Below are 115,343 nucleotides of genomic sequence, written 5' to 3'. Positions count from 1 at the left end.
CTAGGGAAGAGGCCTTGGCTGCGTCAGGGTCACGGTATGCACCGGTCGCCAATGCTAGTCAGTACGATCGCGACGACGCCAAGAGCGTATTCGTGGGGAAGCCGTGCGAAGCCTACGCGGTATCCCGGTTAGATGGTACCGACAGTAAGGATGGGCCGGTGAGGCTGTCATTCTTTTGTGCCGGCACACCCAGCCAGCTCGCTACCGACGGCCTGATAGAGAAGATGGGTGGACGGGCTGACCGTATTAGATCACTCCGCTACCGCGGAGATGGTTGGCCAGGCAGTTTCAAATTTGAGGACAATAGCGGTGACGTTAGCCAGGTCTCCTACGATGACTCCTGGGGCAAACACCTAGGACGCAAGCTTCAATGGCGGTGCAAAGTTTGCGTCGATGGAACTGGCGAGTTCGCCGATATTGCTGTGGGGGACTATTGGGAAACCGACGCAAAAGGCTACCCGTCCTTTAGCGACTCAGAAGGAAATTCCATCGTGATCGCGCGCACGGAGCGAGGCTTGGCAATTGTGCAGGAGGCAGTCGCCGCCGGTGTCCTAGGGCTGGCTCCGGCTAATATCGACGCGCTGATGTCGATCCAGCCTCTTCAAAGGATAAGGCGCACAACCATCATCGGCAGACTAACGGGAAGATTCTTAGCTGGGCGGCAAGTACCGATATATAGGGGCTTCGCGTTGCTTGGTCTGTCCGCGAGATCCCTCCGGCAGAACGCGCGCGCCGCGGCGGGTACCTTCCTGCGCACCGTTCGCGGCAAATGAGCTCCAAGTTTTCCCGTTGGAACACACCAAGCCTCATGGCAATAGGCCGGCTAATCGCCACCGTCTTGTCGTTCGTGTCGGTACCGCTGGTTGCGCGGTTTTTGGGACCGGAAGGGCGCGGCGAGACGGCCACGGCGATTGCTGTTTTCGGTTTGGCCCCCGTGCTCCTATCGTTCGGACTTCACTTGGGCGTTCGCCGTCTGGCCGCGCTGGGGCGAGAAGACAGCGTGGTCCGTACGGCTCGCCTCCTGTGTCTTCTAATGTTCATTCCTTCCACTTTGCTCGCCGCGATTCTGCACTTCACGCTATTCTCCGGCTTCAACCCCGATGTCCTGCTGGTTGCTGACATAATCGTTGTGACTTCCCCGCTCGCTGTTTCGTGGATGGTGGACGTCTCCATATTTGTAGTGCGATCCGATTACTTCGGTGTAATTGTGGTTTTTCTGACTCAGCCGCTGGTGATGGTGGTGGGAGTGGTCGCCGTTTGGGCTTTCGGAGTAGTTTCTTCCGCTACAGTTTTGATCGTTTTCGGATGTTCGACGGTCTTGACGACCATACTTGCTTGGCGCCGGTCCAGGATCAGTTGGGTGGGAAGTCGTCTTCCTCTCAGAAACGTACTGTGCGAGAGCCGCGAGTACGCAGGCAGTACCATCACTGAGGCCGGCCTCAGGCGATTGGACCAAGTCCTAATGTTGCCCCTTTTAGGCTCAGTTGCCGTAGGTTTCTATTCTGTTGCTGCTTCGGTCGTGACTGCGCCCTTGTCGCTCAGTCAAGCTCTTGCGGCTAGCTATTTTGGCTCCATCGCCAACTCCGTCAGGCGGGGCCAGCGCGTCCTTATCGGGGAGGCAGTACGTTCCAGCTGGATCCTTGGAATCGCGTCTAGTCTGGCTGTTGCTGCCCTCGCGCCACTGTTTGTGGACTTGGTATTCGGCGCCGAGTTTTCGCAGGCCTCGGTTCTAGTGCTTTGGCTTGCTCCCGTCGTGGCTTTGGGGGTTGTTGCCTCGGTTCAGGCAGGCATCCTCAACGCTATGGGCAGGGGGCGAGTCATGTTTCTCGGGCACGCGTTGTCTCTGGGGATAATCGCGGGGGGTTTCCCCTTCGCCCTGCCAGCGTGGGGGATGGCTGGTGCGATAGGCGTTGTGATCATCGCGAATCTAATCCTCGTAATTATCACAGCATCCGGCCTGGGAATTAGCGGGTCTCGAATGGTTCCAAGGTTCGGAGATCTGAAGCGGACCGTGCAAATTTTCTTTGGAAAGGCCTAGGAGCATCACATGATGAAATCATCCTTTGTTTACCGGTTCGCTCCCAGACTGGGAAATGGTAGAGTCGGACGCCTGCTCTTGGCCTTGGCCTTGCGCCTTGAGGGCGGTCAGATGACATCGCTGACACTGCGAGCCTACTTGGAAGCCCGACATGACGTTGTCGTGGGCAACTATAGCTACGGATCTCTTCTAGCGCCCGGAATGTCTGACCGTGGTCTGAAAATTGGAGCTTATGTGTCTATTGGCCCCAACGTGCGCAGGTTCGGCGCCGCTCATCCGTTGAATAGCCTTTCTCTTCATCCATATTTCTACAACCCGGTGCTGGGCTTAGTAGGAACCAGCCGGGATGTTGACCGGACTAAATGTGAGATTGGGGACGATGCTTGGATCGGCGCGGGTGCTATTATCCTTCCCGGCTGCAGAAGGATAGGCACCGGAGCTGTGGTGGGGGCGGGGTCCGTGGTCACAAAAGATGTTCCGGACTTTAGTGTCGTTGTCGGAAATCCCGCCCGCCCCATCGGAACCCGTTTGAGCGAGCATGAGCGGGATGTGGTGGGTGAGTCAGGATTTTGGACGCGGCCGCCCGAAGAGATCCTCCCGGACGTTTTGGCAGCGGAGCTGGGTAGCGACAAACCGTCTCGGATGTGAGGTGAGACAGTAACTCGGCTCCGGGGACTACAGAAGCTCGGCGTGACTCCTTATGACGATTCGTGTTGCCCGCAAGCACCAGCGGTAGAGTCACTCTGGGCTCGCAGGGAACTCGCCTTAGATTTACTCAAGTCCTGAAACCCCGGCCAACGTACTTGTTGAACCCACCACTGAATCTGATTCTGCTTTGTAACCCCAAACGCGACTAAGGGTGACGTCGGAAGAGACCTAGCGGTCCATAACTATTGTGAGCCTTCCGGTATTCCGTAGAGAGCCACCAACTACCGTCGTCCGCCGATCCGTTCTCCGGGAAAGAGGGTCGGAGGGCGAACTCCAGAAGGGGTTACGGCGCCACCTTCTGTTGAACGACGGCGAGTCTTTTGACCTGTAGTTGATGAGGAGCCTGAATTTTTTACGTGCGTGTCCTCGTGGCTGTAGTACGAGTAAGCATATGAGTCGGGACCTTTCGCCGGAATGCGGTTAAGCACTACTCCGAGCACGTTGGAGCCGACCATCGCAAGAGCAGCCAGGGCCTTCTCGAGGTCTTGGTAACGTAGTTTTTGTGACCCCGCCACGACGACGACTCCGCCGACATGCTGAGAAAGAACTGCGGAATCCGTGACTGGCAGCAGTGGGGGAGCGTCGATAATCACAGCATCGAAGGCTTGTTCAAGCCGCGTAATCAGATGCTTCATCTCCTCAGAACCAAGCAGCTCACTCGGGTTCGGCGGAATTTGGCCAGACGTCAGTACGAACAAATTATCGTCGCCCCACGGCTGAAGCAGGTCATTAACATCTGAAGTACCGAGAAGGGCTGTGGTTAGACCTGCATTCCGGTCGAGCCCCAAGTACTCATTTACCATCGGTCGCCGCAGGTCCGCGTCTACTAGGCAAACCGAAAGCCCGGCCTGAGCCATTGCTATGGACAGGTTGGTGGCAGTGGTGCTCTTACCTTCACCCGGCAATGAGGAGGTGATGAGGACAGAGCGTGCGTGGCCTGACACGTTGGCGAACTGCAAGTTAGTCCTCAGTTGGCGGAAGGACTCCGAGCGTGGACTCTGTGGCGCCGACTGCGTGAGTAGCGGGTTCTTAGAGGCCTCTTGATCGAACGAAATTCCGCCGAGAAGGGGTGCATCAGTAACGCGTCTGAGGTCGCTCTCATTGCGGATTCTGTTATCCAGTGTGGACCGCAAGATCGCAGCTGCAATTCCCATAGCCAACCCAATTGCCAGCCCGGCCAGTAAGTTCATTCGCGTGTTCGGTGCCGAGGGTGCGCTTGGAGCCTTGGCTGGCTTGATGATTGATAACCCAACAGGGGAAGAGCCACCAGTCTTGGGCCGTTCAAGTGAATCGACTGCCCGAACCAGGCTGTTTGCCACGGCTTGAGCTATAGCTGCGGCTTGTACGGGAGACTGGTCAACGACAGCTATGTCGATGAGCACCGTGTTAATTTCGGAGCTGGCCTTCACTCGAGAGGCTAGCTCTTCCGCCGTCATCTCCAGACCGAGATCGTCGATTGCTGGCTGCAATACAGCAGGGGACCCGACTGTTTTGACATAGGACTGCACTCGGGCCGTGCTGAAAGTGTTCCCCTGCTGCAGTTCCAAGACCGACCCTGAACTTTGTATAGCCACAAATAGCTGCGTATCCGCAGTATATGTGGGCTTTGCGAGAACAGAAGCAGCTCCGCCCGTAAGCAATCCAATCAAAGTTATGGCGACAACTAGGATCCAATTGCGCCGCAGGACGCGCAAGTAGTCACGTAGGTCCAAACTGGTGTTCCCCCTGAGTCATGGTCCAAAGTCGCCTGGTGGCATGTCCCTAGGACTGGCATATCGATGGCTAAATCTATTGTACTCGGCCCCGAACGTTGACCTCGTGCGTCGTAACAAGTGTGAAGAGTTGATAGCTTTCGACACAAGCAACTTTGGCCTCTGGAACGCAAAACTAGACGATAGAGGCTGCCTGCGGAGGAGCCGATTTCAGCTTGAAATGCGTCGGTCATTGAATCCTTCCGAGGCGACGTCCACTTGGAAGACGCGCTAGCAGAGCGGTCATGCCCCGCAGGATGCCGATTCTCGTGCAGGCAAGCCGGCGACTACTCGTTCAAGTATCTAATTAGTTGTTCCTGAGCTGAACTCATTTCATAACCTGATTGCCGTATCTTGTCGAGCTCAAGGACGCTGTAAGTTGGGCGGATGGCGGCCGTCGGGTTATCGCGGAAGTAGGACTCTGTCGACACCCCGTGAACATCCTCAGGGGATGCTCCTACAAGGCGGTAGACCTGGGAAGCGATATCGGCCCATGATTGAACTTCGCCATCATTGCTGACGTTGTAGGTGCCGTAGGCTGCCTTCGTGAACAAAAGGTGACGAATGGACTCCGCAATCTCTTGAGCAAAAGTAAGGCGACCAAATTGATCGTTAACTACGGAGGGAGCAATACGCTTGCCAGCCAAATTCGCCATGGTACGAACAAAGTTGTGGCCCTCGCCGATGACCCAGCTAGTCCTAACTATGTAGTGTTTCGGGACAACACTCACTACGGCGTCGCCGGCGGCTTTAGTTTGTCCATAGACCCCAAGAGGCGAAAATGGTTCGTCTTCCCTGTGAGACTCGTGTTGTCCGTCAAAAACGTAGTCAGACGACACATTTACCAAGATCAGGCTGTGGTCGATAGCCACTTTTGCCAGCTTCGTAATAGCTGAAACATTAGTCGCCCAGGCAGCTCTGCGTCCTTCAGCGGACTCAGCTTTATCGACGGCGGTGTAGGCTGCTGCATTGATAATTGTTGAATAGCTATTCCAGTTTTTCGATGTGTATGCTGCATCATCATCGATATCAAATTCCTCACGCCCGCAAAACTCGACTGAGGAGTCACCTGTAAAAGCCTTGCGAAGTGCCGTTCCGAGTTGGCCATTAGCGCCCAGTACTAGGATTCTCTTTGGTTCCATGGGGCGCACATGCAGCAACCGTGGATGTTCTTTGTCTTTGTCAGACAGCTCCGCTTGAGACAACGGAATGGGCCAGTCGATAGCCACAGTGTCGTCATCCAGGTTCAGGAACGTGTATTGCCCTTGGGCATCCGCGCTCCAGTGATCGTTTACCAAGTACGTGTAGGCAGTGTTGTCTTCGAGAGTCTGGAAAGCGTTGCCAACGCCACGGGGAATGAAAATCGCTTGGCTTGCATCCAGGGTCGCAGTAAAGATGTTTCCGAATGTGGGCCCTTGCCTCAGGTCGACCCAAGCACCGAAGATCTTGCCGCTGGCGACAGAAATGAATTTATCCCATGGTTCCGCGTGGATGCCGCGGGTTGTTCCTGCCTTCTCATTGAAGGAGACGTTGTTCTGGACGGGCTTGAAATCGGGGAGGCCAAGGGCCAGCATCTTCTCGCGCTGCCAGTTCTCTTTGAACCACCCGCGGTTGTCACCGTGGACGGGCAGATCAAAAAGTACAACGCCGGGAATTGGTGTTTCTGTTGCCGTCAACTGCTTGGAGAACTCGATCGACATACTATTGACCCTGCTTCGTGTACTTGGCCTCAGTTTGGGCCTTCTGCGGGCGCCACCATGCTTCATTGTCGCGGTACCACTCAATGGTGTCTTTCAAGCCAGCGTCAAAGTTGGAGTACTCAGGGCTCCAGCCCAACTCCGTGCGTAGCTTGGAGGAATCGATTGCATATCGGAGGTCATGGCCCGGACGGTCGACCACATGGTCATAAGCGTCGCGGCTTTGACCCATGTGCTCAAGTATCAGTTCCACTACGTCTTTATTGTTCTTTTCACCGTCAGCTCCGATGAGGTACGTCTCACCGATGCGGCCATTCTCGATGATGGCCAACACAGCGGAGGAGTGGTCATTGGCGTGGATCCAGTCCCGGACGTTTTCGCCCTTGCCGTAGAGCTTGGGGCGCACTCCATCGATGACATTGGTGATTTGGCGAGGTATGAACTTCTCGACATGCTGGTACGGGCCATAGTTGTTGGAGCAGTTGCTGATTGTGGCCTGCAGACCAAATGAACGCACCCATGCCCGGACCAAAAGGTCTGAACCCGCCTTGGTCGACGAGTACGGACTGGAAGGGTTGTACGGAGTGTTCTCTGTGAAGCGCTCCGGGTCATCGAGTTCCAGATCCCCGTACACCTCATCAGTTGAAATGTGGTGGAAGCGCTTGTCGTGCTTGCGCGCAGCTTCGATCAGCGTGTAGGTGCCAATGATGTTGGTGTCGAGAAAAGGACGCGGATCATGCAAGGAGTTATCGTTGTGCGATTCAGCTGCGTAGTGGACTACTACGTCATGTGTTCCGACGAGGCCGTCGACAACCGTTGCATCCGCGATGTCACCTTGAACCAGCTTGACCCGGTTGCTGGGGAGCCCTGCAAGAGACTCGGTATTTCCCGCGTACGTGAGCTTGTCAAGCACAGTGACACTGTGATCCGTGTTTTCAACAATAAAGTGAACAAAGTTTGAACCAATGAAGCCGGCGCCGCCGGTAACGAGTATCTGCCCCATGACGCATAACCTTACGGGTTTGCGGATGCGCACACGAACACGGAATGATCTGATCATGCGAGGAATCATCTTGGCTGGGGGAACTGGATCGCGCTTGCACCCGATCACCCTCGGCATCAGCAAGCAACTTGTCCCTGTCTACGACAAACCGATGATCTATTACCCTTTGTCGACGCTGATTCTGGCGGGCATTCGTGACATCCTCATTATTACGACGCCCCATGATGCGGAGCAGTTCCAACGTCTCTTGGGAGACGGCTCCCGTTTTGGTGTGAACTTAAGTTACGTTCAGCAGCCTTCGCCCGATGGTTTGGCGCAGGCCTTCACCCTTGGAGCAGACCATATTGGTGGCGACACCGTTGCCCTGGTCCTCGGTGACAATATCTTCTACGGACAAGGCATGGGCACCCAACTGCGCCGATATGCAGACGTCGACGGCGGTGCGGTCTTTGGTTACTGGGTAAAGGATCCCAAGGCGTATGGCGTCGTGGAGTTCGATCAGGACGGCCGTGCGATCTCGCTACAGGAAAAGCCCGACAACCCTCGCAGCAATTACGCCGTTCCCGGTCTCTACTTCTACGACAATGACGTCGTAGAGATCGCCCGAAACCTTAAGCCATCAGATCGTGGTGAGCTAGAGATCACTGACGTCAACAAAACTTACTTGGAGCGCGGCAAACTCCAGGTCGAAGTTTTACCTAGGGGGACTGCATGGCTAGATACAGGCACGTTCGAGGATCTCAGCGACGCATCAAACTTCATTCGAACTGTTGAGAACCGGCAGGGTTTGAAAGTCGGTGCACCTGAAGAAATCGCTTGGAGGTCGGGCTTCCTCACAGATGATGAACTACGCGCGCGGGCCGAGCCTTTGGTCAAGAGCGGGTACGGCGCGTACCTGTTGAGCCTTCTGGAATTGAAGCAGTCGGATCCGAGATCTGTGCCTGTCTCGTAGTAAGTGACTGCTGTGGACGGCTAGGGCCTGCTCTAATTTTAGGGGACGTGCCCATCTCGATGTTTGGGCGATGTGCAGGTGTGCGTTGAGCGCAACAACAGATTCTCTGCCATGCGAGGCCCATGCACAAAGCTCTGTGAAGCAGGCACATGCTACGAGTTTGTTTCTGTCCGGATGCAGGATTCAACCAAGTAGTCGCCGATAAAAAAACAGGTACCGACTACTCGTGTGCGCTGCTTCCGGGTTACCTAGCATCAGTGGATGATAACTCTCGTGGACGAAGGTCCGTACTGGGCCCAAGAAGCAAGTCAACCTGTGGGCGGATTGGTTCGAGACGCTGGATTGGCGGTCGTCTCTGTCACGGCAGCCATGATCGTGCTCCCCGCCATCGTCATCGAGCATGCCATCCGTGCATTGTTTCGGCGGAAGTACGTTGGCGATTGATAGTCGGCGCTTGGGGGCGGATAGGCGCCCTGTTGTGCATGCGTGAATCTGGGGCTTTGGTTTAGCGCGACTTCTGAGAGAGGGACTTCATTTCCAAGTCCCGTGGACCTGGAAGCTGGATCCACACGACCGGAAGCGGCTGATAGTGAGGGAGCGCGGCGCTCAGTCGGATCGAAGCGGTAGATCTGGCTGCCCCTCCTGCTTTGTCGCTCTTGGAGACCTCGTTGCCAACGGCCTACTTGCTTCGAGGGCTCAAGCACTTGCACTCAACGGCTATGTCCAAACGCCTAAGACTCGAATGTTCTTGCGGTGGTGGAACCCCAATACACAGATCCGTTCAAACTCCTGCACCCGGCGCGCCCCACACCCAGCAACTCATGCGTGGTCACCGTCGTTGCCTGTCTGCGTTAGTAAACAGCACGGTGACGCGCGAGTTGCCCGTCACCCAAATATATTCTTGGCAGACAGACCTCTGCTGGCAGGTTTGCCCGGCCCGGTGTTTCTGAGGACAGTGAAAAATTCGGATGCTGATTTTGGGGTTCGCTGCTTCCAGGAAGTGCGAAGGCAGGTTTCAACGCTGACGAGAGCGGCGTCGACCTGGATCGCCCGAATGGCACGATGGAGGCCGCAACAACCTGGCAATAGGCGTGGTGGTTTCGCGCTCGGACAATTACTGCCCCCCGGGCTCGCTCGAAGCAAATAAGGTGTCGACCACTCATCGGCGGTCACGGTGTCCTAGCACTCAGGCCGCAACCACACATCAAACAGCCCACCCGTTTCCACCACGAATCGCCACACCCAGCCAGCGGGGGAGAGCTGCGGCTCGGTGCCAACCATCTGCACGTCGGCTGCGATGCACTGCTTCATCAGCGTGCCGGCTCGTTGAACGTGATAATCGGACGTCACCACGGTCACGGACGTCCAGCCTCGCTCCGCTGCGAGGTCCCGGAGCCGGGCTGCCTCGCCCCTGGTGTTCAGCGGATCCGGACGGAAGCAGTCCAGGTGAGTGACGCCGTCGTGCTCTTCACAAAACTCATCCGAACCGGCGTTGGCCGGCAGCCCCGTGGTGACAACCACCAAGTCCCGGATCCCTAACTGGTCCCGTAAGGCGAGGCCCACCGGGAGTCGTTCGTTGCTCATGCCGCCGAGGACCACAATGGCGTCGGTTCGCTGGGGAGCGGCGTGGGGCGGGTTATGAAAGAGCTGGAAAGCAGCAATGAGCCACAGGACACCCGCCAGGACGCAAGCCACCAACGTCCAGGCGAGCTTTCGTTTGAACGTCACCTGGTGTCTACGTCCTCGAACACCAGGAAGGTTTGGGTGTCCAGGATGCCGTCCATGGACTGCAGTTGATCAAAGATGATGCGGCGGAGGTGGATGTTGTCTGTGGCGCGGACCAGGAGGATGACGTCGAAGTCGCCGCCCACCAAAGCAATGTGATGGATCTCCGGAATGGCCCGGAGCTGTTCCTTGAGTTCGCGCCACGAATGCTGCTGAACTTTCAACGTCACGTAAGCCGACGACCGAAGGCCCGCTTTGATGGGGTCCACCAGCGCCGTGAACTTGGTCAGCACGCCCTCGCCCGTGAGCCGGGCGATCCGGGTGTACGCGTGGGCGCGGCTGATGTGGACGTTCTCCGCCACCTGCGTGATGGACATACGCCCGTCGGTGGTCAGCTCGCGGATGATGTCCCGGTCCACACTGTCCAGCGGTACGGCGGTCTGCTCCGCCTCGGCCTCGCTCACTGGCTCTCCAATTCGTCCACAGCACGGGCACGTTACCCAGCTCACAATTGCAATTCGTCTTTCAGAATACCCAGTTTAGGCAAGGGCTTCCATGATTCGGCGGAAAGCTGGATACGAAACAGAGCCGGGGAACATACTGGAAGCACATAGTGGCTAGAGAAGGACGGACCAATGACGATCCACGCAGACCACTCTGCGCCGGAAACGGCTGTAGAGGACCAAGCTGCTGACGTTCGGACAAAATTCGGCATCAGCGTTGAGGACTACATGCTCCCCGCCCGGCACCAGATCCAAATGGTGAACCCGGACGGCACGCTCCGCTCCCATGACGAGCAAGGCACCGAACCCGGCCACGAGTACCCCACGCCCAGCGACGCTGAACTGATGGCCGCTTACGAGCAGCTCGTCGTCGGGCGTCGCGTCAACGACCAGAACTCTGCGCTCGTCCGGCAGGGCCGCATGGCCGTCTACCCCTCAAGCCACGGCCAGGAAGCCTGCCAGGTTGCAGCTGCCATGTGCCTCAGCGAAGGTGACTGGCTGTTCCCCACCTACCGTGACGCCGTCGCCGTCATGACCCGCGGGGTGGACCCCGTTGAGGTGATGACCATCTTCCGCGGCGACTGGCACGGCGGGTACGACCCCAAAGAGCACAACGTCGGCATCCAGTGCACCCCGCTGACCACCCAGCTGCTGCATGCCGTGGGCGTTGCCCACGCTGCCAAGCTGCGCGGTGAGAACACCGTAGTGATGGCCATGTGCGGCGACGGCGCCACCAGCGAAGGCGACTTCCACGAGGCACTGAACTTCGCCGCCGTCTTCCACCTGCCCGTCATCTTCTTCGTGCAGAACAACAAGTACGCCATCTCCGTACCGCTCAGCCACCAGTCCGTGGCGCCGTCGCTCGCCCACAAGGCTGTTGGCTACGGCATGGCCGGTGAGCGCGTTGACGGCAACGACCTTGTCGCGCTGCTCGCCGTGATGGACCGTGCCGTGAAGCTGGCCCGCGAAGGATCCGGTCCGTTGCTGATCGAGGCACACACGTACCGCATGCAGGCACACACCAACGCCGACGACGCCACCCGCTACCGCCCGGACAGCGAGGTTGCTGAATGGCAGGCCAAGGATCCGCTGGCACGCATGAAGTCTTACCTCACGGACAAGGGCCTGCTGGACGATGCCGCTTCGGAGCGCATTGCTTCGCATGCCGAGGCCGTGGCTACCCAGCTCCGCGAAGGCCTGGGGGAGGACGTTCCAGTGCAGCCGCTGGACCTCTTCAAGTACGTCTTCGCCAAGCAAACCCCGCAGCTGAAAGAGCAGTCCGAACTGCTGGCCAGCGAACTCGCCCGCGCTGAAAGCGCCGACAACACCGGATCGGAGAGCGCAAAATGACCGTCACCACTACTGCCAGCGGCACCACCACAGCCAACGTCAGCGCAGCCACCGCCAGCGCCGCCGCTTCCGCCGCGGCCACCGCCGAAGCCACCGGCCCGCAGAGTCTCACCATGGCCAAGGCCCTCAACACCGCGATGGCCGACGCGATGCGCGCCGACTCCTCCGTTCTGGTCTTCGGCGAGGACGTGGGCATGCTGGGCGGCGTCTTCCGCATCACCGACGGCCTCATGGCCGAATTCGGCGAACAGCGCTGCTTCGACACCCCGCTCGCCGAATCCGGCATCGTTGGCATGGCCGTGGGCATGGCAATCAACGGCATGCGACCCGTCATCGAAATGCAGTTCGACGCCTTCGCCTACCCGGCCTTCGAACAGATCGTCAGCCACGTAGCCAAAATGCACAACCGGACCAAGGGCAAACTCAAAATGCCCATGGTCATCCGTGTTCCGTACGCCGGCGGCATCGGGGGAGTGGAGCATCACTGCGACTCCTCCGAGTCCTACTACGCCCACACCGCCGGCCTTAAGGTCTACACCCCGGCCACCGTGGCCGACGGCTACCGCATGCTCCGCGAAGCCATCGACTCCGATGACCCCGTCATGTTCATGGAACCCAAGAAGCTCTACTGGTCCAAGGACCAGGTGGACTTGGGTGCGCTGCGAGCAGAGCACGACGCCGGCACCTCCACCGAAGGCCGCGCAGCTGTCGCCCGTCCCGGCACGGACGCGACGCTCATCGCCTACGGCCCGTCGGTCCCCACCGCGCTCGCGGCTGCCGCAGCCGCCGCCGAAGAAGGCCGATCGCTGGAAGTCATCGACGTCCGCACCCTCGTCCCCTTCGACGACGAAACCGTCTGCGCGTCCGTACGCAAGACGGGACGCGCCGTCGTGATCGCCGAAGCCCACGGATTCGCGTCCGTGTCCTCCGAGATCGTGGCCCGCGTCCAGGAACGCGCGTTCCACTACCTCGCCGCGCCGATCCTCCGCGTGACCGGCTTCGACGTCCCGTTCCCGTCTCCCAAGCTGGAGCACTTCTACCTGCCAAGCGTCGACCGCATCCTCGACGCCGTCGACGACCTTCAATGGGAGGACTGACCATGAGCTCAGATATGCAGGTCTTCAAACTGCCCGACCTGGGGGAGGGCCTCACCGAGGCCGAACTGGTGAACTGGCTCGTTGCCGTGGGTGACGAGATTGTGGTTGACCAGCCCATCGCAGAGGTTGAGACCGCCAAGTCCATGGTTGAGGTGCCCTCGCCTTACGCCGGCACCGTCGCCGAGCTGCACGGTGAGGCCGGTCAAACGCTCGACGTCGGCAAGCCGCTGATCTCGATCGCTCGCGCTGGTTCTTCCGCGGGTTCGCCCGCTGCCGCTCCTGTTCCTGTCCCGGCTGGTTCTGTGGATCCTTCGCCGGTGTCCTCGGGTCTTGACGCTTCGCCGGCCGTGGAAGCTGCTGCTGAGACGTACCGGACCGAGGAGAAGGCCGGCTCGGGCAACGTGCTGATTGGTTACGGTACGCCAGGGGGAGCCACCGGTGGCCGGACCCGCCCACGGAAGGCGAGTGGTTCTGCTGATTCTGTTTCTGCTCCGGTTGCCGTTGCTGAGCCGGTGATGGAACCGGCTGTGGCTGGGACGCGAATCCCCGGCAAGCTCAGTGCTGTCATCTCGCCGCTGGTCCGCAAGATGGCGCGCGACCACGGTGTTTCCCTCGACGCGATTGAGGGCTCGGGTGCCAGCGGGTTGATCATGCGTAAGGATGTGGAGGCGGCTATTTCTGCGCCGGAGGCACCGGCTGCTCCTTCTGTTCCTGCTCCTGCTGCTCCCGCTTCTGCTGTTTCTCGTGTTGCCGCTCCCGCTTCTGCCGATTCAGGTGCCGTGGACAGCCGGACTGGCTTGGCTGTCTCGGCGCGGACGCCTGTCCGTGGGGTCCGCAAGGCCGTAGCTGCGAACATGACCCGCAGCCGCTCGGAAATTCCGGAAGCCACCGTTTGGGTGGACGTGGACGCTACCGCGCTCCTGGAGATGCGGGCCGAGCTCAAGAAGCGCGCGCCGCACGATACCCCCGGTCTGCTGGCCTTCATCGCTCGTTTTGTCACGGCTGGGTTAAAAAAGTACCCGGCCCTGAACACGCGCTTTGAGACTGCTTCGGATGGCTCGCAGGAAATCGTTGGCTTCGACGGCATTAACCTCGGCTTCGCTGCCCAGACCGACCGCGGACTCGTAGTCCCGTCCGTGCGGAACGCGCACCAGCTGAGTGCCCGCGAACTGGACGCAGAGATCCGCCGGCTCACCGCCGTCGCCCGTGACGGAAAGGCGACCCCCACCGAACTGGGCTCAGGCACCTTCACGCTGAACAACTACGGCGTGTTCGGTGTGGACGGCTCGGCCGCGATCATCAACTACCCCGAAGTTGCGATGCTCGGGGTGGGCCGCATCATCGACAAGCCCTGGGTGGTCAACGGTGAGCTGGCCGTCCGCAAGGTCACCGAGCTGACCCTCGCCTTCGACCACCGAGTGTGCGACGGTGAAACCGCTGCCGGCTTCCTCAGGTACGTCGCCGACGCAATCGAGAACCCTGGCGGCGCGCTCGCAGACATGTAACCCCGACGCTCTCCCATGTCCCTCGGGTTTGGGCGGGACGCTCGCTCATGTCCCGATGGTTTGGGTGGGTCGCTCGCTCATGTCCCTCGGGTTTGGGCGGGACGCTCTTTCACCTCCCGAGGGTTTGGGCGGGTCGCTCGCTCACATCCCTCGGGGTTGGGCGTAACGCTCGCTCATGTCCCTCGGGTAGCGCCACGCGCCAGTGCCGTCGTAACAATCGCCCTGACTCAAGCTGGGCAAACCCCTCAGGATTGGAAGCTTAGGCTTGGCTAACCTAAAGTTCTTGCAGGAGATAGTCCCCAACGTCCCCTTCTTCCCCAAGAAAGTAGCCCCCCATGAAGTTCCGCAAGAACGCGCTGGCCGGAATTGCACTCGCCGCCACCGCAGCCCTCGGCCTCGCGGCCTGTGGCTCCAACGCCGGCACCGCACCTGCCGCCTCTGATGCCGCTGCTTCAGGCGAAGGCATCACGGTGTACAACGCCCAGCACGAGAGCCTGACCAAGGAATGGATCGACGCCTTCACCAAGGAGACCGGCATCAAGGTCACCCTTCGACAGGGCTCGGACACTGAGATGTCCAACCAGATCGTCCAAGAGGGCGCAGCTTCCCCGGCCGACGTTTTCCTCACGGAGAACTCACCTGCAATGGCGCAGGTTGAAAACGCGGGTCTCTTCGCAGATGTGGACAAGGCCACCATCGATCAGGTCCCGGCAGAGTTCCGCCCCTCCACGGGTAAGTGGACCGGCATTGCCGCCCGCTCCACTGTTCTGGTCTACGACAAGAACAAGATCAGCGAAGACAAGCTGCCTAAGTCCATGCTTGATCTGGCCAACCCCGAATGGAAGGGCAAGTGGGCTGCTTCGCCCACCGGCGCCGACTACCAGGCGATTGTTGCCGCCTTGCTCGAACTCAAGGGCGAGGCCGCTACGGAAGCCTGGCTCAAGGGCATGAAGGAGAACTTCAAGGCCTACAAGGGCAACGGTACGGCTATGAAGGCGGTCAACGCCGGAGAAGTGGACGCCGCACTGATCTACCACTATTACTACTACGGCGATCAGGCCAAGACCGGCGAGAACTCCAAAAACGTCACGCCGTACTACTTCAAGAACCAGGACCCGGGTGCATTCCTTTCCATCTCCGGCGGCGGTGTCCTGAAGTCCTCCAAGAAGGCGGCTGACGCCCAGGCATTCCTGAAGTTCGTCACGGGCAAGCAGGGCCAGGAGATCCTCAAGAACGGTACGTCGTTCGAGTACGCCATCGCGTCGCAGGTTGATGCGAACCAGAAGCTGGTTCCGATCAAGGATCTGCAGGCGCCTGCCGTTGACCCGGCCAAGCTGAATTCCACCAAGGTCACCGATCTGATGACCAAGGCAGGACTGCTGTAATTCCGTGACCGTTCGGTTCTCGGCTTCCGGCTCGCAGAGTCAGGAAAGCACGACGACGGCGGGTGGGGGCAAGCGCCCCCGCCCGCCTTTCGGCGTGTCCACGGTGTCTTTGCTGGCAGTGCTGATTGCACTGTTTTCGCTGGTGCCCTTGGGTTACGTCGTCTACATGACAGCAGCGACAGGCTGGGACACCGTCGTCGAGCTCATTGTCCGGCCGAGGGTCGGAGAGCTGTTGCTGAACACCATCATGCTGATGGTTCTGACGGTTCCCCTGTGCCTGGTTTTGGGTGTGGGCGGCGCTTGGCTGGTGGAGCGGACCAACCTCCGCGGGCACCGCTGGTGGGCCGTCGCGTTGGCAGCGCCCTTGGCAATCCCGGCGTTTGTGAACAGCTACTCATGGGTGTCCGCGGTTCCTTCGCTGGAGGGGATCTGGTCCGGCGTACTCATCGCCACCCTGTCCTACTTCCCGCTGGTCTACATCCCCGCGGCCGCCACTCTGGGCAGGCTGGACCCGGCAATCGAACAGTCCGCCGCCTCGATGGGTCTTGGCCCGTGGGCCGTGTTTTTCCGTGTGGTGCTGCCGCAACTTCGTATCGCCATGTCCGGCGGGGCTCTGCTGGTGGCGTTGCATCTCTTGGCGGAGTATGGAGCCTTCGCCATGATCCGTTTTGATACCTTCACCACGGCGATCATGGTCCAGTTTCAGTCGACGTTCAACGGCACAGCAGGAAATATGCTGGCCAGCGTCCTGGTATTTCTCTGCCTCATTCTGTTGCTCGCCGAGGTGAAGAGCCGCGGCACCGCCCGCTATGCGCGCATAGGTTCCGGTGCCCAAGCCAAAGCCACCCGAATTCCGCTCGGACACTATCAAGCGCCGGCGCAACTGGGGTTGTTGAGTCTGACCGTCCTGGCTTTCGGGCTTCCTGTGTGGTTTGTGTTGCGTTGGACCGTAGCTGGAGGGCCGGATGTGTGGGCGGCGAACGAGTTCGTCCCGGCGCTCCTGCAAACCCTTATGTACGGGGCAGTAGGCGCTGCAATTACCACGGTGGTGGCCTTCCCCATGGCCTACCTGGCCGTCCGGCACCCCAGCTGGTTCAGCAAAATGCTTGAGCTTTCCAACTACGTGACCAGCTCGCTGCCCGGGATCGTGGTGGGCCTTGCTTTCGTCACCGTTAGCATCCGTGCCATTCCGGGTGTCTACCAAACCGCCGGTGTCCTGATCGCTGCCTACGTGCTGCTTTTTGTTCCGCGGGCTTTGGTCAACCTCCGTTCCGGTCTGGCCCAAGCACCCAAGGAGCTCGACGAAGCCGCCCAGTCCCTGGGTAAGGCGCCGCTGGTGTCATTCTTCAAAGTCACCCTGCGGCTCACTGCCCCTGCCGCTGCCGGGGGAGCTGCACTGGTTTTCCTCGCCATCGTCAATGAACTCACGGCCACGCTCCTGCTCGCGCCAAACGGTACCCGAACCTTGGCAACGGAGTTCTGGAGCAAGACCAGCGAAATCGACTACACCGGCGCGGCACCTTATGCGCTGCTGATGATCCTGCTCTCGGCGCCCATGACGTACCTTCTCTTCCAACAGTCCAAGAAAGTGGCCGGACAGTGACTACTCATTCCTCCCCGGGATTCGCGGCCCCGCGCGTTGCACCCTCTGTTGCACCAACAACGGACACTCACCTCGACATTGCCGGCGTCACCAAGAATTTTGGTCCGCAGACAGTGTTAAGGGGAATTGACCTCTCCGTAGCCAAGGGTGGCACCACGGCCATTGTGGGTCCGTCAGGTTCGGGCAAAACCACGTTGCTCAGGCTCATCGCCGGTTTTGAACATCCCACCACAGGCGCGATCAGCCTGAAGGGGACTCTCGTTGCGGGAAACGGGATCCGGGTTCCCGCGCACAAGCGACACGTGGGCTATGTTGCCCAGGACGGTGCCCTCTTCCCCCATCTTTCCGTGGGGCAGAACATCTCCTTCGGTCTGGACGTTGGAAAGCTCGACGGCGGTCGGCGGGGCGTGCGGGCACGCGTTGAGGAACTGCTCGCCATGGTTTCGCTCGATGCGTCCATGGCAAAGCGCCGCCCCCACCAGTTGTCGGGCGGTCAGCAACAAAGGGTTGCATTGGCAAGGGCCTTGGCCCGGGAGCCCGAGTTGATGCTCCTCGATGAGCCATTTTCAGCCCTCGACGCCGGGCTTCGCGTCGCCACGCGGAGGGCCGTGGCCAAGGTTCTGAACGAAGCAGGCGTGACCACCATCCTGGTCACCCACGACCAAGCCGAGGCGTTGTCCTTCGCGGACCAAGTGGCCATCATGCGTGATGGAACACTGGCCCAAATTGGCAACCCTTTCGTCGTTTACACTCGTCCCGCGGACCGTGCTACCGCGGAGTTCCTCGGGGAAGCTGTCATTCTGGACGCCTGGATGGAAGGCTCCCTGGCCACATGCTCTCTGGGCGGCATCCCCGTCAGGCGCCCGCCCGCACAAGGCAAAGTCCAACTCATGCTGCGACCGGAGCAAATCCGCATCGCCCCGGATGGCCCCATCCGCGGGGTCGTCGTGGACACCGACTACTTTGGCCCGGAAACCACTGTGCGCATCAAGCTCGGTGCTCATGCTGCTCCCGACGGAGGAAGCTCCGGCTATGGACACCGCTACCCAGGCGGCGGCGAAGTCATCACCATCAGGCATTGGAATGCATCCATCACCAAACCTGGAACGGAGCTCTGCCTTCGGGTGGTTGGAGAGGGCGTCGCGTTCCCGGTGAGCGCTTAGCTGTCATATTCGGGGCACGGGGCATAATCCAGTTAGGTTAGGTTTACCTTGTTCAATTTCGGATGTGACTATTCAGCCGGATTTGGCCGGAGTTTCGTTCGCCGCCAACCTGGCCGCGTTCGGAGACCGTCCCGCCATCAGCGTTGGCGACCGCTCAATCAGCTATGGTGAGCTGGCCCAACTCGTCGGGGCGATGTCGCGTTCGTTCGGTCCCGCCCGACGCCTCATTGCCCTTGAGGCAGAGAACACCCTGTCTTCGCTGACCGTCTATCTCGCCGCGATGGCATCCGGACATCCGCTGCTGATCTTGCCCCCGGGCGGTGGCCAAGCTTCCGAAAAGCTCATTGCCGCCTATGATCCCGACATTGTTGCCCGTTCAGCGCACGGCGATTGTGTCCTGGACATCCGGAGGGATGAGACCCGGCACGATTTACACCCTGAGTTGGCGCTTTTGGTCAGCACCTCAGGTTCTACCGGATCACCGAAACTTGTCCGTCTCTCCGGTGCCTCCGTTCAGGCCAACGCGACCGCTATCGCCGAGTACTTGCACCTGCGTCCAAGTGACACCGCAGCCACCACGCTTCCCCTCTCGTACTGCTACGGGATGAGCGTGGTCAACAGCCACTTGCTGGTGGGTGCCTCGATCGCACTGACAGACCTGTCGGTGGTGGACCCTTGTTTTTGGGAACTGGTCCGGTCCCGGCACGTGACGTCGTTCGCCGCCGTGCCTTACACTTTCGATCTTCTTGACCGGGTCGGCTTCGAGCGCATGGACCTTCCGAGCCTGCGTTACATCACTCAGGCCGGAGGCCGTCTGGCACCGGAAAAGGTCCGTTCATTCGCTGAACTGGGCCAAAAACGCGGCTGGGACCTTTTTGTCATGTACGGGCAGACGGAGGCGACGGCGCGGATGGCCTATTTGCCGCCCGACCAGGCGGTAGTCCACCCGCATGCAATCGGAATTCCAGTACCAGGCGGGGCGTTCCGGCTTGAACCCGTTCCGGGGCTCGATGCCAGCGAACTCGTATTCAGCGGCCCCAACGTCATGCTGGGCTATGCGGAGCGACCCGAGGATCTGGCTCTCGGCCGCGAAATTACGGAGCTCCGTACCGGCGACCTTGCTCGTCAAGGCCCGGGCGGCCTCTATGAGATCGTTGGCCGGCGCAGCAGGTTCGTCAAAATCGCAGGACTCCGGATTGATCTGGGACAAGTAGAGCGGATCCTTTCGGACCTTGGCCTTAGCGCCGCCGCTGCCGGTTCGGACGAGATTGTGGCGGCAGCAGTGGAAGGCGACCATGACCTTGCCTTGGTCGCCAAAACACTGGCGCAGGACCTGCGGGTGCCGCGTGCCGCCGTCGAACTTTACTCTGTACCGTCCATTCCGCGGCTGGCCAACGGGAAACCTGACTACCCCGCTATCCTGGCGCTGTCCGTCCGTCCGGAGCCGGCCCCGCCGGAAGACGTTCTGCACGCCGACGACGACAATTCGCCCGCGACGACGGATTCTGTGCGGAAAATCTTCGCGGATGCCGTGGAGCGCCAGGACGTTGCTATCACGGACAGTTTCGTTTCCCTGGGTGGAGACTCGCTATCTTACGTAGCGGTGTCGGTGCGGCTGGAGAAGGTTCTTGGCCGGATTCCACAAGGATGGCACACGATGCCCATCTGTGAGCTCGTTCCCGCGCCGGACTCAGCACCGTCGGGAGACTTGGGGAAAGCGGGAGCTCCGGGCTCGGTTGGCCGTGCCGTGCAGAAGTGGCAAAGCAAGCTGCTCGCGAGCATGGAAACAGGGATCGTTCTCCGTGCTGTGGCCATCGTGTTCATCGTGGCCACGCACATCGACTTTTTCTCTTGGGAAGGCACCGCGCACGTTCTCATGGCCTTGGCCGGCTACAACTTTGCGCGTTTCCAGCTCACGGGGTCCAGGCGCGAGCGGCTTAGACGGCAATTGCGGGCTGTCGCGCGGATAGTGGTGCCCAGCATCGCAGTGATCGGCCTCGCGTTCGTCGTCACCGACGACTATCGCTGGCACAACGTCTTCTTACTGAATTCCTTGGTGGGTCCGCCAGGGTGGACTGACCTGTCGCGTTTTTGGTTCGTTGAGGTGCTGGTCCACATCCTGCTCGGCTTGGCGATCCTCCTGACCATTCCCGGCGTTGACAGGGCGCTGCGCAGATGGCCATGGGCCTTTCCACTGGTCCTGGCAGGCATTGATCTCTTGCAGCGCTTTGATGTCGTTCAACTGCCCTACCCGGGGCAGGGACCTGTACTGTGGCTCTTCGCCTTCGGTTGGGCGGCGGCGGTGTCCCGGCGATGGTGGCAACGAGCTGCCATGACGGCCCTGGCCCTGTTGACGATTCCCGGATCCTTCCCAGACGAATACCGTAGCGCCACCATCCTGGTGGGTTTCCTCATTCTGCTGTGGATCCCTACGTTGCCCGTTCCCCGCGGCCTTCATCGCATCACGTCTCTGCTCGCGAGTTCTTCCCTGTATATCTACGTCACTCACTGGCTTGTGTATCCGTACTTCGATGAGTTCAGCAAAGGCTTGGCTGTGGCGGCATCCCTGGCGGCAGGAGTGGTGTACTGGGCCTTGGCAACCCGCGCGATGGGCAACGCCGAACGGTGGCTACGGGCCCGCAGTTGTGCTCGGCGTAATGTTCAGAGAATTACGTCATGAACACTGGCTGGTGTGTTGGTCACCGGCCGGGCGCCTGCGTGTGCGCGGCCTTGGCTCTCTGCTCCCGGAGCCAGCGCCGTCGTTTTACCGCGAGCCGGAACGCGTAAACGGACATCACTAGCCCGCCGGTGCCCACCCCGAACCCGAGCAGGATCAACTTCAGCTCCCCGCCGGACGCTATGACGAAGAAACTCACCGCAAGCATGCCGACGGATATGAGTGTGAGGAAGACCGCCAAAGCTGTGATGAGTCCAGGGCTCTGGACGGGCGTGATGGCGTCCATGGAATACCCCTCCGGCACACCGCCGGGGCCGTACTGCTCCTCGTACTGGCGCACGTTAAAGCTGCTGGGGTCATAGAGGGTTCCGTCGGGCCTGCGAAACTTCTTGTCTTGGCTGAACATCACTCGAATCCTATCCGGACGGTAGTGCCGATGGCTTTGAGGCCCGTGCCGCGTCCGTAGGCTGGTGACATGGGGAACCACCAACGCCCCGTAGACGCTGTACGTGATGAGATCTTTCGTTGTGTGGCGGGAACGTATCATTCTCCGATGTAGGAACGGCCGAGTCGGCCCCATGCTGTCGACCAGCTAGCGTGAGTCCTGCGCCACGGACGGATGCTGTTTTTCCCAGCCGCGGGACGATGAGGGTGATGGCTCCTGCAGCACCTTCATGGGCGGCGAGGCCATCTCCGGGTAGGGCAGAGGTCCACTGCATGGCCACGGGTCGAAGCGTGGAACTTTTCTCGCCATAAGGGCGGCGGACCCGGATAAGATCTGGTGTGCAGCCTGTTCAGTTGAACCGGAGTTGCATCTGCACTGATTTCAACTGGGGGGATCCTTGAGTCTTTCGACATCTCTATCTACACTTCGAAAATTCTGCATACTGCTGATTTCGTCTGTTTTTATTATTACTGGTATCAATCCGGCTAACGCCTCCGAGTCGAATTACGGGACGTTGTCCGGGCAGATTATTGCGCCGGGAGATATTGACTACACTGAGTTAAATCTCTATGCTTATTCGGACCATAATACCATTGCCACTGCAAGCCCACGATTTGATGGATCGTTTACATTCCTAACGCTGACGCCTGGTGTGTATAAGCTACATATTGGTTCTTATGCCAAGCAGATTATGCCCCAGTACTATACAACTTTGCAATCCGGTCAGTTCCCCGAAAACATTTCCATTAAGGCGGGCGTGGATTCAACAATAGGGCAATACCGGCTTGCTCAAGGTGCGCATGTAAAGGGCAGTGTTACTCTCCCGCCCGGAGTGGACGGGTCGAAGGTCTTCCTATCCGTCCAGTCCGTTGAGGGTGCCAACATGTATGGCTATGAATACGAAAAGAACCTGAATTCTGACGGAACTTATAGTCTTCAGCACGTTTATCCGGGGCAGTACTGGATCAGGTTTGAAAGCAGGGATGGTGGCGTCGTCGGTGAACCTTACCCAGACAGTGCTTCCTGGAGGTCGGAGCCCGTGAGCCTTGCCGAATCCGAAGTCGTGCAGGCTGACGCCACTCTGGACGCGCCAGCTGTTCTCAAGGGAAAGATTATTGCTCCCTCGGGTGTAGATGTGTCGCGATTCTACGCGCAGGCCCACCGCATCGGTGAAATAGGAGTTACGGCCACAGGCTATGTCGCAAAAGACGGCAATTACACCATCGGTGGATTGCGATCTGGAACGTACGAAGTGAGGTTCACGGACCACGACAGGATGAACCACATTGTCGATCGATGGTATGGGGGCGATGGGCGACGAGCATCGGCCGAGCCGTTGATTGTCACTGCTGGGGAGACTGTCGGCCTCCGGGACTCCACCTTGGAAATGGGCGGGAGTATTAGGGGAACCGTCTCGAGTTCAAGAATACAAGCATATGACAGAGTTGCCGTGAATGTTTTGTCAACTGACGGCTCGGTTGTTTTCTCTGAAAATGCAGATCAGAATGGTATTTTCATATTGGGAGGCATATCGCCTGGAAGCTACAAAGTCTCATTTGATGAGTCCACTCCCACCGAATTTGAAAAGCAATACTATCCGAAGCTCCCGGAATCAAAAGGACTCCAGGCGGCCGGAGAAGTAACTGTCGTAGCAGGTTCATATACGTCCAATATCGATGCAAAACTTCTTGAGGGAGCCTCCTTGACAGGACAACTTCTGGACAGAACAGGGCTACCGTTTACTGATGTCCTCATCGAAGCAGCGCATAAAGATGGTGCCCTTGTTACACGTACGGCGACTACCGACAATCAGGGAAGATTTAGCATTTCCGGGCTTTCGTCAGGCGAATACGTCGTCTCTGCAAAGCCCGTAGCCGATGATCCGCTCTACTTCCCGGGTACCACATCTTCGGGAGAGGCCACTACTGTTGAGACGACCTCTGGGCAGCCAAAAGACCTAGGCGTCTTGTCTTACCAGAAGAAAGTTATTCCCGCTCCAGTTACATTCAAGGATGAGAAAGGTACCGAGGACGGCTTCTATGTCATCCCCTCTACCACCGGCGTGGAGTACTTGGTCAGCGGGAATGTCGTCGCTACTGGGACGTACGCGGGTTCCGGAACGGTGACGGTCACTGCGCAGGCGTTGCCGGCTTATGTGCTCGCTGCCGGTGCAGAGACGGAGTGGGCGCATGAGTTCAAGGCAACCCCGTTCGTCGTGACCCCAGCCGCCGTGACGTTCACGGATGTTGACGGCACGAAGGACGACACCTACACGATTCCAGCAACGGCCGGGGTTGAGTACTTGGTTGAAGGGAATGTTGTCCCTGCAGGGACGTACCCGGGTTCCGGAACAGTGACAGTGACCGCCAAGGCACTGACGGATTATGTGCTGGCTGAGGGCGCGACTTCTGAGTGGGCGCACGAGTTCAAGGCGACCCCGTTCGTGGCGACCCCCGCCCCCGTGGTGTTCACGGATGTTGATGGCACGAAGGACGACACCTACACGGTCCCGGCAACGGCCGGGGTTGAGTACCTGGTCGGCGGAAACATTGTCGCTGCAGGGACGTACCCGGGTTCCGGAACAGTGATAGTGACCGCCAAGGCACTGACGGATTATGTGCTGGCTGAGGGCGCGACTTCTGAGTGGGCGCACGAGTTCAAGGCGACCCCGTTCGTGGTGACCCCCGCCCCGGTGACGTTCACGGATGTTGATGGGACGAAGGACGACACCTACACGGTCCCGGCAACGGCCGGGGTTGAGTACCTGGTCGGCGGGAACGTCGTTGCGGCCGGGACGTACCCGGGCTCAGGAAAAGTGACCGTAACCGCGAAAGCGGTAACGGATTATGTGCTCGCCGAGGGTGCAACATCTGAGTGGGCGCACGAGTTCAAAGCGACCCCGTTCGTCGTGACCCCCGCTCCCGTGCTGTTCACGGACATGCATGGCACAAAGGACGACACGTACACGATCCCGGCAACGGCCGGCGTGGAGTACCTGGTCGGCGGAAACGTCGTCGCGGCCGGAACCTACCCGGGCTCAGGAACAGTGACCGTAACCGCCAAAGCAGTAACGGATTATGTTCTCGCCGAGGGAGCAACATCCGAGTGGTCGCAGGTCTTCAAGGCAACCCCGGCCCCTGTAGTGTTCGCGGATCTTCCCGTTGGCGCCCAGTTCTTCGACGAGATCTCGTGGTTGGCTTCCCAGGGCATCTCCACTGGCTGGACGGAGGCCGACGGTTCCAAGTCGTTCCGTCCGGTCCAGGCCGTGAACAGGGATGCGATGGCTGCGTTCATGTACCGGCTTGCGGGTTCACCCGAATTCAGCGCTCCGGCGGTGTCTCCGTTCGCGGACATCACACCCAGCACGCAGTTCTACAAGGAAATCACGTGGTTGGCTTCCCAAGGGATCTCGACCGGTTGGATCGAAGCGGATGGTTCCAAGACGTTCCGGCCGGTGCAACCGGTGAACCGCGACGCGATGGCTGCGTTCATGTACCGCTTTGCCGGGAAACCCGCGTTCGTGGATTCTCAGGTCTTCGTTGACGTTCCGATGGGCGCTCAGTTCCTCGCGGAAATCAGTTGGTTGGCTGGAGCCGGGATCTCCACGGGCTGGACGGCTGCGGACGGTTCCAGGACGTTCCGGCCGCTGGTGCCAGTGAACCGCGACGCCATGGCAGCGTTCATGTACAGGTACCACCAGAAGTACATGAACGGATAAGCGGCGGTAGCCGTCTCTTCGCATGACAAGAACGACGCCGGAGGTCAGGTTGGATTTCAACCTCACCTCCGGCGTCGTTGTCTTAGGGTCAAACTAGCGCGTCATTGTGTAGGCGACTTCGGCGTCAATCCATGAGCCCGCGCCGGTGGTGTCGTTGGCGCGGACCAGGATTGTCCGTGTCCTGCTATTGCCCGGCTCCGTGGCCCGCCAATCAAGGTAGAAGGCTCGATACTGCCACTTCTCACCGATATCCAGGACGTTGTTGGCGTTCGAGTCGCCGCCTGTGTACGCATAGAAGTCGCTGGCTGGGTCCTCTTTGTCCGTAAGTGTCTTCAAAGGCGTTGTGTTAGACGCCGTAGTTTTGGTGATCTCGAAGGTGACAACGGAGTATGGGGTTCCGCGGTCCGATGTGGCTACGTACGTGGACTGCAAATTTCCCACAGCAAGCGACGGAGCCGGCACCGCGTAAGCGCGCAGGGACCCCGACACATCCTTTGTGCTTCCGTCGTTATACGTAACCCGAATCGAAAACTGGACAGTCTCGACGGTTTTCGGCGACCACGTCAGGGTCGCCGGAATTGTGGGCTGGCCGGCAGACAGTACTGTGTTGGGCAGCGGGCTTGAGATCCATTGGACCGAGGCGACATCGCCGCCGTCCTCGACCAAAACTGCTTGCCCGCTCTGTCCGACGCGAACCGGCACTTGCGGAAGCGTTATGCCCGGGCCGGGTGGGCTAGTCGGCGTCGGTGTGTTAGTCGGTGTCGGCGTCGGCGTGGGGTTTGTCGGCGGGGGCTGGATGACGGTGGTTCCTTGGCAGGGGTTTGCAGTGAACAGCGGCCATGACTTGGTCACGGTGGCTTCCCACTCGCCCAAGTCGAAGCCCATAATCTCGATGCCTGCCGTCACGCCGAGCCGGCCTTCGACGCCAAGTTCCAAGGGGCAGGTCCAGCTGAGTTGTTGCCCGCTTGCCGCGGTAACGGTGATGGTGGTGGTCGCGTACGGTCCCATTCCGAACGTGATTCCCGCGACGCCGTAAAGCTTGATCGTGGCATCAAAATCCAGTGACGCCCTCACGGTAAGAGACGCCGATGCCTTGTATTGATTCTGGATCCCGGCAGTGGAGGGCTTGTCATTGACCAGGTTGAACGAGCCGTTTTTGTATTTGAAACCGTGACCGCTGGAAACAGTCTGCGACGAGGAGAAAACCACCTGCGCATCCCCGTCCAGGGCGAAGTTCGCATTCATCTCCGCATCGGCGGTCACTGCCACGGGGACCGGTCCAACCCAGAACGTGAACCAGGCATTGAGTTCACCAAGCTTTGACGTCACCTGACCCTTCAATGACCCCTCGGCCGTGACGGAATGCTCGGCCTTCACCGACGGCGTCACCACAACCGAGGCTTCCTTCAACTGCAGGAAGCCGACGTCCAAGGTCATCTTCGCCGTGGCCTTCGCCGTCACCGACGACTTCAAAGTCACTGAGCCATTACCGGTCAAGGGTGCGTCGGGTTTGCCGAACTCACCCTTGACGGTCTTCTTGAACGTCATCGACTTGTTGAACACATCCGCCGAAGTCTCCGCGAACGGTTGGGCCATGTCCGGCCGGGTTGCGGTCGGGGCCGCGTTGGGTTCAACGACGACGTCGGGTTCGGGGATGAACTCTGACCTCACCGGGGTGCCGGCTACTTCGAGCAGCCCGCCGGTGGAGACCACGGCTTCGGGGAGAGTGGCTGGTTTGGTTTTGACTAGGGTGTTTCCGCCCGGGTCGCGGGCTACCTGGACGACCCGGACCAGGAGCCCGTCCGGGGTTCCGGTGGTGACACCGGAGACCAGCACGTCATTGGGTTTGATCTCCAACGCCTGATCCGAAGGAAGCACCACAGTGTCAGCGCTCACCAGCGCGGTTTCCAGTTGGGCTGGTTCAAGGACCTCGACGTCGGGGGCCACCGTGACCGTTCCCGCCGCTGGGTTCCCCGGGTCAGCAGGTGCTTTCTGGCCCGCGTACCGGTACAGGAACGCAGCCATCGCATCACGGGCGATACCGTTCAACGGCCGGTACTCACGCACCCCGTTACCGGCATCCCAGCCGGTGGAAATGCCCGACGCCGCCAACCACGTGATCTCCGCATAGAACCCGCCACCAGCCGGCACATCCACGAACGGCGACACCGGCGGGGCCGTGAACGCTGGCTTGTCCGCGTACCGGTACAAGAACGCGGCCATCGCATCACGGGCGATCGGGGACAACGGCCGGTACTCACGCTTCCCGATACCGGTATCCCATCCCGTGGAGATGCCCTCCGCAGCCAGCCAGGTGATCTCTTTATAGAACGCAGCCCCGGCCGGGACGTCCGTGAACGGAGATACCGCAGGTGCCGTGAACGCCGGTGATCCGGCATGACGGTACAGGAACGCCGCCATCGCATCCCGGGCAATGGACTCCAACGGACGATACTGCCGCACCCCGCCACCGGCATCCCAACCCGTGGAAATACCCGAGGCGGCCAACCACGAAATCTCCGTAGCGAACTGCGAGGACTCAGGCACATCAGAGAACGTCACCACGTTCTCCACCACCGGATCCGCAGCCACCGCCGCCGGCAACACCAACAACCCCGGCGCCACCACCACCAACACCACAGCAATCAACCACGCCACACCACGACGAAACACCGCAACCCCCACACACCGGCGACACCCAGAAAACACTCAGAAAGCTAACTAAATGGCATCCCTCGCAGGCGAAGCAACAGAAAGCGCTCAAAAGTCGCGGACATTGCTCAATATGGCGGCGAGGTGGCGCTCCGGTAGGGACTGATGCCACAGAAAGCGCCAAACACAAGTCCAAATAATAAGTAACCTGTCTATAGTGGTGGCAAGACCCAGTAGGAGGTTGCGGAGACATGTACCGGCGATTGAAAGTGGCCATTCTGACGGCGACTGTCATTTTGCTAACGGGCTGCGGAATCAGCGTCCCGGCTGACCCTCAGGGCACACTCGACCGGGTTAGCGGTGACGTGCTCAGAGTAGGCGCAAGTCCCAACGGCGACTGGGTGAAGCTCCCACCTTCCGGGGAGCCCACCGGGACCGAAGCCGAACTAGTGCGGAGGTTCGCCGCACAACTGGATGCCAGGGTGGAGTGGAGCACGGGCGCCGAACATATCCTGGCCGAACGCGTAGAGCACGGCGAACTTGACCTCATAATCGGTGGCTTGCGTGAAGACACGCCATGGGAAAAGCACACAGCGCTGACGAAGCCCTACGCCGAATCCGTGGACGACACAGGGAAAAAGCACAAACATGTAATGCTGGTCGCCAAAGGCGAGAACGGCTTCCTCTTAACACTGGATACGTTCCTCAAAGAGTCGGAGGGCACCAAGTGAAAGCCACCCAAAGCCGGCCCGGCAGCGCTACCTCCCGTTTCGGCCATACCGAACTGCCTGAGGAGCAGCACCAAGCGCTACGCAAAGCGATCCGCTTCGAGTGGATCACCGTGGCATTCCTGGCAGTTTCGACCGCCATGATCTATCTCCTGCTGGGAAACTCACAAGCTATGAAGGCTGCGTGGCTCGAAGACGTCCTTTCGTTCCTCCCGCCTCTGTCTTTCCTGATTGCCGCCCGCGTGATCCGCAAGCGCCCCACCGAGGAGCATCCTTACGGTTATCACCGTGCCGTTGGCGTTGCCCACGTCGTAGCGGCCGTCGCCTTGTCCGTCATGGGCGCCTACTTGATTGTTGATTCCGGCATCAGCCTTTTGACGGCAGAACACCCCACAATCGGTGGGTTCGACTTCTTCGGCCAGACGATTTGGCTCGGCTGGGTCATGATCATCGCGATGCTCCTGACAGCAGGCCCGCCGGTTTACTTGGGCCACAAGAAGATGAAACTGGCGAAGACCTTGCACGACAAGGTCCTCTATGCGGACGCCGACATGAACAAAGCAGACTGGCAGACCGCCGTCGCCGCTGCTGCAGGCATTGCGGGCATCGGTATCGGTTGGTGGTGGGCGGACGCAGCCGCCGCGCTGATCATCTCCGCGAGCATTCTGCACGACGGCATACGCAACACCAAGGCAGCCATCACTGCCCTCATGGACAAACGCGCCAGAACGTACGACGACGCCAAGCCCCACCCCTTGGACGATGAAATTGACGGCTACCTCAGCGGACTCGACTGGGTCGAAGCGGCAAAATCCCGGATCAGGGACGAAGGGCACGTCTTTCACATCGAAACGTTCGTTGTCCCGTTAGGGGACATGCCCACCTTGGAGCAGCTGGAAACAGCCCGCCGAGCATGTGTTGATCTGGACTGGAAGGCGAAGGACATGGTCCTGGTTCCCGTTTCCACCCTGCCCGCAGAATTCCTGCCCGGCCTTTCAGGAGAGCACTGAACCTTCTTGTACAAGGCCGGTGCGCCGGAGAGTCAGACCCGTGCTATTTCTTATACGGCGGGCCTGTCGATCATGGGGGAAAATAGTGCAATCATTACGCCGCATTTGGGAGCCGACTTTCGGTAGCCCCCGAATGGCGCTTCTGAGTGTGACTTTATTGGTCGCCACACCCTTGATCATGCTGCCGGGCGGTCTCTACAGGTTCGTTTTGCCAAAACTCGCCATTTTGTTGCTCGCGTTGTTCCTGGGTCTCCTTACCCCGGCAACGTCAAGACTCGGACGTCCTACTGTGCTGATTTTGGCAGCCATAGTGGGGACATATGTCATTGCGGCATTGAGTTCCGAGGATCTGTTGGCTGCATTTGTTGGACGGTGGCCGCGGTATGAGGGCCTGCCTGTCCTGCTCTTATACGTGGGCTTGTTGGCGGTAGGGGCGCGTGTATTGGGCGGTTCCTCCGCTGCAAGAAGCAGGCAGTATCTGGTCCATGGACTGTGCTTCAGCATGCTCATTCTGGCGCCCATTGCAGTGGCCGAGGCGGCTGGTCTCCGACCCCTTGGTGGTGCCGACGACACACGACCCGGGGCGACGTTGGGTAATGCCACAGATCTGGGCTTGGCGGGATTGGTCGCTTGCCTGCTGCTTCTGCCCACGGCGTTATGGTCAAAGAATAAATTGGCACAAATAGGAGCGGCAGCGGCAGGGGTAGTAACTGTCACTTCCGGTTCCCGCGCCTGCATCCTCATTGTGGTTATTTGCGGAATTCTGCTCTTCGGATTCAAGGCATTTCAGCTGTTCAAATCAGGAAGGCCCGTTCACGCGATCGCTGCCGTCGCAGGATTCATGGGCGTGGCAGCAGTTTTGTCATGGTCCATCCCGTCCGTTGCGGAACGCTTGTTCAGCATGGAAACCGTTACGGGTCGCGTATACCTCTGGGAGGCATCCCTTCAAACCCTGTCCAGCAACGCGTTCCTGGGACTCGGAGCAGGGCAATTCGTGGACGCATTGCCTTCTCACCTATCCGATGCCTTCGCCAAGAACGTGGGTACTGATTTCCCGGCGGACAGCCCGCACATGGTCCTTCTCCAGCTGGTCAGCGCAGGAGGATTGTTCTTCCTTCTTTCCGTAGCTGCGGCTGTGTGCACGGTCATCGTGATCGGCTTCAGGCGTATCCGCACCGCACCATTGAACGAGCACAAACTGTTTCTGATCGGTGCGCTGGTGGCCATATGCGGCTACGGATTCGCACTCATGACTCACTTCACCTCACCGGGAACCACCGCGCTGGTCTGTGTCCTCGCTGGTGCCATTCTTGGAAATGCTCCCGTGCTGGAGGGACCCGCAAAGAGTCGGCGGGATAAAGCTCTTGACGTAGCTCGCCTATCAGCAGTTGGGTTGGCGCTGGTAGGCGCGCTCCTAGCTGGCGTCGCGGCAAGCGCGGAAATACCCATGAAGTCCGGTACTGACTTGGCCGCCGGAGGTGATATTCCGCAAGCGACTAAGGAGTTCGAACAGGCAAAGACCCTACGGCCCTGGGACCAAGACATCGACCTTCTTGCCGCACAAGCATTCGCTGTCCGCGCCGTCACGGGCGATACCACAGCGGCAGCAGCCGCTACCACCTGGGCGAGGGCCGCCGTCGAACGTAACCCGTCCTCCATGGAGGCACTGACCGCACTGGCCATCGGACAACTGGGGACCGGCGACGTTCCAGCCGCGCGGAAGACGCTGGACACGCAGATTGACCGTTCGCCGTGGACGTCGGAGCCCCACCTTCTACGGGGACTCGCGAAAGCCAGCGGCCAGGACATGGAGGGTGCCATTGCAGATATTGAACGTGCTGCGGCCCTGACCCCCAAACCGGAGCGAGCGCTGAACATCCTCTCGGAGCTGTACATCGTGTCGGGCCAGCCCGACAAAGCCGCTGAAGTAGAGGAACGGCTGACCCGGGCCCGTTAGACCCGAAATTGGAGTAACCGGATAATAACGCTATCTTTTTGAATATCTACTAATCAGTAGATGAAAATGGGGGCGGGGTTCCGCCAAAAAGTGCGGAAAGTAGCCATAAGTGCGCCATAAATACGGACGAAGACTCGTAATTCCAGGGCTTAGCCTTGCCTTATCGGCGTTCATGATGATCGGAATGATTCCGGCCAATGCAGCTCCGGTAACTCCCGTAGAGCCAGTGGTTGTCTCGGAAGCCGCGACACAAACCCAGCCGACCGTCGTTACGGCACAAGATAGTGGCCCATCGTTCCCGGCTCCGGCCACATCTCCTTTTGCCGACGTCTCCACATCCCAGCAGTTCTACGCTGAGATGGCGTGGTTGGCCAGCGCGGGCGTCAGTACTGGATGGTCCGAGGCCAATGGGTCGAAGACTTACAGGGCCTTGCAGGCGGTCAACAGGGACGCGATGGCGGCCTTCATGTATAGGCTCTCTGGCAGTCCAGGATTCGTTCCTCCGGCTGAATCACCTTTCGCTGATGTGTCCACATCCCAGCAGTTCTACAAAGAGATGGCGTGGCTGGCGTCCAAAGGCATCAGCACCGGCTGGACCGAAGCAGACGGTTTCACCAAAACCTACAGGGCACTACAGCCTGTAAACCGCGACGCCATGGCAGCGTTCTTGTACCGTCTGGCGGGAAGCCCCGACTACACAGCACCGGCAATCTCGCCGTTCGCCGACGTCGCCACCTCCCAACAGTTCTACAAGGAAATGGCATGGCTTGCCTCCACAGGCATCAGCACCGGTTGGACCGAAGCCAATGGCTCGAAGACGTACCGGGCGCTGCAGGCCGTCAACCGTGATGCCATGGCAGCGTTCATGTACCGCTTCCACCTGAACACAAGCCCGCTGACCATTGCGAACGACCACTTGATGGACGGCATCGCCGGAGTCAGGTACCTCGAGCAGCTCACGGGGGCCGGCGGATTCGGCTCCTTGGTGTGGAATGCAACTGGCCTTCCCCAAGGTGTCACCCTTTCACCCACAGGTGTGCTGTCCGGTTCTCCAACAGCCACAGGCGACTACCCGGTCACTGTCACAGCCACTGATGATTCCGGACTGACGCTATCGCGGACCCTAAGCCTGAACGTCCCGGAAGCCGCGCCCGAGGAATGCGCGGGCAAGCCCTGCGAGATCCTGGTGCCCCAGGAAAACACGGTCCACGTCCCCGGGGACAACATCGTCGCCGTCAACAGGGACCCCGCATCGAACAACATTGTCTCGGTGGAGCTCACGGCCGTCGATGTGACCGTGGGCCAAGTGCTGACTCTTGACCCTTGGGCCAATCTCGAATCCGGTGCAATACTCAACGTCGACGACGTCCAGATGACCGCTGACAGGACGCTTTTGGTGTCGGTCTCCACAGCCAACCTGTCCGCGGCTTACTCCGAGGGCACCGTTCATTTCACGGATGAAGCAGCAGTAACCACTTCACTTGGAGAATCCGAAGCGCTCACCACGCCCTTCGCTGGAAAGGAACCAGTCCCGGCACCGAAGAAAATACAGTGTGAAGGCGGAGCGACAGCAGACCTCAAGGGCCTGTCTGTTACGCCGAACATGAAACCTTCGCTTTATGCCGATTGGAAGCCCTTCTTCGGCGGGCTCCACCAGCTCCAGGCAAACATCGAAGGCTCCATCACCGTCAACCTGGGAGCAGCTGTTTCCGGGGAAGGCGTCTGCACCGTGGAGGGTCCCGAGGTCAAGGTGACCGTCCCCTCAGGCGCAGGTGCCATCGTCATGGTGGCCCAGCCGTCCCTGACGTTTGAAGTCAACGGCAAGCTGGACCTCAGCACCTCCGTGACCCTCAAATGCGGCACCTCTTACCAGTGGAGGGACGGCCAGGAAAGCCGGGCCGCTACGTGTGGCACCGAGCACGAGCCGCTGGGCCTTTCCAGCGATTCAGGCATCGAAGCGACCCTCACGGGCGCAATCGATACACGCGTCACCTGGGTGGAAATTGTCGGAATTACGGGCCAGCTTAATGCGTCTGTATCTGCCGCGTACCACCCAACCGAAGACCCCATGGCAGAGCTCAAGGGCCAAGTTGGTTTTGAACTTGGCGCCTGCCTCATCTGCTTCTTCGACGGCGGTCCCAACGTGACCATCTACTCCGGCACGATCTATGAAAAGACCATTGCCTCCTGGTCCACGAAGCCCCCAGCCCCTGGGGCTCCTGCTGCAGAGGTGCCTCCGACGGTTGCACCTCTGAAAGTGCTTTCTACTTCATTGCCCAGCGCGACTGTTGGGAAGACATACAAAATAGGCCTTGCGGCCAAGGGCGGGACTCAGCCTTACACCTGGACGATTTCGAAGGGGACGCTTCCTTCGGGTCTCGCTCTGAATTCCGGAACCGGAATAGTCTCGGGTGTCCCAACTACGGTGGCAACTGCCGACATCACCGTTACAGCCACGGACACCTTGGGCGTTGTTGCATCAGCACCCTTGACCTTGGTTGTGAACCCCACCCCGCCGCGCGGCGATAAGGTCCTCGTATATGCCGATGGTGACGAGGGGTATGGAATAACGAACGTCGCCAAAACTCTCCGTGCCGCCGGCGCGGAGGTTGTGGAAGCGACCTCCCTCCCTGCTGACCTGAGCGGCTACAAGTCAATTTGGAACCCCTCACGCTACGGTTGGAGCGATGCAGACGAGCGCCGCGTAGCCAGCTACGTAGCTGACGGCGGAGCGGCCTACCTCACGGGGGAACGTCCATGTTGCGAGGCTCTGAATGCCAGCGTTCAGAACGTCCTCCGCCATGTACTTACCGATCAGAACGTTGTGGTGGGGCAGATGGGCGATGTGACGGGAACCTTCTCGTTCAATCCTGCTGCCAGCAACGAAATCACCAAAATGCCCAACGTTCTCACCACTTTTGACCCCGATGCACCCGGAGCCATCAGCGGAATGGGTGGTGTGGACGCCCGGAACGTTTTCGCTCGAAGTGAGAGCGTGGCCATCGGAGGCGTCTGGGCCGAAGGGGATATGAAGACCGGACGAGGGCGCGTAGTTGTCTTGATGGACATCAATTACCTCGAGTACGACGCTAGAACGCCGATCATCCAAAACATCCAGCACTTCCTGTCCAAGACACCCTGATTCCATCTTCAAAGCGGCCGGCCCTTGTCATACCAAGGGCCGGCCGTTTGTGGTGTTCGGGGGGCTTTTTCTTCGTTGAGAATTGCGCTGTCCTCGAATGGGGAGTTCGACGACGGGGTGTGCCTTGGAAAGCGTAACCACCACTACCGCCAGGGCCTTGAACAAGGGCAGTAAGACGGCCGGTCAGGAACGTTGTTCGTGACCGGCCGTCTCAGTGATGGATCTAGCTGGGGTTGTTGGTGTTGTAGCGGTACATGAAGGCGGCCATGGCATCGCGATTGACGGGTGTCAGAGGGCGGTAGGTTTTGGAGCCGTCCGCTTCGGTCCATCCGGTGCTGATGCCTTGTGCTGCGAGCCAGGTGATTTCCTTGTAGAACTGGCTAGTGGCGGGTACGTCGGTGAAGGGTGAGGTCGTTGGGGGAGTGAAGGGGGGTTTTCCAGCGAGCCGGTACATGAACGCGGCCATGGCATCGCGATTGACCGGTGTCACAGGGCGATAGGATTTGGAGCCGTCCGCTTCGGTCCATCCGGTGCTGATGCCTTGTGCTGCGAGCCAGGTGATTTCCTTGTAGAACTGGCTGGTGGCGGGTACGTCGGTGAAGGGTGAGGTCGTTGGGGGAGTGAAGGCGGGTTTTCCAGCGAGCCGGTACATGAACGCGGCCATCGCATCCCGGTTCACGGGTGACAGCGGTCGGAACGTTGTGGACCCGTCGGCTTCGGTCCATCCCGTACTAATGCCTTGCGTGGCCATCCATGCGATTTCGGTGCTGAACTGGGCGCCAACGGGAACGTCCGAAAAGACCGGGACAGGTACTGTTTCAGATTCCATCATCAGATCTGCCACCATTTGTGTCCCCGCGTCGGTTCCATCGGTAGCCCATATCCGAGCGTGCGCACTCCCGCCTGAGTTTTCGGACGTGGGAATGTCTCTGCTGCCGAGGAACCATAGGGATTCTCCGACAGTCCGGCTGTAGTACCAATCGGAGAATCTGACGGAGGTGGTCGTGGTGCCTGTGCCTTCGAGCAGCTGAAGTCGTGTAGTTCCGCTCTGTGTCCCGTCGGAGACCCAGAGGGCCTGCCGGCTGTCTGCAGCCGTGGTTTCCCAAAGGGGGAAGAAGACTTTTCCAAATGCCGGAAGCATCGGCCACACGAAAGTCCGGCCGAGGTTCACGGGAGTTTGGCCGCCGGACATGCCCCAGAGTCCTCCTTTGTGCTCTGAAGCAGGAACTGATGGGCCGTTGTAGGTCTGGTTGAACAATATGGTGGACCCGGAACCTCTAAAATCTTGGATGCCATGGTTAGCGGGCGCCTGGTACACGACATCGAACGAACCGTTTGCGCAATCAGCTTTGCGGACGGTTCCTTGGTTGGTGCCCATGGCGATGTACAGGCCATCCGAAGCCGGGACGGGTTGTGCATAAGGGGAACCCGACTGCAGCTCTGTTGAGAGCCGGCGGGTCGTGCCGCTGTCCGTGGTGCACCAGAGGGTGTCCTGGAATGCTTCGATGATGTTCAGCGTGAGGTCGGTGCCCGAGGGCAGAGCGGTATTGAGCGTTAGCTGGAATTCGCCCACGAAATAGGGAGTATTTTCGAACTGTCCGGCTCGCGCCGTGCCGAGCTGTTGTCCGGTGGAATCCTTAACAGCGATCAGGGATTCGGGTGGGGCAAAGCCGCTGATGACGGTTTTGCCTGCAGCCGCCGTGGCTGTGGCGCTGGGTGCATCCATGCGGCCGTCAACGTAGTCGTAGTAGGTCGGAGCCGATGTCGCTGCTCCACGGGTGGCAATGAGTGTCACGGTGCTGCCGGCAGCGACAGGGGTTGAGAAATCTATCTTGCCGCTACCTTGTGGATCCGTGGTCACTTGGCCGAGTGGTGTCCCGATACTGTCGTAAGCCGTGACCAAGTCACCGGCGGTCGCCCGCACCAAAATAGTGCCGGTGTTGGTCCCTTGCGTCAGCGCTTCAGGTGCCTGGACGACAGCGCCGATGCGGGCGGTGCCGCGCTGGGATTGGGCGGGTAGGCTGTCGTTGACCGAGAAGTAGTAGCTGTCGTCAACGGCCGCCAGTACGGATATGTTCCGGGCCTCGGAGGTGGGCGGTTCGAACAGGACCCTTGTGCCTTCCTTGGTGCCGTTGCTCAGCCAGGTGGCTTCTGTGAACTCGTCTCGGAAGAGAGCCCCGGTTTCCGAAGTGACCCGGGGAGCCGATGAACCATCCGGATAGGTGTTTGCCACCAGGACCGTTCCGCCGACGGTGCCATCCGTGGCCCACAGTTCGCCCGATTGCCCAGCCCAGTTCAGGGCGTTGTAGTAGAACGCTTTTCCCTTCCAAACGCTGAAACCGGAATCGGGCTCTAAGTTCGGGACGATGGGCTGGGTTCCCTGCGCGGTTCCATCGGAGGCCCAGAGGTCCGTCCGGTTGGTGTCCGGGTTATTCACAAAAAGGACGAGCTTGTTGCCTGCCACGGCCAAGCTTTTGGCTTGGTCGGTTTGGCCGGGATCAAGGTCGGTCAGTTTGGTGGTTCCGGCGGCGGTACCGTCCGAGGTCCACAGGGTTTTGTTGGATCCGCCGTCTTGGGTCGGATCGTCAGGGGCGAGGAAATAGGCACGATCACCGAGGGTCACTAGTTCAGATATTGCCGCCTGCGAATCAGGGCCGTTGCCGAGACTGAGGATCCGCTTCCCGGGTTCATCGGATGTTCTATCGTGGACCCATAGTTCTTGCGACGCAGTGTGGCCCCAGCCGTTGGACCCGTCCGTGGCTGTGGTGGCCTCGTCGTAGGTTTTAACCCCGACGGTGAAGAAGTCTTTCGTAGCGGTGTTGGCGCTTTCTCCCAACCACGGGAATCGGTGGGTCGTTGTCGCAGCGATGGCTTCCGTTGGCTCGAGTCCCGCGATAAGGCCACCCACAGACAAAACGGCGAGGGCGGCCGCCACCGCCTTCGGTCTGACACGGTCGGTGACGTTGCTCTTTGTTGCTTTTCTGTCCGAAACTTCGAGCCGAAACCGGCCCGGCGATCTACCCCTCATTAAAGGCTCCTATTTCGATGCGAACGAAGAGGCCGCTTACCTTGCGACCGTGCTCGTGATCCTAAGTTGCGGAAGAGGGTTAGTCGACACGCTGTACTTATGTGAAGCGGAGTTTCATGTCCGGGCATTCGCCGCGGAGGACTCGCGGCCTGTTACCCCGAGAAATCCAATAAACCGATACGCTGGAAGCTGTTTTTTGCGTCCTAAACCCTTTCGTCCTAAACCCTTTTGCGTCCAACCACCGGAGTGCCGTGCGAGTCGTAGTTCTTGGAGATATTGGTCAGCCCGTTTATCACGTGGGCGACGAAGCTATGACCCATGCCGTAGTGGACGAACTACGCGCCCGGGGAGTTTCCGACATTGTCCTGCTGTCCCGGGATCCGGAGCAGAGCACCCGAATTTTCGGGACTTCCTCGGTGAAGACACTGGAATTCCCGTGGCCTCCGCACAGGCGCGAGACGTACCTCCGGGAAATCCGTGCCATCCTCGCGGGCGACATGACTGCCCTCCCCGCTGAGGATCAGGTCCATGCGCTCATCGAGACCATGAAGACTTGCGACGGCGTGGTGATCGCCGGCGGCGGGAACATGACTTCGCCCTACGGCTGGCTGCTCTATGAGCGGGCGGCCGTTGGAGCCATTGCCAATGCCTTGGGTAAGCCGCTGGTTATTTCCGGACAGACAGTTGGACCCGTCCTCACGGGACCCGATTACGACACAGTGGTCGAGCTTTTCCGCTCAGCGACGCTCACCAGCGTCCGCGAGCAGACCTCCTGGGAGCTGATGCGGAACGCGGACGTGCCCGCAGGCTTGACGCTCGACGACGCGAGCTTCCTTGAGGTCGACCACGACCCTGCAACGGGCATTGAACCGGACCAAACCACCTACAAGCCCCAACCTGGCCGACCATTCCTGGTAGCCACGTTCGCGCCCGGTACCGGTGCCATGGATAAGGGCGCTTTCAACCAGCGCATCGCTGAGGTGCTGGACAGAATCGCCGACGCCGGGAACCTGGACGTCGTGATGATCCCCCACATGTCCCACCCGGGCCAGGCGGACATCGACATCGAAACCCACCAGGACATCCGGCAAAGGATGCATACGGAGAACGTGGTGGTCTGCGGCCAGCTGTCCGCTGAGGAATCCGCGTCGCTGACAATGCAGGCCGGGTTTGTGGTGGCGAGCCGGTACCACCCGATTGTCTTCGCACTGTCAGCGGGTGTTCCTTGCCTGGGCATCGCCGTGGATTACTACGGCGAGGTACGTATCGGCGGCGCACTGGCGAACTGGGGCCTCGGCCACGCCATGCGTTCCCTGCGGCACCTGGCCACTCCGGAATTCGATACGTACATAGATCAGTTGTGGGCCGGCCGCGATGACATCAGTGCCTACCTGAAGCAACTCAGCCGGACGCAAGGCGAGTTCCAACGCGCCTGGTGGGACGCCGTCGTCGAGACTTTGAAGGGGGCCAAGCCAGAGGCGCCGGTCCTTGAAAGTCCGGAACCGGCGTTCCTCGAACTCGCGTCCGGTGAGCATCCGTCCGTGGCCAAGCTGACGGCCAACAATGAACTGCACATCGGCCACCAGTCGGTAGAGCTCTTCGGACTGACCCACGTCCTGGAAGACACCCGGGGGAGCCTAGGCGCTGTGGAAGCGGAGCGGGACCGGTTGCGGGGCGAACTGAACGGACTTACTGAAGCGCTCTCAGCAAGGAACTCGGAGCGCGAGCAACTCCAACACGAGCTTCAGTCGCTGAAGTCCTCTTTGTTGGTGCGTGCTGGCCGAAGGCTCAGGCTGCTCCGGCGCTAAGGAACATCCGCCAGCCTTCCAGCGTTCGTCCGGGTTCCGTGGGTAGAGTGGAGGCCTGAACATCGCCGGATTGCAGTGGATACGGAGCACGAATTGTCAGCTTGGCTAGAACTCGGACCGGACAACTACGTCTTGGAAACCGAGGGATCGTTACTCAACACCGGACTTGTGGTGGGCTCTGAGCTCGCCATGGTCATCGACACCGGCTGCGGTCCGCGCCAGGGCCGCGAGATCCTCGCTGCAGTCCGCGAAAAGACCCAGCTTCCGCTGGTTGTGGTGAACACCCACGCGCACTACGACCACTTCTTCGGCAACGCAGTATTTGCCGACGACGGCGTCACGGAGTTTTGGGCGCACGCCAATTGTGCGGCGACCATAGAACGCGACGCCGACAACCAGCGGCGCTTCGTGGCCACCAACGAACCTGAGATGGCAGCGGGGGAGGGCGACGCCGTCGACATCGTTGTCCCCAACGCACTGGTCCACGACCAGCCTGTCCTCGTTGACCTTGGCGGCATTACCGCCACGCTTTTCTACCTGGGACGCGCGCACACCGACGGTGACCTTCTTGTTGGCACCAGCTCCACGCTGTATGTGGGGGACTTGGTTGAACACGGCGCGCATCCGTCGTTCGAGGACTCCTATCCGGAGGAGTGGGCGGACGCGCTGCGGCACATCTCGGCCTTGCGCCACCGCTACGAGTTCCTGGTCCCGGGCCACGGCAGGCCCGTCAGTGATGAGTTCGTGAAAACCATGGCGGACACCATGAGCACCGCAGTCCGGCAGGCAACACAGTCCATTCGCGACATGCCTTCCGACGCCACCAAGGCCATTCCTGTGCTGCCTTACGGTCCGGAACAATCCCGTTGGTTTATCAAACGGCTTCAGGAAACCAATGCCCAGGGACGTTCGTCATTAGGTACTCCGGACTTTGGGCCCGGTAAAACGGGTTCCTACCCTTCTTAAACAAGGTTCCTTACAAATTTGTCATCTTGTTTACTCTCACCCATGGACTAATGGCTTAGTCCCGTCCTAGGATGAAGGCGACCATTGGTTCGCGACTACCTGGGGGTGTCGAGATGAAGGGTTCACGCGTTTTCCCGCGTGCTACCAGCATTCTCCGCTCTGTCATGGTCGCGGGCGCCGGTACCGCAATCTGGATGGCCCTCTCCGCTTCGGCCGCGAGCGCAGACACTGGAACTTCCGACAAAACCCTTTTGGGCAGTGTCGCGTCCTCCAGTTCCGTCAGTGTTCCGGTGCCGAACGTGCCCCTGCCGAACCTGGTCAAAGGATTAGTTCCGACCCAACAGATCAACGTTCACGTGCCAGCGGTGACGCCCATCGCGGAACATGTTGGGGGCACGGTTGATCATGTGGTTGCCGAGGTTCCGGTAGTCAACCAAGTGGTTCCTCCGAACACCGCCGGAACCGTGGTGAACACTGTCGTGGTTCCGGCCACTGACACCGTGGATCACACGGTCAACGTTGTTGTTCCGCCGGTAAATCAAGTTCTGGAACCCGCTCGTTTGGAACCCGTTACAGACGCGGTAAACCCGATCGTGGAACCGATTGTCGGCGTGGTGGACACCGTTCTGGCACCCGTCGACGCCATCGTCCCGCCGGTAACAGTCCCACCTGTTACGGTCCCGCCCTTGGTCGTGCCGCCTGTTACGGCACCGCCGGTTGTTGACCCCGGGACCTCTCCGGTGGCCGGGATCCCGAATGCGCCAGGCAGTGGCGTTTCAAATGTCCCCGCTACGGCGGACGCTGGCGCTTTGGCGACTACCGGCGTCGAAAGTTCAACGGACGCAACGCTTCCGGAGCCCAGCAAACTGGACGTCCAGGCGAACCCTTCAGGGGTGGTCGCTGAAGCTCCAGCGATGCTGACACCCACCCGCAATTTTGGTCCTACTGGGATTACCGCGGTGCTCGGCGGCGCCTCCTCAGCCGCCGATCCCGCGTCGCCCTCGAGGCTGCCCACGGACCCTGCGACCGCACCCGCCGGCCTCACGGGAGCCGGTTCCGGCAACTCCCAAAACGGTCCGCCCAGCCAGGCAGCCGCCTTCCTTCACGACGCACTGATCATTCCCGTAGACGCTCTTCCCGGCCTGGAATCGGCCGATGCTGAACAACATCCAAAGCCGGTCTGCTTCGACCCCGGCTCTTCTCCTGACTAGTTCCCCAGCCGGCCGCGCAGCACTTCGCGGCAGACGGTCATTCGGGCGATCCGTCACTCGGACGTCCTTGGGAACAAGGCCTTCAGGAGAGAATCAAAATGAACACGACCATACGCAAGTGCCTCATTGGCACATGCTTTGCCGGGGGCATGATCGTCCTCAGCGCTACTGCGGCAAACGCCGCGGACACCACCAGCGGCAAGGACGGACTCCTTTCCGGAACGCAGGTGGTAGCGCCAGTAACAGCGCCGGTCAGCCTCGGCGGAACATCACTTGGACTGTTGGGGGATTCAGCAGCTACGACGTCCGCGTCGGCACCTGCTGCAGGTTCAGGGTCCGCTACAGCGCCGGCGGCCAGCACCAACGGCGCGAACAGCATCGGCTCCGGAACGCAGGTAGTTGCTCCGGTAACGGTGCCCATAAACCTGGGCTCGTCGTCAGTGGGTCTGCTGGGGGGCTCCACTGAGGCGAGCTCAGCCACACCTGCCGCTCCTGCTTCAGCGGCAAGTTCGACGCCGGCAGCCAGCACCAGCGGCTCCAACGGTATCGCTTCGGGAACCCAGGTTGTCGCACCGGTGACGATCCCCATCACGGTGGGTTCGACGTCGGCCGGTGTACTTGGCGACTCAGCTGCCACATCGGCAGCACCAGCTCCTGCACCAGCACCAGCTCCTGCTCCGGCCCAAACGCCGGCGCAGGCAACGACGTCGGGGGGAGAGGGTATCGCGTCCGGCGCTCAGGTAGTGGCTCCGATTTCGGTCCCTGTTAACATCGGAGCCACTGCCGTGGGTGTTGGCGGAGACTCGTCCGCTACGAACACCGGCACAACCGGCGGAACTGCGGCTCCGGCGGGAACGACATCCGGCAGCAGCACTTCCGGTTCGGATGGTGTTGGTTCGGGGACTCAGGTAGTTGCTCCGATTACGGCTCCGGTGAATCTTGGTTCGACCTCGGCTGGTGTGTTGGGTGACTCTTCGGCCACGAACGGCAGCACCACGGCCGGAACTTCGGCCCCGGCGGGTACCACCTCCGGGAGCACCACGTCGGGTTCGGATGGTGTTGGTTCGGGGACTCAGGTAGTTGCTCCGATTACTGCTCCGGTGAACCTTGGTTCCACCTCGGCTGGTCTGTTGGGTGACTCTTCGGCCACGAACACCGGCACCACGGCCGGAACTTCGGCCCCGGCTACGTCGGGTGCTTCCACGTCGGGTTCGGATGGTGTTGGTTCGGGGACTCAGGTAGTTGCTCCGATTACTGCTCCGGTGAACCTTGGTTCGACCTCGGCTGGTCTGTTGGGTGACTCTTCGGCCACGAACGGCAGCACCACGGCCGGAACTTCGGCCCCGGCGGGTACCACCTCCGGGAGCACCACGTCGGGTTCGGATGGTGTTGGTTCGGGGACTCAGGTAGTTGCTCCGATTACTGCTCCGGTGAACCTTGGTTCCACCTCGGCTGGTCTGTTGGGTGACTCTTCGGCCACGAACACCGGCACCACGGCCGGAACTGCTCCGACGGGTACCACCTCCGGGAGCACCACGTCGGGGTCGGATGGCATTGGTTCGGGGACTCAGGTAGTCGCTCCGATTACTGCTCCGGTGAACCTTGGTTCCACGTCGGCTGGTCTGTTGGGTGACTCTTCGGCCACGAACACCGGCACCACCGGCGGAACTGCTCCGACGGGTACCACCTCCGGGAGCACCACTTCCGGCAACGGAGGACTTCTCTCAGGCACTCAGCTGGTCATCCCGATCACTGCTCCTGTCACCGTTGGTTCCACCTCGGTGGGCATCGGCGGCGGCTCGGCCGGTACCGTGAACCCTCCGGTTGTGAACCCTCCGGTTGTGAACCCTCCGGTTGTGAACCCTCCGGTTGTGAACCCTCCGGTTGTGAACCCGCCCGTCGTGAACCCGCCTGCTGCCGGTGGCAGCCCTAGCGCCGGTGGAGAAACCGGCAGCAACACCCCGGCTGCAGGCTCAACCGGCACGACTGTCGGAGTACAAGCCAGCACACCTGTCGGCACCCATGCCGGCACCGTAGTAGCCGCTGGTAACACCCAAGGTGCAGTGACCGCGGCAGTCTCAACCGCCGTCGGAAGCGCCAACACCTTGGCCAAAACGGGACTGAACGGAACCTGGGTTCTCTGGGCAAGCGCCATGCTCCTGATGGGCTTGGTGCTCGCAGCAGCAGGTCGCCGGAAGGCAGTGGCTAACCTCCGCTAAGCAAGGGAAGCAATCTCATCTCGCATGTAGTTGTTGCGGCTCCGGCTTCCCGGAGCCGCAACAACTGCGACCAAGCAGCAGACTTGTGCGCACCCGTACCCGCCGATCGCCCCTGTTGCCTCTGGTGCGATTGGCGTGAAGTGGTGCGGGGCTGACCACGAAGGGGAGCGCCAGGCGGCAACGGGTGCGCAGCACGGAAACCCGTGCGTGCCAGCCAGCCGGGCTCGATCGCACCCGTACCCGCCGATCGCCCCTGTCGCCTCTGGTGCGATTGGCGTGAAGTGGTGCGGGTCTGACCACGAAGGGGAGCGCCAGGCGGCAACGGGTGCGCAGCAGCCCCCGACCGGGAGTGCGAAACGTAATGTGGCCCCTCGGCCCGCCAACGACGGTCATAGGATGAAAGGGATGACCACCACCCAAGCAGACAAAAACTTCAGCCTCCGCAGCGTCGCGCTACCGGCATTCGGGCCAGCTGTGCTTTTCTGTCTCGGTGAGGGGGCTGTCCTCCCGGTCATCGCGCTCTCCGCCCGCGACCTCGGCGCATCGGTGGCGGTATCGGCATTGATCGTGACGCTGATCGGTCTGGGTTCCTGGTTCTTCAACATTCCGGCGTCGATCATCACTGAGAAGTTCGGCGAACGATGGTCGATCGTCGGAGCCGGTGCTGTAGGCGCGATCGCCCTCGGAGCGGCAGCCTTTGCACCGCAAATGGAACACGGACTTTGGCTGTTGGCCGCCTCCATGACCCTGGTGGGGATGTCCGCCAGCGTCTTCAACCTCGCTCGGCAAAAATTTCTCACCGAGGCCGTCCCTGTCATGTTCCGCGCGCGAGCCCTCTCGACCCTGGGCGGCGTCACCAGGATCGGCCTCTTCATCGGGCCATTCGTGGGCGCCGGCGTGATGCAGTTCGCCGGGATCAGCGGTGCGTACTGGGTGGGCTTCGGTGGCATGATGGCTGCCGCTGCCTTGTCGCTCACCATCCCGGATCTGGTCGCCCCAAAAGCTGCCGACGGCGGTCCACCACCTCCCGCGTCCACCTTGCGGAACGTCGCGGTTTCCCATGCCGGAGTGTTCCTGACGGTCGGCTTTGGCATCCTCCTGCTGAGTGCGTTGCGTGCTTCGCGACAGGTGGTGATCCCACTGTGGGCGGACCATCTGGGACTTGATGCCACCCACGCTTCGTTGATCTTCGGCTTGTCCGGGGCGATCGACATGCTGGTGTTTTACCCGGCCGGGAAGCTCATGGATAAGAAGGGGCGGCAATGGGTGGCCATCCCGTCCACTGTGATCATGGGGACTGCCTTAATCCTGGTGCCGTTGTCGGCCGGGCTCGTCCCGCTTCTCCTCGTTGCCTTGCTGATCGGTTTCGGCAATGGGATCAGCTCAGGGCTCATCATGACGCTGGGAGCTGACTTCTCGCCGGATAACGGTCGAAGTCACTTCCTGGGCATTTGGCGATTCATGGCCGACTCCGGTGCCACGGGTGGACCCGTGCTGTTGTCCGCGCTGACGGCTGCGATCTCGTTGTCGGCGGGTATCTGGGCCACAGGTGTACTGGGCTTCGCAGCGGCGGTGGTGTTCGCCGTCGCAATTCCACGCCTGAAGCACCGGCGTAACTATTAGCTTTCTTATGGTGGATTAGCCCCAAGCGCCGGGAGCCTCCCAGGTAATTCGCAGGAAAGTCCAAAGTGTGGCTAAACTCATGCTGGCCGCAGTCTCGCGGCCATTTTTCCGCGCTCTTGGGGGCGTTTGAGCAGAGGGCGCTGTCTTATGCAGATCCGACGGAGAGCCCGCATGCGCTCTCAAGTAATTTTTGCCGGCATTATCGCAATGGTGGGAGCCGCCCTGCCGGCGCTCCCGGCCGTCGCGGATGTTCCCCAGCCACCACCTGCCGTCGTGCCGAACAATTCCAAGGTCAGCACGGACCAGTTCATCGTGAGGTTCAAGGAGCGAGACCGCATCCAATCGGCCGAACGGGAGTCCTTCTTCGGCCGTGCCGCAAGCGCCGTGGGCGCCAGCGTCCAAGCTGTGCGAACTACAGCTACGGGCGGTGACGTCATCAAGACGAATCGAAAGCTTGCCCCCGAGGAAGCCGACGATCTCATTTCAGCTCTGGCTGCGGATCCCAATGTTGAGTACGCCGAGCCGGACGTTATTATGCGACCGTATTCCGTGGCGCCGAATGATACTTACTATCCCATCCAGTGGGCCCACTCGGTTGAGCCAGGGGGAATTCATGTCCGGGAGGCATGGGACTTGAGCCAGGGTGAAGGGGGCGTGGTTGCCGTCGTCGACACCGGTATCCTTGATCACAGTGATCTAAACCCCAATATCCTCCCGGGCTATGACATGATCAGCACGGCTGCGGTGGCACGCGATGGCAATGGTCGGGATGCGGACCCCACCGACAAGGGCGACTACAACAGCGCCGGTCAATGCGGTGTAGGAGTGCCTGCAGAATCATCGTCATGGCATGGAACGCATGTGGCCGGCATTATTGCTGCCGTTGCCGGAAATGGTAAAGGCGTGGCGGGTGTAGCGCCCAAAGCCAAAGTAGTGCCAGTCAGGGTGCTGGGATTGTGCGGCGGTTACACCTCGGACATCACCGACGGAATCGTCTGGGCCGTAGGCGGTAACGTTCCCGGCGTGCCGGTCAATCCCAATCCTGCACGGGTTGTCAATCTCAGCCTGGGAGCGGAGGCGGCGTGCCCCTCTTCGTTCCAGAGCGCTCTGGATTTCGCGTCGACGCGCAACGCGGCTGTAGTGGTGGCAGCCGGAAACGAAAACATCGATGCCGCATACGTCAGCCCTGCAAACTGCCGGAACGTAATCACTGTGGCTGCCAGTACTCGCGCAAAGCAACGTGCGTATTACTCCAACTACGGCAATAACGTAGACCTCTCAGCCCCTGGAGGTGACATGAGGTATCAGGTTACCGATGGCATCGTATCCACGCTGAACAATGGTCGAGACGTTGCAACAGGGGAAGAGTATTACATCAAGGCCGGAACCTCCATGGCGGCTCCGCACGTTTCCGCCGTCGCAGCCATGATCACTGTGATGAAGCCATCTGCGACGCCGTTCGAAGTGGAACAGAGGCTTCGCGCCAATATCTCTCTAATGAGCTACTGTGCTGTCTGCGGTACCGGGTTGCTGAATGCTGCGGCGGCTTTGAAGGATGTGTGGATGGATGTGACGCCCATCGTTCCAAGCAAGCCAACTATTGAAGGCAAGCCGCAAGTAGGCGAAACTCTCACTGTCTATACAAGCCCGTGGGTTCCAGTCGGACGACTTGCGATGCACTACCAATGGAATCGGAACGGCGTTCCCATCCCCGATGGTTACCCTTTTTCCTACACCTTGACACCCGAGGACCTGGGTGCGACTTTGTCCATCACTCAAACCGGGGTTCGAGCGGACGGGACATCAGCCTCGGCAGTGTCTGCGCCGACGGCTCCCATTGCTCCGGGGCCGCTAGCTGCAGTAGAGCCCACAATTAGCGGCAGTGCCTACGTCGGCAGTGTCCTTACCGCTGAAACAGGTACTTGGGAACCTTCCCCTGTGGACCACTTCTATCAGTGGAATCTAGGGGGAGCTCCTATTGCCGGGGCAGTGGGAAAGGACTACAGCGTCGTCAACGAGGACGCCGGTAAGCCCATCAGCGTCACAGTGACCGGGAGCAAGGTCGGCTACACAACACAGTCACTTAGCAGTAAGCCAACTGTGGCTGTGGTACCGGCGGACAAAGTGGTTTCCCCCCTACCCGCCACTTTCGCCGAGGCCCCTTACATGCAAGGCGATCGGTACACGATTCCAGCATCTCCGGGTGTTGAGTACCAAGTGGATGGCGTCACGGTAGCAGCGGGGACGCACCTGGCCAGAGGGCAGGTGAGAGTTGTTGCGAAGGCCGAAGATGGATACATGCTCCGAACAGGAGCTCCAGCCCAATGGACCGCTTACTTCAGCATGAGGGGGCCAAACTTTACCGCTCCAGCCGTTTCACCTTTCAAGGATGTCCTGACGACGCAGCAGTTCTACAAGGAAATGTCGTGGATGGCCGATCGGAAAATTTCTGAGGGTTGGGTGGCAGCAGATAAGAGCCGCACCTACCGTCCGCTTACTCCGATAAACCGTGACGCCATGGCAGCATTCCTTTACCGCATGGCTGGTTCGCCCGACTACACACCGCCTGCCCAGTCGCCCTTCAAAGACGTGCTGACAACCCAGCCGTTCTACAAGGAGATGGCCTGGTTGGCGGAGACCGGCATTTCGACCGGATGGACTGTAAATGGCGCACGTTCGTACAAGCCGGTGACACCTATAAACCGTGACGCCATGGCCGCCTTCCTTTACCGGCTGGCGAACAAGCCTGACTATGTGGCCCCGCCGTGGCTGCCCTTCAACGACGTCAGCCCAAGTCAGCAGTTCTACAAGGAGATGGCCTGGATGTACGAATCCGGTATTTCTTCCGGCTGGACTGATGCTTACGGATCACGCACTTATCAGCCCCTCTCACCAATCAACCGCGATGCCATGGCTGCTTTCCTGTATCGGATGCCATAGCGCACGATCGCGAGGAACAAGCGAAAATCAACCGGGGCCGGTTGCAGGACTTTCTGCAGCTGGCCCCGGCCATTTTTGAAGCGATCTCCCAGACTCACAGGGAATTCGCAGGAAAGTCCAAACTGTGGCTAAACTCATGCTGGCCGCACTCTCGCGGCCATTTTTCCGCGCTCTTGGGGGCGTCTTAGTAGAGGGCGCTGTTTTATGCAGATCCGACGGAGAGCCAGTGTGCGCTCTCAAGTAATTGTTGCGGGCGTTATCGCCTTGGTTGGTGCCGCCCTTCCGGCGTTCCCGGCCGTAGCGGATGGAACACCGGCGCCTACGCCGAGTGCCGCACCTAAGACGATGTCCACTAGTTCCGAGGAAATTCCCACGGATCAGTTCATCGTGAAGTTCAAAGAACGGGACGGCATCCAATCCGTCGATCGGAAGTCGTCGTTCGGCCGGGCGGCCAGTGCCGTGGGAGTGCCTGTACAAGCTGTACGCACCATGGCCACGGGCGAAGAGGTGGTCAGGACTGACCGGAAGCTCGCACCTGCAGAAGCCAGCGAACTCGTTTCCACCTTGGCGGCTGACCCGAGCGTTGAGTACGCCGAGCCGGACTCCATCATGAGGCCCTTTGCTGACTCGCCTAATGACACCTATTACAACCTCCAGTGGGCGCACGGCACAGGCAACGGTGGCATGGGCGTACTTGGTGCGTGGGATGTAAGCCAGGGTGAGGGGAGCGTTGTTGCGGTTATCGACAGCGGCATCCTGAACCACAGCGACCTGAACGCGAACGTCCTTCCCGGCTACGACATGATCAGCGAGCCGGAAATAGCCCGCGACGGTAACGGCCGTGACTCAAACCCGCGTGATGAAGGCGATGGGACGTACTACGGGCAGTGCGGCGTGGGCTGGCCTTCTGAAGCGTCCTCGTGGCATGGAACGCATGTAGCAGGAATTATTGGTGCCGTTGCCGGGAATGGCAAGGGAGTTGCCGGGGTAGCCCCCAAGACAAAGATTGTCCCGGTTCGAGCACTGGGTATCTGCGGCGGCTACATTTCAGACATCGCCGACGCGATCGTCTGGGCCGCCGGTGGAACCGTTGCCGGAGTCCCTGCAAACGCCAATCCCGCACGCGTTATCAACCTCAGCCTCGGCGGCCGCGGAGTTTGCCCGGCCTCATACCAGAATGCAACAGATTTTGCCCGCGGCAAGGGTGCCTCCGTAGTAGTCGCTGCGGGCAACGAGAACATTGACGCATCGCAGGTCAGGCCGGCTAACTGCAAAAACGTCTTGGTTGTGGGCGCTACCAAGAAGGACGGCAACAAGGCCTATTACTCCAACTTCGGCGTGAACGTAGATGTTGCTGCGCCGGGTGGCGACATGAGGTTTTCCGGTGCCGACGGCATCGTGTCAACGCTGAACGATGGTCTGGATGTAGCCACGACCGAGGACTATTACCTCAAAGAAGGCACCTCCATGGCTGCCCCGCATGTAGCTGCGGTGGCCGCGATGATGTACTCCAAGCTGCCCGCGCTGACCCCCGCCGACATCGAGCAGCGAATTAAGGAGACAGCCCGGCCGGTCTACAACTGTAACTGCGGGGCCGGTTTTGTGGACGCTGGCAAGGCCCTCAAAATGCTCGCCGAAGATGTAGCGCCCATCATTCCAGGAACGCCCACCATTTATGGTCAGACAAAGGTGGGCGCGATGCTGACCGCCAATCCGGGATACTGGAGCCCAGGCCAGGTACTCAAGAGCTACCAATGGCTGCGCAACGGGGATCCTATTCCCTATCAAAGGCTTGACCAGTATGTGCTTGCCCCCGAAGACGCAAACGCAGTCATCTCGGTGAAGGTAACCGGAGCGAAGACATATGCCGCGAGCGTGTCGGCAACCTCGGCCCCTACTGCCCCCATCACGCCTGCGGATATCTACTCGGTTTCCCCGAAGATCACTGGCCCAGCCTATGTTGGCAGCGTTCTCAAAGCAGACGTGCAGCCCTGGGGACCGGCTCCGGTAGCCCTCGCATACGAATGGAAGCGCAACGAGGATCCGATAGCCGGAGCCACAGGTTCCCAGTACAGCATCACGGAGGCTGAGATCGGCGCGTCGATCACCGTGACGGTGACTGGCACCAAGCTTGGCCATACCACTGTGTCCTTGACCAGCGAAGCGACTGCTGCAGTCCTGCCGGCTGACAAGGCTGTAACCCCCGCAGCAGTTGAGTTCGTGGACGCTCCGCTTACCGACCAGGACACCTACACCATCCCTGAAACGGAGGGTGTTGAGTACCGCGTCGCAGGTGAGGTGGCTACGCCGGGAACCCGTCCAGCAACAGGCCGGATCACGGTCACGGCAGCGGCCAAGGATGGTTTCGTGCTCAAAGCAGGTTCGACTGTGGAGTGGACTGAACGCTTCAGCGCCAAGGGCCCGGACTTTGTGCCTCCCGCTGTATCGCCCTTCAAGGATGTGCTGACAACTCAGCAGTTCTACCGGGAAATGGCATGGATGGCTGACGCTGGAATTTCCAAGGGTTGGGTTGAGGCGGACAGCTCTGTCACCTATCGCCCACTGACCGCGATCAATCGCGATGCCATGGCAGCGTTCCTATACCGCATCGCCGGTTCCCCTGACTACACCGCACCGGCTCAGTCGCCGTTCAAGGACGTATCCACCACCCAGCAGTTCTACAAAGAGATGGCCTGGCTGGCAGAAAAGGGAATCTCCTCGGGTTGGACGGAGGGCGACGGCTCCAAGACCTACAGGCCCCTGACTCCGATCAACCGTGATGCCATGGCGGCATTCCTCTACCGCTTGGCTGAGAAGCCGGACTTCCAGGAACCCGCTACGTCACCGTTCCACGATGTGCTCACCACGCAGCAGTTCTACAAGGAAATGGCTTGGATGCTGGAGATGGAAATCTCCACAGGCTGGCTGGAAGCCAATGGCTCACGCAGCTACAAACCGCTTTTACCCATCAACCGCGACGCCATGGCAGCGTTCCTGTACCGCATGCCATAGCAGTTCATTGAGGTCGTTGATTCCCGACCCTCTTTGAACCAACAACGGCCGCCGAACAACCTGATCAGGTTGTTCGGCGGCCGTTTGGCTTTCAAGGAAGGTCAGGAAGCCACGGATCCCGTTGAGAGAATCCGCGGAGTCTTCCACGCCCGATCAGCAACCTTGCCGGACACCAGAGCCACGGCGATCACCAGCAGCACGAGCCCCCACGTAGCATTCACGACGTCAAGCGCAGACCTCATCACCACGAACGGCGGAACGATGGCCAGGACAGTTCCGGCAACGATGCGCCACATGGCGGGCCGGATCGCACCGGGGGCCAGTGCAGTGCTGGCGAGTTCCAGTCGGACCAGAGGGGTGGAAACCAGCAGCACCATCGCCCACGCGGCCACATAAAACAGTGGCCGGCTGAGCCACCACTCGGTGCCGGCGGGCTCGGGGAACGGCAGGCGAAGGACCAGTGCAATCCCAAACATTGCAATGATCAACGGCAGGTGCCACAGGTAAATGGTCATTGCCCGGCTACCCACCACGAACATCACCTTCTGCACCCAGCTGACGCGGACGCATCGCTGCAGCACCGGATACACGGCTTTCACTAAAAGAATGTGGGCCAGTCCCACCAGGATCAGCGGGAACATGGGCGGGTTTTGGCTGGTCAGCATGTCCACGGGGTAGGGACCGGCGTGCGTCAGCGGAACCATCACGGCGTAGCAGCCGCCAGCGGCAAGAACGAGCTTCCACTTGGCGAAGCGGTCAAAGAAGCCGTCGGCGTAGAAAAACCCCAGCTGTTGCAGAAGTCCCCAAACGAACACCATGTTCAGCAGGCCGATCGGGTTTGAATCGAAGCCCCACGGGTTGCGCTCCAAGCCCAAGCGAAGAACATCAACGACGACGGCGCCCGCAGCCAGCGCTGCGATGGTCCGGTAGGGCGCCGCCTCGTGAAACCTGGCCATCGTAGGAACCATGGCCTGGCAGATCAGGTACGCGGCCAGGAACCACAGCTGCACGCCGGCGCCCGCAGCGATAACGGCGAGCAGATCAGCGGGGACACCAGCCGCCGTCGCACTCCACAGCGCAATGGCGAGGAAGATGTAAAGGGCGACCGTGGGTCGGACCAGTCGCAGCACCCGGTTTCTGAGGTAGTCGCCGGCGTCACCGCCCTTGCGTTGCAGGCTGCGCCACGACGTGAGCGAAGCAAAGCCGCCCACCACGAAGAAGAGCGGCATGACCTGGCCGAACCATGTCCCTTGGGCAAACCAGCTCAGGGATGTAAGGGGATTGCCCACGCCGATGCCGGACTCGTCCACACTGATCCCCATCATGAGCAAATGAACGGCAACAACGGCAAACATGCAGGCGACGCGGATGAAGTCGACCACCAAATCGCGGGAGGCCGAGACGGCGAGACCTTGGGCATCACTTCGGTGCGAGGCGGATCTGAGGGTAGATGACATGGGAGCTCCTGGGGTTAGCCGCTGTTTGTCCATCGATTGGAATAACTGTAACCCATGAAGAACGGCCAGTCGACGTCATCCTCAGAAACGTTGGAACTTACTGGTCAGGATCGGCATGGCCGGGCGTAGCCTTGGAGAGGACCGTACTCGCGATCATTCGAGGTTTCACGCGGCGCATTTCATGAATCCACCCCCCACCAATGAAGGGCAGTGCTGATTGTTATGCACATCAAAGAATTTTGGGACCAGCTCTCACCGGACACGCAGCAGTGGCTCATCGACAATCCGGGAACCATGATTGTGCCGAGGACTGTCACGGCGATCATTAACGGGGAAACGGGAGAGAACGAAGGTGTCGACGCCCACGGTGGCACGCACCTCACGGATGAGGATCGGCACTTCATCCATGAGCAGGCGCGGGCGCGTGCTGGATCTGCTCCTGCGGAGGAGCCCCAGTTCTTCGACTCAGTAGGGCCGGCGGATTAGTACCCTGGGACTGCGCGCCCTTTAGTGCCCGTTGCCCCCGTAACCACTGGCGCGTGGGGCACGAAGGGGTGCGCCGCCGTCGTGCTTGTGGTGCGCGGGGCGCGAAGGGGTGCGCGGCCGTCGCAATAACGCGCTAGCCCTTGCGCGCCGCCAGGCCGAACAGCCACGTGCCGCCGAGCGCAGACAGGTATCCGGCGATCACGATGAAGGCGGTGCCGGCCCAGAAGTAGTCGATGGTGCTGTCTGTGCTGAGGTCGGGCACCTGCAGCAGCGAGTAGACCGCCACGAAGCCGGCGATCACAAGCGCCGCAACAGTGAGCCAGACCCACAGTCGCGAGGCGGCCCAGTGCTCGCCGTACCCCTTCCACACATTCCAGCTGTTGCCGGTGCGGAGGATGAGCCAACCCGCGGGGAGCATGACGGCGGCCACCACCAGGAAAGCGGCAACGACGTCGGCGGGGCGATGCCACTGGTTGATGAGTGTGGAGACTCCCGTGGCTACTGCGAACGTGCTGCCGAGGAAGCCTGCCAGTGGACGCCAGCGGGGCGAAACCATAAGGAACACCGCGGCTGCAGCGGAAGCGGCCAACGTGGTGTGCCCGGAGGGGAGTGAGTTCAGTTCAAGTGTCTGGACGCCGCGGTCGGGCCTGTCCGGGATGAGGAGCTTGAGGATCTGCGTGGCGGCGTTGGCGGCGATGCACGCTGCGACTGCGATTCCGGCTGCGGTCCAGCGTCGGCGGGCGACGGTCACGAAGAGGACCATGATCGCGGCGATGGCCAGTGAGAGCATGGGAAGCATGTCCAGGAATTCGGTGGAGGCCCTGCCGGCTGTTCCGCCCAGTACGGTTGCTTCGACCAGTGCGGACTCGTCAATGAACTGGCCTGCGGTGGTGCGCACAAAGAAGTAGTACGTCGCGGCCAGGCCAACGGCGCTGGCGATCGTAGCGAGGCAAAAGAGGAAGCCTTTGCCGGCGCCTGCGTCGCGTCCTTGAAGCGGCCGTTTGCTCGACCTCCCGCTGGTGCGGAATTGCTGGGAACTCATTCTGACTAGACTGCCACAGTTCTCTGGACGGCTCGTGTGAGTCACCCTCGAGCGTGGCGGGTCCTTGTGAGACGTCGGCAACATTCCTGTGACGCTTGACGCGTGTTAGGTCACAGGTTTAAGCTTCCTAACACGTGTTAGGGAAGGAAATCCACATGTCGGGAACCAATAGGGCTTTGCGTGAATTCACACGCAGAAGTGCCCTCACAGCCCTCGGCGTCGGAATTGTTGGAGTCACCGCGGCGTCGTGGCCACGCTTGACGGGAGCCGACATTCCAGGCCGGGGAGACAACAGCCTCAGCATCGCCATCATGGGCACCGCCGCAGACGCCGCGGCCCGCCAGAAAGTCATTGACGCTTTCGCGAAGGTCCACCCCGAAATCAAGGTCAAGGTCCAAGCGATCCAGGCTGTGGACTGGAAGGACTTCTTCACCAAGATCCTCACCATGGTTGCCGCAGGGACGCCGCCGGACGTGGTGTACGTGGCAACGGAAGGCGCCCAGCTCTTCGCCGAGAAGCTGGCCCACCCGCTGGATGAGTACCTGCGCCGCGACGCCGACCATATGAAGGAATACTTCGAGGACGTTCACCCCAGCCTGGTGGAAGCGTTCATGTACAAAGGCAGCCTGTTCCAGCTCCCCATCGACTGGAACGCAGCCAACATGTACTACAACACTGCATCGCTCCGCTCGGCGGGCCTGGAACGGCCCTCCGACAACTGGACGCACACGGACTTCCGCAGCACACTCGCCGCGATGAAGAAGGCCAAGCCAGCCGACTTCACCCCTTACTACTGGACCAACCGTCTCTTCGGCGGAGTGGTGCCTTGGCTGTACGCAAACGACACCAGCTTCCTCAAGGAAACCAAGTCCCCGGGCGGCGAATGGCTGTGGGACGGCTTCTACGCCAACGACCCCACGCGCAGCCTCCGCTCCGGCGGCTACCAGTGGCTCGAGCCCAACGCCGATGATCCCCGCGTCTTCGAATCCTTCGACTACCTCCGCGGACTCGTCAAGGACGGATTGGGTGTCCGGCCGGAGGAAGGCGGCGGCAGCGCCCTGATCGGCCTCTTCGCCTCCAACAGGATAGGTACGACGCCGGCAGGCGGCTACTGGGTGCAAGGCCTCCACGAGGCGGGGATGACAGAGAACGACTTCGACGTCCAGTTCTTCCCGAAATGGCGGAGCCAGCGCCACCAGTTCGGCACGGCGGGCTACGCGATCATGAAGACCGCCAAGGACAAGGATGCCGCGTGGGAATGGGTGAAGTTCAGCTCCAGCCGCGAAGCCATGCAGATCGTGTTCCCCACGCCGAACACCACGCCCGCCCGCCGCTCAATGGTCAACGAGCAGCTCTACGCCGGAACCGGTCCGCGGAACTGGAAGGTCTTCTACGACACCCTGGACAAGTTCCCCACAACAGGTCCCATCCCAGCGCCACCCCAGCAGGCCGCCGTCGAAACCGCCCTGATGAAAAACGTAAGCCTGGCTGTCAGTGGTGACGAGCGGCAACTCAAGGACGCCCTCAGTTCCATGCAGCGCGACCTTGAACTGGCCCTAAGGAGGCAGCCATGAGCACCGCAACCAGTACACCTACGGGGACGGGGAGCGAGCCGGGCCGCCGCCATGCCGCCCACAAGAACGAACAAGGCTCCAAGCGCGGACGCGTGCAGCAACGCTGGCTACCCTGGGCCTTCCTTGCGCCGACCATCGTGGGCATGGGCATCTTCACCCTGCTGCCGATCGTTGCCTCGATCGCGCTCGCATTCTTCCGCTGGGACATTATCTCAGCACCGACGTTCGTTGGTTTCGACAACTTCGCCGAGGTGGTCCAGGACCCCACCGTCCGGGTGTCGTTCCTCAACACAATCGTGTTCGTGGTGGTGGCTGTTGCCCTCCAACTCGGACTGGCCCTTGGCCTGGCCATCATGGTGCAGGAGAAGCTCCCGGCCTGGCTCAGGGTGTTCTTCCGCTCGGCTTTCTTCTTCCCGTTGATCCTGTCCGCGGCGTCGGTATCGATCTTCATGCGGTACCTCTTCAACGAACAATTCGGCGTCGTGAACTGGCTGCTGTCCATAGTTGGCATCCCAGCGGTTCCGTGGCTGACGACGCCAAGCGGCTCGGCCGCCGTCGTGATTCTTGTGTACGTATGGCAGAACTTCGGGTTCTCGTTCCTGCTGTTCATCGGGGGTCTTGCCTCGATTCCGGTGGAGACATACGAGGCCGCGTCGATCGACGGTGCGACAGGCTGGCGCAAGCACTGGTTCGTCACCCTGCCGCTGCTCAGCCCCACCACCCTGGTGGCCTCGGTCATGGCGATCATCAACGCACTGCAGGTGTTCGACCAGCCCTACGTGCTCACCCGCGGTGGACCCGGCGACTCGACACGCACGGCCGTGATGGTGATCTTCGAATCCGCATTCCAGCGCCTCGAGTTCGGCCAGGCCTCGGCGATCGGCGTGATCCTGACGCTCATCATCATGGCCATCACCGCCGCGCAGTTCCGGCTCAGCAAACGATTCGTCTTCTACCAGTAAGGCCCGCCATGACTACCCTCCAAGAACGTGTCACCACCACGGCGCCTGTAGTAAAGCGGAAGAAGCGCGACTGGTCAGTGGCCGTCCGCGTCATCGTCTTGCTGATCGCGTCCGTCTTTGTCCTGGGCCCCGTGTTGTGGACGCTGTCCACCTCGCTGCGACCGCCGTCGGAATCCTTCCAGCTGCCGCCCGCCTTCCTGCCGCTGAACCCCGACCTGACCTCATACGAGCAAGTGTTCAAGCAGCTCAACATCGTGGCGCTGGTAGTGAACAGCGCGCTCGTTACGGGCCTCATTGCCGTAGGGCAGATGATTACCGCAGCGTTGGCGGGCTACGCTTTTGCCCACCTTAACTTCCGGGGTCGCGGCGCACTGTTCTCCATTGTTCTGGCCACCATGATGGTGCCCGCGCAGGTCACGATCGTTCCCGTGTTCATGCTGATCCGCGGTGTCGGGCTTTCGGACACATTGCTCGCACTCATCATTCCGGCCATCCCGACGGCGTTCGGCACCTTCCTGATGCGCCAGTACTTCATGGGGTTGCCGGGTGAGCTCGCTGAAGCGGCTGCGATCGACGGCGCCTCGCCGTGGCGGACGTTCCGTTCCGTGTACGCACCGCTGGCCATGCCTGGCCTGGCGATCGTGGGCATCCTGGCGTTCAACTTCCACTGGAACGAGTTCTTCAGGCCACTCATCATGACCATCTCCGAGCAGAACTTCACACTGCCACTGGGCTTGGTCTCGCTCCAAGGCAACCTCGGCACCGGAAGCATCTCCGTGGTCCTGGCCGGCGTTGCACTCTCCATGATTCCCGCGCTGGTGGTGTTCATGTTCGGCCAACGCGCGTTGCAGGACGGACTCACCGCAGGCACGGGCAAGTAACTTTCTTGAAAGGGGTTCCGTTGACGGACCTTGCACTCTCTTCCTCCCTGGCTATGGCAGCGACGCACCCGGATCCGGCGTTCCCTCGCTTCCACCCGCGTCCGGCACAGGGCTGGATCAACGACCCCAACGGCATCAGCTACATCAACGGCCGCTACCACGTGTTCTTCCAGTACAACCCTTTGTCCGCGCGACACTCACAAATCCAGTGGGGGCATGTGAGCTCTGCTGATTTAGTGCACTGGGAAGAATACCCAGTGGCCCTTTCACCGCAACCCGGCGGTCCGGACTCCGCCGGGTGCTGGACCGGTGTGGTGACATTGGATGGTTTTGTTCCGACTGCTTGCTATTCGGGTGTCCAGGACCACGGCGGACATTCGCAGGTGGTGATTGCCCGTGGTTCGGCCGATCTGGTGACCTGGAAGCAGGACGGGCACGTTGCTGCGTCCATGCCTGCTGATCCGCTGGTAACCGCTGTGCGCGATCCCTTCATCTTCCACTTCAACGGGGCCCGCTACGCCATGCAAGGTGCCGGCCTGGCCGATGGTCGCGCGGCCTTGCTGCTGTACACAGTGGAGTCCCTTGACGACTGGAAGTACCAGGGGATTTGGCTGACCACCGCCGATCCCGTGGCTGCTGCTCATACGCCGGCCGAAATCTGGGAATGCCCGCAGCTGGTGCAGGTACCTGTGTCTTCTGGTGGCTCGGCGTGGGTCATGATGTTCTCCCTGTGGCTCTCGGGCGACGACCACGAGCACGCCAACGGGGTGGGGCACCTGATCGGGTCCCTCACCGCGGACCCTTTGTCCGGCTTGCCGGTATTTACTCCGTCCTCCGGTGGGAAGGCCGATCTTGGCCGCGACTTCTACGCGCCGCAGATCGTGCAGCTCTCTTATGGTTCAGCTGATTCTTCTCCTGCGGCGCTGCTGTGGGGGTGGGCCAACGAAGGTCCCGGACGTGACGGTCGCCGTGGCCGCACCCAGGAAGAAATCGACGACGCCGGGTGGTCGGGTGTGTTGACGCATCCCCGCGTTTTGTCGGTGGTTGACGGGGCGCTGGTGGTATCTCCAGTGCCCGAGGTTGAGGCGTATCGGGGTGCTTCGGTGGCTACGCGTGCTGCTGGTTCCGCTGTGGTTCCTGGGTTCGCAGAGGTGCTGGTTCGGGGTGCTTCTGGTGCTTCTGCCGGTTCCGGTGCCGGTTCTGTGGAGCTGGTGCTCGGTTCGGGCGCCGATGCTCAGGTGGTCTACTCAGGTTCCCTGGCAGCGGGCGAAGAGTTGCGGATCTTCGTCGATGCATCCCTTGTTGAGGTGTACCGTTCTGGTTCCGTCGCCACCACCCTTCGGGCCTACCCGGCCCCGGGGGAGGAATGGCAGCTCACCTTGCCCACTGGTGCGACTGCCGACGTGTGGGCGTTGGCCCTCCCGGCGTAGGCGGCAGGCCGGCGTCGTCCGTGTGTTGTGGGGCCCGTTGTGCAGGCTTGGGGTGTGTTTTGGGGTGCAGAGTGGGCCTCGCAACGGGGGTGTCGTGTGTTGTGGGGCCCGTTGTGCAGGCTTCGGGTGTGTTTTAGCGTGCAGAGTGGGCCTCGCAACGGGGGTGTCGTGTGTTGTGAGGCCTGTTGTGCATGCTTGGGGTGTGTTTTGGGGTGCAGAGTGGGCCTCGTAATGAGGGGTGTCGTGTGTATTAGCGGGTGGGCGCGGGGCCGGTTGATTCGCGAGTAACCAGGCGGCAGGGGACCATCGTTTCGGCCGTGGTTCCCTTTCCTGCATCTGTGCCCTCGATCGCGTCCAACAACTTGGTCATGGCTGTCCGACCGATCTCCCGGAGGGGCAGTGCCATGGTGGTGAGAGAAGGAACCATGGTGTCGGCAATCCGGTTTTCGTCGTCGTAGCCCATGATGGACAGGTCCTCGGGAACGCTGAGTCCCAGGCGCGCTGCGGCGAGGGCGACGCCGACTGCCAAGCGGTCGTTCGCGCACATGATGGCCGTCGGCCGATCAGGCGGGGACACGCCGTCGAGCAGTTTCATGGTGCCACGGTAACCGGCGTCGATGTCCCAACCGGCCATGAAGATCCGATCTTCACGGATCGGGGCGTGGGCCGCGGCGTGCGCGTCGCGGTAACCCTGAACGCGCAAGCGGGCTGCGGGCGAATCCTCTGACCCGCCCAGCAGCGCGATGTCCCGGTGGCCAAGCGCCAAAAGGTGCTCCGTGGCCTCCCTGCCGCCAGTGAGTTCGTCCGGAATGACGTGATGCAACTGAGGCTGGGCGTGGTTGTCGTAGCAGTTGGCCAGGACCGATGGGACGCGGAGCATCCCGTGCGGGACGTCGATGGGTTTCAGGCCAACGGTCACGTACATGAGCCCATCAACCTGTCGGTCCAGGAGGGTTTCAATGGCGCTCGCATCCCTGGCGGTGTCCCGCTCAGTGTCCATGACGACGGTAACGAACCCGCGGCTTCGGGCAACATCATCTGCACCGCCGATGATGTTGCCATCGAAGGGGCTGACCACTACTTCATCGGCCAGGATGCCGATCACCCGCGACCGTTGATTCCGCAGGCTCAGGGCGATGGCGTTGGGGGAGTAGTTGAGCTCCTCAGCCGCTTGCCGGATTCGATCTTGGCTTTCCTTGGCCACGTTCCCATCGCCGCGCCCGTTCAGAACCAGCGACACCGCGCTTCTGGAGACGCCCGCCCTTTTGGCGACGTCCAGTGCGGTGGCCTTGCGGTTCATGGGAAAGTCCTTCCGTACTCTAGTGTCAGCAGTCTACCTAACGCGTGTGAGGGTTCACCTTGGGAGTTATGTCGAGACCGAGTACCCAAGTTGGGAGTACATCGACTGCATGAAGTTGGACATCCAGATACCGGTGACCACCATGCTGATAACAAACACGGCGATTGTGGCCCACACAGGCCACAGCCCCCGCTTGGGCGCCACTTTGTTGACGATCACAGAGCGGCCGATCACGTACACAAGCGCGCTAAGGAAGGCCCAAGCCCAGTGGAAAGGACGTACGACGCCGGACTTGAGAAGGCGTTGACGGTCCAGGAAAGCGAACAATACGGAGAGTCCGTAAATCAGGAAGCTTGAACCCATCAGCAGGAAATAAGCGGGGGTGTACATGGAGAAGGGGTCCATGGTGGTAACCCCCTGCCGGGTGGTGATCATCTTGAACTCCGGCTGCCAGGTCAAAAGGAACAGGATGGAGACCAGTGGCATCAAGGTGATTGCCCAGATGAACGGGTTGTACACCGGCGTCTCCGGGCGGAGCTCAGGACGCGGCACCGGGACCGGTGCCTGAAACTGACCGGGCGCCTGGAATTGAGCGGGCGCTTGGTGCGCTGTCCAGGCGCGTCCATCCCACCACCGGACGAAACGCGGGTCCGAAGGATCCGGGTACCAGCCGGATGGCGTAGTCGAACCGGGCATTGATTGAGTCATTCTTCCCCCACTTTGAGTCGTGGTTCTGAGAATATCGCGATTGCCGGCTCTCGCTTGCCTGGAGCCTCTCCCCAGTCGCCATGTGGCGGTGTAAGGATGGAGCATGAGCTTCTTCGACGACCTCCCCGAGCAGCCCGCGCGGCCGCGCCAGCCGCAGCCCGTCCAGCCCGGCTGGTACGGACCGCCGTCGGACGAACTGCCCGGAATTGCGCGCGTTGGCGGGTTCGTCCACAAGAGCGCGCGGATGGTGGTGGTGCTGAAACTCGTGGAGGTTTACTCCACCGGTTGCCTGGTGGACCTGGTGTGGTCGGTGCGACGGGGCACCGAATCGGACCAGGAATGGCGGGAAATCGTAGAGGAGAGCTACAACCACCCTCGATCCAGCCTGGACACCAGGACGGGGCTCGAATTGGGAGTCGCTTTTCCGGACGGACGCAAGGCTGTCGCTGCCATCCACGGACCGTCGTCCTTCCAAGAGCCCGACGACGTCACTGGCCCTGTTCTGACAACCTTGGGCGGCGGTGGGGGGAGCAACAACGACGAGTATGTCCAGTTCACCGGTCGTTATTGGTTGTGGCCCTTGCCGGTGGAGGAGGACACGACCCTGGTGGTGCGCTGGCAGGCGTTGGGGATACCAGAGAGCTCCTTTGTCCTGCCCGGCGAGCAGTTGGCTGAAGCGCGGGAACGCCTGCTGAACTACTGGAACGAGTAGCTTTTCCACATAGCCGAATTGGCCTGCAGAGGGGGCGGGAGGCCGCCGGTACAGTGGCAATATGCCTGAACTTCCCTCCCTCGAAGAACTCCTCGATTCCGCCCACGTAGTCTCGCTGCCCATGCGCGTGAAGTTCCGGGGCATCATGGAGCGCGAGACACTCCTCTTGCAAGGACCGCACGGTTGGGGTGAGTTCTGTCCCTTCCCCGAATACGACGACGACGAATCCTCCCGCTGGCTCGCGGCCGCCTTGGAAGCGGGCTGGCTGGGTTTCCCCGCCCCCGTCAGGGACAAGATTCCGGTCAATGCCACGGTTCCAGCCGTTTCGGCGGAGCGCGTCCCCGAAGTGCTGGCGCGTTTTGGAAGGGTGGATGCGGTCAAGATCAAAGTTGCTGAGCGGGGACAGAGCCTGGGGGACGACATCGCCCGGGTTAACGCGGTGCGTGAAGCCCTTCCCAACGCAGCCATCCGCGTGGACGCCAATGGGGGATGGGACATTGACCAGGCCGTGGAAGCCCTGGGCAAGCTTTCCGCCGTTGAACTCGAGTATGCCGAACAACCTGTTCCCACCATTGAGGGCTTGGCCGAGGTCCGTCGTCGCCTCGCTGCCGCCGGTACGCCAGTCCTTATCGCTGCCGACGAGAGCGTTCGGAAGGAAGACGATCCCCTGCGTGTCGCCCGGGCTGGGGCAGCTGACCTCATCGTGGTCAAGGTCGCGCCACTTGGGGGAGTAGCACGGGCCCTGGACATCGTGGAGCAGGCCGGGCTGCCCGCCGTCGTGAGTTCCGCGTTGGACACCTCGGTGGGCATACGTGCCGGGCTTGCGCTCGCAGCCGCCCTGCCGTCCCTTCCCTATGCATGCGGCCTTGGCACCGTTTCGCTGTTCAACTCGGACATCACGTTGGACCCGCTGGTGGCCGACGACGGCGCCATCCAGTTACGCGAAACGGTGGCCGATCCCGGGCTGCTTGAGCAGTATGCGGCACCCGTGGAGCGCCAGGACTGGTGGCGGGACCGACTCAGCCGGGTGCACTCGGTACTGGCGCGAAACAAGCACGGTTTGTTCACCGGGTCTTAACCAGAGCGACCTCTCAATTTCGGTTTCCGCTGAAAAGCTCAGCGGGAACCTCGTACATCCTCTGGAAGGTCTTCCCCCATGTCTGAAACCACCGGACGCACGTTTCCGCTGCTCCCCATGCTCGGCCACACCAAAGGCAAGCGCAGCGCTGTCACCTGCGCGTTGAAGTGCGACAACGCCTGCTCGGGCGATGTCTGCAACACAAGCGCCAACGGATACTTCCGCGATATCGCTTCAACGGCTATGTCCCGCCGCGCAGCCCTGGGGCTCGGCGCAGCAGGAGCGCTCGCCATCGTCCTTGGTGGCGCCGTGACTGGTGGAGACACCGCCGTGGCCGACTCCGGCAACGGACTTTCTGATGCCGCCAAGAAGGGCTTCGACAAGTCCAAGCTCAAGTTCACTGCCATCAAGCCGGTAGACGCTGCAGTAGACGCCTTCACCGTGCCCGAGGGGTTCGACTGGAAGCCGATCATCCGCTGGGGCGACCCCCTCTTCGCCGACTCGCCGGCCTTTGACCTCAACGCGCAGACTGCAGCCGCCCAAGCACGCCAGTTCGGTTACAACAACGACTACACGGATATCCTGCCGATCCCCGGATCCAAGGATCGCCGTGCCGTGCTCTTCAGCAACCACGAGTACACCAACGAGAACATCATGCTCCCCGCAGGCTTCGACCCGGCCGAGGCGCGGGCAATTGGCCGCGCCGGACACGGGCTGGCCGTGGTGGAACTCGAGCGGAAGAACAAGAACAAGCCATGGAGCTACGTCCAAGGCGCACCCCTGAACCGACGTTTCCTTACCGATACTGTCTACGAGCTGACCGGACCCGCAGCCGGCACCAACCTGGTCAAGACCATTGACGACCCCGCCGGCCGCTGGATCAAGGGCACCCTGGGCAACTGCGCCGGCGGAACAACCCCGTGGGGAACCATCCTCTCGGGTGAGGAGAACTTCAACGGCTACTTCGCTGCCCCTGGTACCAGCGACGGTGACAAGCGCTACGGAATTTCGTCGAAGGCAACCACTCGTCAGTGGGAACTTGATGAGCCGCGCTTCGACACCCGCAACTCGGGCTACGCCAACGAAACCAACCGCTTCGGCTGGATCGTGGAAGTGGACCCCTTCGACCCCACCTCCACCCCCAAGAAGCACTCCGCCATGGGCCGCTTCAAGCACGAGGGCGCCAACGTCATCGTCGCCCCTTCCGGTCACGTAGTTGCTTACATGGGCGACGACGAGCGCTTTGACTACCTCTACAAGTTCGTTTCCAAGGGCAAGTACCAGGCCGGTGACTCCAAGGAAGCACGCAAGAACAACATGGGCCTGCTCTCCGAGGGCGACCTTTACGTGGCTCGCTTCACGGGTAATTCTCCTGCGGACATTGACGGTACCGGCAAGCTTCCCGCAGACGGTGCCTTCGACGGCACCGGCGAATGGCTGCCGCTGGTGGTCAACGGCACCTCCGCTGTGCCGGGCATGACCGTGCCTGAGGTCCTTGTCTACACCCGCATCGCCGCTGACAAGGTTGGGCCCACCAAGATGGACCGTTGCGAAGATGTTGAGCCCAACCCGCGCACGGGTAAGGTCTACGTTGCCTGCACCAACAACACCGATCGCGGCAAGGCCGGCAAGGAAGGCGCCACCGAGGTCAACCCACGCAACCTGAACCGCGATGGCCACGTCGTGGAAATCACCGAAGGACGCGAGCAGACGGGCACCAAATTTAACTGGAACCTCCTATTGGTGGCCGGCGATCCCGCCAAGAACACCTCCACGTACTTCTCCGGATTCCCGTCCGACAAGGTTTCACCCATCTCCTGCCCGGATAACGTGGCCTTCGACTCCGTGGGCAACCTCTGGATCTCCACCGACGGCGCCCCCGGCACCATCGGCTACGCGGACGGCCTGTTCAAGGTCACCCTCGAAGGTCCTGAGCGCGGCAAGGTGGAGCAGTTCCTCGCCGTTCCCCGCGACGCCGAAACCTGTGGTCCGATCATCCACGACGAAGAGCGCACCGTGTTCGTCGCCGTGCAGCACCCCGGTGAGGACGGCTCGTTCGCAGCACAGAATTCCTTCTTCCCGGACTACGTGCCTGCCGGGGCTACACCCGCAGCGGGCGCAGCAAGGGCTCCGCGTCCCTCCGTGGTGCAGGTCTTCCGCAAGTAACGCCTGTCGTTCCCGATTCTGACGAATGCTCCCCCTCCCGGCTCCCCTGGGTGGGGGAGCATTTTGTCGCCCTGAACCTTCTCTCACATCCCACGGGTTTGGGCCCGTCGCTCTTTCACTTCCCACGGGTTTGGGCCTGGTCGCTCTTTCACGTCCCGCCTGTTTGGGCCCGTCGCTCTCGCACATCCCACGGGTTTGGGCCCGTCGCTCTTTCACGTCCCGCCTGTTGGCCTGGTCGCTCTTTCACTTCCCGCGGCTCCCTGTCGCCCAAGCCCGCCAGCACCAGTGAGAGAGGCCTGCCGGTTTGGGGCTGGGATGTGAGCGAGCGTTTGGGGCCGGGAGCGCCAATAGACTGGAACGGTGACTTCCCAGGACTCTCTAACATCCATCGGCGCCGCCCGGATCGCCGTTACAGCGCTGCTCGACGGCGGTGTGCGGCACGTGGTGGTGGCGCCGGGTTCGCGTTCAGCGCCCATGGCCTACGCCCTGGCGGAAGCGGAAGCTGCAGGCCGCGTGCGGCTCCACGTGCGCATCGACGAACGGGACGCCGGGTTCACAGCCTTGGGCCTGGCGCTTTCCACCGAGGCGCCGGTGGCTGTGGTCACTACCTCCGGCACAGCGGTGGGCAATCTCCTGCCTGCAGTCATGGAAGCCAACCATTCAGCTGTCCCCGTGATCGTCATCTCGGCAGACCGGCCCGAAGAACTTCACGGAACCGGGGCGAACCAGACCACCATCCAACTGGACCTCTTCGGCGAGCACGTGCGATTCGCCGTCGACGTCCCGGCCGGTGACCACCCGCAGAAGGCTGTTGCCACCGCACTCTACGCAGCCACCGGGGCCCTCGAAGACACCCCTCCGGGCCCCGCCCAAGTGAACCTTGCCTTCCGCGATCCATTGGTGCCGGCGGACGGCGACGCCCTTCCGGTCGCCGCAGGACACGGGGTGTTCCATTACGACGCCGGTCCCCAAGCGCTGGATCTTCCGGCAGCATCCACCCACCTCGTCGAGCGACGCACCGTGGTCCTCGCGGGCCACGACGCAGGCCCTGTCGCGGAGGCTTTTGCCCGCGCCCATGGCCTGCCGCTGCTGGCGGAACCTTCATCGAACGCACGCTTCGGGCCGAACGCGGTGGGGCCGTACCGAGTACTGTTGGCACATTTCGGACCTGATTCGCCGACGCCGATCGAGCGCGTGGTCCTGTTTGGCCGGGCCACTCTCTCCCGCCCGGTGGCTGCCCTCCTGGCACGCGCGTCTGTTGAGTCCGCCATTTACCAGCCCGTCCCGGTTGCTTGGTATGAGGCCGGCCGGCGGCGTGAAACCCCCATCGAAACGCTGCCCGAGCTAGCCGAATTTGCTGGGCGGGGCTCCGCCGATTGGCTCGATTCCTGGCTTCTCGCAGGCGCTGCCGCCCAGCACGGCCTCGATGGCGTGCTGTCGGGGGAGAGCCTCGCCAACGGACCATCAGTCGGGGCCACCGTCTGGGAGCACTCCCGCGGGCAGCTGGTGCTCGGTTCCTCCAACGGCATCCGCGATGTCGACCTCGCCGGTCAACCTCACACCGAACCCATCGCTACGGTGTACGCCAACCGTGGCCTCGCCGGCATCGACGGCACCATCGCCACGGCCACCGGAATCGCCCTGGGCAGCGGACGCGAAACCACGGTCCTCTTGGGCGACGTCACCTTCCTCCATGACGCCGGCGGGCTGCTCCTCGGCCATGGCGAACCTGTGCCGGACCTCCGCATCGTGGTGCTCAACGACTCCGGCGGTGCCATCTTCAGTCTCCTCGAACACGGGGCGGTTGAGGACTCAGGCGCCTACGGCACCGCCGTCGAGCGCCTCTTTGGCACCCCGCACTCAGTGGACATCGCGGCACTCGCCGCGGCGTACGGCGTCGGACACCAAGCGGTGAGCACGACGGCGGAACTCGCCGCGGCCCTGAAGTCGCCGCTGAAGGGGCGCGCCATTGTGGAGGTGCGCGTGGACCGGGCGGGCCTCCGCGAGCTCCATGCCCGGATCAAGGACGCCATCTCGGCCGCAGTGGGCCAAGTCCTGACAGCGGGCTAGTCCCCTGCGACACCCAAATACGCCTGCGCCTCCAAAATCCGCGAACGCTGCGCATACAGATCCACGCTGCGCCGATTCGGGTATCCCCCGTGAATTTGGGTGTCGGCTAAGACTTTGAGTGTCGTGAACCGGATTGCGCGGCGTCCGGTTTTGGTTGTCATTGGTCCGTGTCAGCAGCGGCGGTGGGTCGGGAGTTTCCACATACGGCGGAGAGAGCCTACTCAAGGCACCGGCAAAGCCGAAGGCTGGTGCTATGCGGAGCCTACCCAAACTGATCCTCGCCAAGGACCTGTCACTCATCGGCGGGGATTCCCGGAAACTGTCAGAGGCAGCCAAGGCGGGAAAGCTTGTGAGAATCAGGCATGGGGTGTATGTCGACGCACAGAAGTGGGCGCTGTTGGAGAGTTGGGATCGCTATGCCCTGAGGGTCGAGGCGGCGGCGGAGACATTCACGTCCGCCACCGTGTTCTCACACCATTCCGCGGCCAGCATTCATGGCATTCCGACCATCCTCGGACGACAACCCATTCACGCGCTCAGTTCCTACGCCGGCGGAGGGAGGTCCAGGGCAGGTGTTCGACGGCACTATGTCAGCGATGGCCACCAGGAAGCTGCGGAAACGAACGGTTTCCTGGTGACCAGCCGGATCAGGACGGCATTGGACATCGCAGCCTCCGTGCCATTTGCCGAGGCCGTTGTTCCCATGGATTTCCTTTTATCCCCTGGACGTCGTCGCAAACCAGTAACGAAGGATGAACTGTTGAATGCCATTGATGCCCGGTATTCGAAGGCTGCCGCCAAACGCGTGGCAGCGGTTGTTCAGTTCGCTGTTAAAAATTCAGGTTCGCCGGGGGAGTCCTACTGCAGGGGACTCATGCATCTCGCCGGTTTCGCTGCTCCCGAGTTGCAGTATGAAGTTCGAACGAAAGTAGGGGTCGTCTACACGGACTACTACTGGAAGGACGTCAGGTTGGTGGGGGAGTTCGATGGCCGCGAAAAGTACATGAAGGCGGAGTACTTGAAGGGACGTACGCCTTCCCAAGTAGTGATCGAAGAAAAGGACCGCGAGAATGCCATCCGCGCCACCGGCCGAAGTGTGTTCCGGTTGGTGTGGAGTGACTTGACAGTTGGCAAGCTGGAACGCGAGCTTGTGGCAGCCGGGGTTCCCCGCCGCCGTCGTGCTTCATTAGGACACCCAAATTCGTAGGCGAGACGGGAACGGGAGGGCGACCCCCAAATATGGGTGTCGCCCTCCCGTTTCAGTGGCGCGAACGAAGAGGCGTGGCGCCAGCGAGTTAGGCCTCCTCGACGCCAATGTGCGTGGGGTCGAGGACGCGGCGCAGGAATTCCTTGGTGCGGGGCTGGGTGGGGGCGCTGATGACGTTCTCCGCCGGCCCTTCTTCCACCACAACACCGGCGTCCATGAAGACCACACGGTCGGCAACTTCGCGGGCGAAGCCCATCTCGTGCGTGACCACCAACATGGTCATGCCTTCCTGGGCCAGCTTGCGCATGACGGCAAGGACGTCGCCCACGGTCTCGGGGTCCAGGGCAGACGTGGGCTCATCGAAGAGCATGAGCTGCGGGTCCATGGAAAGTGCACGTGCGATGGCGACGCGCTGCTGCTGGCCACCGGAGAGCTGGTCCGGGAAGCGATCGGCGAGGTGTCCCAGGCCAACGCGTTCCAGGTTGCGGCGTGCCACATCCGAAGCCTCGGACTTGGACCGCTTGAGGACCTTGGTCTGGGAGATGGTGCAGTTGTCCAGGACGCTGAGGTGCGGGAAGAGGTTGAAGTGCTGGAACACCATTCCCACGCTTCGGCGCATCTTGTTGAGGTCGACGTCGGGGTCGGTGGCTTCAAACGAACCCACGTTGATGGTGCCCGCGTTCGGCTGCTCAAGCAGGTTGACGCAGCGAAGGAGAGTGGACTTGCCTGAACCCGAAGGCCCGATCAGGCAAACAACCTGGCCCGGTTCAACCGTCAACGAGATGCCTTTGAGGACCTCGTTGCTGCCGTAGGACTTGCGCAGATCCTTGATATTTACGCCGGCGGCGCGAACGGTGGCCGTGCTCCCAGTGGAGTTATTCATGACTGTCCTGCCTATCGCTTGGTCCGCGCGGAGCGGCTTTCGAACTTCCGTGCCAGGAGGCTCAAGGGGATGGTGATGACCAGGTAGAAGGCTCCCGCCACGAGCAGCGGCGTGAGACCGGCACCGAGGCTGGAGATTCCGTCGCGGCCAAACTTGGTGAGCTCGTACTGGGAAGCGGTGAGGCCCAGGACGTAGATCAGCGAGGAGTCCTTGGTGAGCAGGATGATCTCGTTGGTCAGCGGCGGCAGGACGATCTTGAACGCCTGGGGGATGACGATGGAAACCATCGCCCGCCAGTGCGGCATGCCCAGCGAACGGGCGGCTTCCATCTGGCCCTTGGGCACAGCCTGAAGGCCGGCGCGCAGGGTTTCAGCGATGTATGCGGCAGCGACCATACCCAGCGACACCATCACGATGATGTTGACGTCCCACTGGATTCCGAAGGCCAGGGGAACGCCGTAGCCGAACGCGATGAACACCAGCAGGGCCGGAACGCCGCGGAAGAACTCGATGTAGCCGGTGGCAAGCCAGCGGTACAGGGGGAACGATGAGAGCTTCATCAAGGCGAGCAGGAGGCCGCCGGACAGGCCCACAATAAAGCCGAGGGCCGTGTAGATGAGGGTGTTCTTGAGGCCCACCAGGAAGATATCCGGGAACATCGGGCCGATCTTGGCGAAGTTGAAGACGCTGGTGCCTACCGTCTTCCAGTCCACGGCAATAATTACGGCGGCCACGGCCACAACAAAGATTCCGGCCTGGACGTACAAACTGACTTTGGCTCGTTGACGTGCAGTCATTGCCATGGGGTTCTCGCATTCATGTTGCGCAGGTGGGGCCCCGAAAGGACCTGAACAGATCGTTTCGGGGCCCGCCTGCGTGGATCTCGGGGAGCCGGGGCTCGGACTACTTGGTGGCTTCGCCGAACCAGGTGGTCTCGAACTTCTTCAGGGTGCCGTCGTCGGTGATGCGCTTCAGCGTGGCGTTCACGGCATCCGTCATGGCAGTGTTGCCCTTCTTAATGGAGATGCCCAGCTTCTCGCCCGTTGCGTAGTCTTCAACGCGCTTGAGGTTGGAATCGTCCTTGATGGCGTAGCCGAGGACGGACTGGTTGCCGACGGCGGCGTCGATGGTGCCGGCCTTGAGGGCCTGGACCAGGAGGCCGGAGTCTTCGAACTGCTGGGCGTCAATTCCCTTGTCCTTGGCGTACTGGGCGCCGGTGGTGGCCTGCTGGACGCCCACCTTCTTGCCCTTTGCGCCATCGAGGTTATCGATGCCGGAAGCCGACGTGGCCACGAGGGTCAGGTCATCGTCCAGGTAAGGAGTGGAGAAGTCCATGACGTTCTTGCGGACGTCAGTGATGGAGATCGAGGAGATGGAGACGTCGCAACCGGTCAGTGCGGTGCCGGTCTCGATGGCTTCGAAGGAGCTGTCCACCACGTTGAGCTCGGCTTTGACATCCTTGGCAAGCTCGGCGGCGATGTCCATGTCGAAGCCGACGATCTTGCCGTCCTTCTGGAATTCGAAGGGCTCGTAAGGAACGTCCGAGCAAACCGTGAGCTTGCCGGCGTTGATGAGCTTGAGGCCCGACTCGGAGGAGGCGGCGGGGGTGGAGGAACCACCACAGGCGGTCAGGGCCAGGGCGCCGGCTGCCAGGACGGCGGCAATCTTGGTGCCGGACAGAACCGAACGGGAGATCTGCATGTTGTTTACCTTTTGTTGCGGTGGATGCTGAACTGAGTCGGTTTTAGTGTAGCGCCGAACGTGAGATGTGCATCACAGGAAACGAAGTTTCACTATTGGATAACAAGTTTACCCAGTAATCAACCTCGCCCGCCGAGGCACTGTCTGGGATCCCAGATTCAGCGCTTGATGCCCAGCGCTTCAAGCATTGGCCGGAACTTGGCCCACGTTTCGGCCAGTTCTGCCTCCGGCTGGGAGCCCTCAACGATCCCGCAACCTGCGTACAGGCGCACCGTGTTGGCGTCTTCGATGACCGCGCCGCGGAGCGCAATACCCCATTCACCGTTCCCTGCAGCGTCGAGCCAACCCACTGGTCCGGCGTACGGGCCGCGGTCCAAATGTTCAAGTTTGCGGATCAGCGCGCCAGCTATCAGCGTGGGCGTTCCGCAGACCGCCGCCGTGGGATGCAAAGCGTTGATCAGGGCCAGGCAAGTGGGGACGTGTCCCTCGATATCCGCCAGCTCAGCCTTCACGTCCGAGGCCAAATGCCACACATTGGGCAGCTCCAGAATGAACGGTTCGCTATGGGAATTCATCGCCTCCGAGAAAGGAGCCAACTGCCGCGTGAGCGAATCGATGGCGATCTCGTGTTCGTGCCGCTGTTTTTCCGAACCGGCCAAAACCCGTTCCGCATATTCCATGGGGGAGCCGTCCATGCCGTCGGCATCGCGGCGATCCAAGGTTCCTGCCAGCACGCGGGCCTGTGCAGTGCGGCCCTCCACCTGAATCAGCATCTCCGGCGTAGCACCCACGAGCCCGTCCACACCGTACGTCCAGCATTCCCGGTACCTCGCGGCGAGCTGACGAAGCACCTCCGCAGCGTTCACACCCTCGGGGAGGTTGGCCACGACGTCGCGCGCCAGCACAAGCTTCTCCAGCTTCCCGGCACGGATCTCCTCCACGCCGTTGGAAACTGCCTGCATCCAAGCGGCCTCGCTCAGGGAACCACGGCTAAGGTGACCCGCGGAACCGTCCGCAGCAACGGCCTCCGGTGAGAGTCCGACGTCGGACCCTCCTGCCGCTGAACCGTCACCGTTGGGCTCCGGCTCAGTGAGCCAGCGGTCCACCGAGGCGAGGACGCCCGCCTCGGTGAGGGGGCCGTCGTCGAACGTTAACTGGGTGGCCCAGGCGCGGCCGTCGCGGATGCCAACCACCAGCTCGGGAAGAATCAGGCGGGAAACGTGCGGAGAGGTTTTGGAGAAGGCGAACGAGCCGAAAGCCACAGGGCCCGTGCCCGGGACCTCAACGTGGTCCGTGATTTCCGCCTCAAGAATGAGGTGCCGCCACCAGATATCGGCCTCAAGGAATCTTTCGGGGCCGGTGGCATTGAAGCGCGTTAGCTCGCCGTAGCCCACCAGGCCGGCCTCGCGGCGGGACCAGCAAAGGACGTCGTCCCGCACCAGAAACGACGGCAGCCCCCCGGAGGATGATTCAACATCGAGGGGGACTGTCAAGGTACGGAGCGTGCTCGTCATGATGGAACAACAGTACTCCCGCGCGCAGCCAGAATCTGAGCCGACTTCTACAGCGCAGCAAAGTCGGCTGAATGTCTGAGACAATTACAGGGTGAACCGAGCATCCTTGGAAAAGCGTCCGGACGAAGTTGCGACGATGTTTGATGATGTCGCCCCAAAATACGACGTCGTCAATGATGTCCTGTCCATGGGACAGACGCGGCGTTGGCGGCGGATCGTGGTTGACGCCATGGATGTGAAGGTAGGCCAGAAGGTCCTTGACCTGGCTGCCGGAACGGGAACTTCCAGCGAACCCTACGCTGATGCCGGCGTGGACGTAGTGGCCTGCGACTTCTCCCTGGGCATGCTCAAAGTGGGCAAGCGCCGCCGCCCGGACATTGACTTCATCGCCGGTGACGCCACCAACCTGCCGTTCGCTGACAACAGCTTCGACGCTTCCACCATTTCCTTCGGCCTCCGCAACGTGGTGGAACCCCGCAAGGCCCTCGAGGAAATGCTGCGCGTCACCAAGCCCGGCGGCCGGCTGGTCATCGCCGAGTTCTCCCACCCCGTGGTTCCGCTGTGGCGCAACCTCTACACCGAATACCTGATGCGTGCGCTCCCTGCGATCGCCACCAAGGTCTCCTCCAACCCGGACGCCTACGTGTACCTCGCCGAGTCCATTCGTGCCTGGCCGGATCAGGACCACCTGGCCCAGTGGCTCAGTGATGCCGGCTGGACGGACATCACGTACCGCAACCTCAGCGGCGGCATCGTTGCTGTCCACCGTGCACAGAAGCCCGGAGAGCACCGCGAAAGTGTTCCCGTGGCAAAGCTCCGCCGCCAGATAAAGCCGCGCCACCAGGCCGGCTAACCAGCACTGCCTGTTGAATTAGGACGTTGTGAAAGTACTGATTGTTGGCGCGGGCCCGGCAGGGTCCACCGCCGCGTATTACCTCGCCCAGCAGGGCATCGATGTCACGGTGCTGGAAAAGACTTCCTTTCCCCGCGAAAAGGTCTGCGGCGATGGCCTGACTCCGCGCGCCGTCCGCGAGATCCAGAAGCTCGGGCTGCCCCATGCGGTCTCCGAAGGGTGGAGGCGCAACAAGGGCCTCCGCCTCATTGCCGGCGGTCGCACCATTGAACTTCCTTGGCCCGAGGTAGCTGACTTTCCCACGTACGGCCTGATCCGGACCCGCCTCGGTTTCGACGAGGACCTGGCCCGTCACGCTCAGTCCGCGGGCGCCGTCGTGCTTGAACGCCACAGCGTCACCTCCGCGTTGACGGCTGAAGATGGCCGCGTGATCGGCGCCCGGGCTTCCATCCTGGACGAGTCCGGACGCAAGACGGGCGAAACGCGCGACTTCCACGCCGACGTCGTACTCGCCGCGGACGGAAACTCGACGCGAACCGCGGTGTCGCTGGGTATGCACAAGCGTGACGACCGTCCGCTGGGCGTCGCGGTGCGCACGTACTTCACCTCGCCCAGGCACGACGACGACTGGATGGAAGGCTGGCTGGAACTTCCCGGCAAGTCCGGTAAGCCGCTGCCTGGCTACGGCTGGGTGTTTGGTGTTGGCGACGGGACGTCCAACGTGGGCCTCGGCATCCTGAACTCGTCCAAGGAATTCGGCAAGCTCGACTACAAGCAGGTTCTCCGCGAATGGACCGCCGGCATGCCCTCCGATTGGGGCTTCACGCCGGAAAACCAAGTGGGGGAGATCCGCGGCGCCGCGCTGCCCATGGGCTTCAACCGCACGCCGCACTACTCACCCGGGCTGCTCCTGCTGGGCGACGCCGGGGGAATGGTGTCCCCGTTCAACGGCGAGGGCATTTCCTACGCGATGGAATCGGCCCGGTTCGCGGCAGAATTTTTGATTGACGCTTCTTCGCGGTCGGCTTCGGCCGGTTGGTCCACGTACGACGCCGATGCCCACCTTTCGCGGTACGCGGACTATGTGCGGGACCAGTGGGGATCGCACTTCACGCTGGGCCGGATGTTTGCTTCCTTGATCGGGAAGCCTGCCGTGATGAAACTTGCACTGCGCACGGGCATGCCAATTCCGGTGCTCATGCGCTTTGTGGTTCGAATGCTCGCGAATCTCACGGATCCGTCCGCCAAGGGCTTCGAAGACCGCGTAATCCGGGTCCTCGAGATGCTGGTTCCGGCTACGTCCAACACTTCCCCTGCCAGCGCCCTTACGCCGGCAGGCACCGACTCCGCGGTTTCCGCAACAACTAGTTAGGGTTAACCCGTGACGAACTCTGCCGAACACAGCTGGACGCATGCCGGGCACGGCTTGCCGCAGGCTGTCGAGCCTGCTCCCAACACCACTGCAATCGCAACGGGACTCCAGCTGCCCGCCGGATTCGCTGCCATTGCGGGCGATCCCGAGCTCGGCCCTGCCATCACCACCAACCTTGCCCGGGTGGAGAAGAAGCTCCGCGAAGCTATTTCCAACTCGGACCCATTGGCTGACGCGACGTCGCGCCACCTGGTGGAAGCCGGCGGAAAGCGCATCCGTCCGCTGCTCACTCTGCTGTGTGCCCACCTCGGCGATGCTTCACGTCCCGAGGTTGTCCAGGCCGCTGTAGTGGTGGAACTGACGCACCTTGCCACGCTGTACCACGACGACGTGATGGACTCAGCTCCGTTCCGCCGCGGTGCTCCCACTGCCCACGAGGTATGGGGCAACTCGGTGGCCATCCTTACTGGCGACCTCATCTTCGCCCGCGCTTCCATCCTGGTGTCCGAACTCGGTTCGCGTGCCCTTGGCATCCAGGCCCGCACGTTTGAGCGCTTGTGCCTCGGCCAGCTCCACGAAACCGTGGGCCCTCGCGAAGACGAAGATCCCGTAGAGCACTACCTGTCCGTCATTGCTGACAAGACCGGCTCACTGGTTGCAGCGTCCGGCCAACTCGGGGCGATCTTCGCCGGTGCCGACGAGTCCTTCGAGGACCTGCTGGTGGAGTACGGCGAGAAGGTTGGCGTAGCCTTCCAGCTCGCCGACGACGTCATCGACGTCACCGGTGTGAAGGTCAAGTCCGGCAAGTCCCCGGGCACCGACCTCCGCGAGGGTGTTCCCACCCTGCCTGTCCTGCTGCTTCGCCGTGATGCTGCTGCGGGCGATGCCTCGGCCAGTGCACTTCTGGAACTGGTGGACGGCGACTTGTCCTCCGACTCGGCTTTGGCTGAGGTTGTTGCCGGTCTGCGCGAGCACCCCGTCACCGAGGAGTCCTGGAAGATTGCCCGCCAGTGGTCCGCCGAGGCAGTTGCCGCCCTGGACCCGCTGCCGGAGGGCGTAGTGAAGGCCTCACTGACCAACTTTGCCCACGCAGTGGTGGACCGCAGCAGCTAGTTTTCTTTTTGGGTTGGCGGGCGTCCGGACTTTTCATAGGCCGGGCGCCTGCTTTTGTTTCCCCATATTTTGGGCCCGCAGCCGTGGTGGACTTGGTACCTTCACCACCCACTTTGAGCCTGCGAGGGTGGTGACACGCTGGTGGATACGGTGTGTTGTGCCCTCGGTGGAATCAAAGCGGGTGGTGGCCGTACGCGCCCAAACTTTTAGTCCCCGGAAAAACGGAATGGCCCCGGCTCGCTGCAACGTTACGAGTCATACGCTGCACCGAACCGGGACCACAATCTCCGTTCGCATCAGACCCACCGGAGGCATTTAGTGGATCCGTGATAAGCTTATGACAATTCTGTCACATATGCAACTCCCTGCGTCAATGGTTTTCCCGTTCCTGCAGCGCGATTTACAGCCAAGCGCCGATCCTCCACCACCAACTTTGAATTTCGGAAGCGACGGACACGCCGGAGTTAGGGTGTGTCATAACCTCAGGGCCGCCAAACCAAGTGGTGGAGGTACACGGAGTTATCCACATAGGGGACTTTGCGGCCATCTCAGGGTCCCTGCCGAACTCAGCATGGCTACATGGACATCGACAATTTCCTCCGAAGCCGGCGCGGAGCAGCGACCACTCGGACCCTGATGACCGCGGGCTTCACTCGCCGCATGCTCGCAAACGCGGTGAGGGACGGAGTAGTCAATCGCCTTCATCGCGGCGTCTACACGTCCCGGGCATCAGACCCCGACGTCGTTGCCGCCTTTCGAGCCGACGGCTTGCTTACCTGCGTCTCGGCAGCGCGCTTCTATGGTCTCTGGACCCTGGGAGGCGTAGACGCTCTCCATCTCAGCTGCAGCACGGGACAAGCGAGACGGGGTGTAGTACACCACGGGGCCTGCCTGCATCCAGTCCACTCGTATCTGCCCATAGCGGGGGTGGCCGATGTTCTGATCCACGCCCTCAGATGCCTACCGGAACTTGAAGCACTGGTCATGGTGCAGAGCGCAGTTAGCCAAGCACTGCTGTCCATAGATTTCCTGAAATCAAAGCTTCCGGGCAACAGGAATGGCAAGGTTCGGGAAATCCTGGACTTGGTTTTGCCTCGGGCCGACTCGCTCCTGGAAGTACTCGCGCACACCCACTTCACCAGGGCAGGTCTCGAAGTCCAGATGCACGTGGACGTCCCGGGCGTAGGGGAGGTGGACTGCTTGGTTAACGAATGCCTGATTGTAGAACTCGACGGCGGCACGCACCTTGAGGGAAAACAGGTCAAGAAGGATCAGTATAGGAACAACGCAGCCATGCGCAGAGGCCTATTGACCCTCCATTACTACTACGTCGACGTCGTTCATCACCCAGAGAGGATGGTCGCCGAAGTCATGGCAGTTCTGCGCAACAGGGAAGTTGGCCGCTACGCGCCGGCGAGGTACGCGCCAAGGTGGGTGCCGCCGTCGTAAGTTCCCTCTGGGCCTGTACCGCCACCACCTACTTTGACCCCAACTTTCTGGCAACACACCCCCGAAGCGGCGTGTCAGGGCAGGCCCAAAATCAAAGTGGGTGGTGGCCGCACGGGGTCCCAATAAAACAGCCCCTTCCCAACCCGGAATGGGTGGGAAGGGGCTGCTCCAAAACGGAAAGTTAGTCTTCGTCGTCGTTGAATGCCCACTCGAACATGTCGAACACGAACTCGGAGAACGTGCCCTCTTCGCTCTTCCACTGGCCGCGGGCATTGTTGCGGCGCCAGACGATAGGGTCCGGGATGCTGAGGTCGGCGGTGCGGAAGCCCCAAGTGAACTGCTCGTCCTCGTCCTCAAGGAACATGAGGAAGCCTTCGTCGTCCACCTCGAGTTCCTCGGGGTCCCAGAAGTAGTGGTAGGCCTCCATGAGGTCCTCGCAGCCGCCAATTGCGAGGTAAAACTCGCGCAGCACCAGCGGGATGGTGAAGGAGTGATCGGAGAGGGCGTCATCCAGTTCGTCGGGCGTGAGGCCGTCTTCTTCCTGCCATTCATCCTCGAGATACTTTGGGACCAGCGCGCGGAACTTCTCGAGGAACATGTCAGTCATGCTCTTATCCTAGCTAATCCCGGGCACCGGAAATTGCGCCCCCACCGGTGCCTGCGCGATGCCAACCACGCACAGCCAAGGGCACATACCAGCCGCGGCGCCATGCGGTCACCCGGAAAGTGAAAACAACACCGGCAATGACACAGGCCGTAAGCCCGCTGAACAGGCCAAGGTGCCACATCAATGTGGTCAAACCGGCGCCCGCAAAGGCGGGCAGTGCATAGAGGTCGCGGTTGTTGAACAGGGTGGGGACTTCGTTGGCGGTGATGTCACGGAGCAGGCCGCCGCCCACTCCCGTGGTGACGCCCAACAGGATTGCAGCCACGGGGTTCATGCCCGCACTGATGGCTTTCAGCGTGCCGGTGATGCAGAACAACGCCAATCCGCCGGCGTCGAACAACGTTAAAAGGGACGTGAAACGCTGCACCGACGAGAAAAGGTAGTAGACCAGCAAGGCTGCCAGCACAGGCGGGGCGAGGTAGGCGGGGTTTGTGAAGGCGATCGGGGGGCCGGCGTTGATCACGATGTCGCGGATCACCCCACCGCCCAGCGCCGCGATGGAAGCGAGCAGCACCGAACCAACAAAGTCGAACTGCTTCCGGGCGGCCAACAACGAGCCCGACACAGCAAAAAAGAACACGCCGATGAGGTCAAGCCAAAGAAGAACAATGTCAAAGGAAATCAAGTGGACTGGTTCTTTCTTAACGTGCTTCACAACAGGTGCTGGCTCAACGTTACGCTAGCTCCCATGAACAGCCCCGTTTTGATCGCTTGCGCCCACGGAACCCGCAACGCCGAAGGCCAGGCTGCCATCCGACGCGTGATGGCTGAAATTGAAACTCTCCGCCCCGGTTTGCGCGTGGTTGAAGCGTACGTTGACGTGCAGGAACCCGAGTTGGGCGGTGTGGTGGAGGGCCTGCCCGAGGGGACTGCCGCCGTCGTCGTACCGCTTTTGCTCTCAACGGGCTTTCACATCAAGGTGGACGTTCCCAAGGCCATCAAGAGCCGCCCCGAGGTAGTGGCTGCCAAGCCGCTGGGACCGGATCCCCGTCTGGCTGAGCTGTTGACCACGCACCTGCGTGCGGCTGGGTTGCAGGAGAACGACGGCGTGCTGCTGGCTGCCGCGGGATCGTCCCTTCCGGACGGCTCGGTGGACTCGGAAGAGCAGGCGCGACTCCTCGGTGAGCTGCTGCCCAACAAGGTCCGGGTCGCCTATGGCGCCAGCGCCCAGCCAACAGTGCCCGACGGCGTCGCCTCCTTGCGTGCCGAACTCGCCTCCGACGGTGGGACCGGAAGGGTCTTCATTGCCTCCTACCTGCTGGCGACCGGTTATTTCCACGACCAACTGGCAAAGGCCGGCGCGGACATTGTGTCGGCTCCTTTGCTTCCGTCGACGGTGCTGGCAGAGATCGCGCTGGAACGTTACGACGCAGTGTTGGAAAGCCTCTCCTAACCTTTATTCACGCGGGAAAAGGGCCAAATGGACCTGCACAAAACAGGTCCTTCGGACAAGGCCGCTGGCGTGTTCGTGACGAAATGTTTCCCTAGGTGACTTCGCGTTTCCGGACCTTTGCTGGCGAAAACTCGCCAGACCTACAGTCGATGTATGACAGATACAGCTGTAGCCGGTGCGTCCTCGGACACCGCAGTCCCCTCGCGTCCGGCACGCACCCGCCCTGCCGCCAAGCCCCACGGCCAGTGGAAGGTTGACGGCACCGCTCCACTGAACGCCAACGAAACCTGGAAGCAGGAAGACAACGGGCTGAACGTCCGTGAGCGGATTGAGTCTGTCTACTCCAAAGAGGGCTTTGATTCGATCGACGGCACGGACCTTCACGGTCGCTTCCGTTGGTGGGGCCTCTACACCCAGCGCAAACCCGGGATCGACGGCGGCAAGACCGCAACGCTTGAACCGCACGAGCTCGAAGACAAGTACTTCATGCTGCGCGTGCGCATCGACGGCGGTGCGCTGACCACCGAGCAGCTTCGCGTCATCGGCCAGATTTCCGTGGACTTCGCCCGCGGATCGGCCGACCTCACGGACCGCCAGAACATCCAGCTGCACTGGATCCGCGTTGAGGATGTGCCGGAAATCTGGCGCCGCCTTGAAGGCATTGGCCTGTCCACCACCGAGGCTTGCGGCGACGTTCCCCGTGTCATCCTCGGCTCCCCCGTTGCGGGCATCGCCAAGGATGAGATCATCGATCCCACCCCGCTGATCCACGAGCTCGCCGAACGTTTCATCGGCGACCCTGAGCTGGCCAACCTGCCCCGCAAATACAAGACCGCCATCACGGGCCACCCGTCCCAGGACGTGGTGCACGAGATCAACGACTTCGCTTTGGTGGGCGTTGTCCACCCTGAACTCGGTGCCGGCTACGACCTCTGGGTCGGCGGCGGCCTGTCCACCAACCCGCGCCTGGCCGAACGCCTTGGTGTATTCGTCTCCGCTGATGTTGCCGCTGAAGTATGGCTCGGCGTCACCAGCATCTTCCGCGACTACGGCTACCGCCGCATGCGCACCAAGGCACGCCTGAAGTTCCTCATGAACGACTGGGGACCGGTCAAGTTCCGCCAGATCCTGGAGGACGAATACCTCGGTTTCAAGCTTCCCGACGGCCCTGCTGCTCCCAAGCCCACGGCCCCCGGCGATCACATCGGCGTTCACGAGCAGAAGGACGGCAAGTTCTTCATCGGCGTGACCCCTACTGTGGGCCGCACATCCGGCGAGGCACTTGTCACGCTGGCGGACACCCTGGAGAAGCACGGCAGCTACCGCTTGCGCACTACCCCTCACCAGAAGCTCGTCATCCTGGATGTGGCCGAGGAGCAGGTTGAACCGCTCATCGCCGAACTGGACACTTTGGGCCTCTCCGCCCGTCCGTCCGTGTTCCGCCGCGGCACTATCGCCTGCACGGGCATCGAATACTGCAAGCTGGCCATCGTGGAAACCAAGGTCACGGCAGCCACGGCCATCGCTGAGCTGGAGCGCCGCCTGGTGGACCTCGTGGAGACCAAGCAGCTGCCGTCGGCACTGTCCCTCCACATCAACGGCTGCCCGAACTCCTGCGCACGTATCCAGACGGCCGATATCGGCCTGAAGGGCATGATGTTGCCAACGCCCGACGGCGACCCCACCCCGGGTTTCCAGGTCCACCTCGGTGGCGGGCTGGCTAACAATGAGCGCGAGGAAGCCGGTTTGGGACGTACCGTCCGCGGCCTCAAGGTCACGGTGGAAGACCTGCCCGATTACGTGGAGCGCGTGGTCCGTAAATTCGTCGCCGTGGGCGCCGAGGGCCAGACCTTCGCGGAGTGGGCACACTCGGCCGATGAAGGAGATCTCCAATGACAGATCCCGTCACGATTACCAACCTCGCCAGCGCAGCAGCCCGTCCGGCACTGCGCTCCCATGAAGAGCTGAAGGCCCTGGCCGAACAGGGCGCCGCTGAGCTGGGCTGGAACGCCCCTGCCCGGGACGTCATCGCCTGGGTGGCCCGTAACTTCGAGCTGCCCGCGGTGACGGTCGCCTGCTCCATGGCCGACGCCGTCCTGCCGGCTTTGGTCGCGGACCAGCTTCCCGGCGTCGACGTTTTGTTCCTGGAGACCGGCTACCACTTCAAGGAAACGTACGAGACCCGCGACGAAGTTGCAGCCAACCTCCGCGTCAACGTGGTGGACGTCCTTCCGGAAAGCACCGTGGAGCAGCAGGACCGCCTCCTGGGCAAGGACCTGTTCGCCCGCGACCCCGCCCAGTGCTGCGCGCTGCGCAAGGTACAGCCGCTGCGCCGTTCGCTGGCCGGCTACGAGGTGTGGTTCACCGGTGTCCGACGCGACGAGGGCCCCACCCGCACCAACACGCCGGTGATCACCTGGGATGAGGGCTTCGGCCTGGTCAAGGTGAACCCGATGGTCGACTGGACCTTCGATCAGCTGATCGAGTACTCCGAGGACAACATCCTTCCCGTCAACCCCCTCCTGAGCCAGGGCTACCCGTCCATCGGCTGCCAGCCCTGCACCCGCAAAGTGGCCCCGGGTGAAGACCCCCGAGCCGGCCGCTGGGCAGGATCCGACAAGACAGAATGCGGACTACACACATGAGCACTTACACAACAGAGGAGTCCACGGTGGAAGTTGCAGCGGCAGTTGACGCCCCCTCAGCCGAGCGCCTCTCCAGCTTGGACACCCTCGAGTCCGAGGCCATCCACATCATTCGTGAAGTTGTTGCCGAGTTCGAGAAGCCTGCGCTGCTGTTCTCCGGCGGCAAGGATTCCGTGGTCATGCTGCACCTGGCCACCAAGGCGTTCTGGCCGGGCAAGGTTCCCTTCCCGGTCCTGCACGTGGACACGGGCCACAACTTTCCGGAGGTCATCGACTTCCGGGACCGCACCGTTGAGCGTCTTGGCCTGAAGCTGGTTGTCGGCTCGGTGCAGGAGTTCATCGACCGCGGTGAGCTGGCCGAGCGTGCCGATGGCACCCGCAACCCGTTGCAGACTGTTCCGTTGCTTGATGCCATCCAGCGCAACAAGTTCGACGCCGTGTTCGGCGGCGGCCGCCGTGACGAGGACAAGGCCCGCGCCAAGGAGCGCATCCTGAGCCTGCGTGACGAGTTCGGCCAGTGGGATCCGCGCAACCAGCGCCCCGAGTTGTGGAACCTGTACAACGGCCGCCACACCGTGGGCCAGCACGTTCGCGCGTTCCCCATCAGCAACTGGACCGAGCTGGACATCTGGCGCTACATCGAGCGAGAGAACATCGAGCTCCCCGGCCTGTACTACGCCCACGAGCGTGAGGTTTTCGCCCGCGACGGCATGTGGCGCGCGGTAGGCGAGGTTTCCGAACCGTTGCCGCACGAGGAAGTCATCACCAAGCTCGTGCGCTACCGCACCGTGGGCGACATGTCCTGCACCGGTGCCGTCGAGTCCGATGCCCGCACCGTGGCCGACGTCGTAGTTGAAGTCGCTGCCTCCACCCTGACCGAACGTGGCGCCACCCGAGCAGATGACCGCATCTCCGAGGCAGCCATGGAAGACCGCAAGAAGGACGGCTACTTCTAAATGAGCACCGAAACACTGGCTGCCGGGCTGGAAACAGCCCTGCCCACAACCCTGTTCCGCTTCGCTACCGCCGGGTCGGTGGACGACGGCAAGTCCACTTTGGTGGGCCGCCTCCTTCACGATTCCAAGGCGATTCTTGCTGACACGCTCGACGCCGTTGCCCGCACCTCCGCGGACCGCGGCTTCGGCGGCGAAAAGGGCGGGATCGACCTCGCCCTCCTGACCGACGGACTGCGCGCCGAGCGCGAGCAGGGCATCACCATCGATGTCGCTTACCGCTACTTCGCCACGGACCGCCGCAGCTTCATCCTGGCGGACTGCCCCGGCCACGTTCAGTACACCAAGAACACGGTGACCGGCGCGTCCACTGCGGATGCCGTCGTCGTACTTATCGACGCCCGTAAGGGTGTGCTGGAGCAGACCCGCCGTCACCTGTCCGTGTTGCAGCTGCTGCGCGTTCCCCACGTGATTGTTGCCGTGAACAAGATCGACCTTGTTGATTTCAGCGAGCAGGTATTCCGCGACATCGAAGCCGACGTGCAGAAGGTTGCGCGTGAGCTTGGTCTGGGTTCCGATGGCGTTGCTGATCTGCTGGTGGTTCCTGTTTCGGCCCTTGATGGCGACAACGTGGTGGACCGCTCCGAGCGCACCCCCTGGTACACCGGTCCTGCACTGTTGGAGGTCCTCGAAACCCTCCCGGCTGCTGACGAACTCGAGGCCGAACTGGAGAGCTTCCGCTTCCCGGTCCAGCTGGTGATCCGTCCGCAGGGTGCCCTGGCTCCGGATGCTGTTGCCGCCGGGCTCGATGTGGAGGCGTACCGCGATTACCGCGCCTACGCCGGCCAGATCACCGAGGGCTCCGTCAAGGTTGGCGACGAAGTATCCGTCATCAGCCCGGGCCACGAGCCGCGCACCACCACGGTGATCGGCATCGACTTCGCCGGCCAGTCGCTGGAGGAGGCCGCGGCGCCGCAGTCGGTGGCTGTCCGCCTGGCTGACGAGATCGACATCGCCCGCGGTGACACCATCGCTGCTGCCGGGACTGTCCGTGAGAGCACAGCTGATCTGTACGCGTCGTTGGCATGGCTCTCACCCAAGCCGCTCCGCGAAGGCCAGAAGGTCCTGGTGAAGCACGGTACACGAACGGTCCAGGCCCTGGTCCGGAACGTCACGGGCAAGCTGGACCTGGCCACGTTCAACGTAGAGCCCGCGTCCAACCTGGAGCTCAACGACATCGGACACGCACAGCTCCGGTTGTCCGCTGCGCTGCCGCTGGAGAACTACCTGCACCACCGCCGCACCGGCGCTTTCCTGGTGATCGACCCCATCGACGGCAACACCCTTGCCGCCGGTTTGGTCAAGGACCACCCGGGCGACCACGAAGACGAACGTTACGTCATCTAGGGTCATACGTAGTCACAAAACCGCAGCTTGTTCGCGACTCCTCTCGTTGTACGGCGGGAATTTCGAACAGGCTGCGGTTTTCTTTTTTGGGAAGGACCCATGCCACAGAACACAAGGCTCAGCACGCTCCTCAACGCCGGCAAGGACTTGGTCCTGGACGGCGCCTTGGCCACGGAACTGGAGGCTCACGGCTGCGATCTGGAAGACGCGTTGTGGTCAGCCAAGGTCCTGCTTGAGCAGCCGCACCTGATCAAGCAAGTCCACCGCGACTATTTCGACGCCGGAGCCTCCGTGGCCATCACCGCCAGCTACCAGGCGACTCCGCAGGGTTTTGCGCGGCGCGGGTTGTCCGTTGATGAGTCGTTGGAGCTGGTGGCGTTGAGCGTCCGGTTGGCCGATGAAGCCCGCCAGGAAGCCTTGGCTGAGGGTTCTGCCCGTGGGCCGCTTTTGGTAGCCGGATCCGTGGGTCCCTACGGCGCCTACCTGGCTGATGGCTCTGAGTATCGGGGCGATTACACGCTTTCCGCCGCGGAATTCCGGGACTTCCACAGGCCCCGCATTGCCGCTCTCGTTGAAGCCGGCGCGGATTTCCTGGCGTGCGAGACGCTGCCGTCGTTCGCCGAAGCGGAGGCGCTGTTGGCGCTCGTGGCGGAGTTCGACGTCGAATCCTGGTTTACGTTCACGCTGCGGGACAGCGGCCACATCAGTGACGGAACGCCGATTGCGGACGTGGCAGCGCTGCTCAGCGCGGAACCGCGGGTGGCCGCCGTCGGCGTGAACTGTGTGCCGCTGGACCTGGTGACAGAAGCTCTCGGCACCCTGCAGCAGTCCTCCGACAAGCCGCTGGTCGCGTATCCGAATTCGGGGGAGAGCTACGATGCCGTCACCAAGACGTGGGGTCCGTCAGAGGGTGTTCAGGGCAACGGAACCTTGGCCGGCAACGCAGCCGTTTGGCAGGACCGGGGCGCCCGTCTCATAGGTGGCTGCTGCCGCACAACTCCGCGCGACATTGAAGGCCTTGCAGCGAATATGACGTCACGTGAACCTGCGTGAACCTTGATTTCTACGGGATTGAAGCCGAAATATGACAGTCCCTACTGTGAAGGCATGACCTCTCCGGAATGGTCCTTGCTTGCCCTCGACGGGCGATGTCACGGGGCCTGATCTTCGCCCCGCTCGCATCCCACCTCCCTAAGGACCCACCCCCATGGCTAACACCCCCGAGTCACCCAACACCGGCACCACCCGCATCGTTGCCGGTGAGACCGCACCCAAGCCCAAGCGCCGCCGCACAGTAGAGATCGCCTTGGCCGTCGGCCTGGTGCTCCTCATCGGTGCGGGCGCCGCAGTCGCTTCCGCTGTTTCGCAGAACAACCAGGCCGCCCCGGCGCCCACCACGACGCCGGCTGCTGAGCTGAAGCTTGGTTACTTCAGCAACGTGACCCACGGCCCCGCGCTGGTAGGCACCAGCAAGGGCCTGATCGCCAAGGAGCTCGGCGATACCAAGCTCAGCACGCAGGTCTTCAACGCAGGCCCCGCCGCGATCGAAGCCCTGAACGCCGGCGCCATCGACGCCACTTACATCGGCCCGAACCCTGCCATCAACTCCTATGTCAAGAGCAACGGCGAGTCCATCAGCATCATCGCCGGTGCCGCTTCCGGCGGTGCCCAGCTCGTAGTCAAGCCGGAGATCAACTCCGCTGCCGACCTCAAAGGCAAGATCCTCAGCTCCCCGCAGCTCGGCGGAACCCAGGACGTTGCACTCCGCGCCTGGCTCGGTGACCAGGGCTTCAAGACCAACACCGATGGCAGCGGCGACGTAAACATCAACCCCACCGAGAATGCCCAGTCGCTGAAGCTCTTCACCGACGGAAAGCTCGACGGCGCATGGTTGCCGGAGCCGTGGGCCTCCCGCCTGGTGCTCGAAGCCGGTGCGAAGGTCCTGGTTGATGAGAAGGACCTGTGGGAGAACGGTGACTTCACCACCACCATCCTGATCGTGAACAAGAAGTTCGCCGCAGAACACCCCGAAACCGTGAAGGCTCTCCTGAAGGGCCACGTGGAATCCGTGAACTGGCTGAATAGCGCTTCCACTTCCCAGAAGGCGACCACCATCAACGCGGTCCTCAAGGACACTGCGGGCAAGCCGCTTCCGGCGAACGTGATTGAACGGGCGCTGCAGAACATCAAGTTCACCACCGACCCGCTGGCCGGAACGTACAACAAGCTCCTCGAAGACGGCGTCAAGGCCGGCACCACCAAGCAGGCCGACATCAACGGCATCTTCGACCTCCGCACCTTGAACGAGGTTGAAGGCAAGAAAACCTCGGCCGCAGGACTTGGCCAGGACTAAGCAGTAGCAGGCTGGTCCGCTTCCCCTCATCCACAGGGGAAGCGGACCGGCCTTTGGCCACATCAGCTCTACCAATCAACATGAAGGACGGGACCATGCCAGTCGTACTCGAGAACCTGGGCAAGCGCTTCGGCGACGGCGCCCCGGTGCTGGACGACGTCAACGCCACCATCGCTCAAGGCGAGTTCGTCGCCCTCCTCGGTGCGTCCGGCTGCGGAAAGTCCACCCTCCTGAACATCATGGCGGGACTGGAACCGCCGACGTCGGGCGCTCTTGAAGTCCCAAGCGACGGCGCTGCCTTCATGTTCCAGGACGCAGCCCTGTTCCCGTGGCTGACGGCGAGGGGCAACATCGAGTTGGCTTTGCAGTTGGCGGACAAGTCCAGCACGAAGGCGAGCCGGCGTGCACGTGCCACCGAACTGTTGGAACTCGTACACTTGGGCGGCGCCGGGGATAAGCGTCCCCACGAGCTGTCCGGTGGCATGAGGCAGCGCGTTGCGTTGGCCCGTTCCTTGGCTCAAGACCGGCAGTTGCTGCTGATGGATGAGCCGTTTGCTGCCCTCGATGCGATCACCCGCGACCTTCTGCACGACGAACTCGAGCGGATCTGGAAGGAAACGGGCCGGACCATCGTGTTCGTCACCCACAACGTGCGCGAGGCCGTCCGTCTGGGTCAGCGCGTACTGCTCTTGTCCTCGCGTCCTGGCCGTGTGGTGGCTGAATGGGATGTCACCGAGGAGCACCGTACCGATGCCGGCCGCGCTGGGGAGCTGACCGGAGTTATTACCCGCCGTCTTCGCGAGGAGATCCGCCGCCATGCCAAGTAACCCCATTACCACCGAAGAGCGGACCCTTCCCGTGACTGAATCCAAAGAGCACATCACTTCGCCGTCGCTGAAGGGCAACGCCTCCGAGCTCCGGGACCTTGAAGCCGGGCTGGACAACCTCCAATCGGACAGCCGACGCAAGACCGGTATCGACTGGAAGCGGGTGCTGCTGCCCGTTGCCGCGTTGGTGGTCCTGATCCTCGCGTGGCAGTTCTACGTTTCGCTTGAGTTCAAGCGCCGCGACCTCGTTCCCGGGCCGCTGGATGTCCTCACCCAATTCGTGACGATGTGGGGCGAGGGCAAAGTCCAGGAAGCAGTATGGACATCTCTCCAACGCGGTGTGGTCGGCTTCCTGATTTCAGTGGTCATCGCTACTCCCGTGGGGTTGATCCTGGCCCAGGTAGCTCCCTTGCGGCGTGCGTTCGGGCCGCTGATTTCCGGGTTGCAGGTGCTCCCTTCCGTGGCCTGGGTTCCCGCAGCGATCATCTGGTTCGGCCTGACCGACGCCACCGTGTACTTTGTGGTGTTCATGGGCGCCATCCCGTCCATCATCAACGGGCTCATTTCCGGTGTGGACCAGATCCCGCCGCAGTACCGCAGCGTGGGCACAGTCCTTGGCGCGAACCGGCTCCAGATGGCGCTGCAGATCGTCCTGCCCGCCGCACTTCCCGGCTACATCGGCGGTTTGAAGCAGGGCTGGGCGTTCTCTTGGCGCTCCCTCATGGCCGCGGAAATCATCGCAGTGGGCGGCACCATTGGTTTCGGGCTTGGCTCGTTGCTGGACCAAGGCCGGCTCCTTTCCGATATGACAATCGTGATGTCCGCCATCCTGCTGATCCTGTTCGTGGGCATTCTGATCGAGATCCTGGTGTTCGGGCCCATCGAGAAGCGCTTGCTGCAACGCCGGGGTTTGCTGGCGGGCAGCAGCCGCTAAGGCCTGGCGGGCCGCACGCTCCACTTTCCGCCGTGTGCACCACTTCTTCGCCGAGTCCGCACCCTTTCGCGCCGTCTGCACCAGCGGTTACGGGGGCGGTTGGCGGCAAGTGGTGCGGACGCCCGACGTAGCGCAGAGGCCCGACGGCGACCTTCCGCCGTCGGGCCTCTGCATCACCACACCGTGGGGTTAGAGTCCGGCCAGGAGGTCCTGCATTTCCCGAATCTCAGCTTCCTGGGCAGCGATGATGTCCTTGCCAAGCTGAACGGCCTCGGGATTCTTGCCTTGGCTGGTCTCGGTTTTGGCCATGCTGACGGCGCCTTCATGATGCGCGATCATCTGGGTCAGGAAGAGTTTGGCCGCTTCCATGCCTTGGGCATCCTTGAGTTTCTGGAGGTCGGCGTCGCTCAGCATGCCGTCCATGCCGTGACCGCCATGGCCGTCCGCTGGCATGGTGGCATTCTCATTCCAGCTCTTGAGCCAAGCCGTCATCTTGTCGATCTCGGGTGCCTGGGCTTCTTTGATCTTGACGGCCAAGGCGGTTACTGCGGGCGGGATGTCAGTCTTCGCGAGCATAGCGTCGGACATCTCCACTGCTTGGGCATGGTGGGGAATCATCATCCGGGCGAACATCGTGTCTGCTGCGTTGTGCCCGGCGTCGCTGCTGTTCGCTGAAGGGCTGACGGAAGTGCCGGAACCTCCGTGGTCCATCCCCGGCATGGAATCGGATCCGGCGTTGGAGGCACAACCGGCCAGCGCAATCAGGCTTGCGACAGCGGCTCCGGTAAAAGTGAAGTGAGTCCTGTTCATCAGAAAAAGGTCCTTTGCAAATTTAGGCGGGCGTATGTCAGCCGCCGAGGGGTAAGCAGATGGTGATGGGATAAGCGGGCCCGGCTGTCGCGGGCCGCGCCGGTGCTTACGTACGGCTGATACAGAGCTGCACGGGTGTGGGACCGAGGGGTTGGTAGGACCAGAAGCGGGGGAAACCGTGAAGTTCCCACGAGACAGGGATTGCTGCGACAGCAACGGCTGGAGGCGGAGCGGCCAAGGAACCTGTTTGTAGCGAAGGGATGCAGTTGGTGGTGGTCGCCTGGGTGCAGGAGCAGCTTCCAGACGAGCACTTGTCCGCATCAGCAGGCGGGCTCCTGTGGAGCTGCACGGTGTCGTGAACGTGGAGCGCAGATTCGGCAGCTATGACAGGTGACACAGAGCTCGCAGAGTGGGCGCCATGAGATCCGCTGACCACGTGCATTCCGAAGATGCCCGCCATGACGGCTGTCACCAGAAGCAGGAGCGAGACCCGCCGGAGGAAGGTAAGAGGCTCGAGGACGGCTGCAGGAGTTTGAGGAGAGATCGGCTTTTTCATGATGCTCCACTACCTCCTTCGCTGTCCTGTCTTGACCATTGTCCAGACAGTGCGGGCATACCCCGGGTGGGTATGCGTTCCGACAATTTTATACTCTATGCTCATTTGCCGTCGAAGCCTAGAATCGTCGGATGGGCCTTCTTACGTTCAGCATCAACGTCACGCTCGATGGTTGCGTAGATCATAGGGAGGGCATCGCCGATGACGAGACGCACGCCCACTTCACCCACCTCCTGGACCAGAGTGGGGCAATGCTCTGGGGCCGTACTACTTACGAAATGATGGAGGACTACTGGCCGTTGGTTGCCCGCGGCGAGGTGGACGCACCACCAGCCCTACGCGAGTGGGCGCTTAGTCTGGAGACCAAGCCCAAGTACGTCGTATCGGCAACGCGGAGCGACTTCCCTTGGACCAACAGCCATCACCTGGTCGGTGAGTTGCGAACGGCGGTGCAGGAACTCAAGGACAAGACTCCAGGCGGGGTGCTCGTGGGCAGCGGCAAACTTGCCACAGAACTGGACCGACTGGGTCTTATCGACGAGTACAAATTCCTCGTCCACCCCATGATCACCGGACACGGCCCCACCCTGTATCAGGGCGGACTGCCAGGCACCCGGCGCCTGGAGCTGATCTCGGCCGTTCCGCTCAGCAACGGTGCGGTGGCCATGCACTATCGACGGGCTGATTGAGGAATTAGCACACGGCTCGAAGTGTTGTCCCGGACATGCACAACAAACGGATCGGCTTCCTTTCCTTCGGACATTGGGCACGTGTCCCGGGCTCCCTCGTACCAACGGCCGGAGAAGCACTTAAGCAGGGAATCGAACTGGCGGTGGCCGCCGAGGAGCTGGGTATAGACGGCGCGTTCTTCCGTGTCCACCACTTCGCCCGGCAGCAGGCCTCGCCCTTCCCATTGCTTGCAGCCATCGCAGCCCGAACCACGCGCCTTGAAATGGGCACCGGCGTGATCGACATGCGCTACGAGAACCCGCTGTACATGGCCGAGGAAGCCGCGGCCACGGACCTCATCAGCGACGGCCGTCTGCAGCTCGGCGTGAGCCGTGGTTCACCCGAACCCGCACGGAACGGGGCCGCGAACTTCGGGTACGTCCCTGAAGACGGCGAAGACGGCGGCGACATGGCCCGGCGCCACACAACGCTGTTCCGAAAAGCGATCGCCGGGCACGGCGTTGCCGAAGCGGATCCCCATTACGCCGGCGGAGCCACAGGTCTGCTGCCCATACAGCCCCAGTCGCCCGGCCTCCCGCAAAGAATCTGGTGGGGTGCCGGAACACGGAAAACAGCCGTTTGGGCAGCCGAGCAAGGCATGAACCTCATGAGCTCCACCCTCCTCACCGAGGACACGGGGGTGCCCTTCGACGAGCTGCAGGCAGAGCAGATCCAGATGTTCCGCGAGGCGTGGGCCGCAGCCGGACACGACTTTGAACCAAGGATTTCCGTGAGCCGCAGCGTGATACCGATTGTGGACGACGTCGACAACCACTACTTCGGCCTCCGCGCCCAAGCGGACAGCCAGGACCAGGTAGGAATTCTCGACGGCGCGTTGTCCCGTTTTGGGAAGAGCTACATCGGCGAGCCGGACGCCCTGGCTGAAGAGCTGGCTAAGGACGCCGCAGTCCAAGCGGCGGACACCGTCCTGCTCACGGTACCCAACCAGTTGGGCGTGGATTACAACGCCAAGCTTTTGGGCAACGTCGCGAAGCACATCGCCCCGGCTATCGGATGGAACGCGAAACCCTAGTAAGCCACCGCTGCCACCGCCGCCACCCCGGCAGCCGAAAACGATACCGGCTCAACGAAGACCCGGTACCCGCGGTCGTGATCGAATCCGTGAATTTCGCGGGTGTCCAGGGCATCCATAAATTCGAGCGTCTGCCGTGTAATCACTTGGCCCGGGACAAGGATGGGGAAGCCCGGGGGATACGGCGTGACGAAACCGGCCGAGACCACTTCCTGTCCCGTGGAAACCGCTGCAGCTACTTCAGCTGCCGACAGGTACACAGTGGAATCGGGCTTGTAGCTCTCAAAGTAAGCTGCCCGGATGTCCCCGTCCTCGCAGGCATCGTCAACGCGGAAGCGCGCGGCGAACGTGCTGAAGTCGGGGAGCGGAGGAGTCGGGCGGGGCGCATCGGATGACGCCGGAAGAGTCCGCTGCCGCGCCGCAGGATGTGGATTCTCAAAACTCTCGGCTAGCTTCACCAGGACCTCGATCAGGTAGGCCACGGAGCTGCGGGAGGTGCCGATGTTGGTCATGAACAGCACAGTGTTCCGGGACGTTTTGTTCACCTGGATACCGTGATCGTCCATGAGGTAGCTGTGGCGGAAAGTATCGCCGTCGATCCCTGTCTTGCTGATGTCCAGTGTGAGGCGGCTGGGATCGATGACGAACTCGTCCCGCTGCCAGGCATTCTCCAGTTCGGCCAGCCCGTCCCGCAGCGGCATGCTGGAGCCGGTTTCCCGATAAATCGAACCGATGAGGTCCCGGGAGGTCAGCACCCGGAAGTACTTCTTCAGCAGCGGATGCCTGGCAACGGCCTGGGCCACGGAAACCGCAAGGTCGGATTGCCGTTGAACCAGGCCGAACCCTTCCAGCTCAACCTGTCGCCTTCCGATGTCCAGGGACGCCAGAATCTGGTAGTTGGGTGAGGTAGACGTATGGGTCATGTAAGCCTCGCGGAACGACTCCTGATTGGAGCCAGCGAAATCCTGATCAAAGACGTGGATCATGGAACCCTGCCGCAAGGATGTCAGGGTCTTGTGGGTGGACTGCGTGGCGTAGACCCGGATCCGCGCCTTCGCGGGATCGGGAATCAGCCGGGTGTTGAGCCAGGCGTCCTCATCCACGGGTTCACCGGTGACAGGGTGGTGCAGGGCGGCCGCCTGTTCGGCGTACCGGGCAGCGTAGGCAGGGCTGTGGAACGAGGCCTCCAAAGCAGCAGCAGCTGCCATGCCGGTTCGACGGCGGTACACGGGATGGGAGCGGGCGAAGGCAAACCACGCCTCGTCCCAGAGGAAAACCAAGTCGGGTTTGATGGCAAGGCATTCCTCCATGACCCTTTCGACGTCGTAGACAACGCCGTCAAAAGTGCAGTTGGTGAGGGTCACCATCTTCACCTCATGGAGCCTGCCTGCCCGCCGGTACTCCAGGAGCCTGCGTTTCAGGCTCGCCAGGGGAACAGCGCCGTAGAAGGCGTACTTGTCCAAGGGGTAGGCGTCCAAGTAGGAAACGCGGGCACCGGCGAGCACGAAGGCGTAGTGGTGGGACTTGTGGCAGTTTCGGTCCACCAGGACAACGTCGCCGGGGGCAAGCAGCGATTGATGCACGATCTTGTTGGCTGTGGACGTGCCGTTGGTGACGAAGTAGGTTCGCTGTGCCCCGAACGCGCGGGCAGCCAGCTCCTGTGCCCGCTTGATGGACCCGTGGGGATCGAGCAGCGAGTCCAGCCCGCCCGAGGTGGCAGAGGTTTCGGCCAACAGCAGGTTCGTCCCATAGAAATCGGCCATGTCCCGGATCCACGGCGAACTCCCGACGGAAGCTCCCCTGGAAATTGGCAGCGCGTGGAAGACGCTGGCGGGGCGACGGCTGTATTCCTGGAGGGCGGTGAAGAACGGTGTTTCGTACCGTTCCGCCACTCCGGACAATAGCGACAGATGCAGGTCCAAATGATCCTGCCTCCGGAAGATCCGCCTGAACTTCCTGGTGAGCGATCCCGCCAGCGATTCGATGGAGACCCCTGCCACCAGGTAGACGTCCAGCTCGGGCCGAAGCCCTGAGATCGCGTCGGCCAATCCAAGAATCCGTCTGATGGGCCGCGAGTCCTGCAGGTCCGCTGGGGTATGCCGGGCCAGGAAGCGTCGGAGGTCGCTGCCCAGCAGATGTGAGCTGCGGAGTGCGAAGCCCGGCCGAAGGACAACAGACTGGATAGCGGGGTTGAGCATGACGGCAACCAAGGCATCTTCATAGCTGGGAACCACGTTGACGGTGTAAGTGAAAGCATCAGACGGCCGCCTCTGGGCAGCCATGGTGTTCTTCAGTGCTTCGGCTTCGTCGGGGTCAACGGTGTCAACCACCACCACCTCAAAGCGCGGCCGCTCAGCCGGCTCGGGCTGGTCAACAACTTCCTCGTCCACAACCTCTCCGCGCGGCACCGCAACCGTTTCCCCCGCAGAAGCGAGCGGAAGGTTGGACAAGCCGCCCAGAAGCTGGAGCGCGGCCTGGGGTTCGCCGTCGTCGATCAACTGGCGCAACTGGACCACGGCGCCGACTCCCGGTTCAGCCCAGTACGGTTCCACCGACATCAGTAGGGCAAGGGTCCGGTCGATCTGGGACAGCAGCCCGGACTCCCGGTGTCGGGCTGAGGCCAGCTGCCTGAGTGCGTATCCCAAAAACTCCCACGCATCGGCACGGGACCGCCAGGCCCGGCTGGGTGTGCCGATTTTCAGGGACGGGGAAGGGTTGCTCATGTGTTTCACTTTCGAACTGAAGATGTGTCTAGGACGTCTGGGCAGTGCGGATGCGGCCGCGATACGCATACCAGCCAGCTATCAGCAGCGGCGCCAGTACCAGCAACGAGGCCAGCACCCAGCGGCCGGTCTCCGAGAACCCCATGGTGACCAGGACAAAGGCCAGGAACGCGAGCGTGATGTAGGAGGTGAAAGGCGCTCCGAACAGCCGGAATGCCGGCCGGACAACTTTGCCGCTGCGGACCCATGATTGGAGCTTGATGTGGCAGAGCATGATGGTGGCCCAACCGCCGATGATGCCCACCGCCGAGATTTCAAGCACGATCTCAAAGACCTGTGACGGGACGACGGCGTTCAAACCAACGCCCACCAGGGTAATGACGGCCGTGAGCAGGATGCCGCCGTAGGGCACGCCGGACGCGCTGATCCGTCCCGTGAATTGCGGAGCCGAGCCGTTCACGGCCATGGAGCGGAGGATACGGCCGGTGGAGTAGAGGCCGGCGTTGAGGCTGGAGAGCGCCGCCGTGAGGACCACGAAGTTCATCACAGAGGCGGAGATAGCTCCAGCCTGCGGATCTCCGAGGTGCGAGAAGAACGTGACGAACGGCGATTCGCCGGATTTGTAGGACGTGAAGGGAAGCAGAAGCGAGAGCAGCAGGACGGAGCCCACATAGAAGACTCCGATGCGGATGACCACGGTGTTCACCGCTTTGGGCATCACCTTGTGGGGGTTGGCCGTTTCTCCTGCGGCGGTGCCTACGAGTTCCACCGCAGCATAGGCAAACACCACGCCGCTGATCGCCAGGAGCGGTGCCACAGCCCCCATGGGGAACATGCCGCCGTTCTCTGCAATGACGTTGAAGCCCGGAACGCCTACATCCGTTCGGCCGCCAAAGACGATAAAGCAGATCCCCACGACGAGGAAGGTCACCAACGCACCCACCTTGATCATGGCGAACCAGAACTCCATCTCGCCGAAGATCTTCACGGACACCAGATTCAGGGCGAGCACCACCACTAAGGCGATGAGCGCAATCAACCATTGCGGGATGTCGTTGATGGGTGCCCAGTATTGGCCCCAGAACTTCACATAAAGGGCAACTGCGGTGACGTCCACAATGGAGGTCATGGCCCAGTTCAGGAAGTAGAGCCAGCCGGCAGTGTATGCCATCTTCTCGCCGTAGAACTCCCGGGCGTAGGAAACGAAGGAACCGGACGTGGGGCGATACAGCACCAACTCGCCCAGTGCCCGGAGGATCAGGAAGGCAAAGAATCCGCACACGGCGTAGACCAGGATCAGAGCGGGCCCGGAACCGTTGAGGCGGCCGCCGGCACCCATGAAGAGCCCGGTACCGATCGCACCGCCGATGGCGATCATCTGGATTTGCCGGGGCTTGAGGGTTTTCCGGTAACCGGCTTCCTCTTGGGCGAAAGCGCCCGACGACGTTTCGGCGGCTAAGTCTGCCGGGGAGGGAAGGGTCTGCGTAGACGCAGGGGCGGGTATCACTTCGGGGGTCTCCTTTGACTCCGGTGCCACCTCGGGTGGCTCAATACTCCAAAACGTGGGGCCTGCCTGTTGGATAAGTGCGGCTGAAATTGGCCGCGCTGCAGGCAGTCTTCGTGGTGTTTGGGACAGTCGTTAACTCTAGGTGGCCTCCGCCGTCGACAAATTGGCTGGCGAACCAAATTCGGGGCCCGGCTCTTGTGCCGGGGGGACAACACTGGTGTTCTGGAGGGCCGGTAATGTTTCTCGCTGTGCGTGTCTGCGTACATGTACCGGCGGAGCCCCTCAATGGCGAGGGAGCGTCCTGCTGAAGTGAACTGATGAGGAGAGGAAGCGATAGCTTCGTTGAAAGCCCTGGAAATTGACGACGACGGTGTCGTCACCTTATTGAGCGATGTCCTTGAAGACCTGGGCGTCCACAACGCACGGTTGCTGTTGGCCCCGGCAGAGGACAACAGAAACGTCCGCGAAACTGTCATTGTTGACGCTGAAGACGACGATGCGATCCGCCCGGGGGCATTGGTCATGCTCATCGGCGCACGGGGACGCGCGGCGCTCCCCGCCCTTCGCAGGATTGTTGCCGACCGTCCTACGGCAGTAGCGGTGAAGGGTAACGAACGCGAGTTGGAAGCCGCAGCAGAGTTACTGCGACCCACGGGCATCGGACTGGTGGCGGTGGCTCCGGGCTTGCGGTGGGACAAATTCGAAAGCATTGCCCTGGACAGGGTCCGCGAAAACGATGTCCTCGAAAACGACGGCCGCTTCAGCGATGTGCCCGGCGAAAGCGCCACGTCAGTGCATCGGGACCTGTTCGCGATCGCCCAAACAACCGCCACGCTGACCAACGGCCATGTGGTCATCGAAGATCCAGGCAATAAGGTGCTTGCCTACTCGCCGGCGTCCAATGATGTTGATGAGCTCCGCAGGCTGTCCATCCTGGCACGGCGGGGGCCTGAAAAATACCAAAAGCTGCTCAAGGAATCAGGGGTTTACAAGCACCTGCAGGCTACTGAAGCGCCTGTTCATGTGGAAGCCAACCTCGATGCGGGTCTTCGGGAGCGCGTAGCAATCGGTATTCATGCCGGCAGCCGTGTGATGGGGTACATCTGGTTGCAGGAAGGTGCGGAACCCTTGGCGGCCAACACGGATCGCATCATGGTGGGAGCCGCCCGACACGCAGCGATCGAACTGGTCCGGCACCGCAACGAACAGTCCCAATCCATGCGCGAGGACCGGGTCTCGAGCCTCCTGAGCGGCACGGCTCAGGTGCATTCGCAGGCCCAGTCCGCAGGGATTGATCCGTCAAAACCAGCAGCGTTGGTCCTGATCTCCGCGGGCGGTTTGAGCCAGAGCGCCGCAGGCCTCCAGCTACGCAGGGGAGAACTCTCCAAAGTGGCATCAATTCACGCCGCCGCGTACAGGCCGGGCGCGGTGGTGGGGGCACTCGGGATGGAAACGGCCATCATCCTTCCCGATCTGGACCCGCTCAAATCCCTTCCTGCCATCAACAGGCTGGTCAACACGATCGTTCGTGACGCCACCACCCACCTTCACTTCCAAGTGCAGGCAGCCGTGGGTCCCATCGTTCCGCGCTTGGACGCCTTGCACGCCACCCTTGATCACGTGCGCAGCGTCCTCAAAGTCATGGAGGCGACTCCCGAAGTTCGCGTGGCCTCCTACAGCGACGTGGAAACGACAGTCCTCACCAGGGAGCTGCTGGAGCTGCTGGAATCACGCACCACCTTGCGTCATGCAGGAATCACCCGGCTGTGCAGCCGCTACCCGGAGTTCGCCCTGACCCTCCTGACGTACTTGGAGTTCTTTGGCGACGTGAACCGGTGCGCCGAGGAACTGGCCGTCCACCGCAACACAGTCCACTACAGGCTCCGCCGTGCCTGCGAAGTGGCGGGACTGGACCTGCAATCCGCAGATGAACGCCTCCTGGCGCACCTTCAGATCAGGCTCTGGACCTACGCAGGGACCAAGGGCTAGAACCGTGGACATCCAGAATCTCCTCGACGACATCGTCGGGGCTGTGCAGCCGCATGTCGGCCAGGGCAACGTTGCTGACTACATTCCCCAGCTCGGAGCCGTGGATCCCCAACAATTTGGGATTTCCGTGGCAACCCGGGAGGGCGAAGTCTATTCAGCCGGAGACGCCCACGTGGATTTCTCCATCCAAAGCATCTCCAAGGTTTTCGCGCTCGCCCTGGTGTTGGCCTTTGACGGCGACGGAATCTGGAAACGGGTCTTCCGGGAGCCCTCGGGTAACCCGTTCAACTCGCTGATCCAGCTGGAAAGCGAGGAAGGGATTCCCCGGAACCCCTTCATTAACGCGGGTGCAATCGTGGTGACGGACAGGCTCCTCAGCATCACAGGCAATGCCGCGCACGCAGTGAGGGATTTGATGCGGCAGGAGACCACCAAGGTAAGCATCGATACCGATCACCACGTTGCCGGGTCCGAACTGGCCAATAGCCACCGAAATGCCTCCTTGGCCCATTTCCTGGCGAGCTGCGGCAACCTGGAGAACCCGGTGGACGAAGTCCTGGACTCCTACGCGAAGCAGTGCGCCCTGGCCATGACGTGTGAAGACCTGGCGCTCGCAACCCGCTTCCTGGCGGCCAACGGTTTGGGAACGGACGGCACCCTTTTGCTGTCGCCGGCGCAGACCAAGAGGATCAATGCCGTCATGCTTACCTGCGGAACGTACGACGCCGCGGGCGAATTCGCTTACCGCGTGGGCCTTCCCGGGAAGAGCGGCGTGGGCGGAGGGATCGTGGCCGTGGTTCCCAACAAGTGCTCCATCAGCGTGTGGAGCCCTGGCCTGGGACGGTCCGGGAATTCCGTGGCAGGCGTGGCCGCGCTGGACGAATTCACTACGCGTACTGGCTGGTCGGTCTTTTAGGCGCATTATTGATGGATGACCCCTCAACCGGGAAAGTCCGCAAAAGCCGCACTGGCGCCGGGAACCGAGCCAACCGCCGTCGAGTTCCTGGCACGGCTCCAGGCGAGGCAATCCGACGTCGAGCAGGCCAAGTACCAGCGGTACTTCAAGACCGGCGAGGGTGACTACGGCGAGGGCGATTTCTTCATGGGTGTCCGCATGGGCGAGGTCTTCACGCTTGCCAAGGAATTCGCGGCCATGCCCCCGGCTGAGATCGAGAAGCTCCTGGATGAGGATATCCACGAGGCCCGCGCCGGAGCTGTGAAGATCATGGCGCTGCAAACGCAGAAAAAGAAGACCACGGAAGAGCGGCGCAAGGAACTGTACGAGCTGTACCTGCGCAGGCATGACCGCATTAACAACTGGGACCTGGTGGACTTGGGAGCCGGGCGGGTGGTGGGCGGTTGGCTCATGGATAAGTCGCGGGATCCGCTGTATGACCTGGCTCGTTCGGAGAATATGTGGGAGCGCCGGACGGCCATCGTCGCCACGTCGGCGTTCATCCGCGAAGGCCAATTGGATGACACGTTCGCCATCGCTGGGATCCTCCTTCATGACAAGGAAGACCTCCTCCACAAGGCGGTGGGCGGTTGGGTCCGCGATGCCGGGCGCAGCAGTCGCGAGCGTCTGCTGGCGTTCCTCGACGAACACGCAGCCACCATGCCGCGGACGGCGCTTCGTTACGCGATCGAGCACTTGGGCAAGGAACAGCGCGCCTATTACCTGACGCTAAAAGACAGTGTTTCCCCGAATTAAGCGGGGAACTATGTGACGTTGGATTACCCAGCGTTACCGGGTGTTTCCGAGCCTTTGAAGCATGTTACGGCGCAGCCCTACAGTTTTTTCATGGCAATACAGGACATTTACCCCACCGCGCTGCGGCTGCTCGGCCGCCCGGTGCTGGTGGTTGGCGGCGGCCCCGTTGCGGAGCGCCGCGCCAAGGGACTGCTCGACGCCGGTGCTAAAGTCACCGTGGTCGCTCCCGTTGCCACCGACACACTTCGCGGTCTCGCCACTGCCGGTCTCCTCACCTGGGAGCAGCGCGAGTACCGCACCTCAGACCTCGACGGCGTCTGGTTCGCTCAAACCGCCACTGGCACAGCCGCTGTGGACACCCAGGTAGCTGCCGACGCTGAGGCGCAGCGCATCTGGTGCGTCAACGCCTCGGACCACGAAGCATCAGCCGCGTGGACCCCCGCCGTTGCCGTGGTGGACGACGTCAAGATCGCCATCAACGCCGGGGGAGACCCGCGCCGTGCCATGGCCCTCCGCAACGCTGTAGCCACGGCCCTTGAAACGGGTGACCTGCCGCTCCGCCGTCATCGCAAGCCGGGAACCGATGGCACGCTCGGCTCTGTCGCTTTGGTAGGTGGCGGTCCCGGCGACTCGGGACTCATCACAGTCCGTGGTCGCCGCCTGCTGGGCCAGGCCGACGTCGTGGTTGCTGACCGTCTTGGCCCCCGCGAGCTGCTCAAGGAACTTGCCCCGGATGTCCGGGTGATCGAGGTAGGCAAGACCCCCGGCCATCATCCCGTGCCGCAGCTCGAGATCAACAAGATCCTTGTGGAGGAAGCCCTCAAGGGCAACCGGGTGGTGCGCCTCAAAGGCGGCGACCCCTACGTCTTGGGCCGCGGCGGTGAAGAAGCGGAATTCTGCCGCCAGAACGGCGTCGAGGTTGAAGTGGTGTCCGGCGTAACGTCTGCGATTTCCGTTCCGGCGGCCGCGGGTATCCCCGTGACGCACCGCGGACTGGCCAAGGGCTTCAGCGTGGTGACCGGCCACGAAGAGCTGTCCGAAGTCCCGGCACGCCCCGATCACACTGTGGTGTTGCTCATGGGAGTGGCGCAATTGCGCGATTCCGCGGCCGAGCTGGCGGGCTCGGGTCTGCCTTTGGACACACCAGTAGGTATCGTAGAGAACGGGTATTTGCCGGACCAGCGCGTCACTATCGGCACTCTGGGTACCATCGCGGACCAGGCGGAAGCCGTCGGCGTGGCCAACCCGGCGGTCATTGTGATCGGCGATGTGGTCCGTGTCAGCCCCTTTGCACCGCAGCACTTCAAGACCGCTGACTACAGCACTATTACCCCAAATCGTCCCAGCGTCCGCAGTAACTAGCCCCCGGCCCAACTAGGTAGCAGATAAGCGCGTTTTGAGCCCTCAAAACGCGCACAACTGCGACCTGGTTGGGATGACTGAACAGAAGAAGGAACACAGCCGTGTCAATTAGCACCCCCGTAGGTTCTGCGGACCGTCCGCTTCGCGTCGCCGTCATCGGCTCCGGCCCGGCCGGCGTTTACGCAGCGGACATCCTGACCAAGAGCGAGGCCGTCAAGAGCGGCGAACTCAACGTCAGCATCGACCTCTTCGACCGCTACCCGGCACCGTACGGCCTGATCCGCTACGGCGTCGCGCCGGACCACCCCCGCATCAAGGGCATCGTCAACGCCCTGCACAAGGTCCTGGACCGCGGCGACATCCGCTTCTTCGGCAACGTTGACTACGGCACGGACATCTCCATCGAGGACCTCCGCAAGCATTACGACGCCGTCATCTTCGCCACCGGCGCCATCAAGGACGCCGACCTGAATATCCCGGGCATCGAACTCGAGGGTTCCTTCGGCGGCGCCGACTTCGTCTCCTGGTACGACGGTCACCCGGACGTTCCCCGCGAATGGCCGCTTGAGGCCAAGGAAATCGCTGTCCTCGGCAATGGCAACGTGGCCCTTGACGTGGCCCGTGTTCTCTCCAAGCACGCCGATGACCTCCTGGTCACCGAAATCCCGGACAACGTTTACGCCGGCCTGAAGAACTCCCCGGTCACCGACGTTCACGTCTTCGGCCGTCGCGGCCCGGCACAGGTGAAGTTCACCCCGCTGGAACTCCGCGAACTTTCGCACTCCAAGGACGTAGACATCATCCTCTACGCCGAGGACTTCGAATTCGATGAAGAGTCCGATCGCCAGGTCCAGACGAACAACCAGACCAAGACCATGGTGGGCACGCTCACCAACTGGATCGCCGAGCAGCCCGAGGATCTTTCCGAGCTCACGGCTTCCCGCCGCCTGCACCTGCACTTCCTGCACAGCCCGGTGGAAATCGTCGACTCCCCGGAAAGCCCGGGCAAGGTTGCCGGCATCAAGTTCGAGCGCACCGAGCTTGACGGCACGGGCAACGCCCGCGGCACCGGCGAATTCATCGACTACCCGGTCCAGGCCGTGTACCGCTCCATCGGCTACTTCGGTTCGGCCCTGCCGGACGTCGAGTTCGACCACAAGAAGGGCGTCGTCACCAACGACGGCGGCCGTGTCCTGGACGCCGACGGCCAGCACGTACCCGGCCTCTACGCAACGGGTTGGATCAAGCGCGGGCCGGTTGGCCTCATCGGACACACCAAGGGCGATGCCCTCGAAACCGTCACCTACTTGTTGGAGGACCGCGAAAACCTGCCGGTCGCCGAGGTTCCCGCGGCAGACGCCGTCGTGGATCTGCTCGATGCCCGCGGCGTGAAGTTCACCAGCTGGGAAGGCTGGCTTGCCCTTGATGCACACGAGCTCGCTCTCGGCGCAGCAGCCACCGAGGCCGGCGCCTCCCACGGCGTTGAGGTCAAGCGTGAGCGCATCAAGGTTGTGCCGCGCGAGGACATGGTCAACATCTCCCGTGATGGCGTAGCCGCACAGGTCTAGTTCTTCCGGTTCTTTGCTGGCGGGGTCACTCAGCTCGAGTGGCCCCGCCCTGCTTTTAAGCTCGCTCTGTGGCGCCCGGCGGTACCCTGAGTCATGGACGTCGTCGTCATTGAAACTCCGCAGCTGGGCGACCGCAGCTACTTGGTGCATGACGGCTCAGTCGCGTTGGTGATCGACCCCCAGCGGGACATTGACCGGGTGGAGCGAGCGGCAGTAAAGGCCGGGGTCCGGATCACGCATGTGGCCGAGACGCACCTGCACAACGACTACGTCACTGGTGGGCTGGTCCTTGCTGAGAAGCATGGCGCTGATTATTTGGTGAACGCCGCTGATGAGGTCTCCTTCACACGCGTCCCTGTCACGGACGGCCAGGTTCTTCGCGTTGGCCGGCTTTCCGTTTCGGTAGTTGCGACGCCTGGCCACACCCACACACACCTTTCCTATGTGGTGCGGGATGACAGGCACGACGCCGGCACGGAGGCCGTGTTTTCCGGCGGCAGCTTGCTTTACGGTTCAGTGGGGAGAACGGACCTGGTCTCTCCGGGGGACACCGCGAAGCTGGCCCATGACCAGTACTCCTCGGTCCGGCGCCTGGTGGATTCGGCGACGCCCGAAGCGGCGCTCTACCCGACGCATGGCTTCGGCTCGTTCTGTTCCATCGGCCCGGCGAGCCATCAAGAGACCTCGACGATCAGTGAGCAAGCCGCGTCAAACCACGCCCTGACAGATCGCGACGAGGACCACTTTGTCTCGCAGTTGCTGCAGAACATCACGGCCTACCCCGCGTACTACGCCCACATGAATCCTCTGAATGCCGCTGGTCCGCACCCGGCAATCCTTGACGTCCCGGACTCCGTGGACGCAAAGGAACTGGGCCGGCGTTTGAGGGCAGGGGAGTGGGTGGTGGATCTGCGGCATCGCGTGGCCTTCGCGGAAAGCCACTTCCAGGGCAGCGTGAGTTTCGAGTACGGCCGTGGGGACAATTTCACCAGTTACCTCGGCTGGGTGATCCCGTGGAACCAGCCACTCACGCTACTGGGCCCACTCGGCGAGGTTGAAAAGGCGATCCGTGACTTGGCGAGGATCGGTATCGACAGCCCGGATGCCGCCGTCGGGCCTGAAGCCGCGGTTCTGAACGTTGGTGCGTTGGCGCCCGAGTCCCCACAGGCGAGCTACCTGCACGGGGACTGGAGCTTGTTGCTCAGGGAACGGGAACCGGCTGACGTGGTGCTGGATGTTCGCCGACCGGACGAATTTGAGGCCTCCCATGTGGTGGGTGCCTTGAACGTTCCTGTCTACGAGCTCCTCGGGAAGATCACTGAGCTGCCGGACGCGAGGATCTGGGTGCACTGTGCCACGGGATATCGGGCGAGTGTCGCGGCCAGTCTGCTGGACCGGGCCGGGCGAGAGGTGGTGCTGATCAATGCGAGATTCAGGGATGCGGCCGGGATCGGAATTGAAACCACTCAGCCGTGAAGGTGCCTGGCTAACGCGGCGCCTGGTCTGCGCAGAAATCCAGGTTCCGGTACACGCTCTGGACGGCGGCATCGGGGTCGTGTGCCTCCAATGCGTCCACCAGTTCGTCGTGGCCTTCGCGCGGGATGCCGTTGAAGCCTTCCTTGCGTTGCTGCCGGAGGAGGTCGTTGTGGAACACTCCGCCGAACGAAACGTACAGCTGATGGAGCAATGGATTCCCTGAAGCCAAGGCAACGCGTTCGTGGAATTCCCAGTCGGCACTGGCCCACGTGGGGTAGTCCTCGGCTTGCCAGGCATCGTGGCGGAGCGCGAGGAGGCGGCGCATCTCGGCCAGGTCCTCGGCGGTAGCGTGCTTGGTGGCCAATCGGGCAGCCTGGGTGTCCAGGCCGAGCCGGACCTCCACGATGTGCTCCTGAGTATGCTCCAAGTACATGCGCTGCGCCGCGCCGGACATCTCACTATTGGCCCGCACGTAGGTGCCATCCCCGCGCCGGACTTCCAGCATGCCGGAGTGGGCCAGCGCCTTGATGGCCTCGCGCAGGGTTCCCCGCGAAACACCCAAGGTGGACATGAGCTCTGGCTCGGCTGGGATTCGCTCCTGGAGCGGCCATTCACCGGACTTGATCATGTCCCGCAGCTTGGCGGTGATCTCCTCGGCAAGGGCGGGGCGATGCGAAGGGGTCAGGGTCATGCTGTCCTCGGTCCGGTCTTGGTGGCAGTGCGCTTGCTCGTGAGCAGGTGGCAGGTAACCATGAGCGCCACGGCCACGATGGACAGCAGGCTCAGCGGCAGCACCCAGCCGCCGGTGGCGCTGTGGAGCAGCCCCATGCCAAAGGGGCCTATTGCCGCAATCAAGTATCCCAGCGATTGGGCGATGGTGGAGAGCGCGGTGGTTTCCGCCGTCGAACGTCCGCTGCGGCTAATGATCACCAGGACCAGCGGGAAGATGCCCAAGCCGAAGCCGAAGAGCACTGCGGGCACAACCGCCAACGACGTCGGCAACCAGACCATTGCGGCGATGGCCAGCAAGGTGGAGCTGCTGGCGAGATACAGTGCGGGGCGGAGCATGCGGGGGCGGGAGCCGAAGGCGAGCAGGATCATGCCGGCAGCGACGGAGACCAACTGCATCACGCCGAACTGCAGGCCGCTTTCGGAGGCGCTGAGGCCTTGCGAAGTCAGGATGTAGGCGAACCAGCTCATTACTGCGTAGGCAAGGAACGCCTGGAAGGTGAAGATCGCCGTAATCAGGATGCCGAGGCGGGTACGCAGCAACGGCCACATGGACACCCGCGGACGGTCCGTTTTGGTGGAGTTGCGGTGGGTGTGGAGGACAACCGGCAGGAAGCCCAGCAGGGCCGCGACGCCAAGGATTCCCCAAGCGGCCAGGCCCATGGACGGCGAGCCGAGTTCCTGAGCCAAAGGCACGCTTACGGCTGCAGCGAAGGTAGCGCCCCCGGACATGGTGAAGGTGTAGAGGCCCGTCATCATGGAGGTGCGCTCTGAGTAGTGCTCACGGATGAACGACGGCATGGCCACGTTGCATACGGCCAGGCCGGACATCGCCAGGACGGTGCCTCCGAGGAGCGCGCCCGTTACCGGAACGCCACGCACCAGCAAACCGCCGGCCAGCAGGGCCAAGGCGATGGCGATGGCCTTCTCGACACCCACACGCCGGGTCAGCCAGGACGTTCCCATGCCCGCAACCGCAAAACACAGCAGCGGGATGGAAGGCAGAATGGACGCCACCAGGGCGCCGTAACCCAACACCTGCTGCAGGTCGTGGAACAGGGCAGCGGCGCTGGTGATGCCCGCGCGCAGGTTCAGGCCGATGAGCACCACCGCAATAATGCCGACGACGGCGACGACGCGCGTCTTGGGGACTGCGGAACTTGCCGAAAGCGCAGGGGCAGCTTGGGCAGGGCTCACAGTAGGGATGTTTCCGGTGCTGGGGGTGAGAGGAGTCGTCGCGGCCATATCTAAAGGTTAGACGTTTGACGTCTAATGTCTAGGGTTTTGTGGCGAAGCTCTCCGTGCGGGCTTTCAGGAGGCCTAGCGAGGGTTGCGCGAGCCCAGGCGCTGGACTGCCAAGGCCAGCCACAGCTGCACGCGGTCCTGCGTTTGGGAGGGGTCGTAACCCGTCAATTCGGTGATCTGTGCCAGGCGGTAGCGCACAGTGTTGCGGTGCAGGGTGAGGGCTTCGGCCACAGCTGCTACTGAGCCGTTGTGGTTGAGGTAGCTCTCCAGTGTGGCCACCAGCTCGGCCCCGTGGGCGGCGTCGAACTTCCGCAGCGGCGTGAGGGACTCGCTGGCCATATCCGCCAACGGAACATCCTCGCTGGCTAGCAGCAGGGATGTCAGGCTCAGGCGCTCCGGCTCGTTGACCGGCAAGCCGTGCGCTACGGCGTCGCGCGCTTCAAAGTAGCTCCAACGCAGGCCGTTCGGCTTCGTGTAGGCGCCGCCGATACCGATGACTGCGTGGATGCCGGCTTCCTGCAAGTGATCGCTAAGGCTCTTGGCCAAAGCGGTGGCCGAACTGCCATCGTCGCTGATGACAGTGACAAGGTCCTTCCCGACGACGGCGCTGACGCCGGCTTCCAGCGCCTGAGGCAGGGAGATGCTGATCAAGTGTTTGTGGTGTGCCGTGGACTCTGCCACGAGCACAACGTTCTTCCGGGTGCTGTTGATGCCGACGCCTGCCAGGCGCCGGGCGGCCTCGATGCTCTCAAGAGTGCCGTGGATGACGTCGTCCAAGACCTGACCGGCCATGGCGCGCTGGGCTTGGCGCTGCTTGACCATGTTGTTGAGCTCCACGCTGATCAGGTTTTGCGCGTAGCTGACGATGCCGGAGTCGACGAACGGCTGCCGCAACCAGAGCGTGCAGGCATCCCTGCGGCCGGTGGGAATCGGATACGAAGCCCAGCCATCCGCCGTCGGGGCCGGTTTCCCCGCCACGCTGTTGTAGAGCTGCGCGCTGAACTGGGTGAGCACCACATCAGTGCGGAGCATGCTGCCCAGTTGCTTGAGAAGTTCGTTTAGGCCTCCGCCGGTGAGGAGGGAGCGTGCCAGGATCTGGTGTCCGGCGAGGAGTCGTTCCAAGTTGGAATAATGGTCGGCAGAGTGCGATTCCGCCACGAGTTTGCCGATCGCGATGAAGGGGATCTCGTAGGGGACTTCCACCAGGGGCAAGCCCCAGCGGTTGGCTTCCGCGATGAGTGCTTCCGGGACGGACTCGTGGGTGAGGCCGATGCCAAAACCGATCCCGACGGCACCAGCGCGTTGGGCCTGGCGGACGAATCGTCGCTGGTCGGCGGCGCTCTTGAGGCGCAGGCCGGTGGTGAGGACCAGCTCTCCGCCGCTGAGGAAACGCTGGGGGTCTTCCAGTTCCGTCACCGCAACCCAACTGATGTCCTGGTTCCACGTGGTTTCGGCAAGGCCGGCTTGGCGGAGTTTCAGGGAGGGGACAGCGACGAGCGAAGCGAGGGACATTGCCATGCTTTCAAGCGTAACCCGGCACTGGGCAAGCGCACTAAGCGGGGGGTCCTTGTGTGTGCAGCTGGCTATTCCTTGGACCCCCTCCCTGGCATAGGCTCTGATCAGCTAAACCCATGCCCAGACTCCGAAAGAGGGTTGCACACCGTGGTTCAAACCTTGCAGAACTTCATCAACGGCGAATTCGTTACGCCGGCAGGTACGGGTCTCCTGGACATCGTGAACCCCGCCACCGGGGAAATCGTTGCCAAGTCGCCCATTTCGGTTCAGGCCGATGTGGACGCCGCCATGACCGCGGCCAACCAGGCTTTCAAGTCGTGGAAGAAGGCCACTCCCGGCCAGCGCCAGCTGATGCTCCTCAAGCTCGCAGACGCCGTCGAGGCCAATAGCGATGAACTCGTGGAAGCCCAGCACCGCAACACCGGTCAGGTCCGTTCCCTGATCGCCTCCGAGGAAGTTGCCGCAGGTGCTGACCAGCTCCGCTTCTTCGCCGGTGCAGCGCGCATCATCGAAGGCAAGTCCGCAGGCGAATACTTCGAGGGCCACACCTCCTACGTACGTCGCGAACCGATCGGCGTCGTAGCCCAGGTTGCTCCGTGGAACTACCCGTTCCTCATGGCCATCTGGAAGATCGGCCCCGCCCTGGCCGCAGGCAACACAATTGTCCTGAAGCCTTCCGACACCACCCCTGAGTCAACCTTGGTGCTGGCACGCCTGGCCGGCGAGATCTTCCCGGCCGGTGTCCTCAACGTTGTCCTGGGCACCGGCGAAACCGGCGCCATGATGGTTGACCACAAGGTCCCCGGCCTGGTGTCCATCACGGGCTCCGTCCGCGCCGGCATTGCTGTGGCAAGCGGCGCTGCCAAGGGCCTCAAGCGGGCCCACCTGGAACTTGGCGGCAAGGCTCCGGCCATCGTCTTCAAGGATGCCGACATCAAGAAGAGTGCCGCGGCCATCGCCGAGTTCGCGTTCTTCAACGCAGGCCAGGACTGCACGGCCATCACCCGCGTGTTGGTGGAGGACTCCGTCCACGACGACGTCGTGGCAGCGATGGTGGAGCACACCAAGACCCTTCACACGGGTTCGCAGAACGACGAAGACAACTACTTCGGCCCGCTCAACAACGTGAACCACTTCAACGCTGTGACCTCCGTGGTGGAGAACCTCCCGGCGAACTGCAAGATCGAAACCGGTGGCCACCGCGCAGGCGAGAAGGGCTTCTTCTTCGAGCCCACCATCATCTCCGGCGCCAAGCAGACTGACGACATTGTGCAGAAGGAAACCTTCGGCCCGGTCATCACCGTCCAGAAGTTCAGCACCGAAGAAGAAGCGCTCGAACTGGCCAACGACGTCGAATACGCCTTGGCTTCCAGCGTCTGGACCACCGACCACGGCACGGCCATGCGCATGAGCCGCGACCTGGACTTCGGTGCGGTCTGGATCAACACCCACATCCTCCTGACGGCAGAGATGCCGCACGGCGGCTTCAAGCAGTCCGGCTACGGCAAGGACCTCTCCATGTACGGCGTTGAGGACTACACGCGCATCAAGCACGTGATGTCTGCGCTCGACGCGTAACCCGTACCTTCACCAGAGCTTCCCAGAAAGGCAACCACCTCATGACCACCACCGCGAACGAACTCTCGTACCGCATCGAGCAGAAGCGCAACATCAACGGCGCCTTCCCCGGCCCCAAGTCGCAGGCACTGGCCGAGCGTCGCGCCGCCGTCGTTGCTGCAGGAGTCGCCTCGGGCGTCCCCGTTTACGTTGAAGACGCCGATGGCGGCATCATCCGCGACGTCGACGGCAACTCCTTCATTGACCTCGGTTCCGGCATCGCCGTGACCAGCGTCGGCGCGTCCGACCCCGCCGTCGTCGCCGCTGTCCAGGAAGCTGCTGCGCACTTCACGCACACCTGCTTCATGGTCACCCCGTACGAGGGCTACGTTGCAGTTGCCGAGCAGCTCAACCGCCTCACCCCGGGCGACCACGCCAAGCGCACCGTGCTGTTCAACTCCGGCGCTGAAGCCGTAGAGAACGCCGTCAAGGTTGCACGCCTGGCCACCGGCCGCGACGCCGTGGTTGCTTTCGACCACGCCTACCACGGCCGCACCAACCTGACCATGGCACTGACCGCAAAGGCGATGCCGTACAAGACCAACTTCGGCCCGTTCGCGCCCGAGGTCTACCGCATGCCCATGAGCTACCCGTTCCGTGAAGAGAACCCGGAAATCACCGGTGCCGAGGCCGCCAAGCGCGCCATCACCATGATTGAGAAGCAGATCGGTGGCGACCAGGTCGCCGCGATCATCATCGAGCCCATCCAGGGCGAGGGCGGCTTCATCGTTCCGGCCGAAGGCTTCCTGCCGGCACTGTCCGCATGGGCCAAGGAAAAGGGCATCGTCTTCATCGCTGACGAGGTCCAGTCCGGTTTCTGCCGCACGGGCGAATGGTTCGCTGTTGACCACGAAGGTGTTGTCCCGGACATCATCACCATGGCCAAGGGCATTGCCGGCGGCCTCCCGCTGTCCGCTATCACCGGCCGCGCAGACCTGCTCGACGCCGTCCACCCGGGCGGCCTCGGCGGCACCTACGGTGGCAACCCGGTTGCTTGCGCCGCAGCACTCGCAGCCATCGACACCATGGAACAGCACGACCTCAACGGCCGCGCACGCCACATCGAAGAGCTCGCCCTGGGCAAGCTCCGCGAACTGGCAGCCGAAGTTTCCGTGGTTGGCGACATCCGCGGCCGCGGGGCCATGCTGGCCATCGAGCTCGTCCAGCCCGGTTCCAAGGAGCCGAACGCTGAGCTCACCAAGGCTGTTGCTGCCGCTTGCCTCAAGGAAGGCGTCGTCATCCTGACCTGTGGCACCTACGGCAACGTGATCCGCCTGCTCCCGCCGCTGGTCATCAGCGACGAACTGCTCATTGACGGCCTCGAGGTCCTCGCAGCAGCCATCAAGGCTCACGCGTAAGACTTCACGCTTGTTGGAGGAGGGCCGGGGACACCCCCGGCCCTCCTCCTGCGTTTAAGCGGTGCACCGCCGAGTTCGCGGGAATGCGCCGAGTTCGCTGGAGCGTTCCCGCGTTCTGGCAGCGTTCCGGCGTTCTCGGTGTTCCCGCCCGAGCTACGAGCCTCGCGGTTGTTCGGCAGTACCGAACAAGGGCAGGAATGGGGGGCCTACGAGCCAGCAGCCGCCAGCCGGGCCCTCTTCTTCAGCACCGAGTTTTTCCGAGTGGTGCGAAGCATGTCGATGGTCAGCAGCACCAGCGCCAACCACACCACGCAGAAACCGATCCAGCGGGCAGTGGTCATGGTCTCGTTGAACACGGTCAGCGCCACCACGAATTGGAGGACCGGCGCGAAGTACTGCAGCAGGCCGATGGTGGTCATGGGAAGACGGCGGGCTGAGGCGCCGAAGAACAGGAGGGGTACGGCCGTGATGACACCGGAAGCCACCAGCAGCCAGAAGTGGCCCGCGCCCAGCGTGGTAAGGGTTTCGACGCCGGTTACCGAGAGGACAACCATGGTGATGGCTGCAAAGGGAGCCAGGACCACCGTTTCCACGCTGAGGCTCGTGAGTGCGTCCACCTTGGGCCCGACACGCTTTTTCACGAAGCCATAGAGCCCAAAGCTGAAGGCCAGGATCAGGGCAATCCACGGGAGCTGTCCGTAGGAGAATGTCAGGACGCCCACGGCCACGAAGCCGATGCCCACAGCTGCCCACTGCAGGGGACGCAGCTTTTCTTTGAGGACGAAAACGCCGAGCAAAACCGAGACCAACGGGTTGATGAAGTAGCCCAGGGACGTCTCAACGGCGTGGCCCGTGGTGACCCCGAAAGTGTAGGTGAGCCAGTTGATGGCAATCAGAACTGCCGCCAGGGCCAAAGGACCGAAAACGCTGCTGTCCTTCACCGCCGCCCAGAATGTTTTCCAAGCGCGCGTGATGGTGATGAGCAGTGCACAGAAGAGCAAGGACCAAACGATCCGGTTGGCCACGATCTCGATTGCGCTGGCCGGCATGAGGACGAAGAAGTACAGCGGAAGCAGGCCCCATAGACCGTAAGCGCCAATGCCGAACAGGATTCCCGCCGTCGACTCGCTCCGCACAGGCTTGCGGCCGGTTTTAGCGGAACCGCCGGTACCTCCACCGCCGCCCCCGACTGTCGTCGTCGTTGGCTGGTTTGAAGAGCGAGAGTTGGCAGCTATCTGTTCCGGAGTCGACACATTGTCGCCAACACCGCCTGCACGGGCAATATTCCGCAATCTTTATCAATTTCTGTGACTCCTGCCATAAAGGCGGTCCGGCGTAGGGTCGACATCTAGAATTGGAATCTGCGCGCCCCAACAACGGCGTGGCTCACTGCTTCGGAAGGGTAACGGTGTCCAACTCAGCCGCAACAACCCCCAATCGTCCGCTTCGCGTTGCGATCGTTGGTGCAGGACCCGCAGGCGTGTACGCCGCGGACATCCTGACGAAATCGAACGAGGTCAAAGACGGGCATGTGGAGGTCAGCATCGATCTCTTCGAGGCATATCCGGCGCCGTACGGCCTGATCCGCTACGGCGTGGCGCCGGATCACCCGCGGATCAAGGGCATCGTGAACGCGCTGCACAAGGTATTGGACCGCGGCGATATTCGCTTCCTCGGCAACGTGACCTACGGCAAGGACCTCACTCTCCACGATTTCCGTGCGTTCTACGACGCCGTGATCTTCTCCACGGGTGCCATCAAAGACGCCGATTTGAGGATCCCCGGCGTCGAACTGGAGGGCTCCTTCGGCGGAGCCGACTTCGTCTCGTGGTACGACGGCCACCCGGACGTTCCCCGGGACTGGCCCCTGGATGCCAAGGAAATCGCCGTGATCGGCAACGGCAACGTGGCCTTGGATGTGGCCCGCATGCTGGCCAAGCATCCCGAGGAACTCCTGGTTACGGAGATCCCGGACAACGTCTACGCGGGGCTCAAGCAGTCGCCGGTCACCGACGTTCACGTCTTCGGCCGCCGTGGCCCGGCCCAGGTGAAGTTCACGCCGTTGGAGCTGCGCGAGTTGTCCCACTGCAAGGACGTGGACATCGTCCTGTACCCGGAGGACTTCGAGTTCGACGAAGCCTCGGATGAAGCCATCAGGACAAACAACCAGATCAAGACCATGGTCAACACCATGACCAACTGGCTGGTGGAGGAGCACGCAGAATCGGAACAGCCGTCATCGCGGCGCCTGCACCTGCACTTCCTGCACAGTCCCATAGAGATCCTCGACTCGCCTGAGACGCCCGGCAAGGTCTCGGGCATCAAATTCGAGCGCATGCAATTGGATGGAACCGGCAACGTCAAGGGCACCGGCGAGTTCATTGAATACCCGGTCCAATCCGTCTACCGCGCCATCGGCTACCACGGTTCCCCGCTGGAGGAACTTGAGTACGACGCCCGCCGGGGCGTCATACCGAACGACGGCGGTCGCGTCCTGGACGCCGACGGCAAGCCCGTGCCGGGAATTTACGCCACCGGCTGGATCAAGCGCGGACCGGTGGGGCTGATCGGCCATACCAAGGGTGATGCCCTGGAGACCATCGGCTTCCTCCTCGAGGACAGGCTGAACCTGCCCCCTGCTGAGAACCCGGATCCGCAGGCCATCATCGACCTCCTTGAGGAACGCGGCGTCGAATACACCACGTGGGAGGGCTGGAACAGGCTTGATGCCCACGAAGCCGCGCTTGGTGCTGAGTGGACTGCCGGTGAAGGTAACGGCGTGGTCCGCGAGCGCATCAAGGTTGTTCCGCGCGAGGAAATGATCCGGATCTCCCGCGGCTGACATTCGTCTTCACCCGAACTAGACTTCACGGTACTGTCCCGCCCACCACACGTGCAGCGCACTGTCATTGCGGACTACCAGGGAGTTCGATGAGGAATCCAGTTCATCCGCCGGTTCCAGGCAGCGATGCCGCGGAGCTGTTGCAGAAGCGTGCTCTTACCGGCCACGAGCGTCTGGACTCCTTGCGTCTCGGGATGCCCGAGGACATCGTCGGGTTGCGCCGCTTGGTACGGGAATCCTGGCAACGCTCGGCAACTCTGCAGGCCAACCCGGACGTCGCGGAGGCTCCCCTCGCAATGGATGGAGATGAGCTTGAGGAGTACCGCAGGCAGCACCCCTTGGCGACGATCATGCCCGTGATCAAGAAGCTTTTGGTTCAGCCCAGCCATGACAGCGGCCTGCTGGTGGCAGTGGGTGACGACGTCGGGCGGCTCCTGTGGGTGGATGGGGATCCCGTGATGCAGCGCCGGGCTGAGGGCATGATGTTCGTGGCCGGCGCCGACTGGTCCGAAGCTTCCGTGGGCACCAGCGCACCCGGGACTGCGCTGGCTCTGGACCGCAGCATCCAGATTTCCGGGGCGGAACACTTCAAACGCTCGGTCCATCCTTGGAGCTGCACGGCTGTTCCCTTCCACGACCCCGATTCCGGCGCTGTGCTGGGCGTTGTGGATATCACGGGCACGGAAACCGCCGTCGCCGCGCATACTCTTTCGTTGGTGGAGGCTACCGTTGCCGCCGCCCAGGCTCAGCTCCGTATTGAACGACTGACGCTCGCCGGCGCCGTCAAGGACAAACCCCGACGCCGGAGCGCGGCTGCCGCCTCCGGCCACGCGCTCTACCGGAACAGCCTCCAGCTGCTGGGTCGTGACCAAGCCCTGCTCAGCATCAACGGACGGACGGTTTCCCTATCTGCCCGGCACAGCGAGATCCTTGCCATCCTGAGTAACCACCCCGCCGGGCTCAGCGCTGAAGACCTGTGCAACCAGCTGTATCCCGGGGATGGTTCTGCCGTGACGCTTCGCGCGGAAATGGTGCGGCTCCGGAAGGTCATGCAGGAACTCAGCCCGGAGGCGGTCCCGGAATCCCGTCCTTACCGCCTGCCGGTTGAGTTGTTGCCCGACTCCGGCCAGGTCCTCAGTTGCCTCCAGCGCGGTGCCCACCGCATCGCCCTGGAAATCTACAAAGGCGGGCTCTTGCCACGCTCGGTGGCGCCCGGCGTCGTGCAGTTGCGCGAACGGGTCTCGCACCTGCTGCGCGAGGCGCTGCTCAGCGACGGCAGCGTTGACTCGCTCCTCAAGTACGCTGAGCTGCCCGAGGCGAAGTACGACGTCGACCTCCGCCTTGCCGTCCTGAAGCTGCTGCCGCCGCGCTCACCCAAGCGGGCCGCCGTCGTGGCCGACCTTGAACGGATCGAAACGGAAATGACAGAGTGAGCTGACTCACATGGTTGCAACGTAGCTGCAACCTCCCTGCTCCTAGGCTCGGATCAATGGCGACAGCCACCGTGATTCGCAGCAAAGGAGCTAGCAATGACTGTTTATGCACAGCCGGGTGCCGAGGGTTCGAAGGTCACCTTCAAGGACCGCTACGAGAACTGGATCGGCGGCGAATGGGTTGCCCCGGTCAAGGGCGCCTACTTCGAGAACATCACCCCCGTCACGGGCAAAGCCTTCTGCGAAGTTGCCCGTGGTACCTCGGAGGACATCGAGCTGGCGCTGGACGCCGCCCACAAGGTTGCACCCTCCTGGGGCAAGACGTCGGCCACCGAACGCGCGGCCATCCTGAACAAGATCGCAGACCGCATCGACGAGAACGTGGAG

The 115,343-nt window shown here is 61.9% G+C and carries 86 protein-coding genes (2 of these 86 only partly in view); 60 read left to right on the top strand and 26 right to left on the bottom strand.

Going from position 1 to position 115,343, the window contains the following annotated elements; translation table 11 throughout:
• The 3 genes in view from KCX59_RS16940 to KCX59_RS16930 are tightly spaced (at most 9 nt apart) and all read left to right on the top strand, a layout consistent with a single transcriptional unit that may run on beyond the window.
• On the top strand, positions 1-773 hold the 3' portion of the coding sequence (locus KCX59_RS16940) for a Coenzyme F420 hydrogenase/dehydrogenase, beta subunit C-terminal domain (RefSeq protein WP_256871612.1). Its footprint begins 202 nt before the window's first position; only the last 773 of its 975 coding nucleotides appear in the window; its start codon lies off the left edge, out of view; the stop codon is at positions 771-773.
• Entirely contained in the window at positions 770-2,038 is a 1,269-nt protein-coding gene (locus KCX59_RS16935) for a lipopolysaccharide biosynthesis protein (RefSeq protein WP_434122496.1), read from the top strand. The genes KCX59_RS16940 and KCX59_RS16935 overlap by 4 nt, the downstream gene beginning before the upstream one ends.
• 9 nt (positions 2,039-2,047) lie before the next feature.
• On the top strand, positions 2,048-2,686 hold the full coding sequence (locus KCX59_RS16930) for a CatB-related O-acetyltransferase (RefSeq protein ID WP_179019487.1): 639 nt from the start codon (positions 2,048-2,050) through the stop codon (positions 2,684-2,686).
• A gap of 281 nt (positions 2,687-2,967) precedes the next feature.
• On the opposite strand, the gene KCX59_RS16925 is transcribed toward KCX59_RS16930, so the two are convergent.
• From KCX59_RS16925 to rfbB, 3 genes are all read right to left on the bottom strand, one after another.
• Complete coding sequence (locus tag KCX59_RS16925) at positions 2,968-4,440, bottom strand: polysaccharide biosynthesis tyrosine autokinase (RefSeq protein WP_434122667.1); 1,473 nt, start codon at positions 4,438-4,440, stop codon at positions 2,968-2,970.
• 344 nt (positions 4,441-4,784) lie between these two features.
• Complete coding sequence (locus tag KCX59_RS16920; protein WP_179019491.1) at positions 4,785-6,197, bottom strand: sugar nucleotide-binding protein; 1,413 nt, start codon at positions 6,195-6,197, stop codon at positions 4,785-4,787.
• A gap of 1 nt (position 6,198) precedes the next feature.
• Positions 6,199-7,197, bottom strand: coding sequence for a dTDP-glucose 4,6-dehydratase (gene rfbB / locus KCX59_RS16915; protein WP_179019493.1), 999 nt, complete (start codon positions 7,195-7,197; stop codon positions 6,199-6,201).
• A gap of 55 nt (positions 7,198-7,252) precedes the next feature.
• Here rfbB and rfbA point away from each other — a divergent pair, with 55 nt between their 5' ends.
• Positions 7,253-8,149, top strand: coding sequence for a glucose-1-phosphate thymidylyltransferase RfbA (gene rfbA / locus KCX59_RS16910; RefSeq protein ID WP_179019495.1), 897 nt, complete (start codon positions 7,253-7,255; stop codon positions 8,147-8,149).
• Positions 8,150-8,410: 261 nt separating this feature from the next.
• The gene (locus tag KCX59_RS16905; protein WP_179019497.1) at positions 8,411-8,593 is read left to right on the top strand and encodes a hypothetical protein; all 183 of its coding nucleotides are present in this window, start codon (positions 8,411-8,413) and stop codon (positions 8,591-8,593) included.
• A gap of 735 nt (positions 8,594-9,328) precedes the next feature.
• Here KCX59_RS16905 and KCX59_RS16900 read toward each other — a convergent pair.
• Positions 9,329-9,877, bottom strand: coding sequence for a YdcF family protein (locus KCX59_RS16900; RefSeq protein ID WP_179019499.1), 549 nt, complete (start codon positions 9,875-9,877; stop codon positions 9,329-9,331).
• Positions 9,874-10,338 carry an Lrp/AsnC family transcriptional regulator gene (locus KCX59_RS16895; protein WP_179019501.1) on the bottom strand — a complete coding sequence of 155 codons (465 nt, stop codon included), beginning with the start codon at positions 10,336-10,338 and terminating at the stop codon, positions 9,874-9,876. The genes KCX59_RS16900 and KCX59_RS16895 overlap by 4 nt, the downstream gene beginning before the upstream one ends.
• 171 nt (positions 10,339-10,509) lie before the next feature.
• Between KCX59_RS16895 and pdhA the strand changes: the two genes are divergently transcribed.
• The 7 genes from pdhA to KCX59_RS16860 all read left to right on the top strand — a co-directional run bounded on the left by pdhA (position 10,510) and on the right by KCX59_RS16860 (position 21,160).
• Positions 10,510-11,727, top strand: a complete 1,218-nt coding sequence (gene pdhA, locus KCX59_RS16890) for a pyruvate dehydrogenase (acetyl-transferring) E1 component subunit alpha (RefSeq protein ID WP_179019503.1) — start codon at positions 10,510-10,512, stop codon at positions 11,725-11,727.
• On the top strand, positions 11,724-12,824 hold the full coding sequence (locus tag KCX59_RS16885; RefSeq protein ID WP_179019505.1) for an alpha-ketoacid dehydrogenase subunit beta: 1,101 nt from the start codon (positions 11,724-11,726) through the stop codon (positions 12,822-12,824). The genes pdhA and KCX59_RS16885 overlap by 4 nt, the downstream gene beginning before the upstream one ends.
• 2 nt (positions 12,825-12,826) lie before the next feature.
• The gene (locus tag KCX59_RS16880) at positions 12,827-14,329 is read left to right on the top strand and encodes a dihydrolipoamide acetyltransferase family protein (RefSeq protein WP_256871613.1); all 1,503 of its coding nucleotides are present in this window, start codon (positions 12,827-12,829) and stop codon (positions 14,327-14,329) included.
• Between the two features lie 335 nt (positions 14,330-14,664).
• The gene (locus KCX59_RS16875; RefSeq protein ID WP_179019509.1) at positions 14,665-15,714 is read left to right on the top strand and encodes an iron ABC transporter substrate-binding protein; all 1,050 of its coding nucleotides are present in this window, start codon (positions 14,665-14,667) and stop codon (positions 15,712-15,714) included.
• 4 nt (positions 15,715-15,718) lie between these two features.
• Positions 15,719-17,317: an ABC transporter permease gene (locus tag KCX59_RS16870; protein ID WP_179019511.1), complete on the top strand. Its 1,599-nt coding sequence runs from the start codon at positions 15,719-15,721 to the stop codon at positions 17,315-17,317.
• Positions 17,314-18,480 carry an ABC transporter ATP-binding protein gene (locus KCX59_RS16865; protein ID WP_178997447.1) on the top strand — a complete coding sequence of 389 codons (1,167 nt, stop codon included), beginning with the start codon at positions 17,314-17,316 and terminating at the stop codon, positions 18,478-18,480. Before KCX59_RS16870 ends, KCX59_RS16865 begins: the two co-directional genes overlap by 4 nt.
• A 64-nt stretch (positions 18,481-18,544) precedes the next feature.
• Positions 18,545-21,160, top strand: a complete 2,616-nt coding sequence (locus KCX59_RS16860) for an AMP-binding protein (RefSeq protein ID WP_179019513.1) — start codon at positions 18,545-18,547, stop codon at positions 21,158-21,160.
• Positions 21,161-21,179: 19 nt separating this feature from the next.
• On the opposite strand, the gene KCX59_RS16855 is transcribed toward KCX59_RS16860, so the two are convergent.
• Positions 21,180-21,566 carry a hypothetical protein gene (locus KCX59_RS16855; protein ID WP_434122495.1) on the bottom strand — a complete coding sequence of 129 codons (387 nt, stop codon included), beginning with the start codon at positions 21,564-21,566 and terminating at the stop codon, positions 21,180-21,182.
• Between the two features lie 1,738 nt (positions 21,567-23,304).
• Here KCX59_RS16855 and KCX59_RS16850 point away from each other — a divergent pair.
• On the top strand, positions 23,305-25,320 hold the full coding sequence (locus KCX59_RS16850; RefSeq protein ID WP_179019517.1) for an S-layer homology domain-containing protein: 2,016 nt from the start codon (positions 23,305-23,307) through the stop codon (positions 25,318-25,320).
• A gap of 93 nt (positions 25,321-25,413) precedes the next feature.
• On the opposite strand, the gene KCX59_RS16845 is transcribed toward KCX59_RS16850, so the two are convergent.
• Complete coding sequence (locus tag KCX59_RS16845) at positions 25,414-27,993, bottom strand: S-layer homology domain-containing protein (RefSeq protein WP_370629248.1); 2,580 nt, start codon at positions 27,991-27,993, stop codon at positions 25,414-25,416.
• 230 nt (positions 27,994-28,223) lie between these two features.
• On the opposite strand from KCX59_RS16845, the gene KCX59_RS16840 reads away from it, so the two are divergent.
• From KCX59_RS16840 to KCX59_RS16825, 4 genes are all read left to right on the top strand, one after another.
• Positions 28,224-28,703 (top strand): transporter substrate-binding domain-containing protein, encoded by a 480-nt coding sequence (locus tag KCX59_RS16840; protein ID WP_179019518.1) that lies wholly within the window; start codon positions 28,224-28,226, stop codon positions 28,701-28,703.
• Positions 28,700-29,710 carry a cation transporter gene (locus KCX59_RS16835; RefSeq protein ID WP_179019520.1) on the top strand — a complete coding sequence of 337 codons (1,011 nt, stop codon included), beginning with the start codon at positions 28,700-28,702 and terminating at the stop codon, positions 29,708-29,710. Before KCX59_RS16840 ends, KCX59_RS16835 begins: the two co-directional genes overlap by 4 nt.
• A gap of 148 nt (positions 29,711-29,858) precedes the next feature.
• Complete coding sequence (locus KCX59_RS16830; protein WP_370629249.1) at positions 29,859-31,667, top strand: polymerase; 1,809 nt, start codon at positions 29,859-29,861, stop codon at positions 31,665-31,667.
• 172 nt (positions 31,668-31,839) lie between these two features.
• Entirely contained in the window at positions 31,840-34,809 is a 2,970-nt protein-coding gene (locus tag KCX59_RS16825) for an Ig domain-containing protein (RefSeq protein ID WP_179019878.1), read from the top strand.
• Positions 34,810-35,032: 223 nt separating this feature from the next.
• Here KCX59_RS16825 and KCX59_RS16820 read toward each other — a convergent pair whose 3' ends face one another.
• On the bottom strand, positions 35,033-37,837 hold the full coding sequence (locus tag KCX59_RS16820) for an S-layer homology domain-containing protein (protein ID WP_179019522.1): 2,805 nt from the start codon (positions 37,835-37,837) through the stop codon (positions 35,033-35,035).
• A gap of 251 nt (positions 37,838-38,088) precedes the next feature.
• Between KCX59_RS16820 and KCX59_RS16815 the strand changes: the two genes are divergently transcribed.
• The 7 genes from KCX59_RS16815 (at position 38,089) to KCX59_RS16785 (ending at position 51,616) form a co-directional block, all read left to right on the top strand.
• Complete coding sequence (locus KCX59_RS16815) at positions 38,089-39,645, top strand: polysaccharide pyruvyl transferase family protein (protein ID WP_370629250.1); 1,557 nt, start codon at positions 38,089-38,091, stop codon at positions 39,643-39,645.
• A 93-nt stretch (positions 39,646-39,738) separates the two neighbouring features.
• On the top strand, positions 39,739-40,611 hold the full coding sequence (locus KCX59_RS16810; protein ID WP_218649808.1) for an MBL fold metallo-hydrolase: 873 nt from the start codon (positions 39,739-39,741) through the stop codon (positions 40,609-40,611).
• Between the two features lie 113 nt (positions 40,612-40,724).
• On the top strand, positions 40,725-41,822 hold the full coding sequence (locus KCX59_RS16805; protein WP_178997430.1) for a hypothetical protein: 1,098 nt from the start codon (positions 40,725-40,727) through the stop codon (positions 41,820-41,822).
• 98 nt (positions 41,823-41,920) lie between these two features.
• Positions 41,921-44,041, top strand: a complete 2,121-nt coding sequence (locus KCX59_RS16800; protein ID WP_179019526.1) for a beta strand repeat-containing protein — start codon at positions 41,921-41,923, stop codon at positions 44,039-44,041.
• A 405-nt stretch (positions 44,042-44,446) separates the two neighbouring features.
• Positions 44,447-45,664, top strand: coding sequence for an MFS transporter (locus KCX59_RS16795; RefSeq protein WP_179019528.1), 1,218 nt, complete (start codon positions 44,447-44,449; stop codon positions 45,662-45,664).
• Positions 45,665-45,835: 171 nt separating this feature from the next.
• Positions 45,836-48,604: a S8 family serine peptidase gene (locus tag KCX59_RS16790; protein ID WP_256871614.1), complete on the top strand. Its 2,769-nt coding sequence runs from the start codon at positions 45,836-45,838 to the stop codon at positions 48,602-48,604.
• 204 nt (positions 48,605-48,808) lie between these two features.
• Positions 48,809-51,616, top strand: coding sequence for a S8 family serine peptidase (locus KCX59_RS16785; RefSeq protein ID WP_179019531.1), 2,808 nt, complete (start codon positions 48,809-48,811; stop codon positions 51,614-51,616).
• A gap of 101 nt (positions 51,617-51,717) precedes the next feature.
• Here KCX59_RS16785 and KCX59_RS16780 read toward each other — a convergent pair whose 3' ends face one another.
• A complete protein-coding gene (locus KCX59_RS16780; RefSeq protein WP_179019533.1) occupies positions 51,718-53,073 on the bottom strand; it encodes an acyltransferase family protein in 1,356 nt (451 codons plus the stop codon).
• Between the two features lie 222 nt (positions 53,074-53,295).
• On the opposite strand from KCX59_RS16780, the gene KCX59_RS16775 reads away from it, so the two are divergent.
• Entirely contained in the window at positions 53,296-53,559 is a 264-nt protein-coding gene (locus tag KCX59_RS16775) for a hypothetical protein (protein ID WP_218649809.1), read from the top strand.
• A 133-nt stretch (positions 53,560-53,692) separates the two neighbouring features.
• Here the strand turns inward: KCX59_RS16775 and KCX59_RS16770 are convergent, their stop codons facing one another.
• Positions 53,693-54,601 (bottom strand): phosphatase PAP2 family protein, encoded by a 909-nt coding sequence (locus KCX59_RS16770; protein WP_370629251.1) that lies wholly within the window; start codon positions 54,599-54,601, stop codon positions 53,693-53,695.
• A 155-nt stretch (positions 54,602-54,756) separates the two neighbouring features.
• Between KCX59_RS16770 and KCX59_RS16765 the strand changes: the two genes are divergently transcribed.
• The 4 genes from KCX59_RS16765 to KCX59_RS16750 are packed head-to-tail and all read left to right on the top strand — an operon-like array spanning position 54,757 to position 59,448.
• Positions 54,757-56,175, top strand: coding sequence for an ABC transporter substrate-binding protein (locus KCX59_RS16765; RefSeq protein WP_179019537.1), 1,419 nt, complete (start codon positions 54,757-54,759; stop codon positions 56,173-56,175).
• Positions 56,172-57,137 carry a carbohydrate ABC transporter permease gene (locus tag KCX59_RS16760; RefSeq protein WP_091469285.1) on the top strand — a complete coding sequence of 322 codons (966 nt, stop codon included), beginning with the start codon at positions 56,172-56,174 and terminating at the stop codon, positions 57,135-57,137. The genes KCX59_RS16765 and KCX59_RS16760 overlap by 4 nt, the downstream gene beginning before the upstream one ends.
• 8 nt (positions 57,138-57,145) lie before the next feature.
• Entirely contained in the window at positions 57,146-58,018 is an 873-nt protein-coding gene (locus KCX59_RS16755) for a carbohydrate ABC transporter permease (protein ID WP_179019539.1), read from the top strand.
• 20 nt (positions 58,019-58,038) lie between these two features.
• Positions 58,039-59,448, top strand: a complete 1,410-nt coding sequence (locus KCX59_RS16750) for a glycoside hydrolase family 32 protein (protein WP_179019541.1) — start codon at positions 58,039-58,041, stop codon at positions 59,446-59,448.
• Positions 59,449-59,698: 250 nt separating this feature from the next.
• On the opposite strand, the gene KCX59_RS16745 is transcribed toward KCX59_RS16750, so the two are convergent.
• Complete coding sequence (locus tag KCX59_RS16745; RefSeq protein ID WP_179019543.1) at positions 59,699-60,748, bottom strand: LacI family DNA-binding transcriptional regulator; 1,050 nt, start codon at positions 60,746-60,748, stop codon at positions 59,699-59,701.
• A gap of 66 nt (positions 60,749-60,814) precedes the next feature.
• On the bottom strand, positions 60,815-61,444 hold the full coding sequence (locus KCX59_RS16740; protein ID WP_256871615.1) for a DUF2510 domain-containing protein: 630 nt from the start codon (positions 61,442-61,444) through the stop codon (positions 60,815-60,817).
• Between the two features lie 115 nt (positions 61,445-61,559).
• Here KCX59_RS16740 and KCX59_RS16735 point away from each other — a divergent pair, with 115 nt between their 5' ends.
• The 5 genes from KCX59_RS16735 to KCX59_RS16715 all read left to right on the top strand — a co-directional run bounded on the left by KCX59_RS16735 (position 61,560) and on the right by KCX59_RS16715 (position 68,689).
• Positions 61,560-62,168, top strand: a complete 609-nt coding sequence (locus tag KCX59_RS16735) for a hypothetical protein (protein ID WP_179019546.1) — start codon at positions 61,560-61,562, stop codon at positions 62,166-62,168.
• Positions 62,169-62,229: 61 nt separating this feature from the next.
• The gene (locus KCX59_RS16730; protein ID WP_179019548.1) at positions 62,230-63,246 is read left to right on the top strand and encodes an o-succinylbenzoate synthase; all 1,017 of its coding nucleotides are present in this window, start codon (positions 62,230-62,232) and stop codon (positions 63,244-63,246) included.
• A gap of 78 nt (positions 63,247-63,324) precedes the next feature.
• Positions 63,325-65,412 carry a PhoX family protein gene (locus KCX59_RS16725; RefSeq protein WP_179019550.1) on the top strand — a complete coding sequence of 696 codons (2,088 nt, stop codon included), beginning with the start codon at positions 63,325-63,327 and terminating at the stop codon, positions 65,410-65,412.
• A gap of 360 nt (positions 65,413-65,772) precedes the next feature.
• On the top strand, positions 65,773-67,482 hold the full coding sequence (gene menD / locus KCX59_RS16720; RefSeq protein WP_179019552.1) for a 2-succinyl-5-enolpyruvyl-6-hydroxy-3-cyclohexene-1-carboxylic-acid synthase: 1,710 nt from the start codon (positions 65,773-65,775) through the stop codon (positions 67,480-67,482).
• 253 nt (positions 67,483-67,735) lie between these two features.
• Complete coding sequence (locus KCX59_RS16715; protein ID WP_179019554.1) at positions 67,736-68,689, top strand: hypothetical protein; 954 nt, start codon at positions 67,736-67,738, stop codon at positions 68,687-68,689.
• Positions 68,690-68,777: 88 nt separating this feature from the next.
• On the opposite strand, the gene KCX59_RS16710 is transcribed toward KCX59_RS16715, so the two are convergent.
• The 4 genes from KCX59_RS16710 to KCX59_RS16695 all read right to left on the bottom strand — a co-directional run bounded on the left by KCX59_RS16710 (position 68,778) and on the right by KCX59_RS16695 (position 72,787).
• Positions 68,778-69,572, bottom strand: coding sequence for an amino acid ABC transporter ATP-binding protein (locus tag KCX59_RS16710; RefSeq protein WP_179019556.1), 795 nt, complete (start codon positions 69,570-69,572; stop codon positions 68,778-68,780).
• A gap of 11 nt (positions 69,573-69,583) precedes the next feature.
• Positions 69,584-70,375, bottom strand: coding sequence for an amino acid ABC transporter permease (locus KCX59_RS16705; protein ID WP_017197162.1), 792 nt, complete (start codon positions 70,373-70,375; stop codon positions 69,584-69,586).
• Between the two features lie 100 nt (positions 70,376-70,475).
• Positions 70,476-71,273, bottom strand: a complete 798-nt coding sequence (locus tag KCX59_RS16700) for an ABC transporter substrate-binding protein (RefSeq protein ID WP_178997396.1) — start codon at positions 71,271-71,273, stop codon at positions 70,476-70,478.
• Between the two features lie 158 nt (positions 71,274-71,431).
• Positions 71,432-72,787: an isochorismate synthase gene (locus KCX59_RS16695; RefSeq protein ID WP_179019558.1), complete on the bottom strand. Its 1,356-nt coding sequence runs from the start codon at positions 72,785-72,787 to the stop codon at positions 71,432-71,434.
• Between the two features lie 91 nt (positions 72,788-72,878).
• On the opposite strand from KCX59_RS16695, the gene KCX59_RS16690 reads away from it, so the two are divergent.
• The 4 genes from KCX59_RS16690 to KCX59_RS16675 all read left to right on the top strand — a co-directional run bounded on the left by KCX59_RS16690 (position 72,879) and on the right by KCX59_RS16675 (position 77,574).
• Complete coding sequence (locus tag KCX59_RS16690) at positions 72,879-73,640, top strand: demethylmenaquinone methyltransferase (protein WP_017197159.1); 762 nt, start codon at positions 72,879-72,881, stop codon at positions 73,638-73,640.
• 28 nt (positions 73,641-73,668) lie between these two features.
• Positions 73,669-75,012: a geranylgeranyl reductase family protein gene (locus tag KCX59_RS16685; RefSeq protein ID WP_179019560.1), complete on the top strand. Its 1,344-nt coding sequence runs from the start codon at positions 73,669-73,671 to the stop codon at positions 75,010-75,012.
• Between the two features lie 9 nt (positions 75,013-75,021).
• A complete protein-coding gene (locus tag KCX59_RS16680; protein ID WP_091469256.1) occupies positions 75,022-76,125 on the top strand; it encodes a polyprenyl synthetase family protein in 1,104 nt (367 codons plus the stop codon).
• A 579-nt stretch (positions 76,126-76,704) separates the two neighbouring features.
• The gene (locus KCX59_RS16675; protein WP_179019562.1) at positions 76,705-77,574 is read left to right on the top strand and encodes a type IV toxin-antitoxin system AbiEi family antitoxin domain-containing protein; all 870 of its coding nucleotides are present in this window, start codon (positions 76,705-76,707) and stop codon (positions 77,572-77,574) included.
• Between the two features lie 181 nt (positions 77,575-77,755).
• Here the strand turns inward: KCX59_RS16675 and KCX59_RS16670 are convergent, their stop codons facing one another.
• On the bottom strand, positions 77,756-78,181 hold the full coding sequence (locus tag KCX59_RS16670; protein WP_178997390.1) for a hypothetical protein: 426 nt from the start codon (positions 78,179-78,181) through the stop codon (positions 77,756-77,758).
• Between the two features lie 13 nt (positions 78,182-78,194).
• Positions 78,195-78,866, bottom strand: coding sequence for a trimeric intracellular cation channel family protein (locus tag KCX59_RS16665; RefSeq protein ID WP_179019564.1), 672 nt, complete (start codon positions 78,864-78,866; stop codon positions 78,195-78,197).
• Between KCX59_RS16665 and KCX59_RS16660 the strand changes: the two genes are divergently transcribed.
• The 9 genes from KCX59_RS16660 (at position 78,867) to KCX59_RS16620 (ending at position 88,753) form a co-directional block, all read left to right on the top strand.
• Positions 78,867-79,634: a sirohydrochlorin chelatase gene (locus tag KCX59_RS16660; protein WP_179019566.1), complete on the top strand. Its 768-nt coding sequence runs from the start codon at positions 78,867-78,869 to the stop codon at positions 79,632-79,634. It begins immediately after the preceding gene.
• Positions 79,635-79,787: 153 nt separating this feature from the next.
• Positions 79,788-81,530: a nitrite/sulfite reductase gene (locus KCX59_RS16655; protein ID WP_179019568.1), complete on the top strand. Its 1,743-nt coding sequence runs from the start codon at positions 79,788-79,790 to the stop codon at positions 81,528-81,530.
• Positions 81,527-82,279: a phosphoadenylyl-sulfate reductase gene (locus KCX59_RS16650; protein WP_178997382.1), complete on the top strand. Its 753-nt coding sequence runs from the start codon at positions 81,527-81,529 to the stop codon at positions 82,277-82,279. Before KCX59_RS16655 ends, KCX59_RS16650 begins: the two co-directional genes overlap by 4 nt.
• A complete protein-coding gene (gene cysD, locus KCX59_RS16645; protein ID WP_178997380.1) occupies positions 82,276-83,235 on the top strand; it encodes a sulfate adenylyltransferase subunit CysD in 960 nt (319 codons plus the stop codon). The genes KCX59_RS16650 and cysD overlap by 4 nt, the downstream gene beginning before the upstream one ends.
• Positions 83,236-84,639: a sulfate adenylyltransferase subunit 1 gene (locus KCX59_RS16640; protein ID WP_179019570.1), complete on the top strand. Its 1,404-nt coding sequence runs from the start codon at positions 83,236-83,238 to the stop codon at positions 84,637-84,639. It begins immediately after the preceding gene.
• Positions 84,640-84,738: 99 nt separating this feature from the next.
• On the top strand, positions 84,739-85,692 hold the full coding sequence (mmuM, locus tag KCX59_RS16635; RefSeq protein ID WP_179019572.1) for a homocysteine S-methyltransferase: 954 nt from the start codon (positions 84,739-84,741) through the stop codon (positions 85,690-85,692).
• A 154-nt stretch (positions 85,693-85,846) separates the two neighbouring features.
• Positions 85,847-86,992 carry an ABC transporter substrate-binding protein gene (locus tag KCX59_RS16630; RefSeq protein WP_179019574.1) on the top strand — a complete coding sequence of 382 codons (1,146 nt, stop codon included), beginning with the start codon at positions 85,847-85,849 and terminating at the stop codon, positions 86,990-86,992.
• 95 nt (positions 86,993-87,087) lie between these two features.
• Positions 87,088-87,819, top strand: a complete 732-nt coding sequence (locus KCX59_RS16625; RefSeq protein WP_089595922.1) for an ABC transporter ATP-binding protein — start codon at positions 87,088-87,090, stop codon at positions 87,817-87,819.
• Positions 87,809-88,753, top strand: coding sequence for an ABC transporter permease (locus tag KCX59_RS16620; protein WP_017197146.1), 945 nt, complete (start codon positions 87,809-87,811; stop codon positions 88,751-88,753). Before KCX59_RS16625 ends, KCX59_RS16620 begins: the two co-directional genes overlap by 11 nt.
• A 189-nt stretch (positions 88,754-88,942) precedes the next feature.
• On the opposite strand, the gene KCX59_RS16615 is transcribed toward KCX59_RS16620, so the two are convergent.
• Both KCX59_RS16615 and KCX59_RS16610 read right to left on the bottom strand, forming a co-directional pair.
• Positions 88,943-89,563, bottom strand: coding sequence for a DUF305 domain-containing protein (locus KCX59_RS16615; RefSeq protein ID WP_179019576.1), 621 nt, complete (start codon positions 89,561-89,563; stop codon positions 88,943-88,945).
• Positions 89,564-89,669: 106 nt separating this feature from the next.
• Positions 89,670-90,119 (bottom strand): hypothetical protein, encoded by a 450-nt coding sequence (locus KCX59_RS16610; RefSeq protein ID WP_179019578.1) that lies wholly within the window; start codon positions 90,117-90,119, stop codon positions 89,670-89,672.
• A gap of 131 nt (positions 90,120-90,250) precedes the next feature.
• Between KCX59_RS16610 and KCX59_RS16605 the strand changes: the two genes are divergently transcribed.
• Both KCX59_RS16605 and KCX59_RS16600 read left to right on the top strand, forming a co-directional pair.
• On the top strand, positions 90,251-90,808 hold the full coding sequence (locus KCX59_RS16605; protein ID WP_178997369.1) for a dihydrofolate reductase family protein: 558 nt from the start codon (positions 90,251-90,253) through the stop codon (positions 90,806-90,808).
• 35 nt (positions 90,809-90,843) lie between these two features.
• Positions 90,844-91,881 carry an LLM class flavin-dependent oxidoreductase gene (locus tag KCX59_RS16600; protein WP_179019580.1) on the top strand — a complete coding sequence of 346 codons (1,038 nt, stop codon included), beginning with the start codon at positions 90,844-90,846 and terminating at the stop codon, positions 91,879-91,881.
• Here the strand turns inward: KCX59_RS16600 and KCX59_RS16595 are convergent.
• The gene (locus tag KCX59_RS16595) at positions 91,878-94,604 is read right to left on the bottom strand and encodes an aminotransferase class I/II-fold pyridoxal phosphate-dependent enzyme (RefSeq protein ID WP_179019582.1); all 2,727 of its coding nucleotides are present in this window, start codon (positions 94,602-94,604) and stop codon (positions 91,878-91,880) included. The genes KCX59_RS16600 and KCX59_RS16595 overlap by 4 nt on opposite strands.
• A 28-nt stretch (positions 94,605-94,632) precedes the next feature.
• Positions 94,633-96,111: an amino acid permease gene (locus KCX59_RS16590; protein ID WP_179019584.1), complete on the bottom strand. Its 1,479-nt coding sequence runs from the start codon at positions 96,109-96,111 to the stop codon at positions 94,633-94,635.
• Between the two features lie 342 nt (positions 96,112-96,453).
• Between KCX59_RS16590 and KCX59_RS16585 the strand changes: the two genes are divergently transcribed.
• The 6 genes from KCX59_RS16585 to KCX59_RS16560 all read left to right on the top strand — a co-directional run bounded on the left by KCX59_RS16585 (position 96,454) and on the right by KCX59_RS16560 (position 104,217).
• Positions 96,454-98,100 (top strand): PucR family transcriptional regulator, encoded by a 1,647-nt coding sequence (locus KCX59_RS16585; protein WP_091469209.1) that lies wholly within the window; start codon positions 96,454-96,456, stop codon positions 98,098-98,100.
• 4 nt (positions 98,101-98,104) lie between these two features.
• A complete protein-coding gene (locus KCX59_RS16580) occupies positions 98,105-99,016 on the top strand; it encodes a glutaminase (protein ID WP_091469207.1) in 912 nt (303 codons plus the stop codon).
• A gap of 15 nt (positions 99,017-99,031) precedes the next feature.
• The gene (locus tag KCX59_RS16575; protein ID WP_178997360.1) at positions 99,032-99,811 is read left to right on the top strand and encodes a DNA alkylation repair protein; all 780 of its coding nucleotides are present in this window, start codon (positions 99,032-99,034) and stop codon (positions 99,809-99,811) included.
• Between the two features lie 90 nt (positions 99,812-99,901).
• Positions 99,902-101,173: a uroporphyrinogen-III C-methyltransferase gene (gene cobA, locus KCX59_RS16570; protein WP_179019586.1), complete on the top strand. Its 1,272-nt coding sequence runs from the start codon at positions 99,902-99,904 to the stop codon at positions 101,171-101,173.
• Between the two features lie 101 nt (positions 101,174-101,274).
• A complete protein-coding gene (locus KCX59_RS16565; protein WP_179019588.1) occupies positions 101,275-102,741 on the top strand; it encodes an FAD-dependent oxidoreductase in 1,467 nt (488 codons plus the stop codon).
• A 93-nt stretch (positions 102,742-102,834) separates the two neighbouring features.
• Positions 102,835-104,217, top strand: a complete 1,383-nt coding sequence (locus KCX59_RS16560; protein ID WP_179019590.1) for an MBL fold metallo-hydrolase — start codon at positions 102,835-102,837, stop codon at positions 104,215-104,217.
• A gap of 10 nt (positions 104,218-104,227) precedes the next feature.
• Here KCX59_RS16560 and KCX59_RS16555 read toward each other — a convergent pair whose 3' ends face one another.
• The 3 genes from KCX59_RS16555 to KCX59_RS16545 all read right to left on the bottom strand — a co-directional run bounded on the left by KCX59_RS16555 (position 104,228) and on the right by KCX59_RS16545 (position 107,709).
• Positions 104,228-104,908 carry a FadR/GntR family transcriptional regulator gene (locus tag KCX59_RS16555; protein ID WP_091469195.1) on the bottom strand — a complete coding sequence of 227 codons (681 nt, stop codon included), beginning with the start codon at positions 104,906-104,908 and terminating at the stop codon, positions 104,228-104,230.
• Positions 104,905-106,191: an MFS transporter gene (locus KCX59_RS16550; protein ID WP_091469192.1), complete on the bottom strand. Its 1,287-nt coding sequence runs from the start codon at positions 106,189-106,191 to the stop codon at positions 104,905-104,907. Before KCX59_RS16550 ends, KCX59_RS16555 begins: the two co-directional genes overlap by 4 nt.
• 75 nt (positions 106,192-106,266) lie before the next feature.
• The gene (locus KCX59_RS16545) at positions 106,267-107,709 is read right to left on the bottom strand and encodes a PucR family transcriptional regulator (protein ID WP_179019592.1); all 1,443 of its coding nucleotides are present in this window, start codon (positions 107,707-107,709) and stop codon (positions 106,267-106,269) included.
• A gap of 144 nt (positions 107,710-107,853) precedes the next feature.
• Between KCX59_RS16545 and KCX59_RS16540 the strand changes: the two genes are divergently transcribed.
• Both KCX59_RS16540 and gabT read left to right on the top strand, forming a co-directional pair.
• Positions 107,854-109,284 (top strand): gamma-aminobutyraldehyde dehydrogenase, encoded by a 1,431-nt coding sequence (locus KCX59_RS16540; RefSeq protein WP_091469655.1) that lies wholly within the window; start codon positions 107,854-107,856, stop codon positions 109,282-109,284.
• A 41-nt stretch (positions 109,285-109,325) separates the two neighbouring features.
• Positions 109,326-110,681, top strand: coding sequence for a 4-aminobutyrate--2-oxoglutarate transaminase (gene gabT / locus KCX59_RS16535; protein WP_017197131.1), 1,356 nt, complete (start codon positions 109,326-109,328; stop codon positions 110,679-110,681).
• 206 nt (positions 110,682-110,887) lie between these two features.
• Here the strand turns inward: gabT and rarD are convergent, their stop codons facing one another.
• A complete protein-coding gene (rarD, locus tag KCX59_RS16530) occupies positions 110,888-111,973 on the bottom strand; it encodes an EamA family transporter RarD (protein WP_179019594.1) in 1,086 nt (361 codons plus the stop codon).
• Between the two features lie 116 nt (positions 111,974-112,089).
• Here rarD and KCX59_RS16525 point away from each other — a divergent pair, with 116 nt between their 5' ends.
• The 3 genes from KCX59_RS16525 to exaC form a co-directional block, all read left to right on the top strand.
• Positions 112,090-113,523, top strand: a complete 1,434-nt coding sequence (locus KCX59_RS16525; RefSeq protein WP_179019596.1) for an FAD-dependent oxidoreductase — start codon at positions 112,090-112,092, stop codon at positions 113,521-113,523.
• A gap of 89 nt (positions 113,524-113,612) precedes the next feature.
• The gene (locus KCX59_RS16520) at positions 113,613-114,956 is read left to right on the top strand and encodes a GAF domain-containing protein (RefSeq protein ID WP_179019598.1); all 1,344 of its coding nucleotides are present in this window, start codon (positions 113,613-113,615) and stop codon (positions 114,954-114,956) included.
• Positions 114,957-115,052: 96 nt separating this feature from the next.
• Positions 115,053-115,343, top strand: the start of a protein-coding gene (gene exaC, locus KCX59_RS16515; protein ID WP_179019600.1) for an acetaldehyde dehydrogenase ExaC. It continues 1,233 nt past the right edge of the window; only the first 291 of its 1,524 coding nucleotides appear in the window; it begins with the start codon at positions 115,053-115,055; its stop codon lies beyond the right edge, outside the window.

The organism is Paenarthrobacter nitroguajacolicus (assembly GCF_051027655.1).
GTDB lineage: Bacteria > Actinomycetota > Actinomycetes > Actinomycetales > Micrococcaceae > Arthrobacter > Arthrobacter nitroguajacolicus.
Note: the sequence above shows the minus strand (reverse complement) of the source record. Positions and strands in the feature narration are given on the sequence as shown.

Bases quoted from the DNA above. Each gene is read 5' to 3' on its own strand.
- KCX59_RS16740 (WP_256871615.1), bottom strand. From the start codon at position 61,444: ATGCCCGGTTCGACTACGCCATCCGGCTGGTACCCGGATCCTTCGGAC.
- mmuM (WP_179019572.1), top strand. From the start codon at position 84,739: ATGCCACAGAACACAAGGCTCAGCACGCTCCTCAACGCCGGCAAGGAC.
- gabT (WP_017197131.1), top strand. From the start codon at position 109,326: ATGACCACCACCGCGAACGAACTCTCGTACCGCATCGAGCAGAAGCGC.
- KCX59_RS16820 (WP_179019522.1), bottom strand. From the start codon at position 37,837: ATGAGGGGTAGATCGCCGGGCCGGTTTCGGCTCGAAGTTTCGGACAGA.
- rfbB (WP_179019493.1), bottom strand. From the start codon at position 7,197: ATGGGGCAGATACTCGTTACCGGCGGCGCCGGCTTCATTGGTTCAAAC.
- KCX59_RS16705 (WP_017197162.1), bottom strand. From the start codon at position 70,375: ATGGCAATGACTGCACGTCAACGAGCCAAAGTCAGTTTGTACGTCCAG.
- KCX59_RS16880 (WP_256871613.1), top strand. From the start codon at position 12,827: ATGAGCTCAGATATGCAGGTCTTCAAACTGCCCGACCTGGGGGAGGGC.
- KCX59_RS16745 (WP_179019543.1), bottom strand. From the start codon at position 60,748: ATGAACCGCAAGGCCACCGCACTGGACGTCGCCAAAAGGGCGGGCGTC.
- KCX59_RS16930 (WP_179019487.1), top strand. From the start codon at position 2,048: ATGATGAAATCATCCTTTGTTTACCGGTTCGCTCCCAGACTGGGAAAT.
- KCX59_RS16875 (WP_179019509.1), top strand. From the start codon at position 14,665: ATGAAGTTCCGCAAGAACGCGCTGGCCGGAATTGCACTCGCCGCCACC.
- KCX59_RS16730 (WP_179019548.1), top strand. From the start codon at position 62,230: ATGCCTGAACTTCCCTCCCTCGAAGAACTCCTCGATTCCGCCCACGTA.
- KCX59_RS16610 (WP_179019578.1), bottom strand. From the start codon at position 90,119: ATGAAAAAGCCGATCTCTCCTCAAACTCCTGCAGCCGTCCTCGAGCCT.
- KCX59_RS16550 (WP_091469192.1), bottom strand. From the start codon at position 106,191: ATGGCCGCGACGACTCCTCTCACCCCCAGCACCGGAAACATCCCTACT.
- KCX59_RS16640 (WP_179019570.1), top strand. From the start codon at position 83,236: ATGAGCACCGAAACACTGGCTGCCGGGCTGGAAACAGCCCTGCCCACA.
- rfbA (WP_179019495.1), top strand. From the start codon at position 7,253: ATGCGAGGAATCATCTTGGCTGGGGGAACTGGATCGCGCTTGCACCCG.
- KCX59_RS16710 (WP_179019556.1), bottom strand. From the start codon at position 69,572: ATGAATAACTCCACTGGGAGCACGGCCACCGTTCGCGCCGCCGGCGTA.
- KCX59_RS16905 (WP_179019497.1), top strand. From the start codon at position 8,411: ATGATAACTCTCGTGGACGAAGGTCCGTACTGGGCCCAAGAAGCAAGT.
- KCX59_RS16545 (WP_179019592.1), bottom strand. From the start codon at position 107,709: ATGGCAATGTCCCTCGCTTCGCTCGTCGCTGTCCCCTCCCTGAAACTC.
- KCX59_RS16605 (WP_178997369.1), top strand. From the start codon at position 90,251: ATGGGCCTTCTTACGTTCAGCATCAACGTCACGCTCGATGGTTGCGTA.
- KCX59_RS16790 (WP_256871614.1), top strand. From the start codon at position 45,836: ATGCGCTCTCAAGTAATTTTTGCCGGCATTATCGCAATGGTGGGAGCC.
- KCX59_RS16760 (WP_091469285.1), top strand. From the start codon at position 56,172: ATGAGCACCGCAACCAGTACACCTACGGGGACGGGGAGCGAGCCGGGC.
- KCX59_RS16935 (WP_434122496.1), top strand. From the start codon at position 770: ATGAGCTCCAAGTTTTCCCGTTGGAACACACCAAGCCTCATGGCAATA.
- KCX59_RS16695 (WP_179019558.1), bottom strand. From the start codon at position 72,787: ATGACGAGCACGCTCCGTACCTTGACAGTCCCCCTCGATGTTGAATCA.
- KCX59_RS16675 (WP_179019562.1), top strand. From the start codon at position 76,705: ATGGACATCGACAATTTCCTCCGAAGCCGGCGCGGAGCAGCGACCACT.
- KCX59_RS16630 (WP_179019574.1), top strand. From the start codon at position 85,847: ATGGCTAACACCCCCGAGTCACCCAACACCGGCACCACCCGCATCGTT.
- KCX59_RS16885 (WP_179019505.1), top strand. From the start codon at position 11,724: ATGACCGTCACCACTACTGCCAGCGGCACCACCACAGCCAACGTCAGC.
- KCX59_RS16670 (WP_178997390.1), bottom strand. From the start codon at position 78,181: ATGACTGACATGTTCCTCGAGAAGTTCCGCGCGCTGGTCCCAAAGTAT.
- KCX59_RS16650 (WP_178997382.1), top strand. From the start codon at position 81,527: ATGACAGATCCCGTCACGATTACCAACCTCGCCAGCGCAGCAGCCCGT.
- KCX59_RS16775 (WP_218649809.1), top strand. From the start codon at position 53,296: ATGCACATCAAAGAATTTTGGGACCAGCTCTCACCGGACACGCAGCAG.
- KCX59_RS16575 (WP_178997360.1), top strand. From the start codon at position 99,032: ATGACCCCTCAACCGGGAAAGTCCGCAAAAGCCGCACTGGCGCCGGGA.
- KCX59_RS16655 (WP_179019568.1), top strand. From the start codon at position 79,788: ATGACAGATACAGCTGTAGCCGGTGCGTCCTCGGACACCGCAGTCCCC.
- KCX59_RS16800 (WP_179019526.1), top strand. From the start codon at position 41,921: ATGAACACGACCATACGCAAGTGCCTCATTGGCACATGCTTTGCCGGG.
- KCX59_RS16595 (WP_179019582.1), bottom strand. From the start codon at position 94,604: ATGAGCAACCCTTCCCCGTCCCTGAAAATCGGCACACCCAGCCGGGCC.
- KCX59_RS16520 (WP_179019598.1), top strand. From the start codon at position 113,613: ATGAGGAATCCAGTTCATCCGCCGGTTCCAGGCAGCGATGCCGCGGAG.
- KCX59_RS16620 (WP_017197146.1), top strand. From the start codon at position 87,809: ATGCCAAGTAACCCCATTACCACCGAAGAGCGGACCCTTCCCGTGACT.
- KCX59_RS16840 (WP_179019518.1), top strand. From the start codon at position 28,224: ATGTACCGGCGATTGAAAGTGGCCATTCTGACGGCGACTGTCATTTTG.
- cysD (WP_178997380.1), top strand. From the start codon at position 82,276: ATGAGCACTTACACAACAGAGGAGTCCACGGTGGAAGTTGCAGCGGCA.
- KCX59_RS16600 (WP_179019580.1), top strand. From the start codon at position 90,844: ATGCACAACAAACGGATCGGCTTCCTTTCCTTCGGACATTGGGCACGT.
- KCX59_RS16615 (WP_179019576.1), bottom strand. From the start codon at position 89,563: ATGAACAGGACTCACTTCACTTTTACCGGAGCCGCTGTCGCAAGCCTG.
- KCX59_RS16795 (WP_179019528.1), top strand. From the start codon at position 44,447: ATGACCACCACCCAAGCAGACAAAAACTTCAGCCTCCGCAGCGTCGCG.
- KCX59_RS16560 (WP_179019590.1), top strand. From the start codon at position 102,835: ATGGACGTCGTCGTCATTGAAACTCCGCAGCTGGGCGACCGCAGCTAC.
- KCX59_RS16770 (WP_370629251.1), bottom strand. From the start codon at position 54,601: ATGAGTTCCCAGCAATTCCGCACCAGCGGGAGGTCGAGCAAACGGCCG.
- KCX59_RS16805 (WP_178997430.1), top strand. From the start codon at position 40,725: ATGAAGGGTTCACGCGTTTTCCCGCGTGCTACCAGCATTCTCCGCTCT.
- pdhA (WP_179019503.1), top strand. From the start codon at position 10,510: ATGACGATCCACGCAGACCACTCTGCGCCGGAAACGGCTGTAGAGGAC.
- KCX59_RS16780 (WP_179019533.1), bottom strand. From the start codon at position 53,073: ATGTCATCTACCCTCAGATCCGCCTCGCACCGAAGTGATGCCCAAGGT.
- cobA (WP_179019586.1), top strand. From the start codon at position 99,902: ATGGCAATACAGGACATTTACCCCACCGCGCTGCGGCTGCTCGGCCGC.
- KCX59_RS16735 (WP_179019546.1), top strand. From the start codon at position 61,560: ATGAGCTTCTTCGACGACCTCCCCGAGCAGCCCGCGCGGCCGCGCCAG.
- KCX59_RS16755 (WP_179019539.1), top strand. From the start codon at position 57,146: ATGACTACCCTCCAAGAACGTGTCACCACCACGGCGCCTGTAGTAAAG.
- KCX59_RS16715 (WP_179019554.1), top strand. From the start codon at position 67,736: ATGCGGAGCCTACCCAAACTGATCCTCGCCAAGGACCTGTCACTCATC.
- KCX59_RS16765 (WP_179019537.1), top strand. From the start codon at position 54,757: ATGTCGGGAACCAATAGGGCTTTGCGTGAATTCACACGCAGAAGTGCC.
- KCX59_RS16625 (WP_089595922.1), top strand. From the start codon at position 87,088: ATGCCAGTCGTACTCGAGAACCTGGGCAAGCGCTTCGGCGACGGCGCC.
- KCX59_RS16700 (WP_178997396.1), bottom strand. From the start codon at position 71,273: ATGCAGATCTCCCGTTCGGTTCTGTCCGGCACCAAGATTGCCGCCGTC.
- KCX59_RS16725 (WP_179019550.1), top strand. From the start codon at position 63,325: ATGTCTGAAACCACCGGACGCACGTTTCCGCTGCTCCCCATGCTCGGC.
- KCX59_RS16920 (WP_179019491.1), bottom strand. From the start codon at position 6,197: ATGTCGATCGAGTTCTCCAAGCAGTTGACGGCAACAGAAACACCAATT.
- KCX59_RS16555 (WP_091469195.1), bottom strand. From the start codon at position 104,908: ATGACCCTGACCCCTTCGCATCGCCCCGCCCTTGCCGAGGAGATCACC.
- KCX59_RS16785 (WP_179019531.1), top strand. From the start codon at position 48,809: ATGCAGATCCGACGGAGAGCCAGTGTGCGCTCTCAAGTAATTGTTGCG.
- KCX59_RS16825 (WP_179019878.1), top strand. From the start codon at position 31,840: ATGATGATCGGAATGATTCCGGCCAATGCAGCTCCGGTAACTCCCGTA.